The sequence below is a fragment of the uncultured Tissierella sp. genome, from assembly GCF_902479755.1.
GTDB lineage: Bacteria > Bacillota > Clostridia > Tissierellales > Tissierellaceae > Tissierella > Tissierella carlieri.
In genome coordinates this window covers 1-105,044 of record NZ_CABSQO010000011.1, presented here as the reverse complement: position 1 = coordinate 105,044, position 105,044 = coordinate 1, and the positions used below count along the sequence as shown (strand labels likewise).

At 30.2% G+C, this 105,044-nt stretch carries 100 protein-coding genes; 19 read left to right on the top strand and 81 right to left on the bottom strand.

The annotated features are described in order from the left end of the window. Together RDK80_RS08125 and RDK80_RS08120 are read right to left on the bottom strand one after the other, a co-directional pair. The coding region (locus tag RDK80_RS08125; protein WP_308523984.1) for a methyl-accepting chemotaxis protein at positions 1 to 1,528 on the bottom strand (1,528 nt) is incomplete at its 3' end. 211 nt (positions 1,529 to 1,739) lie between these two features. After that, positions 1,740 to 3,524: a methyl-accepting chemotaxis protein gene (locus RDK80_RS08120; RefSeq protein WP_308523983.1), complete on the bottom strand. Its 1,785-nt coding sequence runs from the start codon at positions 3,522 to 3,524 to the stop codon at positions 1,740 to 1,742. 235 nt (positions 3,525 to 3,759) lie between these two features. Between RDK80_RS08120 and RDK80_RS08115 the strand changes: the two genes are divergently transcribed. After that, a complete protein-coding gene (locus RDK80_RS08115) occupies positions 3,760 to 5,343 on the top strand; it encodes an ATP-binding cassette domain-containing protein (RefSeq protein WP_308523982.1) in 1,584 nt (527 codons plus the stop codon). 301 nt (positions 5,344 to 5,644) lie between these two features. Here RDK80_RS08115 and phnE read toward each other — a convergent pair whose 3' ends face one another. The 9 genes from phnE to RDK80_RS08070 all read right to left on the bottom strand — a co-directional run bounded on the left by phnE (position 5,645) and on the right by RDK80_RS08070 (position 15,033). After that, a complete protein-coding gene (gene phnE / locus RDK80_RS08110; protein ID WP_308523981.1) occupies positions 5,645 to 7,222 on the bottom strand; it encodes a phosphonate ABC transporter, permease protein PhnE in 1,578 nt (525 codons plus the stop codon). Next, a complete protein-coding gene (phnC, locus tag RDK80_RS08105; RefSeq protein ID WP_256312304.1) occupies positions 7,194 to 7,925 on the bottom strand; it encodes a phosphonate ABC transporter ATP-binding protein in 732 nt (243 codons plus the stop codon). The genes phnE and phnC overlap by 29 nt, the downstream gene beginning before the upstream one ends. 11 nt (positions 7,926 to 7,936) lie before the next feature. Further along, positions 7,937 to 8,809 carry a phosphate/phosphite/phosphonate ABC transporter substrate-binding protein gene (locus RDK80_RS08100; RefSeq protein ID WP_216556404.1) on the bottom strand — a complete coding sequence of 291 codons (873 nt, stop codon included), beginning with the start codon at positions 8,807 to 8,809 and terminating at the stop codon, positions 7,937 to 7,939. 164 nt (positions 8,810 to 8,973) lie between these two features. After that, a complete protein-coding gene (locus RDK80_RS08095) occupies positions 8,974 to 9,696 on the bottom strand; it encodes a helix-turn-helix domain-containing protein (RefSeq protein WP_308523980.1) in 723 nt (240 codons plus the stop codon). Between the two features lie 73 nt (positions 9,697 to 9,769). Next, positions 9,770 to 10,597, bottom strand: a complete 828-nt coding sequence (locus RDK80_RS08090; RefSeq protein WP_308523979.1) for a PucR family transcriptional regulator ligand-binding domain-containing protein — start codon at positions 10,595 to 10,597, stop codon at positions 9,770 to 9,772. Positions 10,598 to 10,768: 171 nt separating this feature from the next. Next, positions 10,769 to 12,148, bottom strand: a complete 1,380-nt coding sequence (locus RDK80_RS08085; RefSeq protein ID WP_308523978.1) for an amidohydrolase — start codon at positions 12,146 to 12,148, stop codon at positions 10,769 to 10,771. Between the two features lie 22 nt (positions 12,149 to 12,170). Beyond that, the gene (locus RDK80_RS08080) at positions 12,171 to 12,860 is read right to left on the bottom strand and encodes a hypothetical protein (RefSeq protein ID WP_308523977.1); all 690 of its coding nucleotides are present in this window, start codon (positions 12,858 to 12,860) and stop codon (positions 12,171 to 12,173) included. Positions 12,861 to 12,887: 27 nt separating this feature from the next. Further along, the gene (locus tag RDK80_RS08075; protein ID WP_256312308.1) at positions 12,888 to 13,583 is read right to left on the bottom strand and encodes a DUF5058 family protein; all 696 of its coding nucleotides are present in this window, start codon (positions 13,581 to 13,583) and stop codon (positions 12,888 to 12,890) included. Between the two features lie 166 nt (positions 13,584 to 13,749). Continuing rightward, on the bottom strand, positions 13,750 to 15,033 hold the full coding sequence (locus RDK80_RS08070) for a trypsin-like peptidase domain-containing protein (RefSeq protein WP_308523976.1): 1,284 nt from the start codon (positions 15,031 to 15,033) through the stop codon (positions 13,750 to 13,752). A 407-nt stretch (positions 15,034 to 15,440) separates the two neighbouring features. On the opposite strand from RDK80_RS08070, the gene RDK80_RS08065 reads away from it, so the two are divergent. From RDK80_RS08065 to RDK80_RS08050, 4 genes are all read left to right on the top strand, one after another. Next, the gene (locus tag RDK80_RS08065) at positions 15,441 to 16,103 is read left to right on the top strand and encodes a response regulator transcription factor (protein ID WP_094902938.1); all 663 of its coding nucleotides are present in this window, start codon (positions 15,441 to 15,443) and stop codon (positions 16,101 to 16,103) included. Further along, positions 16,100 to 17,449 carry a cell wall metabolism sensor histidine kinase WalK gene (locus tag RDK80_RS08060; RefSeq protein ID WP_094902936.1) on the top strand — a complete coding sequence of 450 codons (1,350 nt, stop codon included), beginning with the start codon at positions 16,100 to 16,102 and terminating at the stop codon, positions 17,447 to 17,449. Before RDK80_RS08065 ends, RDK80_RS08060 begins: the two co-directional genes overlap by 4 nt. Before the next feature lie 10 nt (positions 17,450 to 17,459). Next, positions 17,460 to 18,140 carry an MBL fold metallo-hydrolase gene (locus RDK80_RS08055; RefSeq protein WP_094902934.1) on the top strand — a complete coding sequence of 227 codons (681 nt, stop codon included), beginning with the start codon at positions 17,460 to 17,462 and terminating at the stop codon, positions 18,138 to 18,140. Positions 18,141 to 18,253: 113 nt separating this feature from the next. After that, the gene (locus RDK80_RS08050; RefSeq protein WP_201259940.1) at positions 18,254 to 20,152 is read left to right on the top strand and encodes a peptidoglycan-binding protein; all 1,899 of its coding nucleotides are present in this window, start codon (positions 18,254 to 18,256) and stop codon (positions 20,150 to 20,152) included. 20 nt (positions 20,153 to 20,172) lie between these two features. On the opposite strand, the gene RDK80_RS08045 is transcribed toward RDK80_RS08050, so the two are convergent. The 8 genes from RDK80_RS08045 to RDK80_RS08010 form a co-directional block, all read right to left on the bottom strand. After that, positions 20,173 to 20,844, bottom strand: a complete 672-nt coding sequence (locus RDK80_RS08045; protein WP_094902932.1) for a YitT family protein — start codon at positions 20,842 to 20,844, stop codon at positions 20,173 to 20,175. Then, a complete protein-coding gene (locus RDK80_RS08040) occupies positions 20,841 to 21,590 on the bottom strand; it encodes an exodeoxyribonuclease III (protein WP_094902930.1) in 750 nt (249 codons plus the stop codon). Before RDK80_RS08040 ends, RDK80_RS08045 begins: the two co-directional genes overlap by 4 nt. A 26-nt stretch (positions 21,591 to 21,616) precedes the next feature. Continuing rightward, a complete protein-coding gene (locus RDK80_RS08035) occupies positions 21,617 to 22,486 on the bottom strand; it encodes an ATP-binding protein (RefSeq protein WP_094902928.1) in 870 nt (289 codons plus the stop codon). A 49-nt stretch (positions 22,487 to 22,535) separates the two neighbouring features. Next, positions 22,536 to 23,480 carry a DMT family transporter gene (locus RDK80_RS08030; protein ID WP_201259939.1) on the bottom strand — a complete coding sequence of 315 codons (945 nt, stop codon included), beginning with the start codon at positions 23,478 to 23,480 and terminating at the stop codon, positions 22,536 to 22,538. Positions 23,481 to 23,614: 134 nt separating this feature from the next. Further along, complete coding sequence (locus tag RDK80_RS08025) at positions 23,615 to 24,775, bottom strand: glycoside hydrolase family 18 protein (RefSeq protein ID WP_308523985.1); 1,161 nt, start codon at positions 24,773 to 24,775, stop codon at positions 23,615 to 23,617. A gap of 128 nt (positions 24,776 to 24,903) precedes the next feature. Next, entirely contained in the window at positions 24,904 to 26,160 is a 1,257-nt protein-coding gene (gene eis / locus RDK80_RS08020; protein WP_308523975.1) for a GNAT family N-acetyltransferase, read from the bottom strand. 23 nt (positions 26,161 to 26,183) lie between these two features. Beyond that, positions 26,184 to 26,924, bottom strand: a complete 741-nt coding sequence (locus tag RDK80_RS08015; protein WP_308523974.1) for a GNAT family N-acetyltransferase — start codon at positions 26,922 to 26,924, stop codon at positions 26,184 to 26,186. A gap of 112 nt (positions 26,925 to 27,036) precedes the next feature. Next, the gene (locus tag RDK80_RS08010; protein WP_308523973.1) at positions 27,037 to 27,645 is read right to left on the bottom strand and encodes a TetR/AcrR family transcriptional regulator; all 609 of its coding nucleotides are present in this window, start codon (positions 27,643 to 27,645) and stop codon (positions 27,037 to 27,039) included. 243 nt (positions 27,646 to 27,888) lie between these two features. Here RDK80_RS08010 and ychF point away from each other — a divergent pair, with 243 nt between their 5' ends. Then, on the top strand, positions 27,889 to 28,986 hold the full coding sequence (gene ychF / locus RDK80_RS08005; protein ID WP_308523972.1) for a redox-regulated ATPase YchF: 1,098 nt from the start codon (positions 27,889 to 27,891) through the stop codon (positions 28,984 to 28,986). A gap of 295 nt (positions 28,987 to 29,281) precedes the next feature. Beyond that, complete coding sequence (locus RDK80_RS08000; protein ID WP_308523971.1) at positions 29,282 to 29,818, top strand: GNAT family N-acetyltransferase; 537 nt, start codon at positions 29,282 to 29,284, stop codon at positions 29,816 to 29,818. Positions 29,819 to 29,906: 88 nt separating this feature from the next. Here the strand turns inward: RDK80_RS08000 and RDK80_RS07995 are convergent, their stop codons facing one another. The 4 genes from RDK80_RS07995 to RDK80_RS07980 all read right to left on the bottom strand — a co-directional run bounded on the left by RDK80_RS07995 (position 29,907) and on the right by RDK80_RS07980 (position 33,393). After that, positions 29,907 to 31,664 (bottom strand): serine hydrolase, encoded by a 1,758-nt coding sequence (locus tag RDK80_RS07995; protein WP_308523970.1) that lies wholly within the window; start codon positions 31,662 to 31,664, stop codon positions 29,907 to 29,909. Positions 31,665 to 31,835: 171 nt separating this feature from the next. Further along, positions 31,836 to 32,624: a family 1 encapsulin nanocompartment shell protein gene (locus RDK80_RS07990; RefSeq protein WP_308523969.1), complete on the bottom strand. Its 789-nt coding sequence runs from the start codon at positions 32,622 to 32,624 to the stop codon at positions 31,836 to 31,838. Positions 32,625 to 32,636: 12 nt separating this feature from the next. After that, a complete protein-coding gene (locus RDK80_RS07985; RefSeq protein WP_308523968.1) occupies positions 32,637 to 32,978 on the bottom strand; it encodes a ferritin-like domain-containing protein in 342 nt (113 codons plus the stop codon). Positions 32,979 to 33,135: 157 nt separating this feature from the next. After that, positions 33,136 to 33,393: a YkuS family protein gene (locus RDK80_RS07980; protein WP_094902912.1), complete on the bottom strand. Its 258-nt coding sequence runs from the start codon at positions 33,391 to 33,393 to the stop codon at positions 33,136 to 33,138. 158 nt (positions 33,394 to 33,551) lie between these two features. On the opposite strand from RDK80_RS07980, the gene RDK80_RS07975 reads away from it, so the two are divergent. Further along, entirely contained in the window at positions 33,552 to 34,004 is a 453-nt protein-coding gene (locus tag RDK80_RS07975) for a hypothetical protein (RefSeq protein WP_308523967.1), read from the top strand. Positions 34,005 to 34,030: 26 nt separating this feature from the next. Here RDK80_RS07975 and RDK80_RS07970 read toward each other — a convergent pair whose 3' ends face one another. The 3 genes from RDK80_RS07970 to RDK80_RS07960 all read right to left on the bottom strand — a co-directional run bounded on the left by RDK80_RS07970 (position 34,031) and on the right by RDK80_RS07960 (position 37,763). Further along, positions 34,031 to 35,410 (bottom strand): MATE family efflux transporter, encoded by a 1,380-nt coding sequence (locus tag RDK80_RS07970; RefSeq protein ID WP_308523966.1) that lies wholly within the window; start codon positions 35,408 to 35,410, stop codon positions 34,031 to 34,033. 318 nt (positions 35,411 to 35,728) lie between these two features. Then, on the bottom strand, positions 35,729 to 36,373 hold the full coding sequence (locus RDK80_RS07965; protein ID WP_308523965.1) for a response regulator transcription factor: 645 nt from the start codon (positions 36,371 to 36,373) through the stop codon (positions 35,729 to 35,731). Further along, on the bottom strand, positions 36,366 to 37,763 hold the full coding sequence (locus RDK80_RS07960; RefSeq protein ID WP_094902906.1) for a sensor histidine kinase: 1,398 nt from the start codon (positions 37,761 to 37,763) through the stop codon (positions 36,366 to 36,368). The genes RDK80_RS07965 and RDK80_RS07960 overlap by 8 nt, the downstream gene beginning before the upstream one ends. Positions 37,764 to 37,962: 199 nt before the next feature. Here RDK80_RS07960 and RDK80_RS07955 point away from each other — a divergent pair, with 199 nt between their 5' ends. Continuing rightward, positions 37,963 to 38,745: a formate/nitrite transporter family protein gene (locus RDK80_RS07955; RefSeq protein WP_094902904.1), complete on the top strand. Its 783-nt coding sequence runs from the start codon at positions 37,963 to 37,965 to the stop codon at positions 38,743 to 38,745. Between the two features lie 55 nt (positions 38,746 to 38,800). Here the strand turns inward: RDK80_RS07955 and tlp are convergent, their stop codons facing one another. The 8 genes from tlp to RDK80_RS07915 form a co-directional block, all read right to left on the bottom strand. Beyond that, complete coding sequence (gene tlp / locus RDK80_RS07950) at positions 38,801 to 39,034, bottom strand: small acid-soluble spore protein Tlp (protein WP_094902902.1); 234 nt, start codon at positions 39,032 to 39,034, stop codon at positions 38,801 to 38,803. Between the two features lie 56 nt (positions 39,035 to 39,090). Continuing rightward, entirely contained in the window at positions 39,091 to 39,297 is a 207-nt protein-coding gene (locus RDK80_RS07945) for an alpha/beta-type small acid-soluble spore protein (protein WP_308523964.1), read from the bottom strand. A gap of 576 nt (positions 39,298 to 39,873) precedes the next feature. Continuing rightward, on the bottom strand, positions 39,874 to 40,245 hold the full coding sequence (locus RDK80_RS07940; RefSeq protein ID WP_094902900.1) for a YbaN family protein: 372 nt from the start codon (positions 40,243 to 40,245) through the stop codon (positions 39,874 to 39,876). A 139-nt stretch (positions 40,246 to 40,384) separates the two neighbouring features. Further along, positions 40,385 to 41,059: an NAD(P)H-dependent oxidoreductase gene (locus RDK80_RS07935; RefSeq protein ID WP_094902898.1), complete on the bottom strand. Its 675-nt coding sequence runs from the start codon at positions 41,057 to 41,059 to the stop codon at positions 40,385 to 40,387. Position 41,060: 1 nt separating this feature from the next. Next, on the bottom strand, positions 41,061 to 41,627 hold the full coding sequence (locus RDK80_RS07930) for a flavodoxin family protein (RefSeq protein ID WP_094902896.1): 567 nt from the start codon (positions 41,625 to 41,627) through the stop codon (positions 41,061 to 41,063). 15 nt (positions 41,628 to 41,642) lie between these two features. Beyond that, positions 41,643 to 42,155, bottom strand: coding sequence for a PadR family transcriptional regulator (locus RDK80_RS07925; protein ID WP_158220147.1), 513 nt, complete (start codon positions 42,153 to 42,155; stop codon positions 41,643 to 41,645). Positions 42,156 to 42,401: 246 nt separating this feature from the next. Next, complete coding sequence (locus tag RDK80_RS07920; protein ID WP_235601366.1) at positions 42,402 to 42,974, bottom strand: pyridoxamine 5'-phosphate oxidase family protein; 573 nt, start codon at positions 42,972 to 42,974, stop codon at positions 42,402 to 42,404. 63 nt (positions 42,975 to 43,037) lie between these two features. After that, positions 43,038 to 44,084 (bottom strand): MerR family transcriptional regulator, encoded by a 1,047-nt coding sequence (locus tag RDK80_RS07915; RefSeq protein WP_308523963.1) that lies wholly within the window; start codon positions 44,082 to 44,084, stop codon positions 43,038 to 43,040. A gap of 262 nt (positions 44,085 to 44,346) precedes the next feature. Here RDK80_RS07915 and RDK80_RS07910 point away from each other — a divergent pair, with 262 nt between their 5' ends. After that, positions 44,347 to 45,099, top strand: coding sequence for a hypothetical protein (locus RDK80_RS07910; protein WP_094902890.1), 753 nt, complete (start codon positions 44,347 to 44,349; stop codon positions 45,097 to 45,099). 45 nt (positions 45,100 to 45,144) lie between these two features. Beyond that, positions 45,145 to 46,371 carry a polysaccharide deacetylase family protein gene (locus tag RDK80_RS07905; RefSeq protein ID WP_308523962.1) on the top strand — a complete coding sequence of 409 codons (1,227 nt, stop codon included), beginning with the start codon at positions 45,145 to 45,147 and terminating at the stop codon, positions 46,369 to 46,371. Between the two features lie 147 nt (positions 46,372 to 46,518). Here the strand turns inward: RDK80_RS07905 and RDK80_RS07900 are convergent, their stop codons facing one another. The 9 genes from RDK80_RS07900 to RDK80_RS07860 form a co-directional block, all read right to left on the bottom strand. Further along, positions 46,519 to 47,301, bottom strand: a complete 783-nt coding sequence (locus tag RDK80_RS07900; protein ID WP_308523961.1) for a VIT1/CCC1 transporter family protein — start codon at positions 47,299 to 47,301, stop codon at positions 46,519 to 46,521. 336 nt (positions 47,302 to 47,637) lie between these two features. Continuing rightward, positions 47,638 to 48,471 (bottom strand): class I SAM-dependent methyltransferase, encoded by an 834-nt coding sequence (locus RDK80_RS07895; RefSeq protein WP_308523960.1) that lies wholly within the window; start codon positions 48,469 to 48,471, stop codon positions 47,638 to 47,640. A gap of 564 nt (positions 48,472 to 49,035) precedes the next feature. Further along, entirely contained in the window at positions 49,036 to 49,725 is a 690-nt protein-coding gene (locus RDK80_RS07890; RefSeq protein ID WP_094902884.1) for a YjjG family noncanonical pyrimidine nucleotidase, read from the bottom strand. A gap of 516 nt (positions 49,726 to 50,241) precedes the next feature. Beyond that, on the bottom strand, positions 50,242 to 51,357 hold the full coding sequence (locus tag RDK80_RS07885; RefSeq protein WP_308523959.1) for a DNA (cytosine-5-)-methyltransferase: 1,116 nt from the start codon (positions 51,355 to 51,357) through the stop codon (positions 50,242 to 50,244). Between the two features lie 183 nt (positions 51,358 to 51,540). Continuing rightward, positions 51,541 to 52,038, bottom strand: coding sequence for a preQ(1) synthase (gene queF / locus RDK80_RS07880; protein WP_094902880.1), 498 nt, complete (start codon positions 52,036 to 52,038; stop codon positions 51,541 to 51,543). 26 nt (positions 52,039 to 52,064) lie between these two features. Then, positions 52,065 to 52,556 carry a QueT transporter family protein gene (locus RDK80_RS07875; RefSeq protein WP_308523958.1) on the bottom strand — a complete coding sequence of 164 codons (492 nt, stop codon included), beginning with the start codon at positions 52,554 to 52,556 and terminating at the stop codon, positions 52,065 to 52,067. 276 nt (positions 52,557 to 52,832) lie between these two features. Beyond that, a complete protein-coding gene (locus RDK80_RS07870) occupies positions 52,833 to 53,585 on the bottom strand; it encodes a GNAT family N-acetyltransferase (RefSeq protein WP_308523957.1) in 753 nt (250 codons plus the stop codon). Positions 53,586 to 53,958: 373 nt separating this feature from the next. Further along, on the bottom strand, positions 53,959 to 54,423 hold the full coding sequence (locus RDK80_RS07865) for a hypothetical protein (RefSeq protein ID WP_094902876.1): 465 nt from the start codon (positions 54,421 to 54,423) through the stop codon (positions 53,959 to 53,961). Positions 54,424 to 54,426: 3 nt separating this feature from the next. Then, complete coding sequence (locus RDK80_RS07860) at positions 54,427 to 55,290, bottom strand: AraC family transcriptional regulator (protein WP_308523956.1); 864 nt, start codon at positions 55,288 to 55,290, stop codon at positions 54,427 to 54,429. Between the two features lie 1,144 nt (positions 55,291 to 56,434). Between RDK80_RS07860 and RDK80_RS07855 the strand changes: the two genes are divergently transcribed. Next, positions 56,435 to 57,190: a bifunctional 2-polyprenyl-6-hydroxyphenol methylase/3-demethylubiquinol 3-O-methyltransferase UbiG gene (locus tag RDK80_RS07855; protein WP_094902871.1), complete on the top strand. Its 756-nt coding sequence runs from the start codon at positions 56,435 to 56,437 to the stop codon at positions 57,188 to 57,190. Positions 57,191 to 57,290: 100 nt separating this feature from the next. Here the strand turns inward: RDK80_RS07855 and RDK80_RS07850 are convergent, their stop codons facing one another. From RDK80_RS07850 to RDK80_RS07840, 3 genes are read right to left on the bottom strand one after another with little or no spacing between them, the layout of a single operon-like run. Then, positions 57,291 to 57,995 (bottom strand): transglutaminase family protein, encoded by a 705-nt coding sequence (locus RDK80_RS07850; protein ID WP_094902869.1) that lies wholly within the window; start codon positions 57,993 to 57,995, stop codon positions 57,291 to 57,293. Positions 57,996 to 58,036: 41 nt separating this feature from the next. Next, positions 58,037 to 58,837, bottom strand: coding sequence for an AraC family transcriptional regulator (locus RDK80_RS07845; protein ID WP_094902867.1), 801 nt, complete (start codon positions 58,835 to 58,837; stop codon positions 58,037 to 58,039). A 43-nt stretch (positions 58,838 to 58,880) separates the two neighbouring features. Beyond that, positions 58,881 to 60,275, bottom strand: coding sequence for a serpin family protein (locus tag RDK80_RS07840; RefSeq protein WP_308523955.1), 1,395 nt, complete (start codon positions 60,273 to 60,275; stop codon positions 58,881 to 58,883). Between the two features lie 253 nt (positions 60,276 to 60,528). Here RDK80_RS07840 and RDK80_RS07835 point away from each other — a divergent pair, with 253 nt between their 5' ends. Then, a complete protein-coding gene (locus RDK80_RS07835; protein ID WP_308523954.1) occupies positions 60,529 to 61,428 on the top strand; it encodes an effector binding domain-containing protein in 900 nt (299 codons plus the stop codon). A 117-nt stretch (positions 61,429 to 61,545) separates the two neighbouring features. Here the strand turns inward: RDK80_RS07835 and helD are convergent, their stop codons facing one another. The 9 genes from helD to RDK80_RS07790 form a co-directional block, all read right to left on the bottom strand. Beyond that, positions 61,546 to 63,798, bottom strand: a complete 2,253-nt coding sequence (helD, locus tag RDK80_RS07830; protein WP_308523953.1) for an RNA polymerase recycling motor HelD — start codon at positions 63,796 to 63,798, stop codon at positions 61,546 to 61,548. Positions 63,799 to 64,033: 235 nt separating this feature from the next. Then, positions 64,034 to 64,894 (bottom strand): DUF89 domain-containing protein, encoded by an 861-nt coding sequence (locus RDK80_RS07825; protein ID WP_094902857.1) that lies wholly within the window; start codon positions 64,892 to 64,894, stop codon positions 64,034 to 64,036. 40 nt (positions 64,895 to 64,934) lie between these two features. Then, positions 64,935 to 65,702 carry a nitroreductase family protein gene (locus RDK80_RS07820; RefSeq protein WP_308523952.1) on the bottom strand — a complete coding sequence of 256 codons (768 nt, stop codon included), beginning with the start codon at positions 65,700 to 65,702 and terminating at the stop codon, positions 64,935 to 64,937. Positions 65,703 to 65,727: 25 nt separating this feature from the next. Next, positions 65,728 to 66,804, bottom strand: coding sequence for a metallophosphoesterase (locus RDK80_RS07815; protein ID WP_308523951.1), 1,077 nt, complete (start codon positions 66,802 to 66,804; stop codon positions 65,728 to 65,730). A gap of 377 nt (positions 66,805 to 67,181) precedes the next feature. Further along, positions 67,182 to 67,532, bottom strand: a complete 351-nt coding sequence (locus RDK80_RS07810) for a DUF2200 domain-containing protein (RefSeq protein ID WP_094902853.1) — start codon at positions 67,530 to 67,532, stop codon at positions 67,182 to 67,184. A gap of 166 nt (positions 67,533 to 67,698) precedes the next feature. Continuing rightward, positions 67,699 to 68,505: an alpha/beta fold hydrolase gene (locus RDK80_RS07805; RefSeq protein ID WP_094902851.1), complete on the bottom strand. Its 807-nt coding sequence runs from the start codon at positions 68,503 to 68,505 to the stop codon at positions 67,699 to 67,701. A gap of 228 nt (positions 68,506 to 68,733) precedes the next feature. Then, positions 68,734 to 69,687 (bottom strand): phosphotransferase, encoded by a 954-nt coding sequence (locus RDK80_RS07800; RefSeq protein WP_094902849.1) that lies wholly within the window; start codon positions 69,685 to 69,687, stop codon positions 68,734 to 68,736. A 753-nt stretch (positions 69,688 to 70,440) separates the two neighbouring features. Continuing rightward, the gene (locus RDK80_RS07795) at positions 70,441 to 71,208 is read right to left on the bottom strand and encodes an aminoglycoside adenylyltransferase domain-containing protein (RefSeq protein ID WP_216556518.1); all 768 of its coding nucleotides are present in this window, start codon (positions 71,206 to 71,208) and stop codon (positions 70,441 to 70,443) included. A 177-nt stretch (positions 71,209 to 71,385) separates the two neighbouring features. Next, positions 71,386 to 72,177, bottom strand: a complete 792-nt coding sequence (locus RDK80_RS07790) for a bifunctional 2-polyprenyl-6-hydroxyphenol methylase/3-demethylubiquinol 3-O-methyltransferase UbiG (protein ID WP_216556521.1) — start codon at positions 72,175 to 72,177, stop codon at positions 71,386 to 71,388. Positions 72,178 to 72,401: 224 nt separating this feature from the next. Between RDK80_RS07790 and RDK80_RS07785 the strand changes: the two genes are divergently transcribed. Continuing rightward, on the top strand, positions 72,402 to 73,565 hold the full coding sequence (locus RDK80_RS07785) for an IS110 family transposase (RefSeq protein ID WP_308523950.1): 1,164 nt from the start codon (positions 72,402 to 72,404) through the stop codon (positions 73,563 to 73,565). A 132-nt stretch (positions 73,566 to 73,697) separates the two neighbouring features. Here the strand turns inward: RDK80_RS07785 and RDK80_RS07780 are convergent, their stop codons facing one another. The 12 genes from RDK80_RS07780 to yycF form a co-directional block, all read right to left on the bottom strand. Next, positions 73,698 to 74,024: a MazG nucleotide pyrophosphohydrolase domain-containing protein gene (locus RDK80_RS07780; protein ID WP_216556525.1), complete on the bottom strand. Its 327-nt coding sequence runs from the start codon at positions 74,022 to 74,024 to the stop codon at positions 73,698 to 73,700. A 216-nt stretch (positions 74,025 to 74,240) separates the two neighbouring features. Then, entirely contained in the window at positions 74,241 to 74,531 is a 291-nt protein-coding gene (locus RDK80_RS07775; protein WP_308523949.1) for a hypothetical protein, read from the bottom strand. Between the two features lie 267 nt (positions 74,532 to 74,798). Further along, positions 74,799 to 75,278: a 23S rRNA (pseudouridine(1915)-N(3))-methyltransferase RlmH gene (gene rlmH, locus RDK80_RS07770; protein WP_094903826.1), complete on the bottom strand. Its 480-nt coding sequence runs from the start codon at positions 75,276 to 75,278 to the stop codon at positions 74,799 to 74,801. Between the two features lie 242 nt (positions 75,279 to 75,520). Then, the gene (locus tag RDK80_RS07765) at positions 75,521 to 75,823 is read right to left on the bottom strand and encodes a hypothetical protein (RefSeq protein ID WP_094903824.1); all 303 of its coding nucleotides are present in this window, start codon (positions 75,821 to 75,823) and stop codon (positions 75,521 to 75,523) included. Between the two features lie 67 nt (positions 75,824 to 75,890). Further along, the gene (gene surE / locus RDK80_RS07760; RefSeq protein WP_256312335.1) at positions 75,891 to 76,640 is read right to left on the bottom strand and encodes a 5'/3'-nucleotidase SurE; all 750 of its coding nucleotides are present in this window, start codon (positions 76,638 to 76,640) and stop codon (positions 75,891 to 75,893) included. Positions 76,641 to 76,660: 20 nt separating this feature from the next. Further along, entirely contained in the window at positions 76,661 to 77,806 is a 1,146-nt protein-coding gene (locus RDK80_RS07755) for a trypsin-like peptidase domain-containing protein (RefSeq protein WP_308523948.1), read from the bottom strand. Positions 77,807 to 77,822: 16 nt separating this feature from the next. Continuing rightward, the gene (locus RDK80_RS07750; RefSeq protein ID WP_094903818.1) at positions 77,823 to 78,617 is read right to left on the bottom strand and encodes an MBL fold metallo-hydrolase; all 795 of its coding nucleotides are present in this window, start codon (positions 78,615 to 78,617) and stop codon (positions 77,823 to 77,825) included. Positions 78,618 to 78,777: 160 nt separating this feature from the next. Next, positions 78,778 to 79,629: a YcdB/YcdC domain-containing protein gene (locus RDK80_RS07745; protein ID WP_308523947.1), complete on the bottom strand. Its 852-nt coding sequence runs from the start codon at positions 79,627 to 79,629 to the stop codon at positions 78,778 to 78,780. A 22-nt stretch (positions 79,630 to 79,651) separates the two neighbouring features. Next, the gene (gene yycH, locus RDK80_RS07740) at positions 79,652 to 81,112 is read right to left on the bottom strand and encodes a two-component system activity regulator YycH (protein ID WP_094903814.1); all 1,461 of its coding nucleotides are present in this window, start codon (positions 81,110 to 81,112) and stop codon (positions 79,652 to 79,654) included. Between the two features lie 30 nt (positions 81,113 to 81,142). Next, positions 81,143 to 81,769, bottom strand: coding sequence for a hypothetical protein (locus RDK80_RS07735; protein ID WP_308523946.1), 627 nt, complete (start codon positions 81,767 to 81,769; stop codon positions 81,143 to 81,145). 84 nt (positions 81,770 to 81,853) lie between these two features. Then, positions 81,854 to 83,665 (bottom strand): ATP-binding protein, encoded by a 1,812-nt coding sequence (locus RDK80_RS07730; protein ID WP_308523945.1) that lies wholly within the window; start codon positions 83,663 to 83,665, stop codon positions 81,854 to 81,856. Between the two features lie 2 nt (positions 83,666 to 83,667). After that, a complete protein-coding gene (gene yycF / locus RDK80_RS07725) occupies positions 83,668 to 84,366 on the bottom strand; it encodes a response regulator YycF (RefSeq protein WP_094903808.1) in 699 nt (232 codons plus the stop codon). A gap of 335 nt (positions 84,367 to 84,701) precedes the next feature. Between yycF and RDK80_RS07720 the strand changes: the two genes are divergently transcribed. Then, positions 84,702 to 87,386 carry a calcium-translocating P-type ATPase, SERCA-type gene (locus RDK80_RS07720; RefSeq protein WP_094903806.1) on the top strand — a complete coding sequence of 895 codons (2,685 nt, stop codon included), beginning with the start codon at positions 84,702 to 84,704 and terminating at the stop codon, positions 87,384 to 87,386. A 318-nt stretch (positions 87,387 to 87,704) separates the two neighbouring features. Further along, positions 87,705 to 88,988 carry a S8 family peptidase gene (locus RDK80_RS07715; protein WP_308523944.1) on the top strand — a complete coding sequence of 428 codons (1,284 nt, stop codon included), beginning with the start codon at positions 87,705 to 87,707 and terminating at the stop codon, positions 88,986 to 88,988. Positions 88,989 to 89,015: 27 nt separating this feature from the next. On the opposite strand, the gene RDK80_RS07710 is transcribed toward RDK80_RS07715, so the two are convergent. Further along, positions 89,016 to 90,467 carry a M23 family metallopeptidase gene (locus RDK80_RS07710; RefSeq protein WP_094903802.1) on the bottom strand — a complete coding sequence of 484 codons (1,452 nt, stop codon included), beginning with the start codon at positions 90,465 to 90,467 and terminating at the stop codon, positions 89,016 to 89,018. A 344-nt stretch (positions 90,468 to 90,811) separates the two neighbouring features. On the opposite strand from RDK80_RS07710, the gene yyaC reads away from it, so the two are divergent. Continuing rightward, positions 90,812 to 91,405 (top strand): spore protease YyaC, encoded by a 594-nt coding sequence (gene yyaC, locus RDK80_RS07705; RefSeq protein ID WP_308523943.1) that lies wholly within the window; start codon positions 90,812 to 90,814, stop codon positions 91,403 to 91,405. A 7-nt stretch (positions 91,406 to 91,412) separates the two neighbouring features. On the opposite strand, the gene RDK80_RS07700 is transcribed toward yyaC, so the two are convergent. The 6 genes from RDK80_RS07700 to RDK80_RS07675 all read right to left on the bottom strand — a co-directional run bounded on the left by RDK80_RS07700 (position 91,413) and on the right by RDK80_RS07675 (position 97,951). Continuing rightward, a complete protein-coding gene (locus tag RDK80_RS07700) occupies positions 91,413 to 92,300 on the bottom strand; it encodes a diacylglycerol kinase family lipid kinase (RefSeq protein WP_308523942.1) in 888 nt (295 codons plus the stop codon). Between the two features lie 17 nt (positions 92,301 to 92,317). After that, on the bottom strand, positions 92,318 to 92,836 hold the full coding sequence (locus RDK80_RS07695; protein ID WP_308523941.1) for a DUF4446 family protein: 519 nt from the start codon (positions 92,834 to 92,836) through the stop codon (positions 92,318 to 92,320). 14 nt (positions 92,837 to 92,850) lie between these two features. Continuing rightward, complete coding sequence (locus RDK80_RS07690) at positions 92,851 to 93,993, bottom strand: aminotransferase class V-fold PLP-dependent enzyme (RefSeq protein ID WP_094903794.1); 1,143 nt, start codon at positions 93,991 to 93,993, stop codon at positions 92,851 to 92,853. 34 nt (positions 93,994 to 94,027) lie between these two features. Continuing rightward, the gene (gene ade / locus RDK80_RS07685; RefSeq protein ID WP_308523940.1) at positions 94,028 to 95,752 is read right to left on the bottom strand and encodes an adenine deaminase; all 1,725 of its coding nucleotides are present in this window, start codon (positions 95,750 to 95,752) and stop codon (positions 94,028 to 94,030) included. Positions 95,753 to 95,859: 107 nt separating this feature from the next. Further along, positions 95,860 to 96,498, bottom strand: a complete 639-nt coding sequence (locus RDK80_RS07680; protein ID WP_094903790.1) for a cyclodeaminase/cyclohydrolase family protein — start codon at positions 96,496 to 96,498, stop codon at positions 95,860 to 95,862. 106 nt (positions 96,499 to 96,604) lie between these two features. After that, entirely contained in the window at positions 96,605 to 97,951 is a 1,347-nt protein-coding gene (locus RDK80_RS07675; RefSeq protein ID WP_308523939.1) for a sodium:alanine symporter family protein, read from the bottom strand. A 346-nt stretch (positions 97,952 to 98,297) separates the two neighbouring features. On the opposite strand from RDK80_RS07675, the gene RDK80_RS07670 reads away from it, so the two are divergent. Then, positions 98,298 to 98,627 carry a hypothetical protein gene (locus tag RDK80_RS07670; RefSeq protein ID WP_094903786.1) on the top strand — a complete coding sequence of 110 codons (330 nt, stop codon included), beginning with the start codon at positions 98,298 to 98,300 and terminating at the stop codon, positions 98,625 to 98,627. Between the two features lie 241 nt (positions 98,628 to 98,868). Here RDK80_RS07670 and RDK80_RS07665 read toward each other — a convergent pair whose 3' ends face one another. The 7 genes from RDK80_RS07665 to RDK80_RS07635 all read right to left on the bottom strand — a co-directional run bounded on the left by RDK80_RS07665 (position 98,869) and on the right by RDK80_RS07635 (position 103,499). Next, complete coding sequence (locus RDK80_RS07665; RefSeq protein ID WP_308523938.1) at positions 98,869 to 99,765, bottom strand: PhzF family phenazine biosynthesis protein; 897 nt, start codon at positions 99,763 to 99,765, stop codon at positions 98,869 to 98,871. A gap of 38 nt (positions 99,766 to 99,803) precedes the next feature. Continuing rightward, positions 99,804 to 100,664, bottom strand: a complete 861-nt coding sequence (locus RDK80_RS07660; RefSeq protein WP_308523937.1) for a ParB/RepB/Spo0J family partition protein — start codon at positions 100,662 to 100,664, stop codon at positions 99,804 to 99,806. A gap of 4 nt (positions 100,665 to 100,668) precedes the next feature. After that, positions 100,669 to 101,436, bottom strand: coding sequence for an AAA family ATPase (locus RDK80_RS07655; protein ID WP_308523936.1), 768 nt, complete (start codon positions 101,434 to 101,436; stop codon positions 100,669 to 100,671). 108 nt (positions 101,437 to 101,544) lie between these two features. Beyond that, complete coding sequence (locus RDK80_RS07650; protein WP_094904238.1) at positions 101,545 to 101,958, bottom strand: NUDIX hydrolase; 414 nt, start codon at positions 101,956 to 101,958, stop codon at positions 101,545 to 101,547. A gap of 23 nt (positions 101,959 to 101,981) precedes the next feature. Then, positions 101,982 to 102,431, bottom strand: coding sequence for a GNAT family N-acetyltransferase (locus tag RDK80_RS07645; protein WP_308523935.1), 450 nt, complete (start codon positions 102,429 to 102,431; stop codon positions 101,982 to 101,984). Positions 102,432 to 102,602: 171 nt separating this feature from the next. Then, positions 102,603 to 103,019: a GNAT family N-acetyltransferase gene (locus RDK80_RS07640; RefSeq protein ID WP_201260068.1), complete on the bottom strand. Its 417-nt coding sequence runs from the start codon at positions 103,017 to 103,019 to the stop codon at positions 102,603 to 102,605. Positions 103,020 to 103,250: 231 nt separating this feature from the next. Next, the gene (locus tag RDK80_RS07635; protein ID WP_308523934.1) at positions 103,251 to 103,499 is read right to left on the bottom strand and encodes a hypothetical protein; all 249 of its coding nucleotides are present in this window, start codon (positions 103,497 to 103,499) and stop codon (positions 103,251 to 103,253) included. A gap of 199 nt (positions 103,500 to 103,698) precedes the next feature. On the opposite strand from RDK80_RS07635, the gene RDK80_RS07630 reads away from it, so the two are divergent. Then, positions 103,699 to 104,289 (top strand): DsbA family protein, encoded by a 591-nt coding sequence (locus tag RDK80_RS07630; protein WP_308523933.1) that lies wholly within the window; start codon positions 103,699 to 103,701, stop codon positions 104,287 to 104,289. Positions 104,290 to 105,044 lie beyond the last annotated feature (755 nt).

Sequence of the window (105,044 nt, the reverse complement as noted above, 5' to 3'; positions counted from 1 at the left end):
TTGATGCATTTAACTCTTCAGCCATTGCTGCTGTTTCTTGAGATAAGTTATTTACAAATACTGCATCTTTCTCATAATTGATTCCAGTATCTATTAATAAATCATAGTCCTTTCTTACATTTCCACCTACAAAATCTAATATATCTTGAGCATTGATAGATAAGTGTGTAAATGCAGATCCTACGTCTCCAACTACCTTTTGAATATCTGCTACATATGCATCAGATTGTTCTGCTAGTTTTCTTATCTCATCTGCAACTACTGCAAATCCTTTACCTGCTTCTCCTGCTCTTGCTGCTTCTATAGCTGCATTTAAAGCTAATAAATTTGTCTGAGATGCAATTGATGCTATGGATTCTGCTATAATGGAAATTTCATTTACTATTTTTCCTTCTTCTATAGCATTTAATATTGCCTGTTCTTTCTCATTTAGTAAATTATCTGCAACTCTTTTTGATTCCTGTCCTTGGATTTTTATTTTCTCAGCTCTTTCCTTAATTTTTGCTGATTCTGCATTTCCATCTGATGAACTAGATGCAAGCTGAGTCACTCCAGAATTTGCTTCCTGTATTGTAGCTGTCAACTCCTCTGTAGCAGCATTTATCTCTTGAATATCATTTACTATATTTAAAGTGTTATTTGATATTGTTTCAAATGTTGAGCTAATTTCCTCAATTGTGGCTGAAAGTTCTTCAGAAGAAGCTGATACATCTTGAGATTCTGATGATATTTTTATTATTGTAGATTTTATCTTTTCTTGAGCCAACTTTAAAGCTTTGATAAGTCTACCTAGTTCATCATTAGACTTAGACTCTTCTATCTCAAATCTTAAGTCCCCATTACCTAGTGCCTCAGCAAAACCTAGACCCTTTCTTGTTGAAGATGTTATATATCTACACAAGAAAAATGCTAATGAAAAAGCTATTGTAAATCCTATTGTAACTATGATAATCATAAATATTTTCGTGGAATTAGCTATATTACTATTACTTTGATCTTGGACTTCCGCCAGGTTCTGATTATATGCTATTAAAGCATTAATTTCATCGAATACTAAGGTACTATATATCTCTAGATTATCAATTGCTTTTGCTGCAGACATTCCACTGCTGCTTTTAACTAGATCTAAAGATTTGTCAAGTTCATCTCTATATTTTTCAGTTTTTTGCTTATAATTATCCCATATCTCTACTTCTTCAGCTAACATTTCCCTAGATTCATATTTATCCATTATTATTTCATTATTATCTCTTAAATCCGTTATAGTTTTTAATAAATCTTCTATTGCACTGCTATTTCTTGCTTGTTTTAAATGCTGAAGAACTATTTCTTGATGTAGCATATTGCCTCTAATTTGATGTAATTCATCAATACTTTGTAAATAATCAGTATACATCAAAAATGCATTATTACCTATTGAGTTCACAGCTAAAGTCCCTAATATCCCTATACTAACTAATAATGTATTAATAATTGTAAAACCTATAATTAACTTTACCCTTATGGAGCTATTTCTTATCCATTTCATTTTACCCCTCCATTATATTGTTAATTTAATATTTATGTATCATATATATAATACTCATATGAGTTTTGTATTTCAATAGGTCTTTTGTCAATGTTTGGAAAATAGTGTCGATTTAAGTATTTGTTCTGTAATCTTTGCAAAACCTTGAAGTTCAGTAGACAAAAGTAAGTAAATACTAAACTAGCTAAAATAAGGAAGACTAGCAAATTTGCTAGTCTTCCTTAATCTTAAATAAGTGTATCAAACCATTTAGTTGCTCTGCAGTTGCAGCCTGATGATCTGCAGCAGCGGCTATTTGCTCTAATGCTGTTACTGTTTCTTTCATTCCCATCATTACTTCATCAGAATTAGCAGAAGCACTATTCATACTACCCGCTACATTCTGTATTACCGATGATATCTCTTCAATTGATGCATTTAACTCTTCAGCCATTGCTGCTGTTTCTTGAGATAAGTTATTTACAAATACTGCATCTTTCTCATAATTGATTCCAGTATCTATTAATAAATCATAGTCCTTTCTTACATTTCCACCTACAAAATCTAATATATCTTGAGCATTGATAGATAAGTGTGTAAATGCAGATCCTACGTCTCCAACTACCTTTTGAATATCTGCTACATATGCATCAGATTGTTCTGCTAGTTTTCTTATCTCATCTGCAACTACTGCAAATCCTTTACCTGCTTCTCCTGCTCTTGCTGCTTCTATAGCTGCATTTAAAGCTAATAAATTTGTCTGAGATGCAATTGATGCTATGGATTCTGCTATAATGGAAATTTCATTTACTATTTTTCCTTCTTCTATAGCATTTAATATTGCCTGTTCTTTCTCATTTAGTAAATTATCTGCAACTCTTTTTGATTCCTGTCCTTGGATTTTTATTTTCTCAGCTCTTTCCTTAATTTTTGCTGATTCTGCATTTCCATCTGATGAACTAGATGCAAGCTGAGTCACTCCAGAATTTGCTTCCTGTATTGTAGCTGTCAACTCCTCTGTAGCAGCATTTATCTCTTGAATATCATTTACTATATTTAAAGTGTTATTTGATATTGTTTCAAATGTTGAGCTAATTTCCTCAATTGTGGCTGAAAGTTCTTCAGAAGAAGCTGATACATCTTGAGATTCTGATGATATTTTTATTATTGTAGATTTTATCTTTTCTTGAGCCTCTTTTAATGCTCTCATAAGCTTACCCATTTCATCATTAGATTTAGACTCTATCATTTCAAATCTTAAGTCTCCATTACCTAGTGCTTCGGCAAATTCTAGACCCTTTTTGACAGCTCCAGATATGCCAAAGGATAAAAATATCCCTAAAACAATTGCAACAGCAAAGCTACCTATAAATATTATATTCATTGTAAAGGAAACGAGTTTATACGCTATGTTATTATCATTGGCTTGTTCTCTCGCCATATCTTGATTGATTAAAATCAGCTGATCTATTCTTTCAAACATTTCATTTGTAAAATCTGATAATGCCCTAACTGATACAGTTATGGAAGCTGCACTCTCTCCAACCTTATCTAAAATTTTTTCACGTCTCGATTCATAATATTCTACATCACCTTTTAAGCCTTCCCATATTAACTCAACATCTTCAGCCATATCTCTACTTTCAAATCTATCCATTATTTCTCTATAAGATACTGTTATATCTTTTACTTGCTGTACATATTCTTCTTTACGAGACACACTGTCTTCCCCTGCCATATATTGAAGCATTATGGTTATTTTTTGCAACGTTGATTTAAGCATATGTAAATCATCAATATTTTGCAAATTATAACTATACATCATTTCTGCACTTTTATTAATCTTTCTCATATTACTTGTACCTAACAGACCTATGACACCTACAAAAATAGATATAATTAAAAACCCTGCAATTAATTTAGTCTTTATGGACCTATTATTTATAATTCCTATACCATTACTTCCTAGTTTTTTTAAATATTTAGTCAGTGAATCTTTCTTATCTCTTATTTTCATAGATTTTATTACCCCCTGTCCAATTTAAAAATTATTTCTATGCCCTAATAATTTCCATATTCTAATTGTATATTATATAGGTTGTCAATACAAGGAGAATTTGTCGGATTTCCTCTAAGACTCATAGTTCTAAAGTCCTAAGTCTTAAATTAATATTTTCTCTTTTTTCTATGTTTTCTTTCTAATTTATGATATAATATTATGATGTAAATTTTAAGTAAGGGATGGAAATAAATTGATTAGTGTAAATAACGTAAGTTTAAGATATGGATCACAAAAATTATTTGATGATGTAAATTTGGTATTTACTCCAGGTAATTGTTATGGTGTAATTGGAGCTAATGGAGCTGGAAAAAGTACTTTCCTTAAAATCTTATCTGGTGAAATTGAACCAAACACTGGTGATGTTTCTATAGCTAAAGATGTTCGTATGTCAGTCCTCAAGCAAGACCATTTTGAGTATGATGACTGTGAAGTAATTCAAACTGTAATAATGGGTAATAAAAGACTCTATGAGATAATGGTAGAGAAAGACGCAATTTATGCTAAAGAGGATTTTTCTGATGAAGATGGTATCAAAGCATCTGAACTTGAGGCAGAGTTTGCTGAGATGGATGGCTGGAGTGCTGAATCTGAAGCTTCTTCTTTATTACAAGGTTTAGGCATCGGTACTGAACTCCATGAAAAAAAAGTAGCCGATTTAACTGGTAACGATAAGGTTAAGGTATTGCTTGCTCAGGCCTTATTTGGAAAACCTGGCATACTAATACTAGACGAGCCTACTAACCATCTTGATGTAAAATCAGTAAGATGGCTGCAAGAATTCTTGGGAGATTTTGAGGGTACAGTCATAGTTGTATCCCATGATAGACATTTCCTTAATGAGGTATGTACTCATATGGTGGATATTGACTTTGGTAAAATAAAAATGGTTATAGGAAACTATGATTTCTGGTACGAATCAAGTCAATTAGCACTTCAGATGATGAAGGATCAAAACAAGAAGAAGGAAGATAAAATTAAAGAGCTCCAAGCCTTTGTTGCCAGATTTAGTGCTAATGCTTCGAAATCTAAGCAAGCCACTTCTCGTAAGAAACTGTTAGACAAGATAACTTTAGATGATATTATACCTTCTACTAGGAGATATCCTTTTGTTGGCTTCACTATGGAAAGGGAAGTTGGCAATGAAATTTTAACAGTGGAAGATATATCTAAAACAATGGATGGCGTAAAAGTATTAGACAATATTAGCTTTAGAGTAAATAAAGGTGATAAAATTGCCTTTATTGGAGATGAAATAGGTATTACTACTTTATTTAAAATCCTGATGGGCGAAATAGAGCCAGATAGTGGCAGCTATAAATGGGGAATTACTATTACTAAATCATATTTCCCTAAAGACAATTCGGAGTTCTTCAATGATGTGGATTTAAACCTAGTGGATTGGCTACGTCAATTCTCAGTTGAACAGTCTGAAATATATCTAAGAGGATTTTTAGGCAGGATGTTATTCTCTGGAGAAGAAGCATTAAAACAAGCAAAGGTATTATCTGGTGGAGAAAAAGTAAGATGTATGCTATCTAAGATGATGCTAAATAATGCAAATGTTTTAATTCTTGACCAGCCTACAAACCATCTAGACTTAGAGTCTATTACTTCCGTAAATAATGGCTTAAAAGACTTTAAGAGCAATGTACTATTTACTTCTCATGACCATCAATTTATTCAAACTATTGCAAACAGGATAATTGAAATAAAACCTGATGGATTTAACGATAGAACTATGACTTATGAAGAATTTATAGAGAAATTTTATTAGAAAAAAGATCCTTCATTTTATGAGGGATCTTTTTACTTGATTCTTGTAGGACTCCCTCTACTATAATAAATTAATTTATAGATATATTGAATTATGGTATAATCCTCCATAGCCATTAATTGAAGGGTATTGAAAAAACAGCAGCCACTCAAAAATCTTTATCAAATATTCCAAAATAAAGCCACTACCAATAAATAAAGAGAACCTGAAAATCTATGATGGTTATTTCTCTGAACTTATTTCCTAGCTCTTCGATACAAATATCCTATAAATTATTATTTACTCTATAGGATATTTTCTATTACATAAGCCTCTTCCTTAAATAATTACTAAATCTATCAATAGCTATTATCATCAATGATATACCTAAGAGTAAAAATCCCACCTGCTCCCAATTTCTCCATGTTATATTCATTACTAAAGTGGTTCCTATACCTCCAGCTCCAATTACACCTAAAATAGCAGAATTTCTAATATTGGATTCTAATCTATATAATACTAAACTAATAAAAGTTGGAAATGTATGGGGTAAAAGTCCATATCTATAGCTATGAAATTTCGTTGCCCCTGTTACAATTATACTATCTTGAATATTTCTTTCAGCATTTTCTAATACTTCACTATACATTTTTGTAAGTACACCTGTTGTATAAATACTAAGAGCCATGGCTCCAGCTAATGGGCCCGGTCCCACACCACGAAAAAATATTATTGCAGTTATAAGTGGAGGAAAGGTTCTTAATATATTTACACTTCCTTTAAAGAATAAAGCTATTTCTTTTTTGGGAGATGTATTATATGCAGTTAAATAAGAAAGTACTAAAGAGAAAAATGCACCTACTATAGTAGAAAATATAGCTATGAAAAAACTTTCTTTTACTCCATCTATAAGCTTAGGAAGATATGATATATCTATTTTAATCATCCTTCCTATTATATTCGCCCCTTGATTTAGTCCAATTAACAATCTATCATAATTTATATCCAATGACTTAAATGCTAAGGATAACAATCCTATAAGTATTATAGGAATACAGATTATCTTTAATATTTGAAACCTCTTATAATTTTCTATTAATTTAAAGTTAATAGATAGACTTTTTAAATACTTTCTAATAAACAAACTTAATAAATCTATTGATAGAATGGTCAAAACCAAAATCAATATTATAGTAGCTAAATTATCATATCTTAAATGATTTAAGTCTCTCCACATAATCTGTCCTATTCCGCCAGCTCCAACTAAACCCAATATAGTTGCAGACCTAATATTAGTTTCTAATACAATAAAAAATACCGAAATAGATAATTCAAAGATATATGGCAAAATACAATATCTTAGTACTTGTATAGAGTTAGCCCCTACAGATTTAATGGAATTCAATTGATTTTCCTTAATCGATTCAATATATTCTCGAAATAGCTTCAAAGACATTAAAAATCCGATAATTATAAGAGCTATAATTCCTGAAAACCTGCCTATACTAAATACACTGACTAATAAAGCTGCCCATATTAAGCTTGGAATAGTTCTAAAAAAAGAGAATAATCCATTTAATATATCTGCTAGATATTTATTAGGTGCAATATTATCAGAGACAAATATAGAAAATGGCAAAGCCAATATTACTCCCATTATGGATGAAATCATGGCAATTTGAATTGTCTCAATTAACCTTTCAAATACCTCCGTTCTATAGGACAGATTGGGACTTAACATCCTTTCAAAAAGGCCAAGCATACTTGGTATACCTTTATACAGTCTAATAAAATTAAAGTCTACCTTATTCCCTAAAAAAATTAGAATAATAATAGCTCCCAATAAATATAAAATTTTATATATTCTTTTATTATTGATATATCTTGTTAAGGAGTTCATCGCTTAAGTCACCTGCTTTTCCATCATATAAGATTTTTCCCTTTTTTAAAGCTATGATTCTATCACAATATCTCTTGGCTAGATTTACATCATGAAGGTTAATTAATATTGTAATGTTGTTCTTTTCATTAATGGTTTTAAAATATTCCATTATAATTTTGGAAGTTGATATGTCAAGACTTGCAACGGGCTCATCGGCTAATATGATTTTAGGATTCTGGCAAAGAGTTTTTGCAATCGACACCCTTTGTTTTTGTCCCCCACTTAATTGATCTGCCCTTTCAAACATCTTTTCACCTAGCCCCACTTGCCTTAATGCCTTACTTGCACTTTCATAGTCTTCATCATTAAATATACCAAAAATTGATTTAAAAGAAGACTTATATCCAAGTCTTCCTACCAATACATTATCTAAAACTGAAGATCTATCAATCAAATTATAATCTTGAAAAACAAAACCTATGGATCTTCTTATGGTTCTAAGCTGAGAATTTTTAAGCCCTATTATATCTACATCATCTACATAGACCTTTCCCTTTATAGGTCTAACTAGTAGGTTTATAGTCTTTAATATACTAGATTTACCGCTACCAGATGAGCCTATTATCCCTACAAATTCTCCCTGATCTATTTCTAGATTTATATTATCTACTGCTAATGCCTTTCCATCATATGAAACTGTAATATTCTCTAGTTTTAGCATTAGATCAACTCCTAATTACCCTCTTTTAAATCAACATTCATAGACTCTGCCGTAGTCCTTATAATATAGTAATCATCATCTGTTGCTTCTTCAAATCCATACATATTAAATAATTCCTTCAAAAGCCTTGAACCTTCTTCAGATTTTGCAACATTCAATAAAGCATTTTTTATATTTTCTTGAAGCTCTTTATCCATATTACCTCTCACAGTTACAGATATATTTGGAATATAATCTGTATAACCTAATACTTCTGTTTTTTCCATAGCGTCTGGGAAATCTTCCTTATATCTATCTCTCGCATCTACAAAGGTAGTAGCTACATCAACATCACCATTTAATAGTAATTGTAGGGCTTTATCATGCCCTCCACCATATACATATTCTATATCCTTTTCTATATCTATTCCCTCTTTGATTATATGTGCTCCAGGAAATAGATAACCTGATGTAGAAGACGGATCTACGAATGCTACTTTTCTCCCCTTTATATCGGAGAAATTTTTAATTTGACTATCTTTTCTTACTAGAAATTGAGAACGATATTTTCCTTCTCCAGATTTATTTAATGCGGTTAGTATAACACCTGCATTACTCTCTTGATTAGCTAAAACATAGGCAAATGGAGGAATAAATCCAAAATCAACTTGCCCTGACCCTAATCCTTCTACTACCCCAACATAATTAGTGGCAGTGAATCCTTCTACTTTAACTCCAAGTTCCTTAGATAACATTTCTGTCAATGGTTCTACAGATTCTATTAGCTTATCTCCATCTTGCATAGGAACAAAACCCATTCTGATAACTTCTTCTTTCTTTTCCGTACAGCCAACAATTTGAGTAGCTAAAGCTACAATTAATAATAAAATAATTATTCTTTTCATTGCGTTCCCCCTCAATTTAAATTATTGATTACAGAATACTACACTTTCATATTAATTGCAATACACTTTTAATATATTTTAATTGTGTCACCATATGTATCGTTACACTTTATTCGTTCATTAAAAAAGATAGCTAATAGCTATCTTTTCTGTTCAATAATAGTTTATTTAATTAATTTTAATAAAACCTCAAGTTTTAATCTATTCATAGGATCTTCCATGTCAAAATTTATTAAATTATTTATTTCTTCTATTCTTTTTCTAACTGTGTTTATGTGTAAGAAAAGTTGCTTTGCCGTAAGACTATAATTCATTTTACACTCTAGATATACTTTTAGAGTTTCTATAAGCTCACTATGCTCTGGATTTTCAATCAAAATTTTAATATCCTTTGACATTATTTCTAATTCATCTTCCTTTATATCCATCCAAGCAAAAACTCCTAAATCAGAATACTTTAGATAATATTCATCGGGATATAATATTTGACCAATCTTTATAGTTTGTTCACATCTTATATAATTTCTTTTTATTTCATATACTGTACTTTCATTATCCGAAATACCAAAAACTATATTTATATCTTCAATCTTTGACTCAATTCTTTTTTTGAAAATCTCAGCTGATTTTTTCATTAACTTTAAGTTTTCTTTTTCAGAAATTCTATTATCTATTGGAAGTAGAAAAACACACCTATTGTCATCTATCATAGCCATTCTAGCTTCCATGTGTGATATACTGCTACTTACGGCTTCCTTAAGTTCATTTTTGTAGCTAACTAGATGAGCCTCTTTCCTTTCTTGCTTCATCAAAATCAAATAATAATTTAAATTTATATCTAAACCTAGATCAATAGCTCTTTTAGCTATGGTTTCATCATCTAGCAAGTTACCTGATATGATTTCTGCAATAAATTTTTCAAAACCTATGTCTCCAATGCTTTGTGCTACTAATATTTGTTCATATAGAGATTGAAGAAGTAAAAAAACCTATTCGTAATGCAAATTGGTCAAAATAATCTATAAGTCCTGTAGCTTCAACTACTACAAAATAAGCTTTTATCTTATCTCCCACTGTAATAGGTACAGTAATCCAGCTATAGGGCTTATCGTATTTATCGTCATAAAACCTATATCTTATCATTTTAAGGTTATCACATAATATTTCTTTTGTAACCTCAATTGTTGGATTCCAAAAATCTCCTATTTGAATATCTTCCAATAATTCTAAAAATGTAGGAGAGCTATAATAAGCCTTTTCAGATGATAAATCATAGAGCATTGCAGGAAAATTCATTTCTCCTTCCATTTGTGATAATATCTTATTTATCTTTCTTGATTGATAAGTCAAATTAGAAAAACTCTTTGGGTTAATATTTCCTATCCTAAATTGTCTAATATTTTTATTCATTACAAGTACATTAAGTTGGTTCATAATTTCCATCCATGAAGGACCCATGGGAATATTTATTAAAGGTATATTATATTCATTAAACACATCTGTTATATAATCTGGGATAGTCTTTAAATATCTATCTAACTTAATTCCCATACCTGATATTTCCCTAAATATATCACTATTAATATATTCTTCAAACAGCCTTGGATGTTGTTGAAATACATAACCTGATGATATAACAAATTCTCTACCTTTAGTCCATTTATATCCATCTGGGGCATCGAGGATTGCAATTCCTTGTATTTGCTTATCTAAACCTCCCTGTCCTGCTATGACTTTAAAATCTTTGAAAAATTCTGCTCTAAGCATTTCTCTAATAGTTAAACCCATAGTACCACCTGTTCCTATTTAATGTTAATATTATACCACAAATTTTTTTATGTATGAAAAAAAGAGATTCTTTGCATCTCTTATTATGGTATTACTAGAGATTTCCAAAGAATCTTTTACTAAATTTATTGTTAACTTTAAATTGTTATTATTGAACAATTTAAATCATCACTACTCAATTGGGCTTACATATTTTCTTTTTTCTGTTCTTTTATTAAACTCAGCATTTGCTTCCTCCACTAATTTAGGGTCGTTTAATAAATCATACATCATTCCTGAAAAAATCTCTGCTGCATATATCATACCCTTCATACCCATTGATGATCCAGAAGATGAAGTTGCTTGCCATGAATGAGCTGGTACTCCTAGTGGCCAGGTAGCAGTTAGGAATAAATTCATTGGCATTATCCATGATACATCACCACTATCAGAGGAACCTGAAACTACTACAGAGTTTACATTTTCTTTTTCCAATACTTCTTGATGTATATATATTTTTTCATCACTATCCGATGATATAAATTTTTTAATTTCAGCCTCTACCATATTTGGATCTAAAGTTTCTTGTATAGCTTTTGCAAATCGAAGTTCTTCTTCTGTATATGTTGGTGAACCAATTTCCACCATATTTTTATGAGTTAAATCAAATAACACTTTATTGGGTAACATCTCATAACATCCACCTAATACCTCATATTCAACTGTTGTTTCCGTCATCATTGCTGCACCCTTTGCGATTTTAAATAATCTTTCTGTTATTTCTTCCACATCTTTTCTATAAGGTGCTCTGACAAAATACCAAGATTCTGCTTCCTTTGGAACAATATTTGGTGCTCCACCTGCGTTGGTTATGGTATAATGAATTCTAGCTGAATCTATAACATGCTCTCTTAGATAGTTGGCACCTACATTCATTAACTCTACAGCATCTAAAGCAGATCTACCAGATTCTGGTGATTGAGCTGCATGAGCAGATATCCCATGAAACTTAAATTTGATTGAGTTATTGGATAAAAATCCTCTTTCTATTGCTGTGTTTGCATTCATTGGATGCCAGCTAAGGGCCAAATCACATCCATCAAAAGCTCCAGCTTTAATCATCTTTACCTTACCTATTAAAGTCTCTTCTTCAGGACAGCCATAAAATCTTATTGTACCATTTATCTTAGTTTCCTCTAGATACTTTTTAATTGCCAGTACAGACCCTAGGGCTGCACTACCTAATAGATTATGTCCACAACCATGACCAGGACCATTTACCTCTACTGGACTAAATTTTGTATCTAAGGACTGAGATAGTCCTGGTAATGCATCATACTCGCCTAATACTGCTATTACAGGAGAACCACTGCCATATTCACCAATAAAAGCATTCTCCATTCCCTTTACTTCCTTTATTTCAAATCCATAAGATTTTAATATTTCTTTAAATGAATTAGATGATTCTTTTTCATTTCCTGAAGTCTCTGGATTATTCCATACCTTTAAGCTCAATTCTTTTACTTCTTCACTTACACCCTTTAAATATTCTAATACATCTGATTTATTCAATCTAAACCCTCCCTAACTACTTTTATATAAGTTTTTTCTTATATAGAGCTGTACCTATACCGATAGTTCCAAATACTGCTCCTAATGTGACTATATATGTTGGATTACCTGGCAAGAAACTAAATACTCCTCCTTTTAATGCAAAGGTTAGTGCTAGTGCTATCCCTAATGCGATTGGTGCTAGTTTTAATTTTTTAAGAGCAAATTGAACAAATATTGCTCCAAATAATGCAGGTAATAAATAGTTAAATGAAACAACTACACTTTCTGGTAGTAACTCTAATATTGCAGCACCAGCAAATACTCCTAAAGCTAATATTACGATATTTACGATAACTGATATAGCCATACCTAATGTTGCTATAATAGTTCCTTCTTTTGTACCAGGTTCTACCCCTGCTACATTCTGGGATACTGCTGCAGCTGGAATTCTAAGATTTGAAATATTTCCAGTTATAAATGCCATATATGTTCCCGGCACTCCAACTATCGGAAAATATGATATTGGTTCAACTACCCAGTTTATACCTGCTGCTGATGCTATAGCTATAAATGCTGTAATTATTGCACTTACAGGGGGAAGAAGCTTATATATTACTGCAAGGACTAATGCTGGTCCAAATGATAATAATATGCCTAGCCAACCAGTTATCTTTCCCCACTTGATTATATATGGTAAATACACTCCATCATAGTGATTATTTTTTTCCATTGTAATAGCCTCCTCTATTATCTCTACTTATACTAATGCTGCTATTAACATTCCACCAAATAATGCTAAGGTTAAAGCCCATTCCTTTAGCCATTTAATATTCTTTTTATCTGCTATTGGAAATAGTATCAACATTATAGTTCCACCTACTAATGCTGCAATGGTATTTTTATTCATTGCTACTAGATGTCCTGATACTAGTGAACCAAAGGATCCTAACATAGCTGCTACTGATATAATACCTAATAATCCTTTGTCACCTTTTGAAAACTTAACTTGTACTTTCTCCATTTTGTCTGCTGTCAATGTAGCAAATACTATCCAACCAATAGAACCAAGTATCATAGTCCAAACTGCATTTGCAAATGCTATATTAGTCATTGGGTCTATTCCCATCTTAACTCCTACTGCCTCTGCTCCGAATCCTGCTGCCATCATCTCAAACATGACAGAGCCTATAAAAGATAATCTCATCCATGCCATAGGGCCACCTACTGTTACTAATAATGATAAAAGACCTGTTAAAATTACTATTGAAGGCCCTATTGATGTAATAAAACTACTTTTCATTGCACTTTTCATTTGTCCTTCTGTAAGTCCTATTTCTTTTCCTGTATTATAAGATTTTTTAGCAAAGATAATTGCTTGAAATAATGCCAAGGTTATTGCAAGTCCTGCTGCCAACCACATTGGAAAGCTATTTGCAATTTGTAAATAGTCCATATTTATTCCTCCTTAGTTTGTTGTTTATCTAAATCTTATCACTCTCATATATGTCAAACCAATGTAAAAACTTTTCTTATTTAATCAAATTTGTGAAAATATTTTCAAAAAATAAAAAAATAACCTATGAGAAGGGGGACTACTCATAGGTTATCTTATTTACAGTTTATCTTATATCTGTAAACTCTATATCAATCTTTTCTTCAGTATTATTCCTTATAATTGTTAATGTTGCTTTATCTCCTTGTTTGTATTTATATAATACTTTTTTAAGTTTACTCATATTGTCTATTTCTGTATTATCTATTTTTGTAATAATATCTCCATTTAATAGGCCAGCTCTAGATGCAGGAGTATTTTCTGAGATTTGAATTAATATTACTCCTTTATCTGTTGTCAATTTAACTCCAAGTCTAGCTTGATAATCCTCAACGGAAACTCCTGATATTCCCATAAATACAGTCTTATATGATCCATTTTTAACTACTTCTTCCACTATTGCCTTTGCTTCATTTATAGGAATAGAAAATCCTAATCCCTCTGCTGTTTTTATCTTGGCTGTATTGATACCTATTACCTCACCTTTACTATTTAAAAGTGGTCCACCACTGTTTCCTGGGTTAATGGATGCATCTGTCTGTATTAAATCTTCTATCACGTTATTTGTACTTACTTGGATAGATCTATGAAGTCCAGAGATTATACCTGAGGTAACTGATCTTTGAAATTCTAATCCTAATGGATTTCCAATGGCTACGGCTATCTCACCAACTTCTAGTTTATCTGAATCTCCTAAAGTAGCTACTGGAAGCCCGGTAGCCTCTACTTTAACTATAGCTAAATCCAATGTACTATCATTCCAAAGTACTGTTCCTGATTTTTTATCACCATTTTCAAATAACACATTAACTTCCTTGGCATTTCCATCTGCTACCACATGGGAATTTGTAAGAATATATCCATTACTGTCTATTATAACTCCAGAGCCTACACCTTCTACTTCTTGTTGAGAGAAGAAATACTGTTGTAACTCTACAGAAGTTATACCTACTACTGAACTCATAGCCTTCTTAGCTACAGCTGATACTGTATTTATATCATCACTAGTTGTAATATTTATCGGTGCTGCTGTATATGCGGTGTTATTTGGATTAGGTAATACCCTGCCATATAGACTTGGTGCTATATATATGGAAGATAAGCCTCCCACAAGTGAAGCAGCTAATGCTATTGCTATATAGGATATTAAACTACCTCTAAAGGATTTCTTCTTTGGCTCCTTTTTTTCTCCACAGCTCCTATATATATGAATATCTTCTGGTATTTTATAGTTTTCTTTACTTCCTATGACTTCCTCAAACTCCTCTGTCTCTCCTATGATCTTCTCTGTCTTTTCTAGATTCTCATCGATTTCATTTTCTTCTATTCCATAATCTCTATTTTCATCCATAATACTTCCTCCCATTTTATCAATTTACAGTTCGCAATTCACTAGATGAACAAACCCTAAAGGACTACTGAATTATACCCTGCGGGGCAAATATCAGTAGCTAAGTGATGAACACAAAATCAAAAACCATGATTTTGGTTCCCTACTTAAATTCACAATTGAAAGCTCAAATCTTCGCCACAATAAAAAATCCCAAGAACAACGTTGTTTCTTTTAATCTTTTAATTCTTTTAATTGTGCATTGTGTATCGTGCATTGTGCATTTTATTTTTATTATCTCAATTCTAATCTAAGAGTATGAAAATAATATGGTGAAATTATGTTTTTGTTGTGGGATTTGGTTTTTCTTTTTGTATATTTGATATAATATCCTTAAATAAATGGAATTATATAATGGGGTGATTTATATGTCCTATAGAATATATTTAGTAGAAGATGATGAAAACTTGAATTTAGTACTTACATCTTATCTAAAAAAAGAAGGCTGGAATGTGGTTTCATTTTTAAATGGTCTTGATGCAGAAAGATCTATCTCAACTCCGCCTGATTTATGGATTTTAGATATTATGTTACCTGATATTGATGGATATCAATTAATTAAAGAAATCAAATCAGCTACACCTAGTATCCCAGTTATATTTATTTCTGCTAGGGATGCTGATATTGATAGGGTAGTAGGACTTGAACTAGGTAGTGATGATTATCTGCCTAAACCATTTTTACCAAGGGAATTGGTAATTCGTGCTAGAAATCTTCTAGATAGATTTAATACCAATGCTTCTACTATAAGCAACCTGTCCCCATATGCTATAAATGATAACAGTAGGGTGGTTAAGCTTGGAGAAAAAATAATTGATCTTACATCTAAAGAATATGATTTATTAATATACTTTGCTAAAAATCCTAGCATAGCATTGTCTAGAGAACAAATATTAAACCATGTATGGGGAAACGATTATTTTGGCTCCGATAGGGTTGTAGATGATTTAGTTAGAAGACTTAGAAAAAAAATGCCAGACCTTGATGTGGAAACTGTCTATGGTTATGGTTATAGGGTGAATAAATCATGAAGAATTATCCTTTATCTGTTCAAATTTGGATTGTTATCGCCATTATTACCCTATCTATCTCTATACTGTTGGCATTTATACTTCCTTCTACTCTAAGGAGTTTTTTCACAAGGGAGGTCTATGCCTCTATTCATGCCGCTCAAGATTTAGTATTTAATCAATTTGATAGTAATGTATATAGAGACTATATTGGGCCAGACTTCTTTGGTGAAGAGCAAGTATTAGAAAACATTCGAACTGTAAAGCATTTTATAATATATGATGACAACAGACCAATAGCAAGCTTTTCAATTTCTGAAGACTTTTTAAAAAAAGCTCAGGAGCAAGCTATTGTTCAAAGAAACATTAGTCAAGAATATAGTGGCGATATAAATGGAAAAAAAGTATTTTATATTATTTCAAAATGTAAAGTACTAAACCAAGATGCTTTTCTCGTATCCTATATGGGTGATTCTTATAGAGAAGACCTAGTTCAAACTCTATTTAAAAGGCTTATTAACCTCATGGGCTTGGTATTTCTATTCAGCTGGATTCCAGCCATACTACTATCTAGGTATTTATCTAAACCATTAGTAAATTTAGAAAAGAAAGTAGAAAAATTAGCTAATAATGAATGGAATGAACCTATTGAGCTAAATAGAAGAGATGAAATAGGAAAATTAGGTTATTCTATTGAACATCTTAGAAAACAGCTTATACGCCAAGATGAAGCTGAACAGTCTTTCCTACAACATGTATCCCATGAGCTAAAAACTCCAGTAATGGTCATTCAAAGCTTTACTCAAGCTATTAAAGACGGTATATATCCAAAAGGTACTTTAGATGATTCTATAGATGTGATAGATAATGAAGCTAAAAGACTTGAAAAAAAGATTAAAAATTTACTATACCTAACTAAGTTAGATTATTTATCTAATCATGAAATAGATAAAGTTAATTTTTCTCTTGATTCCTTAATTAAAGAAATAATAGAGAGATTTTCTTGGCATAGAACAAATATTAATTGGAATCTAGACCTTATTCCTATATCTATAGAAGGTGACTTAGAGCAATGGAAAATTGCAATTGAAAATCTATTAGATAATCAAATACGGTATGCAAATAGTCAAATTCTTATTTCTTTGAAGAAAACTGATAATAAAACTCTCTTAAGAATATGGAATGATGGTCCACATATTGAAGAAAATCTTTTAAATACCATGTTTAATAAATTTAATAAAGGTTATAAGGGCGAATTTGGATTAGGTCTAGCCATAGCATATAAAATAATTAACGCACATAGTTCTAATATCTTTGCTATAAATGAAAAAGAAGGGGTATCATTTTATATAGAGATCTCTAGTTAGGAGTGATAATATGGATAAATTAAATATAACTGTTGAGCACATATTCCATAGTGGTTTTACTGTGGAAACAAAAAATTTTTATTTAGTATTTGATTATTATAAAGGAGACATTTCTCTAAAAGATAAAAAGACTATAGTCTTCGCAACTCATTCTCATATAGACCATTTTAACCCTGCTATATTTAAATGGAGAAATACAAATAAAAATATAAATTATGTTCTAAGCTCAGATATAGATATTGAAGATGAAAAAATTCATAGTATGAGACCCTATGAGGAGCTAGAATTAGATGATATTAAAATAAAGACTTTTGGCTCTACAGATATGGGGGTGTCCTTCCTGGTCAATGTAGATAATATAAATATATTTCATGCAGGTGACTTAAACTGGTGGTATTGGGAAGATGATACTGAAGAGGAGAAACTAAGTATGGAAAGGTCTTTCAAAGAAGAGATATCTAAGATTAAAGATTTCCATATTGACTTAGCCTTTTTCCCTGTAGACCCTAGATTAGAAACTGCCTTTGATTTAGGAGGAGAATATTTCATTAAAGAAGTAAATCCAAATTATTTTATACCAATGCATTTTGGGGATAAGTTTAGCACAACAACAGATTTTATCCACAAAATTAAGGGAAATATGTGCACAATAATAGAATTAAATAGAAAAAATCAAATAATATCACTTTAATGTAATTCTTTTGTTTGTGAAATGTCATATAACTATTGCCAGGTATTATGAAAAAATATATACTATAATGGTATGGACAGCCATATTGTCCAAAATATGACGGAGGTGTTTTTATGAACAAAAGATTAATCGCATCAGTGAGTTGCGCAGCTTTGCTTTTATCTTCTACAAGCTTAGTTTCCCACGCAGACTCAGCGACAAAATTAGTTGCAGTTGACGCTGTAGCGGCGGCTACTACATCAGCACCAGCGCCAGCAAAACCAGCTACACCAGCAGAAAAGCCAACAACACCAGCAAAAACAACTACAGTTACAACACAAGCTACTGCTACATCATCAACGATAACTCGTTTATTAGCATTAGGCTCTGTAGGTGGAGATGTTACGCTACTACAAACTTTACTTAACAGCAATGGGTATGTACTTAAAACAGACGGAATATTTGGAGAAAGAACTTTAGTAGCAGTTAAAGACTATCAAGGTAAAAATAGTCTTAGAGTTGACGGAATCGTTGGTCCAAAGACTCTTGCAAAATTAACTCCAGTAGTAGCTGAAGTAGTTAAACCAGCTGAACCTGCTACACCAGTAGTACCAGCTGAGACAGAAAAACCAACTGAAACGACTGAACCTAAATCAGAAAAAACAGAGACAGTAACTAAGCCTGTTGAAGAAGAAGCTGAAGAAAAAGTAGATGCTGTAACATCAGCTTCTATAGTAGATAATGCAGCCGATTTTGAAAAGGCAATATCTAAGGATGGAAAATGGATTATTTGTACTTTAAATGACCTTACTTTTGACAAAGAACTTGTTCTAGAAGGTGAATTTAAAAATGGCAAGAAAAATGCAGATGGTACAGATGCTATTCAACGTAAGATAGCTCCTTATACTCAAGATGATAACAAAGTTGTACTTGAAAGATTTACTATAACAGCTCCAAAATTAACTATCAAGAGTCCTAATGCCAGAATCCAAGGCGGAACTTTCAAAGGTGATATATATGTTGAGGTACCAAACTTTAGAATAGTAGATGCTACAGTTGAAGGTAATATATATTTCTTAAATAATGAAGCTAAGGAAACTTTCAATATCGATGAAAAGAGTACTATAAAAGGAAAAAGAGAATTAATTAATGTTGATGCAACTTCTACTGCTTCAATAGTAAGAGATGAAGCTGATTTTGAAAAAGCAATATCTAAAGATGGTTCATGGATTGCCGCTTTATTAAAGGATTTAACTTTCAATAAAGACCTTACTATGGAGGGTGAGTTTAAAAATAACGACACAGCAGACCGTAAAATCGGTCTTTATAGCCAAAAGACTTTAGAAGATAAAACTAAGGTTTTTACTCATAATTTTACATTAACAGCACCAAGATTATTTATTAAAAGTCCAATGCCTAGAATGCTTAACGGCACATTCAACGGGAACCTTTATGTTTCCTCAGATAACTTTAAGTTAGAAAATACTAAGGTAAATGGAAGTATTTATTTCACTACAGAAAGTGCAAAGTCTACTTTCAATAATGCAAATAGTGAAATTACTGGAGAACAAGAATTAGTAGAGGTAGATGCCATTGCATCAGCTTCTGTGGTAACTGATGAAGCTAATTTTGAAAAAGCAATATCCAAACATGGAAAATGGATTATTTGTCTTGAATCTGATATCACTACTGATAAAGAGCTTGCTTTAGAAGGTGAATTTAGAAATGGTAAATTTGCTACTGATGGTACACATGCTTTTGATCGTAAAATAGCTCTTTACACTCAAGATGATAAGAAAAATGTAACTGGTGAATTTACTTTAACAACACCAAAATTAATTATCAAAACTCCTAAAGCTAGAATACAAAACGGAACTATCAAAGGTGACCTTTATATTTCAGCACCTGGAGTTAGATTAATAAATACAAAGGTTGAAGGTAATGTATACTTCACTACTCAAGAAGCTAAAGATACATTTAGCCCAGAAGGAACTTACTCAATTTCAGGAGTACAAGAATTAAAAACTAATTAATATAATAAAGAGGATAAAGTCTAGGCTTTATCCTCTTTAACACTTATTAATCTTTCCTTTATAAACCTTATATCATCAGATATATATCTATGCTCTACCTGAGATACATCAAAATTAACAGTTTTGAAAGCAAATTGGAAAAAATATCCTCCAGCTATAGACATTATAGCAGTTCCTATACCAACTGAACCACCTAATAAATACCCTACTACTGTAGCTAAAATTTCCACAGAATTTTTCACAAATCTTACAGACCTCTTTGTCTTCTTAGTCAGTGCAACCATAAGTCCATCCCTAGGTCCCGCTCCAAAACCTGCTCCAATATAAATATAGCATCCATATCCTAGAACTAACATCCCCAAAAGCATCATCAGTAAACTTGGAAAAAAAGAATTAAAAATAGGGATTAATTTATTGAACATTAGAAAGTCAACGAAAATACCAATAACTATCATATTAAATATAGTTCCCCAGCCTATATTTTGTCCTAAGAATATATCTATTATAGTTATTATAAGTCCAGCAATTATGCTTGCTCTTCCTATAGGTAGATTAAATATATTTCCTAATCCCTGATGAAATACATCCCATGGAGAAACCCCTATATTAGCATTAATAGTCATGACCATCCCTACGGCACATACAAAATATCCTATAAAAAGTCTAATAATTCTTAGAATTATTTTTTTCATATAATTAATTCCACTGGACAATGATCAGAACCCATTACATCTGAATGTATAGCTGCTGACTTCACATTGTCTAAAAGAGTCTCTGATACTATAAAATAGTCAATTCTCCAGCCCACATTTCTATCTCTTGCTTGTCTCATATAAGACCACCAAGTATAAGCATCTTCTTTATCTGGATAGAAATGTCTAAAGGTATCAACAAACCCTGATTTTATTAATGCTGTCATCTTTTCTCTTTCTTCATCAGTAAATCCTGCATTTTTTCTATTGGTACTAGGATTTTTTAAATCTATTTCCTTGTGAGCAACATTTAAATCACCACATAAGATTACAGGCTTTTTATCTTCTAATTTTTTGAGATAAGATTTAAACTCATCTTCCCATTTCATTCTATAATCTAATCTTGCTAATTCTCTTTGAGAATTGGGAGTATAGACATTTACTAAGTAGAATTCATCATACTCTAAAGTAATAACTCTACCTTCATTGTCATGCTCTTCTATGTCTATACCGTAGGATACAGACATTGGCTCAACCTTTGTAAATACTGCTGTTCCTGAATATCCTTTTTTCTCTGCATAATTCCAATATTGATGATATCCCTCTAGTTCCAAATCAATTTGTCCCTCTTGTAGTTTAGTCTCCTGTATACAAAATATATCTGCATTAACTTCATTGAAAAAATCTAAGAATCCTTTTCCCACACAAGCACGAAGCCCGTTTACATTCCAAGAAATCAATTTCATCTCAAATTCCCCCTTGTCAACTCTTTTTAATATTCATCTAAAAATGAATGCTTTTCTCCATCTTCTTGCCATCCTAATATTCCGTCCATATTGACATTTTCAGCTGCTCTAAAAATATTAATATCAACATTTACGAAATCTTTCCTTAATATTTCAAGTAAATCCTTTATCTCATATCTTTTATTACCAATTTTTTTAGCTGCAACCATACAAGCACAATTTAAAGGCCAGATTCCTGCATTTTGAATAAACCTTTGAATATAAATTTCTTCTATTAGGTATAAAGGTCTTATTAATTCAAGACCCTCAAAATTTTGAGCCTTTAATTTAGGTAACATAGTCTTAAAATTACCAGCACATAATAGATTTAACATTGTAGTTTCTATAACATCATTGAAATGATGGCCTAAGGCAAGCTTATTACAGCCTAACTCCTTTGCCTTACCATATAGTGAGCCTCTTCTCATCCTTGCACACATATAGCAAGGATAATCCTTAGCTATTTTATCTGCAACTGCAAATATATCCGCATCATATATATGGACTGGTATATTTAAATATTTACAATTATCCTCTAGAAGCTCTCTTATTTCTGAATGATACCCTGGGTCCATGGCTATAAACTCTAATTCAAAATTTTTATTTCCATTCCTATATAATTCTTGAAAAAGTTTCGCCATAAGAAGGCTATCCTTTCCTCCTGATATGGCCACTGCTATTTTATCTCCATCTTGTATAAGATTATATTCTTTTATTGCTTTAATAAATTTAGCCCATATATGCTTTCTATAAGTCTTTATAATACTTCTCTCTATATCAGCTAATGGTCTTCTTTCATTAAAAGGGACTAGTATTTCACATCCTGATCCTTTTATGCCATTATCTTTTTCATCCATTATTATCACTCCATCTAATTCTATTGATTATTATAGTTTATACCAAAAGTTATTCTTCTAATAATTCAGTGTGGATTAAAACCTCATAATTATCTCTTTCTCCAAAATATACAGTTCCCCATACTCCTATAAGGATCATAAGAGCTCCAACAAAATCATACCAGAAAAAATCTTCTTTTAATATAAATACCCCAGCCAAAATTGATACTATAGTACAAAGATTAGCAAAAACTGCGGATTGGGATACTGGAATTTTTGATATAGTATAATTAACCATAAAGAATGCAATTATTGATGATAAAATACCTAAATACAATAGAGGAATTATGGCCTGATTATAAGCTAGAGGTGCAAAATAGCTTCCCATTGTACCTTTTATTAAATTAGTAGCAATCAATATTATATTAAATGAAATAGCTCCTACCCACATCATTACATAAGTTATTTCAATAGGAGTAAAATTTGCTGATGATTTTTTTGATCCAATGTTATAAAAAGAAGATGCAATTATGGCTAAAAATAAAAATATAATTCCTAGAAAATTTCCAGACAAACTTAAGCTATTCTTCATCATATTGATAAAAACAACTCCACCTACAGATAAAACTATAAATCCTAGTTGGGATGATTTAAGTTTCTCGTGTAAGAATATCATACTAAAAATAGCTACAAATACAGGTATCAATGATATCATAAGACCTGCCTCTGATGAAGAAGTCATGCTTATTCCCATGGATTCAAAGAAAAAATATAATACAGGCTCACAAAAAGATGTTAATAAAACCATTTTTATATTCTTTCCTTTTAAATCTACCTTAATAATTTTAAATACCTTTAGTGTAGTCATAGTTAATGCTGCTAATAAAAATCTAAAGGCAATAAGTTCTATTGGTGTCATAACCTCTAATCCTATCTTAGAAAACATAAAAGAAAATCCAAATATAGTAGAATATATAATTGCGGAGATTATAGGCAGATATTTTTTATTCTTCAAAAATAACATCCTCTCTTTTTAAAATAATAGATATAAACTTATTTACTTCCAATAATATATCATATTTTCATATTTAACTGCAAGCATAGGAAAACCTAGGTCTTATTCTAGACCTAGGTTTTATAATCAATTTTTTATTGTAAACTTTTATATAGCTTGTCCAACAAAATGCTATTTGGATCTTGCTTTAGTTCCCAAATCATGGCTCCACCTAAGCCATTTAACTTAATATATTCTGCTTTATGACCTATGGACTCCTCATCTTCATAGGATATAAAAGTTGTACCATTATAAAGCCATGGCACCATATATTCTGAATGATAGTATCTTATAAAGCCTTGCTTATTTAAATATTTGGAAACAATATCAGCATAGCTAAGGGATAAGCCACCATTAAAAGTCTGATACAAACCATTATTCCATACATTCACCATATTATATTGCTTTCCAAAGAAAGGAATTCCCATAACAATTTTTTCTTTAGGAAATCCAGCATTTATCCAAGATTTGACTGCCGTATCTACACTGGATTTAACGTAATTAGGGGAATTACCTCCATATAAAGGAGCATTGAAATCCGTATATTTATCCCATGTTCCATGCATATCGTAAGTCATAATATTTGCAAAATCTAAGTACCTATGGATATTCCACAGCTCAACATTATCAATACCCATAGAACCTGCTCCCCCTGCAATAGTTAATAAATAATGTTTACCATCTTTTTTGCACTGTATATCTAGTTTTTCTCGTATGGCTTTAAGTAAAAGGGTAAAATTTTGTTTATCTTCTTTCCTATATTTATTGGTTGGAGGTCCTCCGCTCACTGGAAACTCCCAATCTATATCTATTCCATCAAATCCATATTTCTTTATGAAGTCTACACAGCTATTTGCAAAAATAGTTCTAGACTTGTCCGTTAAAGCTGCATCAGAAAACTTATCAGACCATGACCATCCTCCAACGGATATCAATATTTTGAGATTTGGATTAATTTTTTTAAGTTCATTTAACTTTTTTATATTAGAAGGATCTATATATGAATCCCCTAAAGTTATCTTCAACTCTTCATTTACATTTGCAAAAGCATAATTGATATGAGTCAATTTAGTTGCATCGATTTTATCTGGAGTAAAATTTGAATAAGCTGACCAAGATGTATAATAACCTACATTCTTCAGTTGTTCCTTTGAAACTATATTGGCCATAGCCTTAGGGGTTGTAGATAGCAAAGTAAATGCCAAGAAACAGGTAAGAATTGAAAATACCAGCTTTTTTTTATATATAGAATTCATATTCACGAAATCCTCTCCTCATTACAAAATAACCTATGTGGATATATTATAGAATTTCATTTATTATGTCAACCAACAGAAAATGGCAATTTTAATGAAAAAGAGCTGATAGAATCAGCTCCTTTTCATTAAAACATAGTCATGCAAATTGGTTTTTCATCCGATGCAAATATATTATTTACTTTTTTCAAGTAAGACTCATCTGAAATCAATGCTCTTCCATATTTATATAAGCTTTTAAAATTAACTGTACAAGTAATTAAGGAAGAAAAATCTGCTATATCCAAATTTATTTCAACATCATATTCTTTATTATCTACAATGGTAGGAAATCCATTATTGAAATCCACTATTATACTGCCATCATTATCTGGTATAAAGTTATCTCTTATAGTAATCTTCAATTTGCACCTCTCATTATTAAAATTATGATTCCTTAGTTCATTTATAATTCCCTTTAAATCAATTACTCTATACATTATTCCCGTTCCCTGCATGCTAGATTCATGATATACTGGTGTTAAAATATTGCTAGAATCATTTCTAGGATCTTCTAATATAAATCTAAAGTTTTCATCCTGTATATTAAAAATAACATTATTTATTTGATCACTTTGACTATTTAAAAAAGTCATTAATTCCATAAGTGATTCCTGATCTTCAAATAACAATTGATTCACTATAATATCATTTACAAAAATATTTTTATCATGACTTGGTTTAAATTCGAATACCATGTATCCCTTAATCTCATTGTTCTTCTTATATCCTACTACTTTCATCTTTTGATTGTTAAATAGTAATTGGAATTCCCTTTCATATTTTTCTATAAGTCCATTAGTTTTTTCATAGATTCTAGTATAACAATCCAATAATTTTTTGGCGTCATTCCCTCTAATATGCTTTATATTTGATTTAGACTTACCCTTAGGAAGATTAGAAGGCTTTACTCTATATTGACTTATACTGGTTCCAAACCCAAAACCCATCTTCTTATAAAATTCGGGATTAAATGGATAAAGGATTGCCATAGATATTCCTTGGCTCCTATAATCCTCTATAAATTTAGTCATTATTGCTTTAGCTACCTTTTCCTTTTTATGCAATAAATCTACTCCTATTAAGCCTACTCCTCCGACTTTAATCTTTGTTGACAGCAGATTCATTTTAAAATCATGATATCTCATACCACCAAGAAGGTTATCCTCTTCAAATACTCCATAAAATGTAACGAAAGGATTTTCTTCCTGTACTTTCATGGAATTCTCAACAAATTTTTTCTTCTGTTCCTCTGTCTCTATATTAAATCCCGGATAAGCATTCCCTACTATATCTGCAAAAGCAATAAACTCTCCTTCACTTGATAATTTTCTAATTGCCTTCATCCATATACCCCGCTTTCATTTTATTAAATAGTTAAATACATTTCATATTGTGATATACTATCTTTTTTGAAATTCATATGTTTTATAAAACCTTCTATACTAGCATTATTAGGGAAACTTATACTCACACTATTTAGATTTAGATCATTAGTTGCTTTTAGAATAAGACTTCTTCCTATTCCTTTTTGGCGATACTGTGGATTAACCCAAATGAAAAAAACTTTTCCATTTTTACTTATACTCATAGCTCCTATTAATTTGTTTTCCTCATAAACTCCATAATAATTCAATCCTTCAAGTTTTTTCATATAGTCAAAATCATTTTGCCAATTAATATGAATATCCTTTATCTCTTCTGATAAGTTCAAAATAGTATCGAAGGTTACTTCCTCTATATCTATAGCTTCATCTGCTTCTCCCTGTAGTTTATCAATATCTTTAATAGAATAATATTTTATATCATAGACTTTTTCATAACCCAATTTACTATAAAATTTGATAGCTCTATCATTCCCTACTATAACTTCTAAAAACAGCTGTTTACATTTATTGTCTACTGCAGCCCGCCTATGCAGCTGAAATAGATTTTTACTAACTTCTTTTCCACGGTAGTCAGGATGAACACAAAGGGCTCCGCAGCGAATAGTTCTGATTCCTTCATAATCTTTAACACCTCCTAAAATTAATCCTATTGGATTTCCTTCATCTAATGCTATAAATGAATGTTCTAATTGATTTCCTTCTGGTCCAAAGAAACGCTTCATAAAATCCTCCTTAGAGATCTCAAGTTTTATTATATAATCTGAAAAACCGATTCTAAAGGCATTGTACACTTTTTCAAATTCAATATTACTACAATAGTCGTATATGATCATCTTAATCTCCTTTTTCGATTTTTTTCAATATCATATCTATATAATTTTTAACTATATCATGAGTCATACTAATCCCCATTACAGAATTCACAAATCCGATACCATCCATTGAGGATAAAATAATATAGACCATAGATTCTATATCTATATCTTCTTTAAATTCCCCATTATTAATTCCTTGCTGTAGAATCTCTGCTAAAATAGTGTAAAACATCTTATACCTTTCTTTAGCTTTGTCTGCCATATTTGGATTTCTAGAAAGTACAGACCAAAATTCAAAAGTAAAGCGAGACATCTTTTGAATATTTTCATCAAAAAAACCTGCTAAAGTCCAATTTATATAACTAATAATTTTCTCTTTACTTGATTTCACATCCTGATTATTATCCATAAGATTCTTTCTCTGTCTTAATCGTTCTTCTGCAATCTCTAAAAATATGTCTTCCTTACTTTTAAAATAATAATATATCCCCCCTTTACTTATACCTGATGCTCTGACAATATCATCTACAGATGTTTCAGAATAACCTTTTTCTGCAAACAGATCAAATGCATGTTTAATTATCTTTTCCTTTTTAGTTTCTACCCCTTCGTTGCTTGTTTTTGACATATTACCTCCCACAAACCGACTAGTCGGTTTTTTAATTTTATTATATGTTAAATAATTGTAAGATGCAATATTATATCTAAATTTTATATATAAAAAATAGTCCACAAATTTCTTAACAGTCATCTACCATAATGTTGTCATTGCACTTATAGCTTATATACTGTATAATTTCTTTTTGTGTGGTATTTTTTTAATTTAGTTAAAGTTTAATGTAATATTTTTATCATAGAAAGGACATAGAAAATGAAACTTGGAATTGTAGGCCTACCAAATGTAGGGAAAAGTACACTTTTTAATGCAATAACTCAAGCTGGTGCGGAATCTGCTAACTATCCTTTTTGCACTATAGAGCCAAATGTAGGTGTAGTTGCAGTACCAGATGAGAGACTAGAAAAACTAGCAGAAATCTACTCATCAAAGAGAATTCTTCCAACTGCTATTGAATTTTATGATATAGCTGGACTTGTAAAGGGAGCAAGTAATGGAGAAGGTCTTGGAAATAAGTTTTTATCTCATATTCGTGAGGTAGAGGCTATAGTGCATGTAGTTAGATGTTTTGAAAACGTGGATGTAGTCCATGTAGAAGGAAACATTGATCCCCTAAGAGATATCGAAACTATAAATCTAGAGCTAATGTTCTCTGACATGGAGCAATTGGAAAGAAGGTTGGAAAGATCCAAAAAAGCAGCTAAAGGAGATAAGAGTCTTTCTACAGAAATCGAACTCATTCAAAGAACAATTAAAGCCTTAGAAGAAGGAAAATCCGTGAGAACATTGGACTTATCACCTGAAGAAAATGAAATCGTGAAATCTTTTAATCTTCTAAGTTCAAAGCCTGTTATCTATGCAGCAAATGTTTCAGAGAATGACTTAGCTGATGGTGGAAGCTCAAATCCTTATGTAGCTAAAGTAAAAGAATTTGCTTCTACAGAAAATGCAGAAGTAGTCGTAGTAAGTGCACAGATAGAGGCAGAAATTTCATTACTAGATGACGAAGAAAAAGTAGAATTCTTGAAAGACTTAGGTGTTGATAAATCTGGTCTTGATAAATTGATACAAGCATCTTATAGCTTACTAGGACTTATGAGTTTCTTAACAGCAGGACCTATGGAAACAAGAGCTTGGACCATAAAGAAAGGTACATTGGCTCCTCAAGCGGCTGGCAAAATTCACTCAGATATGGAAAGAGGATTTATCAGAGCAGAGGTAATATCATTTGATGATATTATGGCTCATGGGGGTAATTTAGCTTCTGCTAGAGAAAAAGGACTTGTGAGAATTGAAGGAAAAGATTATATAATGAAAGATGGAGATGTAGTATTATTTAGATTTAATGTATAGATAACAAATAATTAAGCATATTCTATAGTAATAGATTAATTCACTATATGGAAAACATATAGTGGATTAATTATATATAAGCTTAAATATAATTGATAACTTTATCGCTATAGGTTTTACTTCTCTGTTATAATAAAAAATATAAGGAAAATTCTGTTTATTATTTAAAAAAGAAGGTGAACCTTATGAGATATATTAGACTCCCTTGTTAATATCCTTTATTACAAAGGTTACGAGCACCTCCTCTTAAGATTTATAGTTTCAAGTTTTTTCTATAATATTTGGAGGTGTTATTTTGAAAATTATAAATATGAATGAAATTAAAGAGGATTTAATTCTTCAGGCTGCACAAATTCTTACTGATAGTCTCCCCATCGGATGGCCAACCCTTGATGATGCAATTGATGAGATTAAAGAAAGATTGATCCCTGAAAACGTTTTACTTGCTGCTGTAGAGGATAATGAGATTATAGGCTGGGGTGGAATACTTCCCCAATACAATGGTAATGTTTTTGAACTTCATCCATTGGCGGTTAAAGAAAATATGCGAAGGAATGGTGTTGGAGCTGCAATTGTTAAAGCTTTAGAAGATGCAGCACGCAGTCGTGGAGGAATAACAATGCAACTAGGTGCAGATGACGAAGTTAATGATGGAGAAACTTCCTTTGCCAATGTTGACCTATACGACAATTTACCTATGCGTATTGAAAACTTTAATCCTGGCACTCACCAAACTGGCTTCTATATGAAAGTCGGCTATAAAATCATTGGGGTTGTACCTGATGCTAACGGCATAGGAAAACCAGACATCTGGATGGGAAAGCGCTTATAATAATAAAATGACTAACTAACATCAATTTAAAACCCACCTTTGAAATATCAGAGGTGGGTTTTAGAAATTTATTTATATTTATTTATATTTATTTCATCTTAATTCCAGTTAGATTCTGTCCATTTTGATCTAATATTAGACTAGTTACTTTTCCGTCCTCACCTTTTACAAAGGTAATCTTGGCTTTTACTATTTTATAAAAATAGCTTTCCTCTGATTCAGGGAATATTTCATATTTATCTTGTCCTGTAACCATAGCATATATCTTTGCTTCTTCTGCTGTAATGGTTATAGTAAATCCCGGGAATATTACATATTCTCCTACATAGTTATCATATAAAGTCTTATCCTTTATTTCTATTTCTTTAATAGGTTCTGGTGTAGTATATCCCTTACCTAGCGTAATAGAAGCTAATGTATATGCCAAACTCATGGTATCATAACCACTTTTATTTGTCAGTACAATAACTGTCAAGTCTTCATCTATATATCTTGCTATATTAGCTGAAAATCCAAGGGTTCCCCCAGTATGAAAAATTTCTTTTCCAAGTTCCGTATCTCTGATAAGCCATCCATATCCATAATCTCCCATACCTTGCATATCTATATATCCTTTAAATATCCTATCTAGACCTTCTTTTTTTACAAGTTGTTCTGTATCTAATGCCCTATCCCATCTATATAAGTCTTCAACTGTGGAATACATATTTCCTGCACCATAAGCTTGACTCAATAAAATTTCATCATCTACAGGAATCAAATCCAGATGTCCTGAATATGCAGTGGCATGATGAATTTCTTTATTTTTTCCGTAACATATTCCAGTATCCTTCATATTCAATGGTCTAAATATATTTTCATGTAAATACTCTTCAAATGTCACTCCGCTTACCTTTTCTATTATCTCACTTAATAATGCATATCCTGTATTGCAGTATTTAAATTGAGTCCCTGGCTCAAACTCTAATGACTTATCCTTAATAAGGTTAAGCACATCCTCTACCTTAGGATCTTCTGACTCCAAAACATAAAATTCTGGCAACTCTGTGTAGTTGACTAATCCAGATGTATGGGTCAATAAATTATGTATTGTTATCCCATCCCCATTTGGAAAATCTGGTAAGTATTTCGATATTTTATCTTCTATATTTAACATTTGCTTTTCATCAAGCTGCATAATTGCCATAGCTGTAAACTGCTTTGTAACAGAACCAATTGCAAATCTTGTCTGAGTCTTATTTTTAATATTTTGATCTATATCTGCAAATCCATAGCCTTTATCTAAAATTATATTTCCTTTCTTAGCTATAAGTATGCTTCCATTAAAGTTTTCATATTTATGCAATAGTTCCATATAATTATTTAATTCATTATTGACTCCAACATAGGATTGAAAATAATCTTCATTATTCTTTTTTATCTGATTTATTCTTAAACTCTGTGTTTTTGCATCCCATCCCACAACTAAATCCAATGCATCGCTCAAAAATGATAGTGGAACAAAAGTTTTACCGTCTACGGCTATTATATTCGTCTTCAAATCAATCTCTTTTTGATTAAGTACAATAATAGATTTTCCTATATTGAGCTGAATATTACTGTTTCCATTAGAAAGAGTGATGTTTTGATTACCATTCCAAGTTATAGAATGTCCCAACTTCTCAGCAATGTCACGTAATGGATACATAAGCTTTCCATCTTGATTTAAAAAGGCATTGTTCTCTAATTCAATTACTTCTTCATTTAATATTATTCGGATTTTAGAACTCTTTTCACTTAATGCATTAAATGGTATACCTAAAATTAAGATAAATGATAATATTAAAGATATTAGCCGTCTTGACATATATATTCTCCCCCTCAATTAATATAATTAATTATATTTTATACTAATTTTATGCTATAAGAAAGGTATTCTTCATTTAATTAAAATATCGTAATAAAAAAATAAGTATTGAAAAAAAGAATCTGTCTCAAAATAATTATTTTGAGACAGATTCTTTTATATTGGAAAACCTTATTTCAATGTATATTTAACTATTATAGATGGGTCTAACACTCTAAAAGTAAAAGACTCTGTAGCAAATAATCTTACCATTTCACTAGTGTGAGTTTGATATCCTATTGTAAAGTCTCTACCAATAGTAAGTTCTAGGTCATCATGATTATATGGTAATAAATATGCACCATCTACTACATGGCTAAATACAATTTTGCCACCAATTAATTTTTCGATTCTCTCATCTAATGGATATGCTGTTTCTTTAGCTATAATTCTTTTATATGCTTCTTCATTTACAACTAAAGTAAAAGGTCTTTCTACATAGGATTTTTTTAGTTCAATTAACCCCTTAGTTATTGCTTCCATTATAGCTGTAGGATCTTTTCCAAATGGTATTTCCTGCAATTCAACTGAATCATTTATTCCATTTATTGAAGCACTTTTTAACCCATTATATATTGCATTTTCTTCAAATAATGCAATGCTTTTCATTGCTTTCTCCAGTGGTTCATAGTTAATATCTTTAGCTCCTCGTGCGATATTATCTAATTCCCATCTATGCATTTCAAATTCTACTCTTACCTCTGTTAAGGGTAAAACCTCATAATTGCCGTAATAAACACCTTCCGAGTCTTGAATATTAGTTAATCTACCTTCTGTAATTACGTTGTAATCAAGGCCCTTTGGCCCATTTACCTTCACCACTTTTCTAGCAGACAAGTAGGATTTTAGAACTTCTTTTGCCCTTTTATCTATTTCATTCCAAGCTTCATTAGATATAGGTGCTAATTCTCTATATAACATATATTATCCCTCCTATTTTAAATCTCCGATATTTAGATTTGATTCATCCTCAAACACTGATTTAATTTGCTCCTCTAAATGTGATATAGGTCCTTCTGTAAATAAGTAGGCTCTAAGCTCTTCATCCCATTTATCCATGTTCCTTCTTAACCATTCTAAAAGCATACAAGCATGTTCTATCTCTTCATCTCTGTTATGTGCCATTATAGCCTTCAGTTCCGTGTCCCTTGAAGCATCAACTCTTTGATTGTACCAATCAACAGCCTCTATCTCTTCCTTCAGACTATTTATAGCCCTTGATATGTTTAAAGTTTTTTCGTCTAACTTCCCGACTGGTTCATGATATTCGCTCATATTTAATACCTCCCGTTATTTTTTTTATCATTTTTAAATTACCCTATTAAAGTGTTGCTAAACAATTATAATATGTATGATTATAATTTAGAACCTCCTAACAAATAGCCTGTATAGCATAAATATTAAATACTATACAGGCTGATTTATAAAAAATCTAACGGAGTTGTTGTTCAAGTCTATCTTTTACTTCTTGTGGAGTTAATCCTTTAGCATTTATTACCGGTGCTTTAGTTTCTGTGTCGCTAATCCCTAGCATATCCGTATTGTATCCTGCTGTTACAATAGCATCAAGGCCACTTAATTTTGATATATTGTTATCTATTGATTCACTTAGTGCTTCTACAGAATAACCTTCCTTAATTAGGTAACCTGCTATATTATTTAATCCTTTTTCCACACCAATTTTTTTCATATTTATCACCTCTAGAGTATTTTGCACAAATTAATAATATAATATACTCTGTATATTAATAACTCTCTTTTGGTTATTGTTGAAAATTATAACTATAATAATAAAATAAATTTGTGGAAAAGTATATATATACTATAATTCATACTGGAGGAATAAAAATGACAGTAAAAGGTTATTTTGGAGAAATAAGTGCCGCAAATGATGCTGTTAAAGAACTTAAAAATGCAGGTTTTAGTGGTGCTTTTGTAGATATTAACGATCATTATATTGGAAATAGAAATATTAAAACAAATAATCCAGGAACAAGTACAGCACCTAGCCTCTCTCAATTAGTTTTAAACTCTGGTTCGACTGGCTTAAATGAAGGAAATTCTCCCTTAGCTGCTGCTAGCCCTATGGTTAGCGGAATGGGTTCTTTTGAAGAAGTTGCAAGTATAAATTACGTTGTTAGTGTAGATGCAAATAGTGAGGATTCTCAGAAGGCTAGAGATATTCTTAAGAGTAATGGCGGATATTTAGGTGATCCAAATGTTAGTAGAGAAAAAGCTATATCTACTGCTGAGGTTGATTTAGAAAAGGCTATCTCCACACTAGATGACAATCTATATTAAAAAATACTCCCAAAGGAGTATTTTTCTTATGCAGCTATATTTATACTATTTAATTCTTCCACAACATTTCTTATCCATTTTTTAGAGCGAAGTCGTTTAGCCTCGAAAAATATTTTTACAACCTCCTCCAAGGATATTATAAAAAATACTTTTTCCAACGGTAATTTAAAATATGTTGCTGCAATAAATCCTGCTGGAATAGCAAAACACCAAATTGTTCCAAGTTGTACTAACATGGAATATGTCGTATCTCCCCCTCCTCTAAATATTCCTACTATCATAAGGACATTGAAAAACCTAAGTGGTGCAAAAAAGGCCATGATTTTAAGTACTGTAATTGTAATATCTAATGTATCCTTATTAATCTTAAATAATCCTACAACTGCAGGAGATGCAATCCATAATGATATTCCTGTTATTAATCCTACAATTGGAGCAAATATACCTAACTTTATTGCATAATTAATTGCTATTTTTTCTTCACCAGCTCCAATTTTATTTCCTATCATAATAGCCGCTGCATTAGCAAGACCTATAGAGAAAACCATAAACAAATTATTGATAGTACTTGCTATCTGCATACTAGCTACCTCACGAATACCTATTTTAGCATATATTATTGAATATACAGACAGTCCTATGGACCATACTAACTCGTTAACTATTACCGATGAAGATGTTTTAAAATACATCTTAACAAATTCATGGTCAAATCTTATAATATTTTTTAGTTTCCTAGGAATAACTGAGTTAGACTTATAGGCACAGACAATTATAAATATCATCTCTGCAAATCTAGCTATACTAGTAGCTATGGCTGCCCCTGCTACTCCCATTGCAGAAAATCCAAAATGTCCAAATATAAAAACCCAGTTCAGAAAAGCATTTGTTAATACACCTATTAGACTTCCAAACATTGGTAGTCTTGCAATACCAATACATCTTAATGTTGTAGAATAGGCTTGAGTAATACTAGTAAGTACAAAGGTTACTGAAATAATTCTAATATACTGAACTCCTAAATTTATAACTTCAGTATCCTTAGTAAATATTTTTATTATTTCTCTAGGGAATAAAGATGCTGGAATAAAAAATAAAAATGAAACTATAAGACTCAAAATCATATCTAATCCTAACATCTTCCTTATATTTGAAATATCCTTTTTACCCCAAAATTGGGACATAAATATACCTGCTCCTGCATTAATTCCTGTTAAACATAACATGAATATAAAAAAATATTGATTAACTAAACCTACAGCTGCAATGGAACTTTCTCCAAGTCTTCCTATCATTAAATTATCAACCATATTTAGAGATGAACTAATTAAGTTCTGTAAAGTTATAGGTATAACTAATGTAAGAATTGCAAGGAAGAACCTCTTGTCTTTTAATGTCTTTTTCATTTACGTCATCCTCCTATTTTTTAACACAAAAAAGCAAATGGGTATTGGAAGCCGCCCATCTGCCTTTATATTTATTATATATTTGATTAAATTTACATAATAAATTATACAGAAAGATTATATAACAGTCAATATCTTTCTAAATACTTATAAAGCTTAAAAGCCAGTCTACGTTAATAGTAAACTGACTTCTTCATCTTTTGTGCTTAAATTGTTCTTTATCTTTTGTGTAAGTGTAAAAACTTCATATTAATAATTTACCATGTAAAAAAAGGATTTCATATTCTGAATTTTGTCCCTAAGCTAGGTACATTTGTCCTATCTTAAGTTCCTTTTTCTAATCCAATAACTAGCTGCCTCTGTTCTATTTGAAACATTTATCTTTTTAAAAATATTACTAATATAATTTCGAACAGTTTTATCTGAAATTGACAATGATTCTGCTATCTCCTTATTGGTTTTACCTAAACTAAGAGCTTGTAATATTTTCGTTTCTCTCGGACTGAACTCCGAACTTTCTTCTATTTTCTGATTGTCTAGCTTTATACTATTAAAAACTCCCTCTGTAACAGAAGGGTCCAGCACTGAATCCCCATTATATACAGACAATATAGTTTTTATTAACTCTTCTGATTCAATATTTTTTAATAAATATCCATCAGCCCCCGCCCTAATGGTTTCCATAACTATATGCTCCTCTGCATAAGCTGTTAAAATAATAATTTTGATATTTGGAAATAAATTCTTGATACTAATACAACCATTTACTCCGTCACCATCAGGAAGCTTAAAATCTAATAGGATAACATCTGGATTAGTATTAATAGCCATCATAATAGCCTCTTTTAATGTTGCTGCCTCTCCACATACCTCTAAACCATCATTTAATTGCAACAATAGTCTTAATCCGTCTCTAACCACACTATGATCATCTACTAATAAGACCTTTATCTTATCATTCATGTCTTGTATCCCCCCAAGGTATCATAATCTCCACTTTTGTACCATTCCCTATTTTATCAATATTAAGTGTTCCTCCAATTCTCTTAGCCCTTTCTTCCATGGAACTAATCCCAAAATGTTTTTCAACATTCATACCCTTCATAGAAATTCCTAAACCGTTATCTATTACTTTAATATATAGAAAATCATACTTACTCTCTAATAAAACTTCTGCATAAATAGCCTTAGAATGCTTAATTACATTGCTAATAGCCTCCTGAACTATATAATAAATTTGCGTAGATTTCTCTGGAGATAAATGCCCATAGTTTGTTTGAGATGTATTACTTTTGAACTCTATTGGGATATCCTGATTTTCATTGAACTTCCTTACTAATTGTTGAAGACTATAGTTTAAATCCTCCATTTCTATAATTTCCAATGTACTTGATGACAAAAATTCACGAGTCTTATCTATTGTATTATTTAAGTCAATTTTTATTTCCTTCAACATAGGCTCTATACTATCTTCCGATTTATTTTTTATCAAATATTCTACCTTTAGTCCTGCTGCATATAGGCTTTGTATTATACTGTCATGTATCTCTAGTCCCAGCTTTCTTCTTTCTTCAGAGGCTATTCTACGTTCTTCCAATCTATTTATCTTTTCTTTCTGTTCCCAACCAAATGTATCTATTACCTTAATTAATAGAAAATTAATAGTTATTCCAACAGATGCTTTAAATATTTGAATGGGAAATTGAAAAATTTCTAGAAATAAATTATCATTAATAATATTAGCAGGGAAAAAATCCATCTTTTTTACAATAAGTCCATCTAAAAAGCCATAGATTAAAAATATACATGCTAATCCTTTATATCTTTTAGCCATACTATTAGATTTTCTTTTCTCTATGATTTTACCATTTAAGTACAAGGCAATAGCCGATACTGCACCGCCCGAAAGTGCCATTATATATCTTAGTACTATAATGTTATATTTTGGATTTAACATAAGATAATCTTGTCCATAATAAACAGATAATAAAATAAAACCCGTCAGCCACACTAAAAACAATATAATAGGAACTTTAAGAATAATCTTTCGATATCTATGTTTTAATGGTAATAAACTAATTCCAAAAATCATCAAATAGGCAAATGAAACTGCTTTTAAAAAATATTTTATAATAAATAAAAAAGTATGTAGATGGGAATAAATATCTAGGATTTCAATCATTGTAATCCATTCTGTTATACCATGACTAATGCCAAAGTATCCTAAATATTTCAATGATTTTACCAGTGGTAAATCAGTCACTTCTGCATCTTTTCCTTGAATGGAAAATATCCCCATATTGATAAATGCAAATCCATAAATTAGATATAAGAGAAAATAATCTCTAGCCATATAAAACTCTCCCAAATGTATTTTGTTAATAAATTTGCTTCTATTATAACATAGTACTTAATTATAATCATATTCTTGAAAACTAATCTATTTTTTTATTATAATCCTTAATTTTCATTACTGTATTATTTTTTAATATATAGAGAAAATATTAATACAGAATAATTTATATCACAAAATATGAAGGTAGGTAATGCACATGGAGAAGAAATTTCTTGCACCCTCTGAAGTAGCAAAATCAATCATTGCCTCAGCAGAAACAAAAGCAAGTTTATCAGTAACTAGGCTACTAATCCTTGGAATAATGGCTGGAGCCTATATTGGTTTTGGAGCCTTTGGTGATATTGTAATCATGCAAACCTTAGGTAATATAGATGTTGGACTAATGAAATTCGCAGGTGGTTTAGTTTTTCCTGTCGGTCTAATGCTTGTAGTTTTTTCAGGTTCCGAGCTTTTCACTGGAAATAATTTAATGACTATGGCTATAATGGATAAAAAAATATCTGTATATGGATTATTGAGAAATTGGTTCTTAGTATATTTGGGAAACTTCATAGGCTCTTTAACTCTGGCTTACCTTATACACAAATCATACCTGGTAAGTCAAAGTGTGCTAGATGTTACACTTAATATAGGTAGTTCTAAAATGTCTTTAAGTTTTCAAACCGCACTTATACGAGGAGTACTGTGTAATATATTAGTCTGCCTTGCAGTATGGATGGCTGCAGCAGCACAAGATATAATTTCAAGGATATTTGTTATATGGTTTCCCATAATGTTGTTTGTTTTATCTGGATATGAACATAGTGTGGCTAATATGTTTTTTTTACCATTAGCAAAGTACTCGGGACTTAATACTACTTGGTCTAATATATGGTTTTCAAACTTAATTCCAGTGACATTGGGCAATATTTTAGGCGGTGGAGTAATAATACCTATTGCCAATTACATCACCTATATACTTCCGGAGAAAAATAAGTAATAGAAAAAAACATGGGTATCATTCTACCCATGCCTTATTTTACATTCAATTTCATTTACTTGTAATTATTTTCTCTTGCTATTGCCTCATCTTTAATTTCTTCTTTCATTCCCTTTAGAGATTCTTCTCTCCTTTTATTTTTCTCCATTAATGCTTCTTTAGTCTTTTCATCATCTGTTTTTGCAATCACTTCTTCTGCAAGATTGTAATTTTTAATTGTATTGTCAATATTAAATTGTATCTTCTCAACATTATCTCTTCTATCATCTGGTTTTGGTTTATTATTCATAATCTGCACCTCCTTATTTTTAATAATTTTTTCATCTAAAGATGACCACAATCTTATTATTTATCTATAAGCTGTTTTTGTCCCATTTCAACTAATTTCTTAGTCATCATTCCACCTACTGTACCAGCAGTAAATATATTCTCTATGGGATCTAAATTTGAAAGATTATTTGATAAGCCCATTTCATTGGCTATCTCCATTTTCATTTCTTCTAAAGCTCTTACAGCATTAGAATTCAATGGTCTTTTTGCCAAAATTCTCACCTCTATATCAAAGTTTTATTCTTTATTATTTTGTATGTTTTAACGATTTTAAATACTAGGTAATTTAATGAAAGTATAAGATAAATATTTACTGACTTTATTATAATTCACATATTTCAAAGTTCATCTTTATATTATTTATAATAATTTAATCAAATAAGGAGAGAAGCATATGTCATATGATTTGAGTAAAAGTACTGAAAAATTCAAAACATTTTTGGAATAAGTTGGGTCAAATTTAAATGCAATTGAATTTTGTGCTTCAACTAGAACTGCTCAAGAGGCGGCAGATGCAGTAGGACATAATGTATCTCAAATAGATAAATCTTTAATTTTTAAAGGATAAACATTTCAAAACCTATATTAATAGTTGCAAGTGGTATAAATTTAGGGCAAATGAAAAAACAATAAAAACAATAGACAATTATATTGGGGAAAAATTAGAAAAGACAGATACTGGCACATCTCATGCTGTATTTAAACTGATTCTGCAAATTTTATTAGAAATAATACAGGAAAATATAATTTATATCAAATAACTTAGAGCTACAAAATATTAAATGTTTTGTGAATCAATTATTCTTTCTTAGTCTTTATCTCAAAGATAAAATAATAATACTTGAAAATTGCTATCAATATTATAAACAATTTAATAAATACCTTTCCTACAATTATTAATGGAAATAATAACATTAAATCAGAGATCAACATTATTGTTATTTTTCTCTTTAATGTCATTGACCTATCTCTAATAAAATCTTCTGCATAATCTTTGTATAATTTTGTGCTTTTAAGCCATAAGTCAAATTTCTCAGATCCCTTTACAAAAAACATAGATGCTAATATCAAAAATGGTGTTGTTGGTAATACAGGTATAATGACTCCTATCATTCCAATTACCATAGAAATAATTCCTAATGTGATGAATATTAGATTATATAACTTCATTGGACTTTTTCTCCTTTATGGATCTGTAATTATAGAATAATTATACCTTATATATAGAAACAAAGATATCTTAAGCTGTCTATCATATTAAAACAATATTAAAAATCCCCTTATAAGAAGATTTTTAGGTGAATTATATTTATTTTATATAAGGCTTTATATATAAGCTTTTATGAGCATTAAACTTCCTAGCCTGAATCTTCCATCCTCTATTAGCAATTAATGTATATAACCAACTAGGTATTATTTCTTTTGATACTAAATTTATTGCCTCTAAAGGGATACTTTCATTCTTAGCTATTTTATCTATAGTTATATCTAAAGATTTTACTATATTTCTAGTCATGCCGCCTAAGTTTTTAATTGGCATGCCATTTATTGCAGGACTGCATCCTATTGCAAGACCACCAAGCCATTGAAATCCAGCATTATCTGCAAATATTTTACATATTTTAAGAGCTGTATTACTATGAAATGATTCTGGAAAACCATTATTTACAATAGAAATAAACCTTTGGCTTTTAGAATTTGACATTCCTTTTCTATTTTGTCCTATAAGCTCAAAAGCTTTAATCAAAGGAGATGGTAAACTGTCCACGTATAAAGGGGCAGAAACTATAACTATATCAGCATCATTTACCTTGGCAAATAGACCTTCTACATCATCTTTTAGAATAGAAATTATATGAAGTTTCTCAGAAATATATCCTTTTTTATTCAGCCCTTCAAGTAAATAATTTCCTAGGGATTCGGAGGTACTGTTTTTCTTTTTAGGACTTCCAATTAATAACAATGCCTTTTTCTCATTTAACATATTATATCCCCTTTCTATGACTTAACTTCTCTTTTAATTGATATTTTATCTGTTCTTCTGATTTATTATGTATAGTTCCTCCGCTGAAAGAATTATACCAATTTAAAGAGTTTCTCTTGAGAAGATTATTAAATACTTCTTCCATTTCATTGTCTTCTTCTGACATCAATCCTAACACTACTACCTCTGGATATGTTTTATATCTCTCCTTATGATGCACTTCTCCACTAATCTTTTTAAAGAATGGAAGTAATAAAGGAATTATTCTATCTAAAGCCTTTTTAAGTTCAGATGAATATCCTCCATAGACTACAGGCGTAAGATATACTACTAAATCCATATTAATTATAGTTTCTGTAAGCACTCGTCCATAATCATCTATTACACAAATTCCAGGAGTCTTTACCCAGCAGCCAAAACACCCCATACATTCTCCTATTTTCTTTTCATTGAGTACAATAGATTCTACTTCATAACCATGTTCAATAAGTGTCTCTTCAGTAAGCTTGTTTATTCTTTCCATACTTTGGTCGTTTTCTAATGCACCGTTAAGTATTAATGCTTTCACCTATACATACCTCCCTTATCTATTATTTAAATCCTTTAAGAATTTTTCATACCAACTAGTCATAAATTTCAAATGATCTATACCAAAATAAAGTGTTGACATTTCAAAATACCCTGCCTTATCCCTAATCTCAGCCTCAAGACTTTCAAGCTCCTCTAACTTTTTATTAATATCTCCAATTAACTGCTCCACAAGCTGTGAAGCCTTTTTCTTTGGAAGTTTTTCATAGAAAAATATTTTGGTAAGAATATCCTCATAAGATCTCATAAAATCTATAGGCTCTTCTAGCCATTTAATAAATGCATCATTTCCAGCTTCATTGATACAATATACCTTCTTGTATTTTCCATCCTCTATAACCTTAGTAGAGTTTATTAAACCATCTTTTTCTAATTTATTTAGTGCAGGGTAAATACTTCCAAAACTTGCATTAGCAAAATTTGATGTACTTTGAATCATAATTTGCTTTATATCATACCCTGTGAGGTTTTTATATGTTAAAAAACCTAAAATTATAAATTTTATCATTAGCATCAACCTTTCTTAATATTAATATATCGCGTCGATATATATCATATAGCTATATGCATTAGAAGTCAATATAATATATTAAACTTATAAGACTAATCTAACTATAAGTCAGGAAAATCTTTAATTAATATTATTATTACTCAAAGAATAATACCTTTATATAAAAATAAAAATGCTAAATATATATTTAGCATTTTTATGGCAATAAAATGATCTCAAAAAATATTCATAACTTTAACTACACTATTCCATTCTACCCCATTTCATCTCTACGCCGCCTTTATCATACTTCTTTCTTTTTCCAGTAATTCTTTCGATATCAATACGTATTACACAAGTAATCTTTAAAGAACCTTCAATAGCTGCTTCAAAATATGGCATATTCCAAGGACTATATTTTTCTGATAACAGCCTTAGCCCTAAGATTTTTTCCTTCTCATCTTCAACAATATTAGCCCTACCAAAAACTACTGTTGATTCAAATTCAGTGGTAAATTTTTGACTGGCTATCTTTCTAAAGGTTTTGGGGTCTTCCATAGCTTTTTCTAATTCTCCAGCAGGTCCTGGTGGTGGAACATTCACATCTCCAACAAAAGATATACATATTTTAGAATTTCTTTTTATATTTTCTATTTTACTACCCTGATATGCAGAATGGATATATATTTTATTATCACATCTAGCAATAGAAACTGGAATGCAATAAGGATTTCCTTCTTCATCAATAGTGGCTAAGGTTCCAAATTTAGCTTTGTCTATGATGGAATAGGCAAAATTCTCGTCCATTTCTCTATCTTTCCTTCTCATTTCCTTCATAAAATCCCTCCCTTATTTTTATGGTCACTCTCCCCTAAAATTATATATATTATAATTCAAATTTTAATTCACCTCAACCACAAAGACTAATTTATCTATTCTAGTTACTTCTAATTTCTTCCTATGAATTTCAAATTGTTCTCTTAAAAAATCAATATTTGAATAATATTCATCCTCTATTTCTTCAATTTCATCTTTAGTTAAAGTTTTCATAATTTCTCCTTTATCTTTTTGACTTTCAAACATTAGATCTCCTATGATTATCTTGCCATCTAATTTTAAAACCCTAAGCATTTCATTGATTGCAATAATTTTTTCCTCTTCATCTAGATGGTGAAATGCATAGGTTGATACTATCACATCAAATTTATTATTTTCAAAAGGAATCTTTAGAAAATCACCTAATCTTAACTTTAATTTTGGAAACTTTTCCTTCGCTATATTTAACATTTCTCTTGATTGATCAATACCAATTATATCATAATTTTTATCTAAAAATCTTCTTGATAGATTCCCTGTCCCCACACCTATTTCCAATACTTTAATTGTCATTTTCTTATCTGCTACCGCTTCTTCAAAAACAGTGTCTAATAACTTATCATAGTTTTTATAAAAGTTTAATGTGCTATAATCTTTTCTTATTGATTCATCATAAGTTTTAGCCCAACTATTGAAATCCCATTTATCCTTCCATTCATTTTTAACCTTCCATATTTCATTCATTGATTCTATTACTTTTATTATTTCTGCCTTATAACTCTCATTTTCACTCTCATATACATTATCCATAATGTCTTCCAAAGATCCTTTTATCAGCTGCATCTTATGGATTTGGTTATTCACAACTTCCCATTGAGTATAGAAATGATTTAATAAATTGTTTTTACTCTCATCCTTAAATATATCTCTAATGCTTTCAATTGGTAAATTTAATTCCCTATACATTAAAATTGTATGGAGTTTTATTAAATCATTTTCATTGAAATACCTATAATCATTTTCAACGTTCCTCTTAGGATTAATTAATCCTTTTTTCTCATAGAATCTAATTTTATTTGTAGATATATTAAATATCTCAGATACTTCTTTTACAGAATAAAGTCTCTCCATTATATAACCTCCATTGTTTATCATTCTATATACACTATAAACCTTATCCTAAGGCTAAGGTCAAGAAAAATAAGAAGAATATTCATATACTATTTGACATTAAAGTATTACATATCTCTTTATCCTACATTTCTCCCTATGAATTTACTTCAATATTGAAAATATTATAGGAGTTTTGTACTATTTTGTTACCTCTACTTTTTGCCTATAATTAAATGGATAGAAGTTTTTTATTAAGCCATTTATATAGGAGGATGATATTGTGACCAAAGAGAGTACTAAAAAAAAAGGCATTAGTTGGTTTAAAACTACTAATCCTAATCAAAACCTTTTAGATCTAAACAATATAGAACAACAAGTAGAAGTAACGGAAGTTATTAAAGAAGAGAAATTTCTTAATTTGAAAGAGTCTGAACAAATAAGTACACAAAACAATAATCCCCTATTTTCAAAAGATAATCAAGACAAAGTAGTTCTAGATTTAATTGTTTCCATGGAAAATATCATAAAAGATCGTCAATTGATATTCTATAAAAATAAAGGCCTTGAGGAACAATTATATGCTGCTAATGAAGCAATTAGTCGTATTAAGCAAGATTTAATGAAAAAAGATCAGCTTTTACAGGAGAAGAATAAAGAAATTCGCGGACTAGAAAATAGCTTAACAAACAAACAAATGAACTACGATCAATTGCTGGAAGATTATAAAGAGTATCAAAACAATTCAAATATGGAATATGAAAAGATTTCAAATCAACTTGAAACTGAAATTAATAAATACAATAAACTTAACGAGGAGTCTATGAATGCTCAATATCAAAATATGCTAAAAATCAATGAGCTTGAAGAAAATATTAGAAGGCTGGAAACGGAAAACCAACAATATGCACAGCAATATGAAAAAATACTTCATGAGAAATCTCAATTGATGAAAACCATAAATGATTTTACAGAACGAATGTCTTCCTCTTTTTCTTCAAAGGCAATTAATTCTAATATATCTGATTCAAGGTAAACAATTACCAGAACTTTATTTAAACCTAAAGAAAGGGGGCCAACTATGTCAATTTATAGCGGAAAACTACTTGAATTAAAAGAAATTAAAAATGAATATGATAAATATTTTTTACAAGTAAGGCTCTCATTTGAACAAGATATTGAAATGTTTTGGGAAGTTGATAAATATACAGCTGAGAATTTAAAAGACCTTATTCAGCTTGATGAAAAACATAAATATAGATTATCCTTTAATAGCTCATGGGACGCAATCCAAAAACAACATAAAAGTGTATTGACACGAACATATTGTGATCAAAGTGAGATAATAAGTTTTTCATGCTCAGAAGATTATATAAGTAAATTAAATACTATTAAACGTTGTCAAGACATTGCTGCTTTGGACAAGCCAATCTTCATACCTATAAAATTAGAATCAAATGATGAACCGCATAAAGATAAGGAAAAGATATCAAAGAATTACATTGGTAAATTTAAAATGACATCTATTGCTATTATGAGTGTAATATTCGTCATATTATTTGGATATTTAAGCCGTCTTTATCTGAATAAAACCGCATTTGATGAAAAGGCACTGGCTCAGTCAATTCAATTAAATAATGAATTAACCGAGAAAGAAAGTGAAAGTTTGGAATCAGAGAATAGTATAACAATTGAAGACCTCTCTTCTATTGAACCCGCTATTCCTTTTATAAAACTTGAAGAATCAATAACATATAGCGTTCCAGAAGGAAGTGTTGCTCTTACCTTCGATGATGGTCCTTCTCAATATTCTATAGGGATTATGGATGTACTAAAAAAATATGAAGTTGGTGGAACATTCTTTTTTACTGGACTTAATGTGAAGAAATATCCCGATTACGTTCAGTGTATTCAATCTAACGGCTACTCTATTGGTAGTCATTCTATGAATCATATTAATATGCCTACTCTTTCTTATGATAAACAAAAAAGTGAACTTATAGACTCTATTGAATTACTGGAAGAAGTAACCAATCAAAAGATAAATCTCTTTAGACCACCTTATGGCTCTCTTAATAAACAGATAAAAGATTTAATATACAATCAGGAATATAAAATAGTACTTTGGAATAATGATCCAGAAGATTGGAAAACCCGCGATGCAGATAAGATATTTTATTCTATTCAAAACTCCAATGTATCAGGTTCCATCATTCTTCTCCATGAATCTCAAGCTGTTATTGATGCTTTACCAAGAATAATTAAGTATTTGCAAGAACTTAATTTGGAAATCATAAACCTGCAATAAAAACTAAATTAGAAATTAGACATCCTAAGCAGAAAGGGTAAAATTAAGAGCAGTAGATTGTTTTTATAAAAATAATCTACCACTCTAATTCGTCTTCATCAAAACCTTAAATTTAAAACTCCATGAAATGATTTGTCTCTTTTAAATTTATGCAAGACCAGCTAATAGTTTACCTATGAGGAATGCCGCTATAGCTGCTATTCCCCCAACCATAAGCATCTCTAGTCCGGAGGTAAACCAATTTTTCACAGTTACTTTCACCTTTAGAGCACCTAAAATAAAAAGGGTTACCCCAGTTAATATGCAAGCTAATATGAAGGTCATATCACCCATGCCTGGTATAAATGTTGATGATACATATGCTATTAAAGGAACAAATCCAAAAATTAAAAAGGAAACAAAGGTAACTAATGCATTTTTAATCGGTGATTCCTTTTCTTCTACAATTCCTAATTCTTCTACCATCATGACACTAATCCATGTATCTTTGTTTTTTGAAAGTATATCTGTTATTTTAATAGCATCTTCTTCACTCAATCCTTTGGCCTTGTAAAGCTCTATCATCTCTTGTTTTTCTCCTTCAGGATAATGTTCTACTTCCCAACTTTCTCTTTCTCTTTCAAGTTGTTGATATTCTATCTCTGCTTTTGTAGATAAATAATCTCCAATTGCCATAGACAAACCATCAGCTATTAAATTGGCAAATCCCATAATTAGTACTATGCCACCATTAAGAGATGCACCTGCAACACCAGCAACTACTGCAAATGTAGTAATTATTCCATCTAATCCACCATAGATAAGATTTTTAATATACTTTCCTTCACCTGAGCTATGAGGTTCATAATTTTGTTTATGTGCATTAATTGTAGCTTCAATATCTCTATTTTTAAAAGCTTCCTTAGCTTTATCTAAATTTCTAGAAAACATAAATATATCCTCCTTTCGAATAATTTCACTAAATATATTTTACCCATTTGTATAATAGATTAAATATTATGCTAAATACAATAATTATGCTTAGCCCGTAGAAAAAGCCATAAGCAGATATTATAATTAGTAAAAAAGACTAAAAATATTTTTAGTCTTTTAACTCCAATAGGATAATTTTAAAAACATATTTATAATTCCAACTAATTCATTATATTCTTCCTTGGATAGCACTCCATAAGTATCACCTTTAATACTTTATATATTCTGACACTATTATACTACATTATATAACAAACATCTATTTTTAATGAATCTATAGTTACTTACCAAATTTCACTTTTGTGCTACAACACATATTGTTTTAGATTCTTCATCATACATCTTTCCTGAAACATCGGAATAAGTTTTAATGCTTTTAAATCCTACTCTTTCAAGCTCGCCAATTATCATCTCTTTTGTATAACAACGATCCCACACACGAATAACATCTATCTTGTTTTCCTGATCAATAATTACATATTGGTCAAGCCTAATATTATCTTCATAAATATGGTGGGATTGTAAACATAGATGAGTCTCTGGTTTCCAAAATCCACTTCCTTGGTGCAAGTACCAATTGCTACTTTCTTGCTTCCCCTCATAGTTCTTTGGTGTAAATACATCAAATATAAACTTCCCTCCCTCTTTCATAGCAGAATAGGTTTTTTGTAATAAGATTGCTCTATCATCATGTGATAACACTCCATAATCACAGTAGATTAAGAGAACTAGGTCAAATATACTATCATAATCTATCTCAAGGTAATTTTTGTAGATATATTCAATGTTATATCCTTGTCTGCTTACTTGTTCCTTAGCATATTCTATAGATCTTTTGGAAAAATCTATCCCTGTTACTGAATATCCCTTATAAAATAATTTCTCTGCATATATTCCAGGCCCACATCCCAAATCTAAAACTCTCCTCTTAGTTTCTGAAGGAGCTACTGTTTGAATCCATTCTACTGATTTATGGATGAAATCATGACTTCTGCTTGCAGCCTCCATTGTTGGATGTAGATGAGCCTTTAACATCTCTTTTGAAATATGTTTATCATCCCAAAATCTTCCGCTACTTGGTGCATACACTTCTGGCTTTTTTGTATATTCAAATAATTTATTTATCATTTTATATCACCTAACCCTTTCAATCAATTCTTATTATTTAAATCTTTATTCTAATTTTCGTAAAATACAAATTCATCATAAATTTTCTATTAACGTTCTCTTATAATCCCTTAGTATATTCTAACGTTGTTTCGACAAATTCTCTTAACATTTTATTGATAAGAACTCCATAAAAATTATTCAATACTATCTCTTATATATTGTATCTGTGAAATCTTCTCTTCTTTTATAATTACATGTAACAATATGATTATGGTATAAATAAAAAGAGCCATAGTTTTAATCTACGGCTCCTTCAAATATTATAAGGTGCTATTGCCGTGAGAATAAAAATAAAATCTTTATTGATAAACTAGATACAACAAAAAACTGTTATAATCAACAGTGATGTATATCTATTCAACTCAAGATTTTATCTTTCTCTTCCACGTCTCACTTATGCTATATGATTATTTAACATCAAGTGTGCCGGATAGCACTCCACCTTTCACCATCATATTGTTACAAGTAAATCATATAATAATATTGCTGTCATGTCAATTCAAGTTATTTCTTGATTATTATCTATTTTTTAAGAATATCCTTAAGTTCCATCAAATTAGAAATCTCATAGGTAGGTTTTATTTCTGTTTCATTCACAATCTTATTAGGATTAAACCAACATGTATCTATACCAAAATTTATTCCACCTTGTATATCAGATGTTAAGCTATCTCCTACCATCAACACCTTGCTTTTATCAGTATACTTTATATTATTTAAAGCGTGTTCAAATATTCTGGAATCTGGTTTTGATACCTGAACTTCCTCAGATACTACTATATCTGCAAAGTATCTTGCTATAATAGATTTTCTTATTCTATTATCTTGGACATCACTAAGACCATTAGTGATTATGATGAGTCTATAATCTTTATGCAAACTTTCCACAAGGTCCATACTATCATCATATAGAAATGATCCATAAGATAGACTCTTCATATATGATTTTGCAAATTTAAATTCATCAAATCCAGCATTTAGTCTATCTGATAATCTCTTAAATCTCTCAGCCTTTAATTCTTTCTGAGTAATAAGTCCATCTTCAAACTCTTTCCATATAGCCGTATTTATATCCTTATATACATTTAAATGATATTCTTCATCATATTCTATATCAAATTCAATCATAGTACACCTAAGAGCCTCTCTTTCAGATTTTTTGAAATCAAATAAAGTCTCATCTGCATCAAATATTATAACTTCATACTTCATAATAATCTCCTCCATATGTTTATCTTTTATAATTATAACATACAAATTTTTATGATTTATACACTTAATAATAATTCTTACAATTTTATCCCTTTATAAATAGATTATCTAGTTATGTAGCTGAGCATATAACAAATAAAAATTATATCATCTCAAGCTCAAATTCCTCTATTTTTAGGAACAACTTATGAACACCTAAATAGAGCTTTTAAAGAATTTGAATCTCAATCCATTATAAAATCAGTATATATTAGATGAAAATAACCTTCGAGAATTGTGTATAAAACCTCTATAATACTGAATTTAAAGCTTTGATGTCATAATTAGCAAATACAAAGAGAAGTCCTACATCTCCTTATAAATCAAGGAAAAGTAGGACCTCGTATACTGTAAGCCACCATATATAATTTAGATATACTAATGGTCTGATATTAAAATATTTTATCTCGCTATTACTTAAATAGTAGTCTCTATAAAAAATACTATTACTAGCAATTGTGCATCTACATATTATATTTATTTTCTCCCATAGGTAATTAATAGTCCTTGTACTTTTAAAAATGATTTTTTATTCTCAGGATTTCTAAAATATTCTGCTATCTTATCTTTCATTTTTATATAATTCTCTGCCTCAACTCTATCAATTCCTCGATTCATGAATAGTTCAATAGTATTTTCTTGACTGCCAATATCAAAAGATTCATCCAATCCGTTGATTTCAATAAAATCTTGCACTTTTTCTTCATAATCTTCCATTTCAGAATTTACATACATTACCCTATCATTCATACGAATGTCAATATCATATAAACCTAATTCTTGCATATAAAATGGCAGCCTCATTCCAATTGCATAGTCTCTGCCTTCATACTCTAATTCTTTCTTCCATACTTTATGAAAATCAAATGCTGTACATAGATAATCATAACTAATATCATCAATATATAACCCGTCATTTTCAAATTCCCTATTAACATCTACACAGACGATAAATCCTTCTTCCTTAGCTAAATCCACCATTTTTCTTAATACTTCCATAGGCTTATTCATATGGCGTAATCCAGCTTGACAAATAGCCATATCATATTTTTCATTTGACTCGAGAGAATATATATCTGATGGAATGAACTTTACATCAAATTTAGTATTGTTAAAATTTAATTTAGCTTTATTAATAAAATATTCACTATCAACCCCTGTATAAGTACTTCCCTTAGGTAAAATCCCAAGTAATTTCATTCCTAAGTAACCATCTCCACATCTAAATTCAATAATATCCTTTGGAGATTCTATATGCCAAACATTTCTTACAAGAAATCTTAGATAGTCATCATTCCAGAAATACTTTCTATTTTTATAAAGTTTGTCAGTCTTTCCATTCCAATTATCTCGGTTATCTGTATCTCTTGGCACATATTCTTGCTGGCGTAATGGTTTTAAACCTAATAATTCATCTACAGAAACGTCAAAATACTCAGCTATACTTGGTAATAAGGTTATATCAGGCATTGTTATACCAGTCTCCCATTTACTAACTGACTGAAAAGATACTCCTAATACATCTGCTAGTTCCTGCTGCCCTATTCCTTTATCTTTTCTCAATTGTGCAATCTTAAGTTTAACTGTTCTCATATAATGGCCCCCTTGAGTTTAATAACTTAATGCTAATATAACCATCCGGTTAAACCAATAACGTGATATGCGAATTAATTCCCATATTAGTTGAAAAAATAGTCTTTACTATATCCTGTCGGATGATATTATCCTATGGGAACTGCTTAATGTAAAGTTTTCCTTTTATTTCAATTAGTAATTTTACCTATTATTGATATTCTCCGGATTCATATCATGGTAAAATAATCTTTTTTCAGCTACATCTTTCCACTTTGTTCCTTCCTTACCATAATTACAGTATGGGTCAATAGAAATTCCTCCCCTTGGAGTAAACTTTCCCCACACTTCAATATACTTTGGATCTAAAAGACTTATTAAATCTTTCATTATTATGTTCATACAGTCTTCATGAAAATCTCCATGGTTTCTAAAGCTAAAAAGATAAAGCTTTAAAGACTTGCTCTCTACCATGAGTCTTTCTGGAACATAGGATATATACACTGATGCGAAGTCAGGTTGTCCTGTTTTGGGACAAAGACTTGTAAATTCCGGACAATTAAACTTTACAAAATAATCATTTTCCTTGTGTTTGTTCTCAAATGTTTCTAAAACAGATGGATTGTAATTATAATTATAGCTTGTCCCTTGATTTCCTAATAATGTTATACCTTCTAATTCTTGTTCTTTTCTTCCAGACATATTTATATCCTCCATTTCTATTAAGTTTATATTCTGTTTCGTAATTGTTTAAAAAGAATAACTCCCACTATTCCCGGAATAATTTGTCCAATACATAGACTGGCTGCCAACACCTTATAAGGTATATTTAGTATAACTGAAAGCCATATAGGAACTATTAATCCTGGTCCAAAGATTATTGGAATGGCCATAAGCCAATCATTTAACTTAAATTTCTTTATCAAATAAATTGCTCCTGAGGTAACGAACCCTACTATGAAACCTCCTAATGCATCAAGAATTCCTAGTCCCCCCATAAGTATATTACTTACCATATTCCCTACCGCTAATGGAAGTACTAGAAATGGGTAGATTCCACTTAAAGCGTAAAATGATGTTGCTATTCTTATCTGATATTGTCCAAAGGCAAACCCTTGGGTTAAATACATCAATACAACATAAAGCCCTACTGTAACCCCTGATATAGCTGCCTTCTTAGCCATAGTTTCTTCCCCTATTGCTGACGATTTGATATTCATTCTTATCACTCCTTAATTTTAGTAAATTCTAAATAAGAAAGGTTCTTCATATCCCTTAAACAATAGACTAAGAAATTATTAATATATTTTATACAAATAAAAAAAGGCACAAAGTGCCTTATAAAAATAGAATATTCTTATTTACAGACCCTTAGTTTTATTTATAGACAGGATGGTTTCGAACTGTCTTATTTAGTTTTTTCTCAATATAGTATAATAGCTACTAATAAATATGTCAAATAAATTAAATTTGGATATATTTTAAATCTATCTTACTTAATCCTCTAATTTTTTTGAATATACTTCTGCCCATGCAGGAAAAAATCCAGCACTTATAGCAATATTTTTAGAGATTATATGAGACACTGCGGTTCCATAAAAAGGTACCTTCCCACGCTTTAAGAGTTCCTGTTTTAGTAATGCAACTAGATTTATACCAATACCTTTTCCCCTATATTTAGGCAACACATTAATGCCAATTTGATATAAGGTTTTACTATCTTCACTAGCTCCTGCCATACCCATTATAATATCACCATCAAAAGCGGCAACTCCAAGAACATCTGGATAATTCTCACTAAAAACAAAAGCTTCATCAAACCTGCTATCATCCCCAAATTGTAATATCTCTTGCTTTTCAAACCATTTTATTGGAGCAATGGGCTTTATATCACAAGTAACAGGATTAGGTAGATAAAAGTGGGGCATCTGATCAATTTCATGACCAAATTCTCTTAATTTATTATCTATAGCCCTAAGTTTATCATAGTCAAACAACCAGTTAGCATCTCGCTTTAGAATCTTTTCTTCAAGCCAAGGTCCTATTTTTTCATCAGCACAGATTATTGCCCTTCCCCCTATACTAATTATCTTTAGGAAACATCCATCACTTTCATAGATACGTCTACCCTCTAGAAGCTTATTTTCAGTAATTGTATTTCCTTCTTTTTCAAAGTCTGAGAGTTGACAATTATAATCAAGGGCCAATTGTCTTTTTGCTATGCTAAGTATTTCAGTTTTTGTATACATATTTTCACACTTCCAATCTCTAATCATCATTTTCCACATCAATATACTTTAAAGTCTTTTAAATTTTACTATTACTTTACATATCAATCAATACTTTTAAGTAAAGTCTGCATCATTTATGATAAGGCTCACCGTAATTATTATAAAGAAGGTTAAAATGAAGATAGCTTTATTCAGCTATTTCTCGTAGTTTTAGTTAAAAGGTTATTCCTAAAAACATTAAACTTTTTCATTTCTACGTGAGCATAAACTTTATCCATCTAACTAAGACTATCTTATCTATTTATTTTTTAGAATCATCTTTATGGATATAACAATATTTGTAGCCGATACTATGCCACGCCCTGAGTTCCATATTGCCATATATTATCACCTAAAATTTTGATTTATCATAATTGTATGGAATACTTGTACCAACTACAACATCTTCAATTTTTTCGATAATCAACCAATCATCCATATTTCCTTGGTGGTCAAAGTCTAAAGCAGGAATTTCCTGAACATTTTCAAATTCAACTAAACATAAACATTTTTTATGCCAACGACTTTTTTGTTTCTCAGATAAATTTAACTTAGATTGATTTTCTCCTAAAATTTTTAAAATTTCCTCATCTGATAATTTAATATAATTTTCTACATTCTTTACAATACCTTTAGCAGTAATCTTAGCAGTTCCTTTTTCCATAAAATAAAGGGTTTCTCCTGCAAATACTCTGCTGTGTGGTATTTTTCTACCTGCTGCACCTCGGACAATCATAGTTTTTGTTCCTGCCAAAATCTTATCGAGAATCCTTTCGCCTTTTTTTCCAATATTATCACAATAAACTAAATGTACCATTCTCTATTCCTCCTCAATAATCGGTATCCATATTTGACTTAAATAGTCTTTATCATAAGAATTACCTGCACTATACCATTCCAACTCTGGACATAGGGCGTGCCTAAATGGATATTTTATCAGCCATTCTTCATTAAGGTATTTCCATCCATTTTGAATTGCCTGTGGAACAGCACCTTTACAATCAAAAGTAGCCCATGTAGCTTCTGGAATAATGATTTCCTGAAATTCCTCTGGTATCTTAAGGTTCGAATTTACCATGATTGCATATTCAATCTCCTTAGTTATTTCATCATAGTTTCCAAATAAACCAAATATTCCATTAGGTATACCTGTATCCATGAAAATTAGTTTAGAAAAAATACCATTTCTTTGACATTCATTCCAAAACTCAGGTATCTTTATATGATGTATTCCATCTTCACATGAAATCCTAATACTTTTTCCTATTAGCCTCAGTGATGATTTGTGTTCAATCCTCCACGAATATCTCTGCTTTTTTGAAACCTGCATTTTAGGAAAAACTTGTAATTCAACTGTTGTATTTCGTGCTTCTTTTGGAGAAATACCATGAAATTGTTGAAATGCTTTCGTAAATGATGTAGGGGAATCGTACCCATATTTATAACTTAAATCAATAACTTTAATATCAGTGCTTTTAAGATCATATCCAGCTAAAGTCAATTTCCTGAATCGAATATATTCAGCCAAACTTATTCCATTCATATATGAAAATACTTTTTGGAAAAAATTATAGGAACAACCTGCAATTTCAATGATTTTTTCAGGGTCAATAGGTTCCTCTTTTCTTTGTAAATGATTTTCCACATAATCAATAATTTTTTGTAGTTTTTCATTCCATTCCATATTACTGGTCCTTTCCTTAGAGATATTCATATCTTATCATTTATCAAGTATGGTTTCATCTCATTTTATGTACTGGCTGGATAGCAACTTTATTTTTTTAAATGACATGCCCTCATAAGGATATTGGGTATTTTAAAGAAGAATAACAAGCATAGGCAGTATATATACATAAGCTGCAACCATTGGTGGTAATGAAATTTCATAATCTGCCAGCATTAAGGATTTACTATCAAAATTATTTTGATAATCTCATTTCCAATCGTCTGTACTCCAAGCTCTTAACCTCACTAAATCATTTTACCAATAATAATTATTATATACTATATCTCTCATAATAGATATTCCTCCTTTGGCTATATTCAAGACACAGAATTTTATCTATACTTTAATTGTACATATCCCCTATTAATAATATCCTTTTACATTTATTTGATATGCCATATGAAAATTTAGCTAGTAAGCTATCTTATTCATAATATCTAATTTTAAACAACAAAAAAGCCATAAGAAGAAATAATCTACTTATAGCCTAATATCAAGCATAAAGTATTATATTAAAATCATGCAAAGATAAATATATAGCTTTAAAATCAAAACAATACATTATACTATACAACGATTTTAATTCATTATAATAATTATTTATAGTTAAGTAGGTAACCTTCTAAATTGTTAATTTCATTAAAAGCATAACAAATAAGCCTAAATAATGCAAAATCCATGCTTTCCAAGAAATACATATTAATATTTCATAATTATGATAACTTAAAATCATTTCTTCTTATACTATAAATTCTCTATATTCAATTTAAGGCTATAGCTTTTGACAACTTGAATATTAATCCTCTTTGCTTATTATTATTTTGTTCTATAAACTTTGCATCAAAATATGATGCTCCTTTAAATTTAATAACTTAATACTAAGATGACTATTCAGCCAAATCAATAATATAATAAGTATTTATCCCCTCTAATTAAGAGATTTTGCTTTAATTTTTTTAATTAGCAAGATAGGATAAGAAAATAATTCTCTTAAATGGTATTATTAATTTAAGGCATATCATCTAAAAAGAAGATATTTCTACTATATGCTTAAATTAAAATAAAGCATTTCTTTATAACAATCATAAGGAGGCAAAATAATATGTTTAGTTTTTATAGTAAGCTTTCTACAGAGGTATACAACATAGATAAACCTATTGGACATTCATTTGGAGATGTGGAATTTTATATGGAAAGACTTAAGGGTATCAAAGGAAGGATTCTTGAACCAGCAGTAGGAACAGGCCGTATCTTGATTCCCCTGCTGGAGAAAGGATTTATTGTAGACGGTATCGATTCTTCTCCTGAGATGTTGGATTTATGTAAGCTCCATTGTAAAGAAAGAAATCTTAGAGCTGATCTCTATGAGGAAAACATGCAATCTTTTTCTCTACCTCACAAATATGAAGCAATTATTATTCCTACAGGTTCTTTTCTATTGCTTGAAAATTCAATAGATGCCATTAATGGATTAAAATGCTTCTATGAACATCTTTCCGTAGGTGGGCGTCTTATTGTTGATATATTTATGCAATCAGATTTTAATATTGGACATACTTCAACGAGAACCTGGGAGACTCCTAATGGGGATTTAATCACCTTAAATGAGTCACTTGTAGAAGTTAATTTTATTAACCAATATACAGTTTCTCATTTTCGATATGAAAAATGGCATAAGAGTCAATTAATACAAACTGAATTAGAGCGTTTTCCATTAAAATGGTATGGAGTAGAAGAATTTAGACTGATTTTAGAGAAGGTTGGATTTAGTGATATTACTATTTCTTCTGATTATAAATTTGGTATCTATCCTACAGATAATAACCAGGTCATTACTTTTGAAGCCTATCGTAAATAAAGCGATATATGAAAAATGGATAATATATAACTTTTACAGTTAAATATTATCCATTTCTATGTTTTTAGAAATATATTAGTAAAAATCTCTTGATTCTAGTTTAGTTACAAATCCCGCCTCTGATTAAGTCTAATTTCTTATTAATTCTTCTTCTTAAAACATCAAATAAAAATCTTTTTAATTTGCTGCTTGTATTATTATATTTAAGAAAAAAATCATCTGGACTATTAAAAATTCCTAAATCATCTGTAATAGAAAAACTTTGAATATATGTGCTTTTCCCCTGCCAGCAGATATTTATTTTTTCTTTATCCTCTACAGAAATCCCATAACCTATATATCCATTATTAAAATTATAAAGCTTATCTTTTACTTGATTAAGATATTCTTCATCGATGATTACACCTTCTAAAGCTATCCATTCATTATTGAAATATACTTCAGACCAAGCATGAACTATTTTATTAGGGGCAAATAAATAGGTAATTCCTGTCAATGCTCCTTTCTGCATTTTTTTATCAATATAAAAGCCATGAATTCTGCACGGAATATTTAAAGCCCTTAATAAAGCCATTAGAAGTATACTTTTTGTATTACATTGTCCATATCCATCCCTTAGAACTTCCGAAGCAGGTATATCATCACTTCTATTATAACCAAACTTAATTTCATTTCGTACGAAGCTATAAACCGCTGCTATCTTTTCTTTTTCTTCTAGTTGCTTCCATCCTTTCTCTACAATTAAGTTTTGAATAGATGGTGTATTAAAATCTAGTAATTTTGTTTGTTTTAAATATATATCCATATAATCACCTTTTTTCTTTTATTATAAGGTGTTTTTCATAACTATACTTGCATATATCTGCTATTTTTTATTATTATTCTTGGACTCATTCCTAATTTATCACGAACACTATTAGTAAAATGAGAAGAACTACTAAATCCAGCTTCTATTGCTGCATCAGTGATACTCATTCCATTAAGTATTAGGTAAAAAGCCCTTTCTACTTTTTTATGGAGAATATAACTAGTTAAGGATATACCTATTTCCTCTTTAAACAAATGAGATAATCTACTTTCTGATAAAAAAATTACATTGCTTAATTCTTTAACTGATAATCTATCTAATGGATAAGTTTCTATATATTTTAAAATTTCCTGTATGCGACTATCTATTGTATGATCCAAATAAAAATTTGATAATCCCAGAATTTCTCTAAACTTTTTTATAAACTCATTATATTCAATCAAACCAGATTTCTCTGAGGTTGATTGAATATCAAGTTTAACAATATCATTTATTTCTTCCTCACCTACTAAATATACTTCTTTTTCATGTAAGAATTTTCTTTTTATTGACTCTCCAAATATAGATTCTGGATTAATTAATAGGTACAATTGCCACTCATTATATCCGTGTAACTTATGACTAATATTAGAATCTAAAATAATTCCTTTTGTATAAAAAGAATCTTCTTCTGTAGTAATGTAGAAATCTTGTTCAAGTCCAATAGTTATCTGGATATAATTATGGCTATGATAAGAAGTATCTACCTTATCTGTAACAAAAGCAATGTGGTCGTCAGAGTGAAATAGAATTAATTGATTATTTAATATTTTGATTGAACTTAATTTATTAATCACCATTAAATATACTCCTCTCAAAAAACATATTATAACTAAATAAATCTTACTCTATATTTGGGTTGTTTATAATTCCGATAAATAAAGGTGAAACTTCTACATCTGTTATTGCAAATATAAAGGGTCTATTTAATATCATTTCAGCTCTTCCATTTGGCTGGGCTGCTCCAGCATAGTCTATTTTTGTATAGGCTGTTGCCTCTACACCCTTTTCATCAATAGATATAGTTGAACTTTGATTGATATCTGAAATAAATAACGGTTTGGTATCAGAAAGAGAAGTAAAATCAGAAGTCTCTTGAAAAATCTCTTTTATTCCCAATTCTTCACAAATATCTTTTAATTTAAGCTTCGATAAAAACTTAAATTTAGGAATTTTAAATATAACCTCTCCCATCTTCCTCTTATCTGTTGATAATGAGTTAATAGCTTCATCTAATAACTGCGGGTCTGATATGATATCAAATGGAGATAATCCCTCATCAGGTAAAATAAATATCATTCTGCCGTTGTTTTTTAAATTAAGATGAGAAACAGTATAACCATCAACTCCTACAAAACTATGACTTCCGTATTTCATATTCATAAAGTCAGATTTAACTATATTTCCATCTTCAAGGTAAAATTCATCTTCTTTTGTATCATTAATATTAAATCGATCTACCCACTCATCATAAAAATATATGGTGCTTACTAATGTCATAACATCATCTTGATTTAAAGAAAAGTCATCATAACGATTTTTAAGTTTTCCACCTATTTGATTTGATACCCATTTACTAATCTTTTTAGAACTTTCATTATCATTAAAATCAAGACTAAAAGAGCTAGCATAGTAATCTTTTGCCAATAAATCTAGTGTATTAATGTTAAACCTCACATCCTTATTTAACCATATAGAATTGCCAAGACTTAATTTCCCTATTTCATTATGATAATAAAGTTTTCTAAATAATTTACCAGTTTCACTTCTTACCATATCAATACTATCCATGTTCAACACTCGTAAAATCTCTTCTTGAGTCTCTCCATTGGCTGTTTCAGCAGCCATAGATAAAGCCATATATAAGCTTATTGGAGAGTATAGGCTATTTATATCCTTATCTGTCCTACTCAGTACTAATGAGGATGATTTAATTGAAAACTTACCAAGTTCTTTTAGAAAGTTCTCGTCTATATCTTCTCTCCTTTTTACTTGTTCATCAAAATCTTCAAATCCAATTTTTTTTGGATATATTGGTTTTGCTATGGTATTAATATTTATTCTATTATCTCTCAAGAGAAATTTAGATAGAATTATCCCTATAACTACGATTATTGCAGCAATTTTAAAAATCTTTTTAGATCCTTTTATATTTAGTGGCTTATTTACAGTTGATTCTTTTAGGGGTTTATCACTTTCCATATAATTATTGGCTTCTTTATGTAATTTTCTAAACATAATCTACATCCCCTTTATTCATTATATTTTTATCACTGAATAACCTTCTTTATAGTCAGTTTAATTTTCACATGACAGATTGTCAAGTACAATAAGAAAAGCTTCTATCCTAGATAAAATCTAACTGAAAATCAGATACTATCATTTATCTTAATTATTCACTATCTTAGCAAAGTAGGAAAAGGATTTTATCGGTAAATATGTTAACATATAATTATCGTACGAAAATTAACTTTTTAAAGGAGGGATCCTCTTGGACTATGTAGATTTAATCCAAAATACCATAGATTATATTGACAACAACATTAATGAAAAAATAACAGTTAATAAGCTGGCAGAAATTGCGGGCTTTTCTACCTATCATTATTATAGGGTATTCCATAGTTTTGTTGGGATTCCCGTTATGGAATATGTAACAAGGCGAAAGCTTCAATATGCTCTTTCTGAACTTAGTAATAATAAAAAGGTATTTGATATCGCCTTGGATTTAGGATTTGAAACCCATGCAGGATTTACAAAGGCCTTTAAGAAATGTTTTGGATATACACCAAGCTTTTATAGAATACATGCACCAATAGGTTTTCCCCAAAAAGTAGATTTAAAGAAAATTAAAGTAAATAAAATTGGAGGTATCATAATGCAACCTAAAATAATAAATAGAGATTCTTTTAAAATAGTAGGATATGAGTTTAAAACAACCCTGAGAAATAATGCTCATTCCAGAGATATTCCTGCCTTTTGGGATCAATGTAATATAGAAGGTAAGGAAGCACATTTATATAGAACACAAAACCCCCCTAGACACGGAGAATACGGAATTTGTGTAAATACCAATATGGAAACCGATGAATTTTCTTATGTACTAGGCATAGAAGTCACTAACTTTAATCATGCAACTAATGAAATGTGTACACTTGAAGTACCAGCCGCAACCTATGCTGTTTTCACAACTCCTGCTGTAGATTCAAATGATGATAGCTTTGTAAATTCAATCAAAGGCACCTGGAAATATATACTTGAAGAATGGTTCCCAAATTCTGGCTATGAAATTGATGACTCAAAGCTAGATTTTGAATTCTATGATGAGCGTTGCCATTCTTGGGAATATGAAAAAATCTGTATGGATATTTATATTCCAATAAAAAGGAGATAAAAAGAAGAGAATCCCATAATAAGAGAGATATCCCTATTAAAAGTGATATCTCTCTTATTATACATTACATATATAATCATACTATTTATTAGAGAAATATAGTTTTAATATAAATAACTATTGCGTGATGACTTCTTCTAGCAATGGCGTACACTCTCCAGAATAGTATATACATAAAATATGAAGTGCTCTGGTACAAGCGGTATAGAGAAGCAGCCTTTCCTCCTCACAGTAGTAATTCCCATTTCCTACATTATAAATAAGCACAACATCAAATTCTAATCCCTTAGCAAGATATGCCGGTATTACCAAAGTATCACTAACATATCCATCATCGTCTTTCCTTATGGCTTTAATATGAATCTTCTCTTTTAAAAAATTATATACCTCAGATGTTTCCTTTATAGTTCTTGTTATTATTCCAATGGATTTATAACCTTTATCCTTATATGTCCTTATATCCTCAAGAATCCTTTCTTTTATGGCCTCTTCATCTGGGAATCCAAGAAATAAAGGTCTCTCTCCACTTCTTTGTATGCCTTCGTCTATAATTTCATTATTTAGCAGCTTTCTGGAAAATTCAGTGATTTCTTTTGTGGACCTATAGCTTTTGGTTAAATTCATTATACAAGTATTACTCTGAGAAAATATATGAGAGATATTATTATAATTTCCTACATTCATAAACGGATTAATGGATTGATTTAAATCACCCAATATAGTCATATTTGCAGACTCAAAAAGCTGATAAAAGATTTCATACTGAAGCGGTGTATAGTCCTGAGCCTCATCAATAATAACATATTTAATTTCTGAGGTTTTAGGAATGTCTCCTAATGCAATTTTCAGATATAAAAGTATAATCTGATCTTCGTAGTATAATCTATTAGCATTCAAGTTTTCTAATGTATATCTTCTGATTTTCTCAATCTTATCCTCAGTATATTCAATATTTAAACTTCTATAAAAAAATTCTAGATTTTCAAATAACTCTCTATAGATATTTTCTAAATTTAACTCAGTTATTCTATTGATTTCATTATATATATCCGCCATTTCCTCATTTACTAAAGTTATGCTATCTCTTAAAAGCTCCACATGATTTATATAATTTCCAGTACTTTTTAATTCGTCCATGATTTCTTCCGATCTATGTTTTTTATATGGTTCCATAAGAAAAAATATTCTATTCTTTATCTTTTTAAGCCTCCTTTTTAGAGGAAGCTTTATATCCTCTTGGAAAAAAAGTTCTTCTAAGGCATCAGCAGAGACTATCAATTGATCCCTGAAAAATATATCTCTAAAATCTCTATTTTTCCTTTCCGCATATGATACATAATATTTTAATATATTCATAAATTCTACAGTAGATTTATACCGTATATTATCAATTCTATTTTGATAATTTGGCGTCTCCTTTACATCCAAAATATATTCCATCATTTCACAATAATCTTCCTTTGAACATTCATTACCTAGAGCTTTATGCATATATTCCTTAAATGTTGTCTGGTACATATTATCTTCTCCAAGCTCTGGCAATACATTAGAAATATAATCATTAAAGATTTCATTAGGTGAGAAAATCACTATGTTTTGAGGGGTTATCTTCTCTCTATATCTATATAATAAATATGCAATTCTATGAAGAGCGATGGAGGTTTTTCCACTCCCCGCAGGACCTTGAACAATGAGAATTTTATATTCTTCATCACGGATTACTCTATTCTGTTCTCTTTGAATTGTTGTCACTATGGTCTTCATCTTACTATCAGTACTCTTACTCAATATATTCTGAAGTATCTCATCGTCTATTTTGAGATTACTGTCAAACATGTATTCAATTTTTCCATTATTGATTTTATATTGTCTTTTCAGAGTAAGCTCCCCTTCTATAATTCCTTCAGGGCATGTATAACCAGCTTCTCCGATTTCACAATCATAAAACATACTAGAAATAGGAGCTCTCCAATCATATATAAGGAAGTCAATATTATCATTGATAAGATTTGAAATTCCAATATAACACTTCTCTGCTTTGCTGTCTCCCTTTTCAATAAAATCAATTCTTCCAAAATAGGGTGAAGAAGACATTCTTTCGTATTTCTCTTGAAGCCTTCTGGTTGATTCATGGCTTATCTTTTGTGTTTTCATAAAACTGATAAATTGCATAAAATCTGCAATTTGATCTAATCCATTTGCTATAGAAACTGAGCCTATTTCATCCCATAGCTCCTTTTGCGTCCTAATTGCATCCTCTTTAATTTTTTCTTTAAAATCTCTATTTTTATCATACTGTTTATGAATCTCAACAAGCACATCCTTCAACCATTCCTCTTCAATCTTCCATTCAAAATCATCTCTATTCACAGTATAACCTCCTTATAATAGATAATTTAATAAATTTTTAAAAAAACCATTGACATTGCTTTTAAAAAGATATATAATATAATTGGGTATAAGTAAATATTTATCAAAAGTGCCAATATAGATTTATATTATCACTTTTGTTTTGTTATGTCAATAAAAAAGACATTTGTCGCTAAGCAAATGTCTTTTTCTTATGTACTATCCATTTCTATAAAGGATAAAAATATTCTTTATTCTAATAATTTGTAAGAACATAATCCATTCGTTTACACCCAATAGCAAAAGCAACTGAACTACATTTTGCTCTCAATAGATAGAAAATATTCTTATCTTTAATATCACTCAATGTTTCAAAATTTGCTTGTCCTTTGCTTATAATAAGATCTGCCTTACTAAATTCCCTCTTAAATGTACTTGAACAATCTTTTAAAATCGTTCCTTGGGCGGAATGACCATTATCAATAACTTTTACTAAATCTACAACTCCTGTGCTTATTGCATCATCCATAGTCGCATCATTAACTATTGGACCTCCTTTCACCACATAAGTAACTTTGCTTGTTGGAAGTCTCTCTAATAGAAATTTATCAAATATGATTTCACCTGAGTTATCAGCAATGTACATAATATTATCTGCCTTTTTTACGGCTTCCCGAAGAGCTGCTGTTCCCGTACCAAATATACTATGTTTAATACTATCCTCAACAGATTTAACAATATCTGAAGGCTCTAGCTTTAATCCAGCTGAAAAATCTATAATATTTCCTGCAATAGCCAACCTACAGGCCATATCGAAGGGATTTTCTGCCTTATCTAACCATTTTTCTCCAATAATCCTATCATAAATCTCTTTAGCAATTTCATTGTATTGTTCCTTCAATCTTTTATATGGATCATTAATCCCAGTAATATTCTTAGCATGTTGATGCATCCTAAAAGCTATTTCAGGTGCTGTTTCATTGAAATCCATTTCTCCTAATTCTTTTAAAGATCTTTTTATTATTTCTTCTTGCATTGCAATATTGCTCGTTGATTCCTCAGCTATTTCTACTGCTTGTCTAGCAAGACAGCTAATACATTCACGTGATATTTTCATATATTTGTCTCCTAACAATGATATTTGGTGAACTTTCTTCTCATATTCCCTTCTCTAAAATTTCTATAGATGTTATATAATAATATCCTTTAGGAGGATTATCTAAAGCATCTTTATCAGAAATAAATATATAGTCTTCTCCTAAATACTTAGCTGCTATACATAAATGGCAAATTCCTATACCCATATCTATTTGATTCAGCCTATTATATATAATTCCTTTGATTAAATTTGATTTAACACAATATGCATGAATCTTATTTTCATCTACTTTAAAATACCAAGGTTGGCTATTTACTGCAGATGGTGCTAGACGAACTGCCTCTAGCAATTCATCTTTTTCTCCATTATTTCTTATTTCTGCAATTGCTTTTCGCTTAAACTCTGATAGATTATCTCTATGTATATTCTCTGCTGGTTTCCCAAATGCTAAAGCAATAATATAATTTAATTTAGATTCATTTGCTATTTCCTTCTTAGGTTGTGTCAACCCTGCCCAACAGCTCCCTATTCCATTAGCTGATAAAAACAAGTCTACTTGTTGAAGCATAAATCCTGCATTTGTTATATGCTTTTCTTTCTCTTCAGAATATACTAGGAGATAGTAAGGTGCTTTAATGGGAAATAAATTTCTAACTACTTCTCCTGCTACAATTTTCATTTGAACTTCTATATTTTCATACATAGGCTTTAGATTACTAATATAATCTAAAAGTTCTTGAATAATATTATTATCAAGTGATGATAAGTCATATTTTCTAATAGATTTCCTTTTGAAGATTATATCGTAAAAATTGTTATAGTCCACTCCTATCTCTCCTCCTTTATACATTTTAAAGTTTAAGATTCTCGTTTCGCACCCATCCAATTACTCCATCATTTTTTACTAGAGTTATTTCATTAGCCTTTTCTATGATTGAAACTATACTGCCTTTTTCTGCATCGATAAAGTAATCTGTACAATCATAGCACCTTATACCATCTTTAGCTTTAAAAATTTTATCATTCTTAATTAAAAGATTATGACCTGAAGATACATGCTTGCAAAGGCTAAATTCTTCTCCTTCTTTAAGTATATCAATTAGATTATCAATCCAAGTAATTTGAATAGTATTCTTATTTGAATATTGAGTTTTTATTATCTCTCCTTTTAATAAATCATCCACCGAATCAAAAGTAATATTATCACCATCTATAATTAGTGCATTTAACTGCCCCTCTGTCTTTATGGCATTTCCGCCATCTATACTTATAATCTTTTGCTCTTCATTTATAATGGGATTACAGCAACCTTTTTCTATTCCATAGTTTGCTGTTGGCCAATGCCCTACCACAACATATTTTGAAAAAAATAAATTTTCATTCATAAAGGCATCTCGTTTTATGACCTTATTTATCTCATTCTTTTCTAAATCTTCAGTTGTAATGCCAGCGTGAGCAAATATATAATCTTCTGTTTCAATTATATGTGGTAATTTCTCTAAGTAATCTAACTCCATAACGAAATTCAATCTTAATTGTTCATTGATAAAAGCCATGTCTGATTTTTCATTAACTTCAATAGAAAGAGCATTACACATCTCATTTAATAGGCTGTTCTTTCTAAACAACATATATTTTAGGAGACTGTCATTATCAACTTCATACTTTATATCTTCCCACAAAACATCACAGTTTCCTGTGACTACATAAACCTCTTGTTCATTAGATAGCTGAATAATATATCTTAAAGTTTCTAAACTATTTTCACCTTTTTCAATTAAATCTCCAACCAAAATCAAAACATCATCTTTTGTATAATTAACTTTCTCTAATAGCTTTTTAAAGAGCTTTAGATTCCCATGTATATCACTTATGACGATAATTCTCCTATTTTTATAAAGAGTAATTTTTTCGACTTTAGCTTTCATTTAGCCATCTCCTAACATTCAAGTATTTTTATCTATATTACTTTAACTTACTATATTAATAGAATTAATGCTAAAAAACCTATTTAATAATGATTATACCTTATCTAAAGTAACTTAGAGTAATAATTTCTATTGAACAGCAAAATTCTCTATGCTATATTCAAGATATAGGAGGAATAAGATGGATGAAATTAAGCTAAGTGTACAGGAATTGCATAAAAAACAAGCAATCAATAATTTTAATGCTACATGGGATTTAATTGATAAAACTCATAGGACTAGAGAAGATAATATAAAAATGATACGCATAGCTCATGCTTCGAAATTTCATTGGGGTGAGATTGGAACTCCTATTGAATTTGCAAAATCGGTTTTAATTATTTTCGCAAAATCTTATCCATTGCTTTTCCCTTTGCTAATTCATCAATCAGTTTATCTAAATAGCGAATTTCCTGCATAGTTGGTTCTTGGATATCTTCCACTCGGATACCGCAGACCACACCTTTGATTAAATCCCGGGAAGGATTCAGTTGGGGTGCTTCCGCAAAGAATGTCTCAAGGTCTATCTGTTTTTCCAGTTGCATTTCTAACTCTTTCTGGCTATATCCTGTCAACCAACGAATGATTTCATCAACTTCTGTTTTCGTACGTCCTTTTTTCTCTGCCTTAGTAACATAAAGGGGATAGACCCTCGCTACACTCATTGTATATATATTATGTTTGGTCATGATACATCCTCCCTTGCACGATTTTCTTTATTATATCATGAAGAATAATCAAGTTAAAGAAAAGCTGCCTTTGTTTTTTACCCATAAATCAACCTATTCTGTTTTAATGGTTTCTGTAAGAGAAATCATATCAGTTTGACTCGCAAAACTTATTTAAGAAATATTTCTAAGATATGAGAAATTTTAGTACTTGCTGATTAAAATCCTTAGCCTCTTCATATGCCCCATGTCCAAGACCTTTATACAAAATCAGTCTGCTTTTATCTATTCTCTCAGCCATTTCCTTGCTTGCACTTTCTCCTACAATTTTATCGCTATCACCGCCTATTACTAAAGTAGAACATTTGATTTTATCTAATTCATCATAAGCATTATGATGAAGACACGCATTCGCCTGAACAATGAATCTGTTAAAATTTTTTGGTTTCCCAAATTTTGTGACAATGGGATAAAACACTCTATATTTTTTAAGTTTATCCTCTGTAAAGGTTTTTTCCATAGTATCTATAATTAGATTTCTATAATCACTATTCTCAGCCAATGTTATCCAATTTTTTATAGCTTTCTGCATAATATCATTCTGCTTCGAAACAGATACCCCTATAACGAGTTTATCTACCATTTCAGGGTAATCAATAGCAAAGTATTGAGATATCATCCCTCCTTGTGAAATACCCATTATATAAGCATTTTTTATGCCTAAGTTCTTCATGGCAATCTTTTGATCTTCTGCCATATCTCTAGTTGAATATCCTTCTTCAATATGATTCTTTCTACTAAAAACATATACTTTATATTCCTTAGCAAATAGTTTATACATCATTGCAAGCAATATTTTTGTTCCTTTGACAGTTTTTAATCCATCTCCTAATCCTGGTATAATAATAAAAGATTTTTGTCCCCTACCAAATGCGATATAATCCATATCCGTTCTACCGACCTTTACCTTCCCCTCTTCTGCTCCATAAAACATTATAATATCCCCCTCATTTAATAATATAATCCCTTTTTTAGGATTTCAACATACTTCCTAAGTTCTTCCATATAACAGTCCTTAATATCATTAATATTAGTATATTGGTCTGCCTCTTTAATAAATTTTTCATTAAGCCCCTTTAGAACCCACTTTATAATATTTAAAACCCTTTCCCTTTCCCACTTTGATTCTGGTATTTCAGCACATTTGATGAGGCTTACATCACTATAAATTCATTGTCTCGATGATTTCTTCTTCAATTCTTTCGATCCAATCACGTGGAATATTTTCCTTGTTTATCAATGCCAACATTACTGCTATATCTGCTATTTTTGATAGTTTATACCAATCATCAGGTAATGTCCTTTGGCTCATAGCGTTATAGCCCTTAGCAAAATTACCTTTCATTTTATCATCTATATATTGAGAATAATTCTCTCTGCTTCTAAAAAGTTTCCCAATATCATAATAACATGGTACAGAAAAACAATATTCAAAATCAATAAACCATGGTGATTCATATACATCTATAAGAATATTGGAGGGGATAAAATCCCCATGACAGAATACATTTTTTTCAGATATTCGTTCTATTAAGTGGCGATTAGTGTCTATGAAATGTCCTAAATCTCGCTTTACCTTTTCATTCAAATGTTTTCCTGGCATTCCATCAAGAAAAAATTCATATTGATTTTTAAATTGTGTTATTTGATTCTTAATACATAAATCAACATTTAATAATGCCGTATAAGTGTATTCCTTTCCATGTAGTAACGCAAGCATGCTTCCGATTTCATAGGCAACATTGCTTGAGAAACCTTTGTTTTTGGACACATATTCTCTTAATGTAAATCCGTCAATGTATTGAAAAATCGCATAAGTATTATCAATTATGCCCTTACTGTTATCAAAATGTAGTACCTCGGGAACTTTAATAATATTGTGAGCGTACTTATAAGCGGCTATTTCAATATCGCTATGGTCATTGTCTTTAGGATAAACTTTAAGTAAATACTTTTTGTTTCTAGATTCAATTATATAATTGCTTGTACTCATTCCAGCTATAATTGGGACTATATTTTGAATTAGAAGTCGGTTATTATATTTAGAAAAAATAGAATGAATATTTTCTGTGTCTACAGATTCAAAATCAAATAATCTATAGTTATTTTGTGACATGTAATCACCTCACCTAATATAAATAATCATTACTTCAACATTGTTTACTAGTTCGTCATAACCAGTCTACTGATATACGGCAATTATATCATAATTTAGAAAACTACACCTAATAATTAAATGTAGTTTTCAACTATATCCTTTTGGAACAGTAATTTCTAGTAGCTTGCAGAAGTTCGTCAATGTATTCTTTACCATCTCTTATGGTACACTTACCAAATAATTGCTTTCCAATTCCTTTCGTATCCATATTCTACGTCTGGCTTGAACATCTATTTCAGTCGTATAGCTTTCATTCTTTCAACCTCTATTATATTTATTAAAATTTCTTTTCTACTCTTATTAGTCTCTCAGGACTCATTTATGCATAGATATAATTCCATGTCTCCAAACTCAAACTTTTATAATACACACCCTATTTTTGCATAAAAATAAGGTGTCTTAATTAAAAGACACCTTATTAAACCTTGCCTAATATAGCAAGATACTTATTTATAATGTTTAAAAATATTTATTACCACCAACCACCATCGCCACCAAAATAAATGCTTAAAGCATTATATGGTGTCGTAACTTCTCATCAACATCTATTATTATATCATCATTTCATGCACTAATGTTTAACCATCCGATAATTGTAATATTGACGTACTTGCTCAAAAAATTTTAAACTTAAAGATAATTTAATATAACTTTTATTTTATAAAAATTATATGTTAATTTTATAATTAATTTATTCAAGACATTAGTTTTCTAGCTATAAATTTTAATACCTTTTTCTAATACATCTGCAAAACATTGAATAGATGGACCAAGGGTTTCTAACCATTGTTTAGTAGATTCATCATTTTTAAAATGCAAGGGTTCTTTTCTTATTTCTATAACTTTTTCTAAAACACTAGAATCTGAACATAAATTATTTTCTAAAGCCCACTCGCCAGCTGATGTTTTCCCAATAATCTTCCCAGTTTCTAATGTATATAAACATCTAGCTATATCTAACATCCAGCCTGCTGAATATAAGCTTTGGTCTGTTTTTACAGCATAAGTTCTTATTGTATTATAATGACCTTTGATTGCTGATATAACTTCTTCCTTCTCTGGATAATCAACTAAGTCTCTGATATCTAATCCGTAAATTAACTTCCCATTATCTAACAGTTCAATGGTAGAAAAAACATCTAAGTAATATTGTTCTGTTATCCTTTGACCACTTGTTCCCCAATAAACAACTTTGTCATCTTTCTTACCTAAAAATTTATCTAATGTTAGTATGCCACCTTCAAACAATCTATAATATGGATTTTGTGGTTCCTTTACTAAAAGAGCTTGGCGTAAATTTAATAATTCGTTTGCTTGTTCTGCAGAAATTTGTTTTTCAACTAGACATAAAATATCAATATCACTCCACCCTAATTTAAAATCATTAAATAGTATGGACCCATATAAATAGATGGATGGATTATTATTAGATAAAATGTGAACTATAGATTCTACCATTATGTTAATACTCTTTTCCATAAATATTCCCCCTTATATTGCATTATCCTCAAAAGACTTATCATAAATTTAAATTTAAATTTAGATTATAGATATTTTCCAATACCCACGATAGCATTAAGCCGTAAAATTTATAGAATGCGAGTCAACTTAACTTGATGCAATGTTTGTTTTACTTAACTATATAAATAAAATTAACTACTTCTTCTTTGCTATAATTGTGAACTCTCCTGGTACATTTTCATTTGTCCAAGATGGATGTTCATCAAATCTATTAAGAATAAATCCATTTTCAATAACTGCATTAATGATTTCGCTAATGGTATATTTCCTATAACTACATAAAGGCATATGTCTGCGAATCTCATCGGGAAAAAATCTTGCATGAGCCATTTTACCTTCAAATACATCTGTTGAAAAATAACTCATTGTTGGTTGTTCTAACTCTAGAATATCTGATACCTTTTGAAATGGATGAAAATCACTGCAAATCATTCTTCCATTTGGCTTTAAAAGCTGATACATTATTTTCATAAATTGATCAATATCATGAAAATAATGTAGAACGCCTCCTTCCATAAAAACCACATCAAAATATTCTTCATATTTGTTCATGTCAATTTCCAGTACATCACCAACTACAAAATCAACATCAACATTAGCTTCATCTGCAACTTCAAGTGCATACCTTTTATTATCCTCTGAAATATCAAAGATTGTAACTTCTGAACCTAAAATTGCTAATGGAATTGCTTTTTTACCACATGAACCGCAAATATTAGCAATTTTAACACCTTCATACGTATCAAAATAGCGCACATATCTTTTTAACATTTTCATCGGATTTTCTAAATCTTTCCTAGCTCTATCAGATGGTTTTCCCGAAGTATTTACCCAAAAATCATATGCACTATATTCCCAAGCCTTTTTATTTTGTTCACTATAACCTATCATATAACCTTGTATGATATAGTCAGTGACTAAAATCATACTCTCCTTTCTTTTTATTATTATTTATCCATTATAATAGAATTAGACACTGTGGACTTTTTATTTAACCCTATAACTTGACTATTCTAAGGAGTGTATTGCCACTGTCTTATTTAAATCATTTATAGTTGGATAAGTTTTAAACTTTTATCTCCCGCAAGGCTATGAGAATAAGACTAGGTGGATCAAAACAGTTGTCAATTTATCTCTAAGGATGTGGTTTTATGATTTATGTTGGCATTGATATTGCCAAACAAAAACACTTTGCCGCTGCTATGACTGCTGATGGTGAAGTCTTAATTCAACCTTTTGGGTTTACTAATGATTCGGAAGGTTTCTCTTTGTTAGTGTCCAAACTCAAGATCCTTGATCAGGAAAATTTTCTAATTGGACTTGAATCAACTTCTCATTATGGAGAAAACCTTATTTGTTATCTTTACAATATGGGTTATCATATTGCTGTTATCAACCCTATCCAGACTGCTACCTTAAGAAAATCAAATATTCGTAAAACTAAGACTGATAAGGTTGATACTATCTTAATCATTAAATCAATGATTTTAAACAACCATAGGATTTTTACTCAGGATGATATTGATTCAATTCGCTTAAAAAGCCTATGTCGTTTTAGAGAGAAAACTAAAAAATCTAAAGCAAGACTTAAAATTCAGCTCGTATCGTATGTTGATATTATCTTTCCAGAGTTACAATACTTTTTTAAATCTGGTCTTCATATCAATACTTGTTATGAGCTACTTAAAAAACATTCTAATCCAAATGATATAGCTGCCTTACACCTTACTTATTTAGGTAATCTTCTTAAAAAGGCTTCCCACAGCCGTTTTGGTAAAGAAGAAGCTATTGCTTTAAAAGGTCTGGCTAAATCATCTGTAGGCACTGGTGATGCCTATTTATTTATTCAAATAACCCAAACCATCTCTCAAATTGAGTTATTGGAAAAGCAAATTAATGAACTAGATGAATCCATTAAATCGATTATGATTGAATTGGATTCTGTAATCTTGACTATTCCTGGTATAGGATTTCTTAACGGTGCTATGATTCTTGGTGAAATCGGTGATATCTCTAGCTTTTCCAATCCTTCAAAGCTTTTAGCATATGCTGGCTTGGATCCTACTGTTAACCAATCTGGTCAATTTAATGCTAAGACCACCAGAATGTCAAAGCGTGGTTCAAAGTTACTGCGTTATGCATTAATAAATGCTGCTTGGAATGTTTCCTTAAATAACAAAACATTCAATGACTATTTTATGCTTAAAAAATCCCAAGGTAACAACCATTATGCAGCTCTTGGTCATGTTGCTCATAAATTGGTTCGTGTAATTTTTAAAATACTAAAAGATAATGTTGCTTTCAATTTAGACTAAAATCACCTTATTTTAAATCCTATATCTGATAGGTTTATTTGAGTGCGCCTATTTTAGGAGAATTATTTAATTACATATTGTCAAGAATTTTTGCTTGACAATTCATAGTTGGTCTCCTTAATAAATTGGAATTTACCAACGCTCCATATTTTTGCAATGTTTTTCTAAATATACTTTCTTTAATTCTTCAGGTGAAATAGAATAACAAAGCATTATGTCATTAAAGTACATTAGAACATCGCATAATTCCTCTACAAAATGCTTCCTTGTCTCTTCATTATCCACAATCTGATTATCACCTTTTTTCTTGATTATATCCGCAACTTCACCTGCCTCAATCATCATCCATAATAATTGATTACGACCTTTATCTGGTGACAATATACCCCATTTATCCTTATACTTTTCCTGTAATTGCCTTTGAATTTTTTGCATCTCATTTAGCCCAAAAACATCCATATCAAATTCCTCCATAAAATTACTATTTATTAGGCGTTGAACAAGTAACCTTTGTGTCGCAATTTTCTACTTATGTATACTATATAAATGATATATACAACAAACTAAGGATATTCGTTTGTTTAATCCTTTGATATTCATTTTTTGAATTACATTCAATATAACATTTAATTTTATTTAAATCAACATTTTGATTCGTGGAAAAATTCTATCCCTTTATCGCCAATAATCAATCCCTGCTAAAAGAATATTATCATCTAATGATTCATTCTCTTCTTGATATTCAAATAGCAAACATAATACTTGCTGATACCAAGTCTTATATATATATAATTTTTCTTCTAATGTTGCAGCATCTTCTAAATCTACTTCATTATTACTTTGAAGTATTATAAAGTCCATAGTATCATAATCTTTATTCCTTAATACCATTTCAATTCTTGATATTTCCCGCTGAATATACTTAGTTTGTACTTCTATTAACTCTTTCTCTACACTTAATTTCATGCTATATTCCTTCTTTTCCTTGTTATTATTGTTTTCTATATTACAATTAAAGTATTTCTCTCTATATTCATATCCCTACTATCCATTATTTTTGTCCATTAATGATTTATGTCTCTTATTCTACCTTATTTTAGATATATAAAAAGACAACCTACTATTAGATTGCCTTTAACTAAACTACTCTTCTTATCTTCTCTATTTCCCTATCCTTTAGATATAAAATAAATTCTATCCTTTTACTTAAATCTATTAGATTTGGTTTTAGGGTTATTTGTGGTATGGTTCACCTTTCATTATCCTCCATCCCCTATATATCTGTTCAAGCAATATAAGCCTCATTAACTGATGAGGGAATGTCATCTTTGAGAAGGATAGTTTGAAATTACTTCTATTCATCACATCTATAGATAATCCTAGAGATCCTCCTATAACAAAGGTAATATCATTTATTCCATTTATCATTAGATCTGCCATCTTCTCAGATAGCTCCTCCGATGATAGTTGCTTGCCTTCTATGGCTAAGACAATAACAAAAGAATTTTGAGGAATCTTTCCTAATATCCTTTCTCCTTCCTTAGTCTTCACTATTTCCATTTCCTTTTCAGATAAATTCTCTGGTGCTTTTTCATCATCTATCTCTATAATATCCAAAGAGCAATACCTTGATAATCTCTTTGTGAATTCTTTAATGCCTTCTTGTATATATTTTTCTTTTATCTTTCCTACTGCAACAATTCTAATATTCATAGCAACCCTACTTTCATTTCAAATATATTTTTATTTATTTTTATTTTATCATAAATTATCTAAAACTTTCATCTTTGTATATCTAGAATTCCATTTATTTAAATAAATATTAAAGGGCTGTATACTTTTATATACAGCCCTTTAATCCTTTTTTATTATCTAAAATTAATTTAAAGTTTCCACATTTCAGAAGTTTTAATGTCCTAAATTGTTCATTGTCCTTTGTTAATCGTCAATTGATGTTACTCTAACATGTTATCTCTAAAAAATACTATCATCCCATAATTTGCAAGTATTTCCATAAATTGATCATGGGTTGAACCTTCTAAAGCTTTCATTTGAGCGTTGTCTTGATATCTTCTTTCATTTTTCTCTATCTCTTCTTCAAATATCTCTAATGCTTCTTCTCTTGTTTCTAGGTTTTTTAGCAAATCTATGTACCTATCATATTCCCTAGATAACTCATCAATTATAAATTGATCTAATTCAGGGTAACGATTTACATATTCTTTCAATACCTCTTCCTTGCTTCTAATTTTAAACATATTAACACCCTTTCCTCTGTTAAAGTAATATTTAATTACTACCCAAAATTATACTAAATATTCAGCTTTATATCCAGCCCTTTACTTCTTCTAATAATTTAAAATTAGTTAAATCATAGTGAAGAGGAGTTACTGTTACATACCCTTGTTGTAAATAGTATCTGTCTGTATCTTCTTCTATTTCTGTTTCCCTTCTACCCTTTAGCTTTAGAATCTTCTCTCCTTTTTCATTATGATCCATAAAATAATAATCGTAAATTACGCCCCCAATTTTACAAACCTTTATTCCCAATATATCGTCTTCCTCTTTATATGGAGTATTTATATTTAAAACTAAATTGGATTTACTCAATTTATCTTTGGAATCTTCTAATATTTTTTTTGCATATTTAGCCGCTATATCAAATTTTGCATTCCCGTCTACTAATTCAGCCGATACTGCTATAGATGGTATTTTATAAATATTGGCTTCAATAGCAGCAGATACTGTACCAGAATATAATATATCCATACCTGAGTTTAGCCCTATGTTTATACCTGAAAAAACCATGTCTATTGGTCCATCTGTTAAAATCTCTAATCCAGCTCTAACACAATCGGCTGGTGTTCCCGATATACTATAGGCTTTAGATTTCAATCCTTCCAACTGTACTTCTTTAACTACTAAAGGTTGAAATAATGTAATTGCATGGCTCTGTGCTGATCTTTGAATCTCAGGTGCCACTATAATAACTTCATGATCCTTTTCTAATTCTTTAGCCAAAGTATATATGCCTTCTGCCATTATTCCATCGTCATTTGTTAATAAAATTCGCATTGTCTTCCTCCCCAAGTATATTAAAATTTTGTAAATACAATTTCTGTCTTCATTTCTTGACCATCTCTAATTATTGTTAAATTTGCCTTATCTCCAATTCTATATTTATATAATACTTTTCTCAACTGAGTCATGGTTTCAATCTTTTCATCATCTACCTTAGTTATTATATCAAGAGTCTTCAAGTTAGCATCTGCTGCTGGAGAATTTGGTAGTACTTCAACAATCACAACTCCACTATCTACTCTTAGGTCTACCCCGAAGTATCTTTCATATTTATTTACTTCTGTACCTTCAAATCCAATATACACATTGCTAAAACTACCCTCTTTAATTACTTCTTCTGCAATTGATTTAACAAGATTTATTGGAATAGCAAAACCTAATCCTTCTCCAGTCTGAATCTTTGCTGTATTTAAACCAATTACCTCTCCATAACTGTTTAAAAGTGGTCCTCCGCTATTTCCAGGATTTATAGATGCGTCAGTTTGTATTAAATCCTCTATTACATTATATTGATCTACCCTAATAGAACGATGGAGTCCTGAGATTACACCTGAAGTTACAGACCTTTGAAAATCAAGGCCCAAAGGATTACCTATTGCAATTGCTAATTGACCTACTTCAAGTAAATCTGAATCTCCCAGATCTGCTACTGGGAGGTCTCTGGCATCTACTTTTACTATTGCCAAGTCAAGTGCTGCGTCATACCATAGAACCTTACCAGGCATTTTATCTCTATTTTCAATAAGTACAGTTATACTCTTTGCATTACCATCTCCTATAACATGGGAGTTAGTTAAAATATATCCATCTGAGTCGATTATTACTCCAGATCCTACTCCTTCTGCATCTCTTGCCCAAAAGAATTCCCTAATTTCTTGAACTGTAGTTATACCTACTACTGAGCCTATGGTTTTTTTAGCCACAGCAGTCACCGTGGAAATATCTTCAGTTGGTGTAATATTAATTTCATTAATAGGTCCTGTTTCCCGTCTTACAAATATTTCTGGCATAGGCAATATTTTACCATATAAATAAGTAGGTGCCACATAGACACTCAAAACTCCACCTATAATAGCTCCTATTAACCCTACTATAAAGTATGAAAAAAAGCTTCTTTTCTTAGGTGGTTTATTATAGCTATAATAGTTATAATCACTCATTTCGATCCCTCCATAATTATAGATTATAAACTTTTGTTACCTTATCTCTATATGTTAAATCCAATGTAATATCTTTGCTTGTATCTATACCTTGATTTAATAATAAACTTTTTACAGTTTTATGAGCAAGATCTGGAGTATTATTATCTTGGCTCAAATGTCCTAATAAGACTATTTCTCCATTGCCTGATATAACTTCTCCTAAAACTCTTCCTGCATCATCATTTGATAGGTGTCCTTTTGTACTGAGTATTCTTTGTTTCAATGGCCAAGGGTAGCTGCCTTCTTTCAACATAGTTATATCATGATTTGATTCCATCAAATAAAGATTAGAATCTTTAATTTTAGTTTTCATATTATCATTTACCCAACCTGTATCCGTTATAATACTAATTTTAATTTTATTATAAAAAAATATGTACCCGACTGGTTCCAAAGCATCATGAGATATATTAATAGGATAGACTGTAATATCCTTAATATCCAAATATTCCTCAGAAATAAAAACCTTTATATTCTTTTCTTGTATCTTGCCAATCATTCTTTCCATCCCTAGCCAAGTATTTCCATTTGCATATATAGGCAAATCATATCTCCTTGAGAAAACACCTACCCCCTTGACATGGTCTATATGTTCATGAGTCACCAATATTCCATCCAAAGTGCTGGGACATACTCCTATAGATGATAGTAGAGCTTCCATTCTTTTTCCAGAAAATCCTCCATCTATTAATATTCTTGTATTCTTAGTTTCAATATATTGACAGTTCCCAGAGCTTCCACTAGACAAGGAACAAAATTTAATCTCCATAATAGTCTCCCCCATTTTGTATTATAATTCTTATAACCATTCAAAAATTCTCATTTTTAAATATTTATCTTTAATATATTAGTACTTCATTAACAGCCTTTTTTATATTATAATCTATATACATTAAAAAAAGAAGAATTAGAAATTCTTCTTTTGATAGTTATCTATTGTAGTTATCTATTATTACCTTATATCCATCATCAAATAAAACTCTCCAAGCTGGATTAGCTTTTCCTTTTTTAGGATTTTTATATTCTTTCAAATAATCCTGTTCTATAGGGTCAAAGTAATAACATAAGGATATATCTTTTATAGTCTTTCCATATACTTCTTCCATACTTAGCAAGCTAAGAATAGCCTTTGGAGCTGTACTAATATATATGGGCGTCTCACCTTCATCTAAAGCCCTTAACCAAATCCGCTCTAGTTTTTTGACCCCTCTTTTATCTACTTCTACAATAGTATTTGCTCGTTCTACGTATCTACTATTATATATTTTTGAGAATTCTAGACGATAGCTATTATCTTGCTCTTTTGCATAATATAATAACATATCCGAAGTATCATAATTTTTATCCTGTAAAAATTCTAAAGCAATTGTCTTAGCTTGTTCTTCATTTAAATTTGTATATTTTTCTTCTTCATTATTATTTTCATAAGTTAATTTTTTCCTATTTTCAATTAATACATATTCATTATTATATATAATTCCTTTGCTGCCTTGATCTGTTGACTCGATTTTCCCTTCCCCATTGAAATAATTCTTATTTATTTCATATAGATCTAAGATTTCATATTCTACTATTAAAGTATTTAAACTAGGAATTTCCCTAGATATTTCCGTATCTATAAGAATATTTTTATTATTTAGAAGTTTAGTTACATCTTCAATAAATCCCTCTTTTGTCGCTGTTTCTACTTGTCTTCCACTTAAAAATAGAACAACACCCAATAATATATTGGTTATTAAGAATGCAACTATTAAGATGGTTTTTGCCTTTGACCAGTCCATTTAATTCACCATCCGATACTCCTTAATTTTTTTCATATACTAAAGATCCATTATAGATATCAAAGGCATAAAGTCCTTTATTGGTTTTTATAACCCATACACCAATCAGCTCATCTTCTATATCCTTTAGACATGGATCAAAATATGATAAAGTAATGTCTTGTATAAAGGATGAGGATAAAACTTTTTCTTTTATATCTAGATCTTCTTGATTTTCTAAACTGATATTATTTTCTTCTAAGTATTTTTGGACTATAAAATCTATATTCCTATCTATTACATCAAAAGAAGATAACATCTTGCCCCCCGATGGAATATTATCTACTGGTTTATTTATATCTTTATCTACCGATTTATTCATATCTTTTCTAATAAAATGTTTATAAGATCTTACATGGTCATTGAAGACTTCTATCTGAACAAAATCTACCATTTCATTCCCAAGAATTATAGGTATTCCTCTAACTCTATATCTAAATGTTAAATTATACCCAAAGCTATCATCTATTTTAATTTCCTCTACCTTAGCTAAATACATTCCCTTTTGTACTCCTGCACTTTTAGATATGAATTCAGCCGCAGTGATTAAGCTTTGATATAGATTCCTCTTCTTTACAGCTTGCTCTAAAGGATGAAAATACTCTAAAGTACCATTTACATTTAACTTTAGAACTCTTTGATTATATCGATAGATCGTCGAACCGTTATTCTCACCTATTTCGCCAATATAATCAATACCTATATTTAAAAATTTTTCTGCCAACTTCTCCTTTTCTTTTTCATCCAAATTTCTTATCTCATTTTCTACATATACTGTAGGCAATGGATTTTTCATATCATTATTAGTTACATAAATATCATTATCAAGTCTATAATAATCCCTCATGGAATGATAGAAATTATAATTTCCCGATTCTTCTATCATAGAAACTTGTTGCGTAAGACTAGCTACATCAATAGATTCATCATATATAGCTATATGTTTTTCTCCATCAGAAAATACAAAAAAAGAATCACCCTCACCTAGATAAACATAGATATTGTTTATATTAGGTATAGTATCTACAATAAGATTAGGCTCCTTAACATCTAAGGCTTTAGCCAATATATAAGTATTTATTTTATTAGGAAAATAAAAACTTATAGACCTTTTCCCATTATATGTTAGAAACTCATCGTTTGGTAATTCTACAACTTTAACATCTTTTAACCTTAAGATACCATTTAAGATTTTTCTGGAGTTTGTCCATAACCCATGTTTAGAATCATCATAGAAAATGGTGTGATTTTTATCACTAAAATTTACCAAGTATTTATTAGGAATTATCATATCTGATAATAAATATGATGTCTTATATGTTTCATTTCTTCTACTAAATACACCTAGCATTTCATTAGGTAATTCTATCCATAGCCTTTTGGTAAATAACAAACTAATACCTACTAATGATATCAATAGAAAAGTCTTAATCCTTTCTCTCATTTTAACCATCTCCAATATCATAGGTAAGCATTATTTTAATTTCTGTATTATATCTGTAATTTTTACTTCTTTTGTACTATTTCCGGAATCTGGAGTCTTTAAATATACTATTATTTCAACAGTTGGTACCTCTTCTACACCAAAATCAATAACTATTTTATTAATTCCTGCTACTAATTCAAGTTGCTTATCAAAAAATCCTAGATTGCCTGACTTTACAGTTTCAGAAAGTATTTCTATATAGTCATCTTCAGTAGGTAATGTAAGTAAATCAAAGTTTTTTCTTGTAGTACCATATACCTGAATTACAATAGAAGTCCCTGAAGGAGCTTTCCCATTTATAAAAGCAACCTTATCCTCTGTAGAATAAGCATTTTTTTCAGGATTAATTACTTGATATTTAGATATATCAACTTTTGGCTCAGTTTTGCCTGTTTGGTCTGTTTTGGTTGTTTGGTCTGTTTTAGTTGTCTGTTCTGTTTTAGTTGTTTGATCTGTTTTAGTTGTTTGTTCCGTTTTGGTTGTTTGATCTGTTTTAGTTGTCTGCTCTGTTTTGGTTGCATTCGTTGTATTTGTTAATGCTGCTGAATGAACTGTTGAACTAATAGCAAACAAACTAGCACCAATAAATAAACTAGCCAATATCTTCTTCCACATTTTATATCCTCCTTTACTATTTACTTTAATTAGTATTATATAGTAAATATATTACAAAATTGTTACAACATAATTAAGATTGAATTACACTTTTTCATATGGTATTTTTATTTCAACGGTAGTACCCTCTCCAAAACAGCTATCTAAGAGTATTTCACCATTATGAGCCTCTATTATTTGTTTTGCAATGGAGAGCCCAAGCCCAGTACCTCCTGATTCTCTGCTTCTACCTTTTTCTACTCTATAAAATCTTTCAAATATCCTTTGTCGATCCTCTTCTGGGATACCTATACCATTATCTTTTACCTTTATACTTATAGCATCATCCAAGCATCTTGAAGAAATTTGAATTTCTCCTCCATTTTCCGTATATTTTATGGCATTAGAAATTATATTTAGTATAACCTGTTCTATACCATCCTTATCTATTACAATATTTGGTAAATTCTCTTCAACATCCACTATTATTTTATGATTTTTTTCCTTAAAAGCAAATTCTAATTTTAATAATATTTCCTTTAAAAGTTTTTTTGCAGAAACTTCTTGTTTTTTCCAAGTAGTCTTTTTATAATCTAAATTTGAAAGCTGCAACAGGTCCTTTACAAGTCTTGCCATCCTATCACATTCATTATCTATTACAGCTAAAAATCTCTGTTCCATTTCCTCATCTATTCCATTATCCATCAATGTTTCTGTATAACTCTTGATTGTTGTAATAGGTGTCTTTAATTCATGAGATACATTTGCCACAAATTCCTTCCTCATATTATCTAGTTTATGCTCATTTGTCATATCTTGAAACACTATTATAAGTCCACCGATATTATTTTTCTCATTTTTAAAGGGAGCATACTTAACCTTATAGACATGTGAATCAATCTCTAGGTTTCTGTCTCCTTCTAGAGTAGCTTCATCATCATAATTAATATCATCAAGATTTATTAGTTTTAACGGTATTGCTTCTCTAAAAATAGAATAAGGTTCTAAGCTTTTTTCTTGAGTTAATTCTAATATTTCTATAGCAATAGGATTTGCATGTATTATATTTCCACTAAGATCTACTGCTATAACACCTTCTGCCATATAGTTAAATATTGTATCTAGCTTAGATCTCTCTACGTCCATTTCTCGTATTGTATCTTTTAATTTTAATGTCAGATGATTAAACATACTGGCCAGCTGCCCAATTTCATCATCAGATTTTACCTCAACAAACTGTTCGAAGTTTCCCATAGCCATTTCTTCTGCCTTATTAGTCACATCCCTAATAGGCTCAGTAATACTTGAGGCAATTAAATAGCCTAAAAACACTGTAATTAACAAAGCTATCATAGTAGCATTTGTTAATATCTTCTTAGATTCATTTACTGTTACATATACATTTTCAAGATCTGAAACCATATAAATTATGCCTTTGACCTTTCCTACATCTGTCAAAACAGGGTAAGCAATATGATTTGCTACAGTATTTTCATTTGGATCTTCTATCTCCTTACTCGACTTTTCTCCATTATAGGCTTCTAATATTAATTCTGAATCCATATATTTATCATTTGTAAAAGCACTTTCTCCAATAATTCTCTTATTTTTCTTTGATGATGAAGCTATAACAGTAGCAATATCATCATTTTTTATTACATATAAAGTTTCATTGCTACCTAATCCCCACGCGCTTAAAGTTTCTTGTATATCTTCTTGGACAATCATCCAGTCATCCTCAGCTAATTCAGAGATTGACTCTATTATGGTTTGTATATTCTGCTCCATAGAACTAGTAATATTTGCTATTTGTTGACTTTCTAATCTTCCAATAATAAATATACCTACTATTACCATGGCAATAAACACTAGTAAAAAATAAACTACAATAAACCTCCACTTTATACTAGCAAACATAGTTACGCCCTCCTGAAGTAATAGCCTACACCTCTTTTAGTTAAAATATATTTAAAGTCTCCACTATTATCTTCTATTTTTTCTCTTAGCCTTCTAACAGTAACATCCACTGTTCTAATATCTCCATAATACTCATATCCCCATACTTCTTCCAGCAATTGTTCTCTGGAAAACACTTGGTTAGAACTAGAAGCTAAGAATTTAAGTAATTCATATTCTCTAAGTGTAAGCTCTACAATATTTCCATTTTTTTTAACTTCATATTTATTTAAATCTATTATTAAATCCTCTGAAGTGATCATAACACTCGTATCATTTGAGCTAGAAACATTAGAAAAATCAACCCTTCTTAGGTTGGCTTTTACTCTTGCAATTAACTCTCTCATACTAAAGGGCTTTGTAATATAGTCATCTGCCCCAAGTTCCAAGCCTAATACCTTGTCCACCTCTTCCTCTTTAGCAGTAAGCATTATAACTGGAAATTTATGATACATTCTAATCTCCCTTAGAACTTGAAATCCATCTTTTTTAGGCATCATAACATCTAAAATAACCAAATCTGGAATAACTCTACTAACAGCTTGCACACCTTCTTCGCCATCATAAGCTGTCTCTACACTATAACCTTCTTTTTCTAGGTTGAATTTTATTATATCTGCAATTGCCTTCTCGTCATCAATCACCAATATTTTATTATCCATATTGAATCACTCCAATTAACTATTTACATAATTATTCTTCTCTATTAGATTATCTAATAAAGAATATTCATTGTCAAATAAATATTGTGATTTGGATATTATTCACAATATTTATCTTGAACTTAAACCTATTTTACTGTATAATTATACTATTCGAAGGGGAGTAGCTTAAAAATTGTTAGTCGTCAATACGGATTTTCCCGGCTAACTACCTAGTAATCTTCAGGAAGCAAGACCTTTGGTTAAATTTCAGGATTTAACCAAGGGTCTTTTTTGTTTTATTTTATTTATAAGTGGTATACTAATTAATAAGATTTAGAAGGAAGGGGATATCTTTGAAAGAATGGTACAGAGAAAGTAAAGAAGAGTTGTTGTTGGACTTGGATACCAATATTAATTCTGGATTGACTAAAGATGAAGTGGATCTTAGACTGGAAAAGTATGGTCCTAATGATTTGAAGGAAGAGGATAAAAAAAGTTTTCTCTCTAAGGTTATAGCTCAGTTTTCAGATTTTCTTATTTTAATTTTAATAGGGGCTGCAGTCGTTTCATTTGCTGTTGGTGAATCAAAGGATGCTATAGTTATACTAGCCATAGTTATTGTCAATGCATTCTTAGGCATCTATCAGGAAGGCAGAGCTGAAAAAGCTTTAGATGCGCTTAAGAAAATGTCTTCACCTAATGCTAAAGTTATTAGAAACGGTAATTTAGTAATAGTTCCTGCTAATACTTTGGTGCCAGGAGATGTTGTATCCTTAGATGCAGGAGATATTATACCTGCAGACTTAAGACTTGTGGAAAGTTCCAATTTAAAAATTGAGGAAGCCTCCCTAACTGGTGAATCAGTACCAGTAGAAAAAGATAGTAATATAACTTTTGAAGATGAAGTATCTTTAGGTGATAGAAAAAATATGGCCTATATGAGCACTGCAATTACCTATGGTAGAGGAAAAGGTATTGTTGTAGGCACAGGTCATGATACAGAAATTGGAAAAATAGCTACTATGATTCAATCCTTTGAAGATGAAGTGACTCCTCTACAAAAACAATTAAATCAATTAGGGAAAGTACTAGGTCTTACTACAATATTTATTTGTATCGCTGTCTTCGGTATGGGACTTCTTCAGGGCAGAGAGGTTTTAGAAATGTTTATGGTTGCAATAAGTTTAGCAGTAGCAGCTATACCTGAGGGTCTGCCTGCAATTGTAACTATCGTATTAGCTATTGGTATGAATAGAATGGTTAAACGACATGCTATTGTAAAAAAACTTTTAGCAGTTGAAACCTTGGGTTCTACTACAATCATTTGTTCTGATAAAACTGGTACATTAACTCAAAATGAAATGACGGTAGTTAAAGTATTTACAGATGGAAAAATAATAGATGTAACTGGTGGAGGTTATGAGCCAACTGGAGATTTTAAGTTAGAAGGAGAAAATATAAAAGTAGAAGATATAGGTGATTTGCAAACACTCCTCTCCATATCTGCATTAGCTAATGATGCTGACTTAGAAAAAACATCTGATGGATATAAAGTTATTGGAGATCCTACAGAGGGTGCTCTAGTCACCTTGGCTGGTAAAGGTAATATTAATAAACATACAATTAATAATGAGTTTCCTCGAATAGAAGAAATACCTTTTGATTCAGATAGAAAAATGATGACCACATTTCATAAAGATTATATACCTAATAAAATTGTTTCCTTTACTAAAGGAGCTCCAGATATAATTATTAATAGATGTAATCGTATTAGTATAAATGGCAAGGTTATGGATCTTGATGATAATATGAAAGAAGAAGTATTAAAAGTAAATAGCTATTTTTCAAAAGATGCTTTAAGGGTTTTAGCCTTTGCCTATAAAGAATATAATGAATTACCAAAAGACATCTCCCCTGATTTAAATGAAGTAGATATGACCCTTATAGGATTGGTAGGTATGATAGACCCTGCAAGGCCAGAGGCTAAAGATGCTATAGCTAAATGTAAGGAAGCAGGTATACAGACTGTTATGATTACAGGAGATTATAAGGAAACTGCTTTCGCCATAGCAAAAGAACTTGGAATGGCAGAATCCATAGATGAAGCTATGATGGGAGAAGAATTGAATAAGATTTCCGATGAAGAACTAAGAGAAGTAGTAAAAGATGTAAAAGTCTATGCTAGAGTTTCACCAGAACATAAGGTAAGAATAGTAAGTGCACTAAAAGCTAATGGTGAGATAACTGCTATGACCGGCGACGGAGTAAATGATGCACTGGCTCTAAAGAGAGCTGATATTGGTGTATCAATGGGTATTACTGGTACAGATGTAGCTAAAAATACTGCAGAATTAATTTTAACTGATGATAATTTTGCATCTATTGTATCTGCTGTAGAAGAAGGTAGAATAATATATAGTAATATTAAGAAATTTGTTTTCTTCTTACTATCCTGCAATATAGGAGAGATATTTTTAGTCTTTACTAGTATACTGTTAAATTTACCAGTGCCTTTATTACCAATCCAGCTACTGTGGTTAAATTTAGTTACTGATAGTTTCCCTGCACTAGCTTTAGGAGTTGAAAAAGGCGATCCTGATATTATGAAGGTTTCTCCTAGAAACCCTAATGAACCTATTCTTACTAGAAATATGTTAGTAGGAATATTGCTACAGAGTTTAGCGGTTGGAGGAGCAGCTTTGCTTGCTTATAGATGGGGGCTTTCTACCTATGCAGATAATATAGATAAAGCAAGAACTATAACTTTTACAGCTTTAATAACAGCAGAATTATTAAGGGCTTACTCTAGTAGGTCTCAGAGATATACTTTATTTAAAATAGGATTTTTTACAAATAAAACCTTAGTATATGGAACTCTATTCTCATTTATTTTATTACTTGGAGTCCTATATATACCATTTATGCAACCAATATTTAATACCTTCTCTCTTGGTGTAAGGGACTGGGCTGCAATTTTAGAATATGCCTTTATTCCTTTAATCGTAGGTGAAGTTAGTAAATTATTTATTAAAAAATAGAAAAATCCCTATGAGATGATACCTCCTAAGTGACAATGTAATTAATTAAAATTACTTGCTCCACTTAAGGAGGTTTTTTCATTGGAAGTTGTATGAATTCTAGTAAAGAAACTAAAATAGAGCATGTGAAAAGTATCGACGTGGTGAGAATAACTTTATAATATATAAAAAATTTCTATTTAATCTTAGTTTAATCTTTGTCTAAATAAATTTTATAGAAGACTTCCATAATGTATTAATTTAAAATTAAAGTCTTCTATTCTTTTTGACACATTTTATTTTTTTGCAGCATAGAATAGACCAAGGAAGGTGGTAATAGTGAAAAAAATAATTAATACTAAACTTTGCCCTATTCTAAGTGCAAAAATAATGTCTCAATCCATGGAAGATGTGCCTGTAATCGTACAATTTAATAATAGTGGATCAAATCTAAAAAAGAATATCAATAATTTATCTAATAGAATCAAGACTAACTTACCTCTAATAGATGGATTTGCTGGGCTTATGTCTACTGAAACCATATATCGGATTGTAAATAGTCCAGAGGTAGATTACATCAGTTTTGACTCAAAGGTATACACGCTATTAGATATTGCAACTCCTACTATGGATGCATACTTTCCTCATGACAAAGGCTATGAAGGTAAAGGCATTACAGTAGCTGTAATCGATACAGGTGTAGCTCCTCATTATGATTTAACTAGACCTACTAATAGAATCGTTGGGTTTAAAGATATGATAAGTGGTAAAGAAATTCCATATGATGATAATGGTCATGGTACTCATGTAGCTGGAATTATTGCAGGAAATGGATTGTCCTCTAATGGGAAATATATGGGAGTAGCTCCTAAAGCCAATATATTGGGAATCAAAGCTTTAGATCAATATGGTGGAGGAAGCACTTCTGATATAATTGCAGCTATATCATATGTAGTAGAAACTAAGGACAAATATAATACAAAAATAATAAATATCTCTTTAGGTACTCCTGCGAATAACTCATGTGACAAAGATCCTTTATGTAAAGCTGTTGATATGGCTGTAAAAGCAGGATTAATAGTAATTGCTGCTGCAGGTAATAGTGGTCCTAAAGAAGGTACTATATTATCTCCAGGTATTAGTAGGAATGTTATAACTGTTGGAGCTGTTGATGATAAAAGAACTATAGATCCATCTGATGATACCATTGCTCCATTCTCTAGTCGCGGTCCAACTATAGAAGGTCTAATGAAACCTGATATAGTAGCTCCTGGAGTAAATATAAAATCTTTATCTAATACTAAATTAGATAGTTATGCTTCTCTAAGCGGTACATCTATGGCTACACCTTTAGTTTCAGGCTCCGTGGCACTTTTATTAAATAAGCATGGAAATCTTTCACCACAAGAAATAAGGGATAGGATTACAGCATCTTGTATAGATTTAAAAGAATCAAAAGAAAATCAAGGAGCGGGTATGTTGAACCTTAAAATGTTATTTGGAGATACAATAAATAAGATAGAAAATAATCAACAAGTAAATTCAATATTTGGTGAAAGTGAAATCTTTGAGAGTATATTAATATTATTAGTAATCGTTTTTCTATTAGACTCTAGATTCTAAAACAAATAGAGGAAGCGAAGGCTTCCTCTATTTTAAATAGTTACTTGGATTATAATTTTTTCCATTTTTTAAGACTTCAAAATGAAGATGTGATCCTGTGGATCTACCAGTATTTCCCACATTAGCTATATGTTGACCCTTATATACTTTATCTCCTACTTTTACCAGTATCTTACTACAATGAGCATATCTAGTCTTAAAACCATTTCCATGATCAATTTCAACTAAGTTACCAAAAGCACCTCTATATCCTGCATATACTACTTTACCTCCATCAGCAGCATTTATAGCTGTTCCCGTTTTTGCTGCAATATCAAGACCTCTATGCATCCTTCCATTTCTCATACCATATCTAGAAGAAATAGTTCCCCTAGTAGGCATTGAAAATGCGCCTGTTGCAACTGTTTTAGGAGGTTCTTTAGTACCTTTAATTATAACTTCTGTAGTAGGATTTTGAAGTATCTCTTCTTTCACAATCTCTTTCTCTACTAGAATACCATTATGCTTTACTTCATTTGCTACGACTTTTCTTTCACCATTAGCACCAGTTACCTTGGTTTTCTTCTCAGTTTTATACATCTTATCATTATATTCAAATTCTGTTTCATACTTTATTTTTTCAGTATACTCTACTTCTGCCACTGTAGCTACTGTAAGAACAGGTTTTGGTACAACTAATTTTACCTCATCACCTATTTGTATCTTCTCTGGATTCTTATCTGGATTAGCAGATATTAAGTCATCAACAGATAAGTTATATATCTTTGCTATAGTCCAAAAACTTTCTCCTACTTCAACTGTATGAGTTTTTATCTCCTCTGAACTTGTCAATAAATAATTGTATAAATCTTCTACATTGCCGATTTTGTACAATGGCATCTCTTTTTTAGCTATTTCTACATTTTCAACTATCTTTATTTCTTTTATATTAGTATCTTCTTTGTTACTCTCTTCATAAGGCTGCTTTATTCTATTAATTATATCTTCAATTTCTTCTTTAGTCTTTAATGCCCCTACTTCCATATCATTGACTTTAAGTACATATCCATATACTAAAAAACTAATCTTTGACTTAATTTCTTTTTTCAATTCATCACTAGATGTTATTAGATCGTCTTTAGCTTTTACTTCCTGAAATTTAACATCCTTATCTAAAACTATATCTATATTATATGTACCTGCTAATTCTTTTTCTAGATTATCCATTATAGATAAAACTTCTTCTTGTTGCCTAATAGTACCTACTTTATCCTCACCAAGATAAACATCGAATGCTTTCAATCTAATTTGACTAGCTTTATATCCTGTAATACTTAAAGCTATTATAGATATAATCATTAATCCAGTTAGAACCATTTTCATATGTATGCTTTTAAAATTTATATTTTTAATTTGAATTTTCTTACCGCAATCAATAATTTTATTTATTTTTTTTCTTATATACTCTAAACTCATTCTTATATGATTGGGATTTTCCATATTGTACCCTCCTAGTCCAAGACTATCTAAATCACATTTGTAATCTGTTTGTAATCATTCTGTAACAATTATATCACAGATTATTTTTTTTTCAACTCTCTAGCATGTCTAATTAGTCTTATTATATTCTATTTGCCATAGTTTATACATCTACTAATATTCTAGTCATTTCAACGTATTTCTATATCATTTATTATGTTATAAAAATCATATTAAAAATATTAAAATTTCTTAATATTTTTTTATTCTTATCAGTAAAAGTATTTATATTTATTTTAAGGTAATACTTCTAATATCCTTTTATCTTTAATACAAATAAATAATAAGAGAAATAGGAGGGTATAATGAACATATTTATAAAAAATAACTACATAGACTCATCTTCGCCTTTTGCTTTATCTAGATTTTCAAATCTAGTTTTCAAGTATTTGTCCGAAGAACATGAAAGAAACAGAGACTTAGTCATACTTTGTATTGGAACGGATAGATCTACAGGAGATGCTCTAGGTCCCCTAGTGGGGCATAAACTATCCCCAATAATAAAAAACTTTAAAGATGTGAGTCTAATAGGTACTTTAGAATATCCTATTCATGCTCAAAATCTGGAGGAAAGTCTTGATAAGATAAATGAAAACCATAGAAACCCTTTTATAATTGCTGTAGATTCTTCTCTCGGTAAGCAAGATCGTATAGGCTATTTATCGATTAAAAACTCTCCTTTAAGACCAGGAGCTGGTGTCAATAAAGTATTGCCTGCCGTAGGAGATATAGCAATTACTGGAATTGTAAATATTGGTGGAATGATGGAATTTATGGTATTACAAAATACTCGATTATCTTTAGTAATGAATATGGCTGATATTATATCAAAAAGTATTTATTTATCACTTTCTAGATTATATAGTGATAAGGATGAAAGTTATATATTAGAAAAGTAGCCTTCGGCTACTTTTCTTCACATAATACATTTAATTTTTTATCTTCCATAGAAAACACGATCTCTTTCATATCTGGAGCTATTTCTCCGTCTATATTTATATATATTTTATCTCTTGTCTCTACCTTAATAGTTTTTCCCTTATACATTTTAACATACTTCTTATATTTAATATGATTCCCTTTAAAAATAGTAGGAAATAAAAATAGTAGCTTTAATTTATTAATATTCGAAACTATACATATATCTAAGTATTCATCATCAACTTTTGCCATAGGTAAAATTTTCATTCCACCACCATAATATTTCCCATTGCCAACTGCCAACAATATTATCTTTTCTTCCATAACATTATCGTCTATAGTTATTTTCACTTTCTTTTTTTTGAAACTTAATAATGTATATATAACGCTGACAGCATAAGATATTCCACTCTTTATTACCGTCTTTATACTTTGATTATTTATTACAACTTCTGCATCAAACCCAACGCTAGCTATATTTAAAAAATTAGAATCATTAACACACCCGATATCTATATCTTTTTTTAGTCCCCTACATAAAGTTTCTAATGCCTTAACGGGCTCTGTTGATATACCTAAACTTTTTGCCATATCGTTTCCTGTACCTCCGGGGACAATACCTAGGGTACCTTTACCTGTGTTAATTAATCCCCTAGCCACTTCATTTACAGTTCCATCTCCACCTACTGCAACTGTTATTTCATAATTCTCTACACTGTCTTCTGCAATATTGATAGCCTCTTTAGGTCTTGTAGTTAACTTTATTTCATAATCTTTTTTATGCTTATTCATTATCTCCTTAATTAATGGAATCAGTCCCTTAGCCTTTCCTCCACCAGCAACAGGATTTATAATAAAAAGAATTTTACTCATCTGCAATTATCCCCCTATTAAAGAGTCTTTTCATTATATTCACCCATTACTGCTCTATCTATGGCTTGCATTTCCTCTACAGATAATGGATATATAGATTTGCCAAACTTAATTGGTTTTGCATAGCTAGTAGTATGTTCTCTGCCATAAATACTGGTGAGAACAAAGCCATTTTGGAACTTGTCCAATAATGCAATAGAAAAACTTAAATCTGACCCCATATCACCAAAGGCATTATACCTTACAAAGCCAACCTTTTGAATAGCAAAGGCTAGCTTTGTTTCAATATTTTTCATGTTTTCTTCTATATTATTCATATCTACACGAATATCTTTCAATTCTTCACCAGTTTTTATTAGAAGTTCTTCTACATTTACACCCTTTACACCTCTAGTAAACTCATTATATTTCTTTTTTATCTTTGATATTCTTATCTCAGCTATTAGATATAATACTAATAATACAAGTAATGCTGCAATAAGTCCTATCATAATCTCTATATTGTACGATGCCACAAAATCTCTTAGCTGAACCATATAACTTCTCCTCTCTATACTTCCTTGGCTATTTCCCTTAACGCTTTAATAGCAAATTCTATTTCTTCATGGGTATTTTCATATCCAAAGCTAAATCTAACTACTCCTTGCTCAAAAGTTCCTATAGTCTTATGTGCTAAAGGAGCACAATGCAGTCCTGGTCTTACTGCAATATCATATTCTTCATCTAAAATATAACTTACTTCAGATGAGTCTGCATCTCCTATGTTTAAAGCAACGACTGGTGCATGATAACCAGGTTCTAGACATCCGTAAAGCTTAATTCCATCTATTTTTGATGCTTCTTCAATAAAATGCTTTGTAAGACTTTCCTCTTTGTTTCTAATGTTTTCTATACCTTCTTCAAATATATATTTAATACCAGCACCAAGTCCTATTATACCAGGAGCATTTGGTGTACCAGATTCAAATTTATCTGGAACTACATCAGGTTGATCCAATGAATGGGAAATACTACCTGTACCGCCTTGAAAAATTTCAGCTAATTCTATACCATCTCTAATATAAAGCCCACCAGTACCTTGGGGTCCTAATAATCCTTTATGACCTGGGAAGGCAAGAAGGTCTATATTCATCTTTTCAACATCAATATCATAAACTCCAGCTGATTGGGCACCATCTACTAGATAAATTATTCCATGTTTTTTTGCAATCTTTCCAATAGTTTCAATATCCATTATATTTCCTGTCAAATTTGAGATATGAGTAGTTACAATCATTTTAGTTTCTGGTCTTATGCTCTCTTCAATATGTTTTGGATTGATTCTCCCCTTAGAATCTCCCTGTACTATGGTATTTGTAATCCCTAATTTTCCTAAAAAGGTGATAGGTCTTAAAACAGAATTATGTTCCATAGAGGTAGTGATCACATGATCACCTGGTTTTAAGGCTCCTTTTATAGCCATATTTAAACTTTCTGTACAATTAAATGTAAATATTACATCCATAGGATTTTTTATATTAAAGAGTTTACTAATTTGAGTCCTAGTATCAAATATTCCCCTACTTGCTTTTAATGCTTTTTTATGGCCTGACCTTCCTGGATTAGCGCCATAGTCTATCATAACTTCCATTATAGTATCATAGACTATCTTTGGCTTTGGATAAGATGTTGCTGCATTATCGAAATATACCATAAAATCACTCCCATTTTCTAATCATCATTTTATATTAATCCTCATTATAAGCTTCAATAAAATCAAATTTTTCCACATCAAATAACCCCATATCTGTAAGCTTTAATTTGGGTATTACTGGTAGAGCCATAAATGCTAAGGTCATGAAAGGATCTATATTTTTATTTACCTTCAATTCCTCATAGGATATCTTCATCATTTCTTTTAAAGTAGAATTTGTTTCCTCGATAGGTTTAGATGTCATTATACCACCAATCTCTAGAGGCAAGCTTTTTAATACTTTTCCTTCAGATACAAGTGTAAGTCCTCCACCAATCCTTTTTATTTCTTCAATAGCTATTAAAATATCTTCATCATTATCTCCTATGATTATTATATTATGTGAATCATGACCTACTGTTGAACCTATAGCACCATTTTTTAAATTAAAATTTTCAATAAGTCCTACTCCTATATTACCTGTAGCTAAATGCCTTTCAATTACTACAAGTTTCAATATATCATCATTAGAAAAATCAAAATATCCATCTACTATATTTACTTTTTTTACTACTCTGTCGGTAACTAAACTATCTTCTATTACACCTATTATATTGGCCTTATTTGTTTTCATAGGAATTTGGATATCTTCTATCATTATATCTTTTATCTTTACAGATTCAGTCATATTTTCTGGCAAATATATTGCAGAATCGAACAAAGCCCTATTGTTCTCAGCTACTAATTTTCCACTTTTAAATACCTTTAATATATTTAAATCATCTAAATTATCTATTACTACTAAATCTGCCGTATATCCTGGTGCTATGGCTCCCTTATCTTTTAGTCCATAACATTCCGATGGATTTAATGTAGCCATTCTAACAGCATCTACTGGATTAATGCCGGACTTTATTGCCAGCTTAATATTAAAATCTATACTACCTTCATTAATTAAATCATCAGGATGCTTATCATCAGTACAAAGCAAAAATCGTCTCAAGTTATCTTTATTTACTCCATGGACTATGTTTCTTAAGTCTCTTGCTGCCGAGCCTTCTCTAAGAAGGACATACATACCAAGCCTAATGCGATCTATTACTTCCTCTATAGTAGAGCATTCATGCTCTGTTTTTATTCCTGCAGCCACATATGCATTTAAATCTTTGTTACTGATCATAGGTCCATGACCGTCTATTATCATATCATTAAACAAAACTAATTTATCTAATACATTATCATCTGCAGATATAACTCCAGGATAATTCATCATTTCACCTAATCCAATTACATTATCTTCATCTATTAAATCTCTTAGCTCTTTAGCTTCTAATATAGCACCTGCATTTTCAAAATTTGTAGAAGGTACACAACTAGGTAACATTACTTGAACATCTAATGGAACATTTTTACTATCCTCAATTATATATTTTATCCCTTCTATACCTTTAACATTTGCTATTTCATGCGGGTCAGCTATAATTGTAGTTACTCCTCTAGGCACTATTACTTTAGCAAATTGAGAAGGAGATGACATAGATGATTCTATATGAACATGACTATCTATAAATCCAGGAGACAAATACTTACCTTCTAAATCTATTTCATTCTCACCTTTATATTCTCCTATTCCTACTATCCTTCCATTATCAATAGCTACATCACCTTTAATTATTTCACCGCTGAAAACATTTATTATATTTGCATTTTTAAGTACCAGTTCCGAATTTTTAGCACCCTTAGCCTTAATTATGATATCCTTAAGTTGTTCCTTAAACATTCTGTTCCCCCCTAAGCTTTTAATAATGAAGACTTTTCTACTTATACTACTATTATACTACATTATTTTTATTATTACATAAAGAAAAAGAGAAGGTTTTCCTTCTCTTATCCTAATCTTTTGTATACTATATCCAATAATTTTTCTTTTAATTTCTTTCCTTCATTTAGAAGATTATTCACCTTAGCTGAAATCTCTTTCTTGAATTCTTCATCTTTAATGCTGCCTAGGTTAATAGTTACATTAAACAGGGCTCCTTCTAATCCTGAATAAGCTAATAATGTACCTACCCCAACATCTGTAATAGCATTTACATTTCCGTAATTAGCAAAAACTTCTTGTAGCTCTAATATTCTCAAGCATTTTTCAGCACATCTTAGAGGAACCTCTAAAGCTATCTTATATCCTTCTTGTATTGCTTTTGTTCTTGCTGCTTTTTCCTCATCAGTTTCTTTTGGAAGTTTGAAAGCTTCCATTACCTTATCAAAGGCTTTTGTATCCTCGTCTACAATACTACTCAATTCTTCAACAAGTTTTTCAACTTCTTTTGAATTTTGAGCTATTTCTGACTTAATCTCATCTGAAAGCTCTTCATACGCTTTTTTACCAACTGTCAAATTGTTAACCATATTAGTAAGTGCTCCTCCGAGGCTACCTACCAAAGCTGCAACGCTTCCACCTCCTGGTGTAGGCTCTCCACTAGCTGTAGCAGCTATGTATTCCTTTAGGCTTTTGTCTATAAACATTTACATGCACCTCCTAGTTGTATTTTACTATAAATGTTGAAAAAAGGGAACATCAATTGTTCCCTTTTCATAATCTTTATTTATTATATAATTATCTTATTTATTCTTATCTTTGTTGCTTTATAAATGTAGTATCATAATCCTTTAATATAGCAGATGCTTGTGGTGCTAATATTAAAAGACCTATTAAGTTAGGAATAACCATCAGACCATTAAACGTATCTGCCAAATCCCATACTAAATCAACTTTCATAAATGAACCTAGAATGATAAAGCCAAGTACTAAAATTCTATAAACATTTACAGCCTTAGGCCCAAATAAGTATTTGATATTTGCTTCTCCAAAGAAATACCATCCTATTATAGTAGTAAATGCAAAGAAGAATAAACTAATAGCTATAAATACTAATCCAAAACTACCAAGGCCTAGTTGAAATGCCTTTTGAGTCATTTCTATACCTGTAAGGCCTAGAGTATTAGCTCCTGTAACTAAGTTGATTAATGCTGTAACTGTACATATAACTAATGTATCTATTATAACTCCAACCATGGCAACCATACCTTGTTGTGCTGGATGATCTACCTTTGCAACTGCATGGGCATGTGGTGTTGAACCCATACCAGCCTCATTGGAGAATAATCCTCTTGCAATACCAAATCTAACAGCCTGCTTCATTGTAACCCCTAAAGCTCCACCTACTGCTGCCTGAGTAGTGAATGCACCTGTAAATATACTTTTAAATGCTGGCCCTATTGCAGAAGGATTTTTAAATATTATTACAAAACTACCTATGATATAAAGTAGAGCCATAAATGGTACTACTAACTCTGCAAAGCTAGCAATTCTACTCATACCACCTATTAGTATAAGAGCTACAAATATTGCAGTTGCAACTCCTATAATAACCTTATTAAATCCAAATGCTGCATTAACAGCAGTTGCTATTGAGTTTGATTGAACCATATTACCAACAAATCCTAATGCTATTATTATAGTAACAGCAAAAAATCCTGCCAAAAATTTACTTTTTACACCTTTTGATAGATAATAAGCTGGACCTCCTGTAACTTCATCGCCAGATCTATCTGCATATTTTTGCGCAAGTACGGCCTCTCCAAAATTAGTAGCCATACCTAGTATTGCAGATACCCACATCCAGAAAATAGCTCCTGGACCGCCTGCCGCTATAGCTGTTGCTACACCTGCTAGGTTACCTGTACCTACCTGTGCCGCTACTGCAGTAGCCAAAGCTTGGAAAGATGTCATTCCATCTGCATCAGCTTTTTTGTCCTTTTTAAATATTCCTCCAAAAGCCTGCTTAAATCCTGCTCCAACTTTACTGATTTGTGGGACTCCTAGTCTAAAAGTATAATAAATTCCTATAAACAACAAAGCATAAATTAAAAACTTTTCCCACAAAAATTCGTTTATTAAGGTAACAAACTCTTGCATTAAAACCTTCCTCCTCTTCTAGTATAATAAATTTTTATGACACAGTTCTTAATATATCATTTCTCTATAGTTTTGTAAACTATATTTTGTTAATTTTTCTTCAAACATTGTACCTTATTCTAATTCCTCTGTTTTATATTGCCTATTTTATATATAAATAATCCACTTTTTTGAATAAAAAAACAACCATTTTTTGGTTGATTCAAATTGTCAACATTTCTATATACCAATAGTTTTTTATTTAGAATTTAATTTTCCCTTAAAATATGCTACAATTAACATTATTGGGATAATATACATAACTAATAGCTATCCATAAAATTTATATAATTAGCGAGGGATTTAAATGAATAATGATATATCTAGTTATTTAGATAAGTTTGACAATCAAACAGTTCAAAGATTCTATTCAATACATGAACTTATCTTTGGCAGTACATCTAAAAAAATAGATGAAAAATTGTGGGCTAAGCTGCCTTCATATTATGTTGAAGATAGATTTATTCGCATTATACCATTTAAAGATCATATCAATATTGAAGCAAATGCTGTACCTTTTTATAAAGAAGAACTTTCTGAATATAAAATAACTCCTAAAGGTATGTTGCAAATTTTTCATAATCAACCAATTCCTATTAAATTACTAGAAGAGATATTTAAAAAAACCCTGGAATAACCAATTACTTGGATAAAACGTATAGATATTATTTATTTCCCTGTATTATTTTAAAAAATATAATCCCTGACGAATGAGTTGTCTAAATATGAAATTATGTTTTTTATCTTATGCTCGGTTTAACAGGTTTTGGAGTTTTAAGATATGAATTTTTATAAAATCAAATGGCTTTTCAATTTTAATGTAATCAAAAAGCCATAAGCCAATAATCTAAATCAACATTTATAGGCTGATTTTTATATCATATGGAGATCACTCCATTTATGACTATTTTAGCATTTCCTCCAATTTTAACCACTGACTTCTCATTCTTTTCTATAATTTCACAGTAAATAGTACTAGGTCTATTCATAGATTGACCTTGATAAGATATTATATTATTATCTTCAATTAAATTGTTTTTCTTTAAAAAATAAATTAAAGCACCATTTGATGTTCCTGTAGCAGCTTCCTCATCAATCCCTACTAAAGGAGCAAAATTTCTCGTATATACAACGCTTGAATTTATTTCTGGTAAATGAAATGCATGTACACCAGTTACACCTAAATCTTGAGAAATCTTTGCTAAAGTTTTCATATCAATATCTAATTTATCTAATACTTCCTTTTTCTTTATAGGTAATATAATATCTGGGAGACCCGTAGAGATTATTTCTGGATATATTATATCATCTGATACCCCAACTTCATTTATATTAATCCCCATAGATTCAATTAAAGGAGATATATCACTAATTGAACCAATTTTCTTAGGAGTAGCTTGTTCCATAAATATTTTATCTACTTTACCATTTTTGAATATTATATCAACAGACAGTTTACCTGCTTTTGTATCTTGATAAACCGTTTTTACACCATCAGCAATGGACGTAATATATCCCATTTTTGCTAAAGTATAAAATGTTGCAATTGTAGCATGTCCACATAAATCTACTTCACAAACGGTCGTGAAAAATCTTACTGTAAATAAATCATCCTCCCTTGAAGTGACAAATGCAGTCTCAGATAAGTTCATTTCCTTGGCAATATTTTGCATTATATCCTCGGTTAGATACTTAGCATCTAAAACTACTCCAGCTGGATTTCCTCCAAAAGCCTTATCAGAAAAAGCATCTACTTGATATATATTTAATTCCATATATTTCTCCTTTCAATCTTTCTAAATAAAATATATGCTTACTTAGTTAAAACTTCTATGATTCTCTCCAAATCTTCATATCCATAATATTCTATTTCAATTTTTCCTTTTTTATTTCCTTGTATCAAATTAACCTTTGTGCCTAATGTTCTCATTAAATTTTCTTCTAAATCCATTATATGAGGATCTCTATTTTCTTTACTATTGGTACTTTTAGTTGCTATAGTTTTTTTGTTAGTCATTTCCTCTGTCTGTCTGACATTTAAATTATTATCTATTATTTTTTTTGCAGCCAATAATTGTTGTTGTTTATCTTTAATACCTAATAGAACTTTACCGTGACCAGATGTTAACTCTCCTTTAGCTATATAGTCTATAATTTCATCTTCTAAATTTAAAAGTCTAACTGTATTTGCTATATATGATCTAGATTTTCCTACCTCATTTGCTAATTCTTCTTGAGTCAGATTATAATCTTTCATTAATTTCTTATATGCTAAAGCTTCTTCTATAGGATTTAGATCTTCTCTTTGAATATTTTCAATCAAAGCAAATTTTGCTGACATCTCTGTATTTACATCTTTTATAATACAAGGAACTTCCTCTAGTCCAGACGCCTTACAGGCTCTTAGACGTCTCTCCCCTGCTATTATTTCATATTTATTTTTTACCTTCCTAACTATAATTGGTTGTATTAGTCCATGTATTTTTATGGAATTAGTTAAATCTGATAGTGCATCTTCGTGGAATTCTTGTCTCGGTTGGTTCTCGTTAGGTATAATCAATTTTATATCTATGTTTTCAACGAACTCATTTGACGGTTTGCCTTCATCAACTGTTATTTCTTCAGAAATTAAAGCAGATAATCCTTTACCCAACCCTCTTTTTTTTACACTCATATTATCACTCCTCAACTAATTCTAAAAACTCTTCAGCTAACTCCATATATGCCTCTGCACCCTTTGATTTAGAATCATAATCCATAATTGATAATCCATAGCTTGGTGCTTCAGCTAATCTTACATTTCTAGGAATAAGACTTACGTAAACCTTTCCTTTAAAAAAACTTTTTACTTCATCTACTACTTGTATGGATAAGTTTGTCCTACCATCAAACATGCTAAGAACAACTCCTTCAATTTCTAGGTTAGGATTCAATCCTTTCTTTACAAGTTTTATTGTTTCAAATAATTGGCTTACACCTTCTAATGCATAGTACTCACACTGAATAGGTATGATTACACTGTCAGAAGCAACTAATCCTATTACAGAAAGTATTCCTAAGGATGGAGGACAATCTATGAAAATATAGTCGTATTTATCTTTAACATTTTCTAATTTGCTTATTAGTATCTTTTCCCAATTTCCTTCTCTAGCTAATTCTATTTCTAAGCCTGCTAATTCATTATTTGATCCAATTATGCTTACACCCTCTGCTGAAGTTTCTCTAATAGCATCCTTCAAATCCACTTTATTTACCAATACATCATAGATAATAGGATATCCATCATTTTTCTCCACTCCTAGTCCGGAGGTTGAATTACCTTGAGGATCAATATCAATCAAAAGAACTTTCTTTCCTAACCTTCCTAATCCTGCACTTAAATTTATGGTGGTTGTAGTCTTTCCAACACCACCTTTTTGATTGAATATGGATATAATTTTGCCCAAAAAACCACCACCCTGTGTTTCATCTTATTACTTATATGATATCAGATTATGTTAATATTTGAAAGAAATCTTTAATGTTCCACGTGGAACATTAAAGGAATAGCAAAACTAATTTTCATAGAAATATGTAGCAGATTTATGAATTAGTTCTTCAATACCAAATTTATAGTACGGCATTAACTCATCTGCTTTCCAAATATCTACCCAAACTATTTCAGAAATTTCTTGAGGATTTTCAATTGAAATATTTCCTCCAATAATTTCCCCTCTAAATGTGATAAAAACGACATGTTCATCTTCCTCTTCAAAAAAACATTCGTTTACAGCAGCTACATCTTTGATCTTTACTAAAAGACCTGTTTCCTCACGTACCTCCCTAATAACAGCCTGTTCTAAAGTCTCATCTTTTTCTACTGCACCTCCAGGCATAGACCAACTATCACTATCACAATTATATACCATAAGTATCTGTTTACTTTCTTCATTGTATATTAGGCAATACACAACATTTACTTTTTTCAATTATATCACTCCTCAGAATAAAACTAGTCAAACTTATTGAAGAAATATGTTACGTCATTATCCTTTCCATCACTTGTTTTTTCACCACCAGATTTTTCATACAATGCACAGGCACCAGTATTGTTTTTTTGTGTAAATAAAAAAAATCTACAAATACCCATCAGCTTACATAAATTCTTTATATCGGTAAGCATCTGAAATCCAATGCCTTGCCTCTGATACTCCGGGAGCACGCCTACTTCATGAATGTATAGCATATTTCCTTTGCTATCAAGTCGATTAAGCTCATATCCATATGCAAATCCAATTATTTTTCCTTCTTGAACACACGCAAAAATCCAATTGTTTGGATTTAAAAGAAATTGTCTTGCATTTTCCCCATCAATAAATCCATTTCTAAAATCCTTTTCCATTTGTAATACAATATCTAAATCAGAGAGACCTAACTTTCTAAATTCCCGTTTTGTTATCATATTAGCACCTCATTGCATAAATAATTTTCTAATTAAAATTTAATATCATAGTAAATATAAAAGATCTTCTATTAAAAAGTTAAATCCTTTTTTTGAAATCCATTAAGGTCAAATCCTTTTTAAAAATAAAAAACAAATGAGGACTTTATTATAGATTATAGAAGTATCTATTTATTCTATTTCTTTACCTGATTGACATTTATAATTTCTAATCATCATTCCTTGAGCTTTAAACATTCCTTGTTTTTTATAAAATGATTGTAAGTCTTCATCGCATAGTAAATCTATCATATAAAAATCATTTAGTTCCTCTAACATCCTTTTAACTAATTCAGTTCCTATACCTTGATTCTTATATTGAGGCAACACCTCTAGAAGAGGAATATATGCAGATAAAACTCCATCACTAATAGCATTTATAAAACCAATTATCATATTATTTTCATCTATAGCAACTATAGATTTATAACTACCTTCTAAAATTTCTCTATGTTTTTCTACACTAGGTGGATTTGGCCATCCATCAAAGAAGCCTTGTCCTATTTCTAAGTATTTTAAATTTGAAGAGTATGTTTTATACTGAATCAATTTTCTCACTCCTTTATAAATATTAATTTCCTTTAAGATAATAACAAATAGCTTATTAATGTTCCACATGGAACATTAATTATTATATCTCCCTTCTTCTAAAAATGAACCATACATCATAAAACTTCACTCCTCCAAATATCCAATAAAGATACCTTTTAGAAGTAAAATAACATTTTCCTGCTATTAATCTAGGTTTTGATCTTTCGATAGGTCTTAAGCTCATTTAGCTCACCTATCTCCCCTATTATACTTTTTAATTTTCTGCTCCTTAATTATATAACTTATAAAAACAGCTCCTATTGAAACAATTGATTTAATCTTCCAAAGATGAAAGAAGTTTCTTATTAAATAGTCTATTGGTCTAAACATCAGAAATTTAATAGGCGAAACATAGTCTATCTTTACACCTGGAAAGAATCCGAACAATATATATATTATAATAAAAGCTATAAAAAAATTGCTTTTATTATCCTTCATTTTCTTCACCTCATTTTATGCTAAGCTAATCTATCTTAATCATATCATAAATAAATTTAGTTTAGTGATTATTAAGTAATTTGTAATGATAATGTAATTTGATAATAAGGATTATTGTATTGATTTTAAATTGTTAGTTATATTACTTCTTGGGTATATCTAATTTAAGTATAAATAAATATAAATAAGGAGTGATCCAATGACTAATATAAAGGTATTTTCGGACTTTGCTTGCCCCTTCTGCTATATAGGATTTTCAATAGCTAATAAGCTGATACAAGAAACCCCTGACATAAATATTGAATGGTTACCCTATGAATTAGATCCCGACTTGTCCTTAGAGGGAGTTTATTTAACTAATCATATTCCTCAAGAGCAAATAGATATGAGCTACAGAAGAATTGAAAGACTTGGTTCAGAATATGGATTAATATATAATAGTAAAATTAAAAAATTTAACACCCATAGATTGCATAAGGCAGCTCTTTATGCACATGAAGAAGGCAAGTATTACGAGTTTGCTAAAGAAGCTTTTAAAACAATTTTTGAATATGGTAAAAATGTTGGAGAACCTATAATAATTAATGAAATAGGATTAGTAGCTGGACTAAATATAGTAGAAATGAATAATTGTATTGACAATGGCAGCTTTGATGAAAAGATGAAAGAAGCTAAATATTTAGCATCTGTATACGAAATAGATAGTGTACCTACCTTTATAGTAAATGATAAGAAGAAAGTAGCACTATTAAAAGATTATGAAAAATTTAAGAAAGATTTATTAGAGTAAATCTTTTAAATCAATAAATGTTCCACGTGGAACATTTATTGATTTATTTTTTTAATTTTTGATTTTTTATGTTTTCTAGACTTATTATTCAATAATATTTTATATGATTAATTGCTAACGACAGTTCTATTGAGATAAATTAACATATCCCTTTAAATATATCTGTGTAAATAATTCTTCCATTTAACTCTTTTTAGTAAAATATACTTTCTTTTTAGTAAAATAAATTTTGCTGAAAATCTTATTTCAAAACCATTTTCATCATAGTATTCGCATCTATTACGTAAAAAATATAACTTTTAAAATACTAAAGATAATGCCCAATTGTTATAGCATCATATAACTTTAATTGATACATAATATCCATTTGGTTATATCCCTTGGTCTTACTAATAGTTCTAAAAATTCATACTCTACTCGATGACAACCTAAAAAATACATTACTACCAAATAATCGATACTTTTTTTACATAATTTTATTTGTAAATGTTTTCATAATAATATGATAACTAAATATAATTAGCTCTTCAACAACAATATTTAAGAACCTTTTACTATATAATTTCAATAATCCATTGAAAAGCACTATAGGCTCAAATTTAAGTTATACTTGTTAATCATACCTATTATATGGACATCCTCTGAAAAGTTTCTTAAATCTCAAAATACAGCCTCGTTTTTAATAGCCCATCTGGTAAATTTTAGACATTGGTTAAAACAAAATCGGAAATAATTTAAAAATATTAATATATGAT

Bases quoted from the DNA above. Each gene is read 5' to 3' on its own strand.
- RDK80_RS08120 (WP_308523983.1), bottom strand. From the start codon at position 3,524: ATGAAAATAAGAGATAAGAAAGATTCACTGACTAAATATTTAAAAAAA.
- phnE (WP_308523981.1), bottom strand. From the start codon at position 7,222: ATGAACTCCTTAACAAGATATATCAATAATAAAAGAATATATAAAATT.
- phnC (WP_256312304.1), bottom strand. From the start codon at position 7,925: ATGCTAAAACTAGAGAATATTACAGTTTCATATGATGGAAAGGCATTA.
- RDK80_RS08100 (WP_216556404.1), bottom strand. From the start codon at position 8,809: ATGAAAAGAATAATTATTTTATTATTAATTGTAGCTTTAGCTACTCAA.
- RDK80_RS08090 (WP_308523979.1), bottom strand. From the start codon at position 10,597: ATGGGTTTAACTATTAGAGAAATGCTTAGAGCAGAATTTTTCAAAGAT.
- RDK80_RS08080 (WP_308523977.1), bottom strand. From the start codon at position 12,860: ATGGAAAAAAATAATCACTATGATGGAGTGTATTTACCATATATAATC.
- RDK80_RS08075 (WP_256312308.1), bottom strand. From the start codon at position 13,583: ATGGACTATTTACAAATTGCAAATAGCTTTCCAATGTGGTTGGCAGCA.
- RDK80_RS08070 (WP_308523976.1), bottom strand. From the start codon at position 15,033: ATGGATGAAAATAGAGATTATGGAATAGAAGAAAATGAAATCGATGAG.
- RDK80_RS08065 (WP_094902938.1), top strand. From the start codon at position 15,441: ATGTCCTATAGAATATATTTAGTAGAAGATGATGAAAACTTGAATTTA.
- RDK80_RS08060 (WP_094902936.1), top strand. From the start codon at position 16,100: ATGAAGAATTATCCTTTATCTGTTCAAATTTGGATTGTTATCGCCATT.
- RDK80_RS08055 (WP_094902934.1), top strand. From the start codon at position 17,460: ATGGATAAATTAAATATAACTGTTGAGCACATATTCCATAGTGGTTTT.
- RDK80_RS08050 (WP_201259940.1), top strand. From the start codon at position 18,254: ATGAACAAAAGATTAATCGCATCAGTGAGTTGCGCAGCTTTGCTTTTA.
- RDK80_RS08045 (WP_094902932.1), bottom strand. From the start codon at position 20,844: ATGAAAAAAATAATTCTAAGAATTATTAGACTTTTTATAGGATATTTT.
- RDK80_RS08040 (WP_094902930.1), bottom strand. From the start codon at position 21,590: ATGAAATTGATTTCTTGGAATGTAAACGGGCTTCGTGCTTGTGTGGGA.
- RDK80_RS08035 (WP_094902928.1), bottom strand. From the start codon at position 22,486: ATGGATGAAAAAGATAATGGCATAAAAGGATCAGGATGTGAAATACTA.
- RDK80_RS08025 (WP_308523985.1), bottom strand. From the start codon at position 24,775: ATGAATTCTATATATAAAAAAAAGCTGGTATTTTCAATTCTTACCTGT.
- eis (WP_308523975.1), bottom strand. From the start codon at position 26,160: ATGAAGGCAATTAGAAAATTATCAAGTGAAGGAGAGTTTATTGCTTTT.
- RDK80_RS08015 (WP_308523974.1), bottom strand. From the start codon at position 26,924: ATGAAGCGTTTCTTTGGACCAGAAGGAAATCAATTAGAACATTCATTT.
- RDK80_RS08010 (WP_308523973.1), bottom strand. From the start codon at position 27,645: ATGTCAAAAACAAGCAACGAAGGGGTAGAAACTAAAAAGGAAAAGATA.
- ychF (WP_308523972.1), top strand. From the start codon at position 27,889: ATGAAACTTGGAATTGTAGGCCTACCAAATGTAGGGAAAAGTACACTT.
- RDK80_RS07995 (WP_308523970.1), bottom strand. From the start codon at position 31,664: ATGTCAAGACGGCTAATATCTTTAATATTATCATTTATCTTAATTTTA.
- RDK80_RS07990 (WP_308523969.1), bottom strand. From the start codon at position 32,624: ATGTTATATAGAGAATTAGCACCTATATCTAATGAAGCTTGGAATGAA.
- RDK80_RS07985 (WP_308523968.1), bottom strand. From the start codon at position 32,978: ATGAGCGAATATCATGAACCAGTCGGGAAGTTAGACGAAAAAACTTTA.
- RDK80_RS07980 (WP_094902912.1), bottom strand. From the start codon at position 33,393: ATGAAAAAAATTGGTGTGGAAAAAGGATTAAATAATATAGCAGGTTAC.
- RDK80_RS07975 (WP_308523967.1), top strand. From the start codon at position 33,552: ATGACAGTAAAAGGTTATTTTGGAGAAATAAGTGCCGCAAATGATGCT.
- RDK80_RS07970 (WP_308523966.1), bottom strand. From the start codon at position 35,410: ATGAAAAAGACATTAAAAGACAAGAGGTTCTTCCTTGCAATTCTTACA.
- RDK80_RS07965 (WP_308523965.1), bottom strand. From the start codon at position 36,373: ATGAATGATAAGATAAAGGTCTTATTAGTAGATGATCATAGTGTGGTT.
- RDK80_RS07960 (WP_094902906.1), bottom strand. From the start codon at position 37,763: ATGGCTAGAGATTATTTTCTCTTATATCTAATTTATGGATTTGCATTT.
- RDK80_RS07955 (WP_094902904.1), top strand. From the start codon at position 37,963: ATGGAGAAGAAATTTCTTGCACCCTCTGAAGTAGCAAAATCAATCATT.
- tlp (WP_094902902.1), bottom strand. From the start codon at position 39,034: ATGAATAATAAACCAAAACCAGATGATAGAAGAGATAATGTTGAGAAG.
- RDK80_RS07940 (WP_094902900.1), bottom strand. From the start codon at position 40,245: ATGAAGTTATATAATCTAATATTCATCACATTAGGAATTATTTCTATG.
- RDK80_RS07935 (WP_094902898.1), bottom strand. From the start codon at position 41,059: ATGTTAAATGAGAAAAAGGCATTGTTATTAATTGGAAGTCCTAAAAAG.
- RDK80_RS07925 (WP_158220147.1), bottom strand. From the start codon at position 42,155: ATGATAAAATTTATAATTTTAGGTTTTTTAACATATAAAAACCTCACA.
- RDK80_RS07920 (WP_235601366.1), bottom strand. From the start codon at position 42,974: ATGAAGGAAATGAGAAGGAAAGATAGAGAAATGGACGAGAATTTTGCC.
- RDK80_RS07915 (WP_308523963.1), bottom strand. From the start codon at position 44,084: ATGGAGAGACTTTATTCTGTAAAAGAAGTATCTGAGATATTTAATATA.
- RDK80_RS07905 (WP_308523962.1), top strand. From the start codon at position 45,145: ATGTCAATTTATAGCGGAAAACTACTTGAATTAAAAGAAATTAAAAAT.
- RDK80_RS07900 (WP_308523961.1), bottom strand. From the start codon at position 47,301: ATGTTTTCTAGAAATTTAGATAAAGCTAAGGAAGCTTTTAAAAATAGA.
- RDK80_RS07895 (WP_308523960.1), bottom strand. From the start codon at position 48,471: ATGATAAATAAATTATTTGAATATACAAAAAAGCCAGAAGTGTATGCA.
- RDK80_RS07890 (WP_094902884.1), bottom strand. From the start codon at position 49,725: ATGAAGTATGAAGTTATAATATTTGATGCAGATGAGACTTTATTTGAT.
- RDK80_RS07885 (WP_308523959.1), bottom strand. From the start codon at position 51,357: ATGAGAACAGTTAAACTTAAGATTGCACAATTGAGAAAAGATAAAGGA.
- queF (WP_094902880.1), bottom strand. From the start codon at position 52,038: ATGTCTGGAAGAAAAGAACAAGAATTAGAAGGTATAACATTATTAGGA.
- RDK80_RS07875 (WP_308523958.1), bottom strand. From the start codon at position 52,556: ATGAATATCAAATCGTCAGCAATAGGGGAAGAAACTATGGCTAAGAAG.
- RDK80_RS07870 (WP_308523957.1), bottom strand. From the start codon at position 53,585: ATGTATACAAAAACTGAAATACTTAGCATAGCAAAAAGACAATTGGCC.
- RDK80_RS07865 (WP_094902876.1), bottom strand. From the start codon at position 54,423: ATGGTACATTTAGTTTATTGTGATAATATTGGAAAAAAAGGCGAAAGG.
- RDK80_RS07860 (WP_308523956.1), bottom strand. From the start codon at position 55,290: ATGGAATGGAATGAAAAACTACAAAAAATTATTGATTATGTGGAAAAT.
- RDK80_RS07855 (WP_094902871.1), top strand. From the start codon at position 56,435: ATGTTTAGTTTTTATAGTAAGCTTTCTACAGAGGTATACAACATAGAT.
- RDK80_RS07850 (WP_094902869.1), bottom strand. From the start codon at position 57,995: ATGGATATATATTTAAAACAAACAAAATTACTAGATTTTAATACACCA.
- RDK80_RS07845 (WP_094902867.1), bottom strand. From the start codon at position 58,837: ATGGTGATTAATAAATTAAGTTCAATCAAAATATTAAATAATCAATTA.
- RDK80_RS07840 (WP_308523955.1), bottom strand. From the start codon at position 60,275: ATGTTTAGAAAATTACATAAAGAAGCCAATAATTATATGGAAAGTGAT.
- RDK80_RS07825 (WP_094902857.1), bottom strand. From the start codon at position 64,894: ATGAAAATATCACGTGAATGTATTAGCTGTCTTGCTAGACAAGCAGTA.
- RDK80_RS07815 (WP_308523951.1), bottom strand. From the start codon at position 66,804: ATGAAAGCTAAAGTCGAAAAAATTACTCTTTATAAAAATAGGAGAATT.
- RDK80_RS07810 (WP_094902853.1), bottom strand. From the start codon at position 67,532: ATGACCAAACATAATATATATACAATGAGTGTAGCGAGGGTCTATCCC.
- RDK80_RS07805 (WP_094902851.1), bottom strand. From the start codon at position 68,505: ATGTTTTATGGAGCAGAAGAGGGGAAGGTAAAGGTCGGTAGAACGGAT.
- RDK80_RS07800 (WP_094902849.1), bottom strand. From the start codon at position 69,687: ATGTCACAAAATAACTATAGATTATTTGATTTTGAATCTGTAGACACA.
- RDK80_RS07795 (WP_216556518.1), bottom strand. From the start codon at position 71,208: ATGGAAAAGAGTATTAACATAATGGTAGAATCTATAGTTCACATTTTA.
- RDK80_RS07790 (WP_216556521.1), bottom strand. From the start codon at position 72,177: ATGATTTTAGTCACTGACTATATCATACAAGGTTATATGATAGGTTAT.
- RDK80_RS07785 (WP_308523950.1), top strand. From the start codon at position 72,402: ATGATTTATGTTGGCATTGATATTGCCAAACAAAAACACTTTGCCGCT.
- RDK80_RS07780 (WP_216556525.1), bottom strand. From the start codon at position 74,024: ATGGATGTTTTTGGGCTAAATGAGATGCAAAAAATTCAAAGGCAATTA.
- RDK80_RS07775 (WP_308523949.1), bottom strand. From the start codon at position 74,531: ATGAAATTAAGTGTAGAGAAAGAGTTAATAGAAGTACAAACTAAGTAT.
- rlmH (WP_094903826.1), bottom strand. From the start codon at position 75,278: ATGAATATTAGAATTGTTGCAGTAGGAAAGATAAAAGAAAAATATATA.
- RDK80_RS07765 (WP_094903824.1), bottom strand. From the start codon at position 75,823: ATGTTTAAAATTAGAAGCAAGGAAGAGGTATTGAAAGAATATGTAAAT.
- surE (WP_256312335.1), bottom strand. From the start codon at position 76,640: ATGCGAATTTTATTAACAAATGACGATGGAATAATGGCAGAAGGCATA.
- RDK80_RS07755 (WP_308523948.1), bottom strand. From the start codon at position 77,806: ATGAGTGATTATAACTATTATAGCTATAATAAACCACCTAAGAAAAGA.
- RDK80_RS07750 (WP_094903818.1), bottom strand. From the start codon at position 78,617: ATGGAGATTAAATTTTGTTCCTTGTCTAGTGGAAGCTCTGGGAACTGT.
- RDK80_RS07745 (WP_308523947.1), bottom strand. From the start codon at position 79,629: ATGGACTGGTCAAAGGCAAAAACCATCTTAATAGTTGCATTCTTAATA.
- yycH (WP_094903814.1), bottom strand. From the start codon at position 81,112: ATGAGAGAAAGGATTAAGACTTTTCTATTGATATCATTAGTAGGTATT.
- RDK80_RS07735 (WP_308523946.1), bottom strand. From the start codon at position 81,769: ATGTGGAAGAAGATATTGGCTAGTTTATTTATTGGTGCTAGTTTGTTT.
- RDK80_RS07730 (WP_308523945.1), bottom strand. From the start codon at position 83,665: ATGTTTGCTAGTATAAAGTGGAGGTTTATTGTAGTTTATTTTTTACTA.
- yycF (WP_094903808.1), bottom strand. From the start codon at position 84,366: ATGGATAATAAAATATTGGTGATTGATGACGAGAAGGCAATTGCAGAT.
- RDK80_RS07710 (WP_094903802.1), bottom strand. From the start codon at position 90,467: ATGGAAAATCCCAATCATATAAGAATGAGTTTAGAGTATATAAGAAAA.
- yyaC (WP_308523943.1), top strand. From the start codon at position 90,812: ATGAACATATTTATAAAAAATAACTACATAGACTCATCTTCGCCTTTT.
- RDK80_RS07700 (WP_308523942.1), bottom strand. From the start codon at position 92,300: ATGAGTAAAATTCTTTTTATTATAAATCCTGTTGCTGGTGGAGGAAAG.
- RDK80_RS07695 (WP_308523941.1), bottom strand. From the start codon at position 92,836: ATGGTTCAGCTAAGAGATTTTGTGGCATCGTACAATATAGAGATTATG.
- RDK80_RS07690 (WP_094903794.1), bottom strand. From the start codon at position 93,993: ATGGTATATTTCGATAATGCAGCAACATCTTATCCAAAGCCAAAGATA.
- ade (WP_308523940.1), bottom strand. From the start codon at position 95,752: ATGTTTAAGGAACAACTTAAGGATATCATAATTAAGGCTAAGGGTGCT.
- RDK80_RS07680 (WP_094903790.1), bottom strand. From the start codon at position 96,498: ATGTTTATAGACAAAAGCCTAAAGGAATACATAGCTGCTACAGCTAGT.
- RDK80_RS07675 (WP_308523939.1), bottom strand. From the start codon at position 97,951: ATGCAAGAGTTTGTTACCTTAATAAACGAATTTTTGTGGGAAAAGTTT.
- RDK80_RS07670 (WP_094903786.1), top strand. From the start codon at position 98,298: ATGAATAATGATATATCTAGTTATTTAGATAAGTTTGACAATCAAACA.
- RDK80_RS07665 (WP_308523938.1), bottom strand. From the start codon at position 99,765: ATGGAATTAAATATATATCAAGTAGATGCTTTTTCTGATAAGGCTTTT.
- RDK80_RS07660 (WP_308523937.1), bottom strand. From the start codon at position 100,664: ATGAGTGTAAAAAAAAGAGGGTTGGGTAAAGGATTATCTGCTTTAATT.
- RDK80_RS07645 (WP_308523935.1), bottom strand. From the start codon at position 102,431: ATGATAACAAAACGGGAATTTAGAAAGTTAGGTCTCTCTGATTTAGAT.
- RDK80_RS07635 (WP_308523934.1), bottom strand. From the start codon at position 103,499: ATGAAGGATAATAAAAGCAATTTTTTTATAGCTTTTATTATAATATAT.
- RDK80_RS07630 (WP_308523933.1), top strand. From the start codon at position 103,699: ATGACTAATATAAAGGTATTTTCGGACTTTGCTTGCCCCTTCTGCTAT.